Here is a 114852-nt window from a genome sequence, read left to right on the forward strand (position 1 = left end):
CCGGGACGCTGCTCATCCAGCCCCTCTTTGCCCTGGCCGCACCCACCAGCAGCGAAGAAGCTTTCACCTACTTCATGGCAACGGTCCAAGCACCCATCGTCGAGGAATTCACCAAGTCGCTCGGATTGCTGGTCTTGATCCTGGCCGCCCGGAAGTACTTTGACGGACCCGTGGATGGGGTGGTGTTCGCCTTCACCATTGCCGCCGGCTTCGCCTTCACTGAGAACATCCTCTACTTTGGACGCGAAATTGCCTCCTCCACCGATCCCGGGACGGACTTGGTCCGTATCTTCATCCTCCGCGGCGTCATGTCACCCTTCGCCCACGCTCTGTTCACCGGCACCACCGGCCTGATCATGGGCTTTGCTGCGCGGAGGTGGCACAGCGGCTATGCCGTACTGGGATTCTTCATTGGGTTACTGCCCGCGATGTTCCTCCACAACCGTTGGAACAGCATGGGTCAGAACTTCCTGGCGGAGTACTTCGTGGTCCAGGTCCCCATCTTCCTGGTGGCAGCAGTGGGCATCATCCTGCTTCGGGTCGCTGAAGGAAAACTCACGCGCCAACGCCTCCTGGAGTATGCCCGGGCCGGTTGGTTCACTCCGGCCGAGGTGGAGATGCTTGCCACCTCGCGCGGCAGGCGCCAGGCGGTGCGCTGGGCATCCACGCGCGGCCGTGGAAACCAGATGAAGGCCTTCATCAAGGGAGCCACTGCTTTGGCGTTCACCAGGCAGCGGATACTCAGCGGGCGGGACGTCCACGTTCACCAGCAAGACGAGTTGGAGCATCTGCGCAACATCCCCGGCCTGCGGGCAGCAGTTCTCCAATAACGGGAAAAGGACCCGCTCCCACAGTTTCCTGTGAAGCGGGTCCTTTGAATTCAGGCCAGGCGTGTACTTAAGCGAGAAGTGATGGCTTCAGCTTCTGGAGCCGGCCGAGGAGTCCATTGATGAACGCCGGGGACTCGTCCGTGGACATCGTCTTGGCAAGGGCCACGGCTTCGCTGACAGCTACACCATCCGGAACCTCGTCATTGTAGAGAAGTTCCCACGCGCCGATCCGCAGAATGATCCGGTCCACGGACGGCATCCGTTCCAGCGTCCAGCCCTGGGCATACGTCTCCAGGAACTCATCGATGGTTGCCTGCATGGAGACAACACCCTCGACGATTTCCACCGTGTAAGGGTTGATGACCAGGTCAGTCTTCTCCCGGCGCGCCGTCATGGCGTCGAATGCCGGGACGGAGCGCTGCTCCGCCTCGAAAAGTACTTCAAGAGCCCTGCTACGGGCTTTACCGCGTGCGCTCACTAGTCGTTGACCCGGCCCAAGTAGCTGCCATCGCGGGTGTCGACCTTGACTTTGGTGCCCTGCTCGACGAACAGCGGAACCTGGATCTCGTAGCCGGTTTCAACGGTGGCCGGCTTGGTGCCTGCCGAAGAGCGGTCACCCTGGAGGCCCGGCTCCGTGTAGGTGATTTCGAGGACAACGCTCGGGGGCAGTTCAATGTACAGCGGGGTGCCCTCATGGATGGCAATGTTGACCATCTGGTTTTCAAGCATGAAGTTGGTGGCGTCGCCAACCGTTGCACCGGAGACGGTGATCTGGTCGTAGTCCTGGGTATCCATGAAAACGAAGTCTTCGCCATCCTGGTACAGGTACTGGTAATCACGGCGGTCAACCGTGGCGGTTTCGATCTTCAGACCGGCGTTGAAGGTCTTGTCGACCACCTTGCCGGACATGACGTTGCGCATCTTGGTGCGGACAAAGGCGCCACCCTTGCCAGGCTTGACGTGCTGGAACTCGATAATGTTCCAGAGCTGGCCCTCGAGCTTCAGTACGGTCCCGTTCTTGATGTCGTTTGTGGTTGCCACTCGTATCCTCTGGTTATCGCACTGGTTCTAGCTGCCAGCTATCTATGCCAAGCAGGCGTACCAATCGGCCCGCCAGCGCGTATTTATCAAAAATCCAAGAACCATTCTACCGGCAAATACGCCGGGGGCTTGCGGGGCGTGTTTCCGCGTGCGTCAGGAAGCCAGTTCCAGCACATTCCGGGCCCTTTGAAGGGCAACGGCGGAGGAATAGATCAGCGCGGCATCAGCAGCCATGGCGACGCGCAGGTCCAAGGCTTTGGCGAACTCCTCGGATGCAGCCAGGGCGTTCCCGCTGACGAAGTATGCCCGCCCCAGGTACTGGTGGACGATCGCTTCCTTCGAGCTGCCCTGGACGTCCTGCAAGAGGTGGCGGAACAACTGTATGGCGCGGTCCAGCCGGTTGGTGGCACGGTGGACTTCCGCCTCGAAGATCCTCAGTCGGAACGACTCGGGATCCTTGTAGCGGGCTTCGGCCAACAGTTCGGCTGCCTCGTTGGGCTGATTTTCCAACAGCAATGCCATGATGCGGTCAGCGGGATCATCAGAGGCGGCAAGTGCCGTCTCCATGACTTCCTCGTTGACTATCACGGGCAGGAGGGTATCGGGATTGGTACGAACGCCCGGGAAGCCGGCTGTTGGCCAGTCGCTGACGCCTTCCCGCACGGCGACACTCATGATGCGATTTCCTGGTAGGCCGCAAACAGGAGGGAGGTATCGGGAACGTCCAGGATGCCAGGCTTGGCAACGCCGTCAAGGACAACGAACCGCAGAAGGTCGCCCCGCGACTTCTTGTCCCTGCGCATGCCATCCAGCAAACCCTGCCAGCGGTCACGCCGGTAAGTGATGGGCAGTCCCAGGCTTTCCAGGATGGTGCGGTGACGATCTGCATCGGCATCCGACAACCGCCCCACGCTGCGCGACAACTCGGCGGCGAACATCATGCCCACTGAGACAGCAGCACCGTGGCGCCAGGAGTAGCGCTCCACGAGTTCAATGGCGTGTCCCAGCGTGTGGCCATAGTTCAGGATTTCGCGGAGGCCGGATTCCTTGAGGTCCTGTGACACGACATCTGCCTTAACCGTAATGGCCCGCTCGATGAGTTCCCGGACAACGTCCGAGGACGGGTCCATCACTGCGTCGGTGTTCTTCTCAATCAGGTCCAGGATGGCGGGATCAGCAATGAACCCACACTTGATGACCTCGGCCATGCCGGAGATGAGCTCGTTCTTGGGCAGCGTCTGAAGCGTGTCGAGGTCTGCCAGGACGGCAGCCGGCGGGTGGAACGATCCCACGAGGTTCTTGCCCTCGGCTGTATTGATGCCGGTCTTTCCGCCCACTGAAGCATCCACCATGCCCAGAAGACTGGTGGGCATGTGGATGACCTTGACACCACGAAGCCATGTGGCTGCCACGAAACCGGCCAGGTCCGTCACGGCGCCACCTCCGACCGCCACGATGGCGTCAGAGCGGGTGAAGTCGTTTTGGCCCAGCACCTGCCAGCAGAAAGCAGCAACCTGAATGTGCTTGCCTTCTTCCGCATCAGGGATTTCGGCAGTCAGCGCGGTGAAGCCGGCTGTTTCCAGCTCGTCGCGAACCGTGTCCCCCGTCAGGCGGAGGGCCCGGGGATGAATGACCAGGACACGCCGGACACGCTCCCCCAGCTTTTCAGGAAGGGTCCCCAAAAGGCCGCGCCCCACTACGACATCGTAGTTTTCATTGGCGGACTGGCCAGTCACCTTGATGACAGTTGCTTCGTTACTCACTTTTCAACTTCCTCTTTCAAGGCTGCATACTGGCGCAGCCGCTCCTCCAACTGGAGGCCGATTTCCGCCACGGATCCTGAACGGACGTCCATGACGATGTCCGCGAGACGCTCATAGACAGGACGCCTCGTAGCGAACAATGCTTCCCACCGCGTCATCGCATCACCCTTCAGCAATGGCCTGCCAGTGTTGCGCGCGATGCGATCGGCAACGGTCTCCGCGTCACATTCGAGGTAGACCACCGTGCATTCTTCCAGCAGTTGCTGGGTTCCGGAGTCCAGGACCGCTCCCCCGCCCAGAGAAATAATGGCGGGCTGAACCTTGGCATTCTCGATGGACTTCGCGACTGCCCGGGCTTCAATTTCACGGAAGGCGTGCTCTCCGCGCCCCGCGAAAATATCCGCGATACTGCCGTGGGCAGCGACCACCACAGCGTCGGTATCCACGAACGGGAGCCCCAACTGCTGGGCCAACTGCTGGCCAATGGCCGACTTACCAACAGCCATAGGGCCCACCAGGACAACGGGACGGCCGGTGCAGCCGTCCAGGATCGGGCGAACCACTACCGGCCGACCGAGTCCAGGGTGGCCGGTATGTTGCCGAGGTAGCTTTGCAGGTTGCGGCGGGTTTCGGCTACGGAGTCGCCGCCGAACTTCTCGGCGACGGCCTCGGCCAGGACCAGTGCAACCATTGCTTCGGCGACTACACCGGCCGCGGGCACTGCACAGACGTCTGAACGCTGGTGATGGGCCTTGGCGGGTTCACCTGTGCTGACATCGATGGTGCGCAGGGCACGGGGAACGGTAGCAATCGGCTTCATGGCTGCACGCACGCGCAAAACCTCGCCGATGCTCATGCCGCCCTCAATACCGCCGGCGCGGTTGGTCTGCCGAACAATTTTCCCGTCAGCATCCTTCACGATTTCATCGTGGGCAGCGGAACCACGGCGCGCAGCAGTAAGGAAGCCGTCTCCGACCTCCACTCCCTTGATGGCCTGGATGCCCATCAGCGCAGCAGCCAGGCGGGAGTCAAGGCGGCGGTCCCAGTGCACGTAGCTGCCCAGTCCCGGCGGAAGTCCGTATGCCAGGACCTCAACGACACCGCCGAGGGTTTCGCCTTCCTTATGGGCGGCGTCCACTTCAGCGACCATGGCGTCGGAGGTCTGACGGTCAAAGCAGCGCAGGGGGTCCGCGTCGAGCGCCAGGACATCCTGGGGCAGCGGCAAGGGGCGGCCCTCGGGAACAGTCACGCTGGCGATGGAAACAGTGTGGCTCACCAATTCCACGCCCAGCTGCTTAAGGAACTGTGCGGCAACGGTGCCAAGGGCCACGCGGGTGGCGGTTTCCCTGGCGCTGGCGCGTTCAAGCACGGGACGGGCTTCGTCGAAGCCGTATTTCTGCATGCCCGTGAAATCTGCATGCCCTGGACGCGGCCGCGTCAGGGGTGCGTTGCGGGCTTGATCGGCAAGGATCCCGGGATCTACGGGGTCAGCAGACATGATCTGCTCCCACTTGGGCCACTCGGTGTTGCCCACTTGGATGGCTACGGGGCCGCCCTGCGTCAGGCCATGACGAACGCCACCCATGATGGTGACCTCGTCTTGCTCGAACTTCATGCGGGCACCACGTCCATAGCCCAGGCGGCGACGCGCCAGGGCATCACGGATCTGCGCGCTGGTGAGTTCAACACCGGCGGGCACGCCTTCAACAATTCCGATCAGGGCCGGACCATGGGATTCACCGGCAGTCAACCAACGCAACATATAACCAATCCTGCCATGTAAGGCTTCTAGAACACTCGCCGGGGAAGCCCGACTGAGTCGCACATCACATCTATGACGGCGGCATCCACGTCACAGCCGCTGAAGCGCCTGATCTGCTCGGCCGCTTGGTACATCAGCATCTCAAGGCCCGGGACTACGGCGCCTCCGTGACCATGCCACACCTCAGCAAGGCGGCTGGGCCAGGGATCGTAGGCAACGTCCAGCAGCACACCGGCCCCTGTTCCCGGCAACGCCGCCAACTCATCCGCCAAGGAATCGGCGGCACGCGGCGGGAATGTGGAGATCACCAGGTCGGTGCCCGCCACAGCGGTGGCTGCTTCAGTCAACGGTCTGACACGGAGGGAAATTCCGACGGCGGCTGCAGCGGCTTCCGCCTCACCGGCACGCCCTGCATCACGGACGAAGACATCCACGTGGCTGCCACCAAGTTCCTTGACAGCCGCAACGGCCGCAGCGGAGGTACCGCCGCCACCCAGGATGGCCGCGTGGGGCGTGGAAGCAACCCCGGCATACCGGACCGCCTCAACGATCCCGGCGACATCGGTGTTGTATCCAACGCGTCGCACCGCTCCGCCGTCGTGTTCAAAGACCACGGTGTTGATGACTCCCAACTGGGCGCCCGCGCCGCGGACCTCGTCAACCTCCTTGACCATGGCCGACTTCAACGGCATGGTCACTGAGAGCCCGCACCAGGAGTCATCGCCGAAGAGTGAGCCCATGAACGCTGGAAGGCCGTCCACGGTGACATCGATTGCGGAGTATTCAATGTCAACGCCCAGTTTGGCGTAGGCAGCAGTATGCAGGGCCGGTGACTTCGAATGCGAGATCGGATGCCCCAGGACTGCGGCACGACGACTCACACACACCGTCCCGGATTGGCCTGGCACCACGCGTTGTACTGCTCAACGTAGACGTTGTGCTCAGCCAGCGTCTTGGAGAACTTGGTTTCTTTGCTGTCCAGGTTGATGGTGACCCAGTACATGTAGTCGTTCTGGGTGGGTTTGGCCGCAGCATCAATGGCAGTCTTGCCCGGTGAGCCGATGGGTCCAGCCGGCAACCCAACATTGGCGTACGTGTTGTACGTATTGGACTTATCAGCCTTTTCTTCCTCCGTGAGATGGAAGGATTTCTTGCCGAGTCCGTAGGTCACCGTGGCGTCAGACTGGATCAGGCCGCTGGTTTCCACATTGTTTGGCTTGAGCCTGTTGTAGATGGCGCCGGCCACGTTTCCATAGTCCGCTTGACCGCCTTCTGCCTGCACAATACTGGCGATGGTCACGGTGTCGTACTGCTTGCCCGGTTCCGTGATTCCCTGGGACTTGAGCTCATCCAGCGTGGTAGTGGCCAACTTTTGGATGATGTCCTTGGCCGGCGTGCCGAGCGGAAAGCGGTACTCCCCCGGGGCCAGGAAGCCTTCGAGGTTCTTGGCCTTGGACGGAATGCCGAACTGTGCCGGGGCCTGGTTGAGCGCGTTGAGTTCCTGCATGGAGATACCCGAGCCCTTGGAAATGGCTTCCAGCGACTCATTAATGCGAAGGCCCGCACTGAGGGCGAAGTACATCACCTTGGATGCGTCCTTGTTGACCAGGACATCCACTGCGTCGGAATTCTTCATCTCGGTACGGAAGGTGAACTCGCCCGGGGACAATTCGCCGCCGTCGTTAAGGAATTCCTTGACGAAGGCATCGGCGTCGGCCACCACTTTGTTCTCGACGAGTGCTACGGCCACCGCCTTCGGTCCGGAGCCTTCGGGCACGGTGATGTTGACCGAGCCCGTACCTGGGCCCGGATAGTCGGTGACCTTGTCCATGCCCAGCAAGGGCTTGAGGAACTGGGCCCCGATGGCTATTGCGGCAACGAAGACACCCAGCGTGATCAGCAGGGCAAGGACGCGACGACGGCGGCGGGCCTTCTTGACCGCTGCCTTGGAGGAAGCCGTCTGCTCGACAGGGGCGATGAGGTCGTGGTGGTGTTCATCCTGGTGAAGACCATCGACGAGGTGCTCATCGTGGTAAAGATCGTCCGGGTGGTGTTCATCGTGGTGAACCCCATCCGCGTGGTGCTCATCATGAAAATCGCTGTGCGGCCCATGCCCGGCGACGTCGTGCGTAGGGTCAGAGTCCTCATGCCCGGGGTGGTGATGTCCTTCCACCTCGTGGGCTTCAGCGCCCTCCAGGTGATTCCCGCCATGATCCGGTTCAGCCGGGTGCGCTTCCTCCGGAGTCTCAACGGACGGCGATTCGTCAGTGGACGCCGGGGTGGGCTCGTCGGCAGGACTCGGCGCTGTAGACACTGGTTGCGCGGCGGGAACGGGAGGAGCAGCAGGCTTTGACACGGGAACGGGTGGAACAGCCGGCACAGGTGGCGCAACCGGAGCCGGGGGCACCGCGGGAACAGGATTGGGCAGTTCAGGCTCACGGTCTGCGGACGCAGCGGCTTCCCCGGGGGTCGCTTCGGGAACGGGTACGACGTTATGGTTCTGCGTGGCGAGGAATCGTTCCCGCGCCCGCAGCTCTTTGCGGGTCAGCGGCATACCGCCGCCGGCGGTACCGCTGGAGGGGTCGTTGTTGACCGGGCTCACAGTTGCAGTCCCCTCGTAGAAGAATCGGGTTCACGGCCGGAGGCAGCCCGCAGCGTTGGGGCACTGCTGGGCTTATCGGATTGCGCCGGTGCCTGCACTCGGCGGCCAACGTCCGTTCCTCTGGCTTTTTGCATGTCAATTGCGTGCTGCAGTATTCCAGCAGCGGCAACCTGATCAACCACTTTACGGTGGTTCCTGCTGCTCATGCCAGCTTGATGCAGGTTGCGGTGTGCCGTGACGGTCGAAAGCCGCTCGTCCACAAGGCTCACGGGGATGTCCAAACCAACCCGCATCAGTTCGTTGGCGAGGAGTTCGGCGTACGCGGTGGCCATGTCTGCCGAGGCACGTTCCTCACCCTTCATGGTGCGGGGAAGGCCCACAAAGATCTGCACCGCAGGCAGTTCAGCGGCGTGCTTGACCACGAAGCGGACGTCGGAGTTCTTCTTGGCGTCGCGTAAAACAGTCTTGAAGGGTGTGGCCAGGATTCCGTCGGGATCGCAGATGGCGACGCCTACACGGACGGTGCCGACGTCTACCCCCAGCTTGATGCCCCGGGGGTAGACGTCACCGTGAGTACTTGCAGCCACCGTCAGCGCTTGGCTATCGCATCCACCACCGCTGTGAGGGCCTCAGGGACCTTCCCAGCGTCGGCGCCGCCGCCTTGGGCGACGTCGTCTTTACCGCCACCGCCACCGCCAAGGATGCCGGCAGCAAGGCGAACCAGCGCGCCGGCCTTGACGCCTGCTTCGCGGGCGGCCTCATTGGTGGCGATGAGGATCACCGGGCGGTCATTGCTGACGCCTGCCACAGCCACCGTGGCAGCCTCCGAGCCGAGGCGGCTGCGGAGGTCCAAGGCGAGATTCCGGAGATCGTCGGCACCGCCGACCTGACCGGCGTCGTGGGCTACTACGCGCACACCCGCAGCGTCCTTTGCAGTGCCCACAAGGTTTGCGGCAGCCGCGGCCAGCTGCTCCTTGCGAAGGCGGTCGAGTTCCTTCTCCGTTGCCTTCAGCTTGCTCAGCGTGCTGGAAATGCGGTCGGCGAGTTGCCCGGAGGGAACCTTCAGGAGTTCTGTGAGCTCAGTCACCAAGGCCCGCTCGGCGGCCAGATGACGGAATGCGTCCAGGCCAACGAAGGCTTCAACACGGCGGTTTCCGGAGCCAACGGACTGCTCTCCCAGCAGCGAAAGGCTGCCGATGAGCGAGGTGTTGGACACGTGCGTTCCACCACACAGCTCGCGGGACCAGGCGCCGTCGATCTCCACGACGCGCACTTCGCTGCCATAGTTTTCGCCGAACAGTGCCATGGCACCCAGCGCCTTGGCTTCAGCGAGCCCCATCACCTTGGTGTCTACCCGGTAATTGTTCCGGATGGCGATGTTGGAGACTTCTTCGATCTCGGACCGCGTGGCTGTGCTCAGACCCTCGCCCCAGGCGAAGTCGAAACGCAGGTAGCCGGCTTTGTTGTAGGAGCCACGCTGGGTAGCTTCAGGGCCCAGGATTTGATGCAGGGCGGCGTGCACAATGTGCGTGCCGGTGTGGGCCTGCTCGGCTGCGTGGCGACGTTCACGGTCGACGGCGGCGCGCACCAACGCATCTGAGGCAATCTCGCCTTCGCGGACAATAGCCTTGTGCACGCTCAGGCCCTTGATGGGCCGCTGAACGTCCAGGACCTCCACCACGAAGCCATCGCCGGTGATGAGGCCGGTGTCAGCGGACTGGCCGCCCGCTTCGGCATAGAACGGGGTTTCGTTGAGGACCAGCTCAATTTCGTCGCCGGTGGAGGCATGCCCTACAGCACGGCCACCGCTGACGATGCCGCGGACCGTGGATTCGCCCTCAAGTTCGTCATAGCCCGTGAAGACGGTCTCGCCCTTGCCCAGGAGATCCTGGTAGGCGCTGAGGTCCGCGTGGCCACCCTTCTTACCCTTGGCATCAGCCTGTGCACGCTGGCGCTGCTCGAGCATGAGCGAGCGGAATCCTGCTTCGTCCACCTTGAGGCCGGCCTCTTCCGCCATTTCCAGCGTCAGGTCGATCGGGAACCCATAGGTGTCGTGCAGGGCAAAGGCGTCGGCGCCGGAGAGCGGAACACCGGCAGCCTTCGATTCCGCCACGGCATCCTCGAGGCGGGCCGTGCCCGAAGCAATGGTGCGCAGGAACGCCTTTTCTTCGGCGTAGGCAATGCGGCTGATCCGGGCGAAATCCGTCTCCACCACGGGGTAGACGCCCTTCATGGCGTCACGGGAGGCGGGAAGAAGGTCCGGCAGGCAGGCCTTTTCGACGCCGAGCAGCCGCATGGCGCGGACTGCGCGTCGAATGAGGCGGCGCAGCACATAGCCACGGCCTTCGTTGGACGGCGAAACACCATCAGCAATCAGCATCAGGGCAGAACGAATGTGGTCTCCGACGACGCGCATACGGACGTCGTCCGTGTGGTGCGGGTCCTCCGGAGACTCGGCCGAGGTGTACTCCCGGCCGGACAGTTCTGCAGCCTTGTCGATGACCGGGCGGACCTGGTCGGTTTCGTACATGTTCTCGACGCCCTGGAGGATCATCGCGAGACGTTCCATGCCCAGGCCGGTGTCAATGTTCTTCTGCGGGAGCTCTCCCACGATGTCGAAGTCCACCTTGGAACGGACATTTTCGATCTGGTACTGCATGAACACGAGGTTCCAGATCTCGATGTACCGGGTCTCATCGGCCAACGGGCCGCCTTCGATGCCGTAGGCGGGGCCGCGATCGTAGTAGATCTCCGAGCAGGGACCGGCAGGACCCGGCTGGCCGGTGGACCAGTAGTTGTCGGCTTTGCCCATTCGCTGGATGCGCTCGGCCGGGATGCCGGTGTTCTTGAGCCAGAGTTCCTTGGCTTCGTCGTCTTCTTCGTAGACAGTCACCCAGAGGCGCTCGGCGGGAAGTCCGTAGCCGCCGTCGTCAACGCTGGTGGTGAGCAGCTCGAACGCGAACTTGATGGCGTCTTCCTTGAAGTAGTCGCCAAAGGAGAAGTTGCCGCACATCTGGAAGAACGTCCCGTGGCGGGCCGTTTTCCCCACTTCCTCGATGTCTCCGGTGCGGATGCATTTCTGGACGCTCGTGGCACGGCTGTACGGGGGTTCTTCGCGCGCAGTCAGGTACGGAATGAACGGCACCATTCCGGCGACGGTGAAGAGAAGGGACGGGTCGCTGGAAACGAGCGACGCGGAGGGAACGGCGGTGTGGCCCTTGCTGACAAAAAAGTCCACCCAGCGTTTGGTGATCTCCTGCGACTTCATTAGCTGATTACTTACCCTTCTCAATTCACTGCACGTCATGTGCGCGGTACCGGCTGGTGCCGTTCCGCAGTTTTCCATTCTGCCCTGTTGCGGGCGTGGGAGCGAACCGCTCCGCTAGCGTCGGCTTGCTCCGGCGTCGTCAATCCCCAACGCCGCCCGAAGGTCCTCTTCCCGCTGGTGCATGCCCGTCCGGACCGCGTCGGCGAAATCGAACAAGCCATCAGCCATCCGGCCCACGGCACGGTTCAAGCCCTCAGGACCGATGTTCGCCTGGGCTTCAGTGATCTTCCGGAAGGCAATGACGCCGATGGCGACGCCGATGCCCATCCACACAATTCTTTTCATTGGTTTCTTTCTCCCTCTTATTCAGCGACTGTATAGGGCAGCTGCTGCGCAGGTCAGCGGCTGCGGCGGCCGGAGGAAGGTGCACGACGGCCGGCGAAGGCGGAACGTACGCCATAGCTGAAGGCAGCCACCTTGATCAAGGGAGAACCCACCGTGGCCGCCACCAGAGAGGACAACGCGGAGATGTTGGCCGAGGCATCGGAGACGTTCGAGGCGATCCCGTCAACCTTCTTCAGCTGCTGGTTGGTGGTGGTAACCGTAGCGGTCACTTCATCCATCAAGGGGGTTGCACCGTCGCTGATGGACCGGATGGAGGTGCGGACCTCGTCAAAAACGCCACCCAGCTTCAAGATTGGCACAGCCAACAACAACACAAGGAGCGCGAAGACTCCTGCTGCGATGAGGCCGGCGATGTCGCCACCAGACATAGAACTCTTCTCCTAGGGTTGTTGCATTGCCCTGCACCAGCCGCTGAACGGCTTTGGACAAGGCCTCCCAAGTACCTTACCCACTTTGGACCGGTACCTTACATACAAAGAAGCCCGCGGCATGTGCCACGGGCTTCTTTGTATACGCTGCTTGAATTTAGCGAGCGTAGAATTCGACGACGAGCTGCTCTTCGCAGATCACGGGGACCTCAGAGCGCTTGGGGCGACGAACCAGGCGTGCCTGCAGGGCCTCGATCTTGACGTCCAGGTACGGCGGCACGTTGTTCAGAACATGTGCGCCTGCAGCTGCCACCTGGAACGGGGGCATGACCTCGGAGCGGCTGTGAACGTGGATGAGCTGGCCTTCGCCAACGCGGAAGGACGGGCGGTCCACGCGGATGCCGTCAACCATGATGTGGCGGTGCACAACCAGCTGGCGGGCCTGTGCGATGGTGCGGGCGAAGCCTGCACGGAGCACAAGGGCGTCCAGACGCATTTCGAGCAGCTCAACCAGGTTTTCACCGGTCAGGCCCTTGGTGCGGCGTGCTTCTTCGAAGGCACGGGTCATCTGGGCTTCGCGGATGCCGTACTGGGCGCGCAGACGCTGCTTTTCGCGCAGACGTACGGCGTAGTCGGAGTCCTGCTTCTTGCGGGCACGGCCATGCTCACCGGGGCCGTACGGGCGGCGCTCCATGTACTTGGCGGCCTTGGGGGTCAGAGCGATGCCGAGTGCACGCGAAAGGCGTGCGGTACGGCGAGCACGAGTGTTGTTAGCCACTTGTGTCCTTCCAATTACTGCGGTGTGTCAGTGTTACTGGCCTCCATCAGGGAGAGCATCGGCCAACCGCTGCCTCTTGCTACTAGCCCGGGCGCACAGCACTGTTGAAGGAATCTTCAGTGGGATTGTGCGTCGGGCCATGCCAGACAAGGATCAATCGTACCATGCACAACGTGGTTGACGCCGGTGGGCCTTCGAGGGGAATGGGCGCCCTTGCCTACTCCCCACGCACTATCTTGCGGAGCCGTTCCAACCTGGCGGCAATATCCCGTTCGGCTCCGTTATTGGTGGGCTGGTAGTAGTCCTTCCCCACCAAATCGTCGGGCGGGTACTGCTGGGTTGCCACACCGTGCGGTTCGTCATGTGCGTACTTGTAGCTCTTGCCATGCCCCAATTGTTTTGCCCCGGGGTAATGCGCATCCCGCAAATGCATGGGGATGCCACCGCCAAACCCTGCCCGGACATCAGCCACCGCTTTGTTCAAGCCCATATACGCGGCATTGGATTTCGGCGCGGTAGCCAAATGGACCACAGCTTCGGCGAGGACGATCCGCCCCTCGGGCATGCCGATCAACTGCACCGCCTGGGCCGCCGCCACTGCCGTTTGCAGCGCTGTGGGATCGGCCATTCCAATGTCTTCAGCGGCGGAAATCACGATGCGTCGTGCAACAAACCGTGGATCTTCGCCCGCTTCAAGCATGCGGGCCAGGTAATGCAGCGCGGCATCGACATCCGAGCCACGGATGGATTTGATGAAAGCACTGGCGACGTCGTAATGCTGGTCCCCGGCACGGTCATAGCGAACCGCCGCGGCGTCCAAGGCACGCTCGGTATGGCGCAGTTCCACCAGCACCGGAGCGTCAGGGGTGCCGTCGCCGGCGAGCCCCGGCTCGCCGTCGTCGTTGATTGGTCCAGCGTCGCCGTCCTCCCCCGGCACGGCATCGGTACCGTCCGGTTCGGGCCCGACGGCGGTGCTGTCACCGAACGCGACCCCGGCAGCGGCTTCCAGCGCGGTCAACGCCCTGCGGGCATCGCCGCCGGAGAGGCGCACCAGATGGTCCAGCGCCTCCGGGCTGAGCTCCACACGTCCGGCAAGGCCGCGCGCATCGGCGACGGCACGTTGCAGCAGTCCCCCAATGTCGTCATCGGTGAGCGGCTTCAGCGTCAGCAACAGGGACCTCGACAACAGGGGCGACACCACCGAGAATGACGGGTTTTCCGTGGTGGCGGCGACGAGCACCACCCAGCGGTTCTCGACACCCGGCAGCAGGGCGTCCTGCTGGGCCTTGTTAAAGCGATGGATCTCGTCCAGGAAGAGGACGGTGGTTTTCTTATAGAGGTCGCGGGCCGTCAAGGCCTCATCCATGACGCGCCGGACATCCTTGACGCCTGCGGTGATCGCAGACAATTCCACGAACTTCCTTCCGGGACCCCGCGCGATCACATGGGCCAGCGTGGTTTTTCCCGTCCCCGGAGGCCCCCAAAGGATCACGGAGCTCGGTCCGGCAGGACCGGCAGCTTCGGCCCCGGCTGCCAACTGCCGGAGAGGCGAACCATGGCCCAACAGGTGCTGCTGCCCCACGACGTCGTCCAAGGTACGGGGGCGCATCCGCACGGCGAGGGGACTGCGCTGGGACGCCATCCAGTGCGCGTCGGAAGGCCCCCCGGGCGAATGCGGCGAGACCGCCGGTTCCTCCGACCCGTCGTCGTTGTCAGCACCGGCACCAAAGAGATCTTCCACATGGATAGGCTACTCATAGTTCCAGCAAAGGAGACATCCACCATGGACCGCCGAGCATCTGCCCCGCGCCACCAGGCCATCCGGACCGCCTTGGTGTCCGCCACCAGGTTGCAGGGCTGGGTGGAACGGTTCGCGGCAGGCCACGGTCCCGTGGTGGAAGACCTCCACGACGGCGGCCTCCTCCTGCGCGCAGCCGACGGAGCCACCGCGCTGCTAAAGGCGCCATGGCCATCCGACGGACGCCCCGGCCGGGGAAGCAGCGAACTCCACCGCCTCGCCTCATTGGCCGCCCAGGAACGCGGGCTGGGCCTGGTGCTGGTCCGGCGCGGCGGTTACGCTGTGGCCTCGGCCAGCGGCACCACCATCATCGCTTCCAAGAGCGGGAACCGATTCATCGATGCCAGGTCCACGGCGGAACATGCGGCCAGGATCTTCACGGAGCACCTGATGGAGTACATCGTGCCCGGCGGAGACAGGGCCTTGGTGGATCAGGTCCTTGCGCAGCCCGCCCTCAAGGCTTTCACAGGCCGCACACGGCTGGCATTCCTGGACATTCAGGAGATCAAATCCGCGGCCCTGCAGAAAGCGGCAGCAGACGCCTGCTCGATCCGGATTACTGTGACCGATCCGGGGGCGGCGGGTTAGCAGCCGCTGAGGGCACGTTTCAGGGGAGCCTGCCGGTACACGTAGCTGCCGTGGTCCACGAATCCAGCCTGCGTGTACAGCGCCTGTGCCCCGTGGTTGGCGGCCGTGACCAAAAGCCAGACCCCCTTGAGATCCCGCCCGGCACCGGCATGCAGCAACGCGGCCAGCACCTGGGCGGCGTATCCGCGCCGGCGGTGCCTGGCAGACGTCGCCATACCGTAGATACCACCCCAGCCATCAACCAGGGCGAGGCGCCCGACGGCGGCGGGGACGCCGTCGTCGTCCCTCACCATTGCGTACAGCGCCGGGCAGCCGGTGAGGATCCTGTGAGCGACCGATAATTCGGCCTCACCCCCGCGGCCATCGACGGACCACCAGAGACTGAGCCATCCCTCAGAAGGCAGTTCGAGCATCTCCACCGTCGGTTGGCAGGACGGCAATGAGTCCAGGCCGCGGAGCATGATCTTCGTTTCGGACTGCCGGGTGAAGCGGCGGCGGTCCAGGAGATCATTGAGGGCAGCACTGCGGGAGTCATCGAACACTTGGAAAATCAATGGCAGACGGCGGCGCCGGTACCACTCCGATGCGGCGGTGACGGATCGCTCAAGGTCAGCGGCAGACTCCAGGCCGGTGGCCACTGCATGACTGTCTGCACTGCCTGCACTTTTTGCACTGTCTGCCGGGTTGGCCGGCCACACAGAATTGGCCCGTTGCGTCACCCCGTTCGAAGCACGAAGCACCCACTTCACCGTGCCTTCGCCAACAAGGTCTTCACGCTCAAGGGCCGGCCAGGCCTTATCCATGAGCGTTTCCAGCACGGTTTGCTCCAGCATCCGGCAGCACCTTTCGTTGAGGGAGTCTTGGGGAGAAACGCCAAAGGCCCTCCACCGGAGTGGAGAGCCTTTGGGTGACCGTTTAGACGGTGGTGGTTTCCGGCTTGGCTGCAGGTTTGGCTTCCGGCTTGAAGTCGACGCCTGCCTCCTTGCGCTGCTGCGGAGTGATCGGTGCAGGAGCGGCAGTCAGGGGGTCGTAGCCGTTGCCCGACTTCGGGAACGCAATAACATCGCGGATGGATTCCACACCGGCGAGCAAAGCAACAACGCGATCCCAGCCCAAGGCCATTCCGCCGTGCGGAGGTGCACCGTACTTGAAGCCCTCCAGCAGGAAGCCGAACTTGGTTTCGGCGTCTTCCTTGTCAAGCCCCATGAGCTGGAAGACCCGTTCCTGCACTTCGCGCTGGTGGATACGGATGGAACCGCCACCGATCTCGTTGCCGTTGCAAACGATGTCATAGGCATACGACAGTGCGGATTCCGGGTCCTGGTCGAAGGTGTCCAGGAATTCCGGCTTGGGCGAGGTGAACGCGTGGTGCACAGCCGTCCACTGCCCTCCACCCACAGCTACGTCACCGGAAGCGACAGCTGCGGCGGCGGGCTCGAACATGGGAGCGTCCACGATCCAGACAAACGCCCAGTCGTTGGGGTCGATCAGGCCGGTACGGTGACCAATCTCCACGCGGGCAGCACCGAGCAGGGCGCGTGCCGCTGACTTCTCACCGGCGGCGAAGAAAATGCAGTCACCAGGCTTGGCGCCCACGGCGTCGGCCAGTCCGGCACGCTCTTCTTCCGTGAGGTTCTTGGCAACGGGGCCGGCGAGCTCGCCGTCCTCCTTGAAGAGCACGTAGGCAAGGCCCTTGTGTCCACGCTGCTTGGCGAATTCCTGCCAGCCGTCCAGCGTACGGCGGGGCTGCGAAGCTCCGCCGGGCATGACCACTGCGCCGACGTACGGTGCCTTGAACACGCCGAAGTTGGTGTCCTTGAAGAACTCCGTAAGCTCAGTCAGCTCCACACCGAAGCGAAGGTCCGGCTTGTCCGAGCCGTACTTGGCCATGGCATCCAGGTACGTCATGCGGCGGATCGGGGTGGGGATCTCAACGTCGATGAGCTGCCACAGAGCCTTGACGATTGCCTCGCCCAGCTCAATGACATCGTCCTGGTCCACGAAACTGGCTTCGATGTCGAGCTGGGTGAACTCCGGCTGGCGGTCCGCACGGAAATCCTCGTCGCGGTAGCAACGGGCAATCTGGTAGTACTTCTCAAAGCCACCCACCTGGAGCAGCTGCTTGAAAAGCTGCGGCGACTGCGGCAGGGCGTACCAGGAACCCGGCGCCAGACGTGCCGGGACAACGAAGTCGCGGGCGCCTTCCGGCGTCGAACGCGTCAGCGTGGGTGTCTCAATTTCGACGTAGCCACGCTGGTGCAGCAGTTCGCGGGCCACACGGTTGGCCTCCGAACGCAGACGCATGTTGCGGGCGGGGCCGGGACGACGAAGGTCCAGGTAACGGTGCTTAAGGCGTGCTTCCTCGCCAACTTCAACGTGTTCGTCGATCTGGAACGGAAGTGGCTCAGAGGTGTTGAGGATGACCACCTTGTCAGCGATCACCTCGATGTCACCCGTCGCCAGAGCCGGGTTTTCGTTGCCTTCGGGACGCTTGTTGACGGTACCCGTCACCTGCAGGACGTACTCGTTCCGCAGGCCATGGAAGACCTCTTCCTCACGGACTACCACCTGGGCGACACCGGACGCGTCACGCAGGTCAACGAATGCAACGCCACCGTGATCACGGCGGCGGCCCACCCAGCCGGCCAGGGTAACGGTTTGTCCAATGTGCTCGGAGCGAAGTGATCCGAGGTCATGTGTGCGCAGCACAGCATTCCTTTCAGCATGAAATTTATAGGGACCGCTGCAATGGCGGTCCCGTCCGAGTTTACCCGCCCCGGCCGCGGCTCCCGCCAAACGGCGGAACAAGCGATGCCGGTATCAGGCGGTGGTGACGCGGACGTGCAAGTCCTCTTCCGCCGGCGTCCATTCTGCGGGGTCGGCGTCAACCTGCTCACCGGTGCGGATGTCCTTGACTTGGTGTTTGCCGTCGTCGTCGGTAAACCACACAAACGGGATACCGCGCCGGTCGGCGAACTTGATCTGTTTGCCGAACTTCTCGGCTTTTGCAGCAACTTCGGTCGCGATGCCCCTCCCCCGCAGTTGTGCCGCGATATCCTGCGCGGAAGACCAGCTGTCGTCCGTATTCAAGGCAACCAGTACCGCTGTGGGGACCGAGCGCGATGCCGTCGCCAGTTCCTGGCTAAGGATGCGCGATACGAGGCGCGTCACACCGATGGAAAGGCCGACGCCGGGGAACTTGCGGTTGCCCTTGCTGGCCAGGGCGTCATAGCGGCCACCGGAGCAAATGGAACCGAGCTGCTCATGGCCCACCAGCACGGTTTCGACGACAGTTCCGGTGTAGTAATCCAAGCCGCGGGCGATGCTCAAATCGGCAACCACCTTTCCCGGGGCACGCTGTACGGCCGCCTGGATGACCTGCTCCAGCTCGTTGAGCCCTTCCTCCAGGAGCTCATCGGTGACGCCCAGGGCGCGGACCTGCTGGACGAAGGAGGTGTCCTCAGTGCGGATACGAGCCAGTTCCAAGGCCAGTCCGGCTTGCTCGTCCGTGGCACCAAGCTCGCTCTTCAACAGCTCTGCCACCCTCGCAGCGCCGATCTTTTCCAGTTTGTCGATGCTGCGCAGGACCCCGGCAGTGTCCGCCAGGCCGATCCCGCGATAGAAACCCTCGGCCAGCTTCCGGTTGTTGATCCGGAGCCGGAAATCCGGAATCGGCAACGCGCTCAATGCCTCGGCAATGACCAGGGCAATCTCGACGTCGTAGCGGAACGGAAGCTCGCCGTCGCCCACCACATCGATGTCCGCCTGGGTGAACTCACGGGCGCGGCCTTCCTGCGGCCGCTCGCCACGCCACACCTTCTGGATCTGGTAGCGGCGGAATGGGAATGCCAGGTAGCCGGCGTTCTCCACCACGTAACGGGCGAAGGGAACAGTCAGGTCGAAGTGCAGTGCCAAGGCGTTGGGATCCGCTTTATCTGACTTCGCAGCCTCACCCTCGTCATCCTGGAGCCGGCTCAGCCCGTAAACCTCTTTGTCGATCTCGCCTTTGCGGAGCAGCTGCCCCACAGTTTCCACTGCCCTGGTCTCGATGGACGAAAACCCATGCAACTCGAAAGTCTTGCGGAGCGTATCCAGCACGTGGAGCTCCACCAACCGCTCCTGGGGAAGCCACTCGGGGAATCCGGACAGGGAGGCGGTACGTGCCATGGTGGAAATGTCTCCTCGAAGAAAGCTGACGCTGGTATGGGACCCACAGCTTTAAAACGCCCGTACGGCGTTTACAGGGCGGGCGTCCAGCCGGTCATGCATAAACTATGTGCGGCAGCCAGTTTATGCTTTCCGCGCGTGCACATCTAATGCAGCATGCCCGGGTTCCTGTCGGCGGCCCCGGAAGTGGACACAATCAGGAGGACTCTTGGCAACAAGGTCGCGGGATGACCGCGAAGCGAAACGGCGCATCAGGCAGATGGAAGCCAAGCGTGCCCTGCGGCAGGAACAGGGCAAGCGGCGCAAACGCGACAACACCATCGCTGTTGGCGCAGGTGCCGCAGCGGTGGTTCTGGCCGTCGTGCTGCAACTGACGGTCTTCAGCTCCAACCCCACCGAAGCGGAGTTCGCCGCAGCAGAAGCCGGGCTCAGCTCTCCGTCCGCTTCGCCGTCTGCCTCTAACAGTTCGGACATTCCCAGCCCGGACACAGCCGCTGGAAAAACGTTCACCGGCGAGCTCGCGTTGAACAGCGGAGTGGTCGGCGTTGAACTGAACGGAACGGCTGCACCCCAGGCCGCGGCAGTGTTCAAGTCACTCAGCGACTCCAGCTACTACAACGGGAAGTTCTGCCACCGCCTGACGACCTCGGAAACCTTCGGGCTGCTGCAGTGCGGCGCCCCGTCCGAAGACGGCGCGGACGACCCCAACTACCGATGGGGTCCGCTGGAAAACACGCCCGCAGACAACAAGTACCCTGCGGGGACGATAGCCGTGGCCCGCAGCGGGAACAACGCCTATGGCAACGGGCACCAGTTCTTCATCGTCTACAAGGACACCACCATTCCTGCTGACACGGCCGGTGGGTACACCGTAGTGGGCAAGGTAACCAGCGGGCTGGACGTAGTTACCAACATCGCCGCCGCAGGCCTGAAAACCGGCGAAAGCACCAGTGACGGCGCCCCTGTGGCACCTGTCACGATAGACTCGTTTTCTCTGAAGTAACCAGCTCCAGGCCCCGGCCCGGGGTGCATTACCTGAGCAGTCCCTCCAAGCGAAAGACTTTTAGCGGTGACAGACAGTCAGAAATCCGACGAAACAGCAGTAGTGGCCAACGAAGAAGAAGCAGTCGAGGCGACCAGCCCCGACCATGTGGAAACCTCCGTCGCGCCGGCAGCTGCACAAGAACCAGCGCCTGTTGATGAGGCAGCAGCCGGGGCCGAAGCAGCAGCCGGGGACAAACCGGAACCTTCAGCGACGCCCGAGGCCGAAGCAGCCGCAAGCGAGCCGGCCGCACCGCGACCTGCCCCGTCCGCTGCCCCAACACCTGCAGCGCTTGCGGCCCGCCCCAAGGCTCCCGCCGCCGTCGTTCCCGCTGCCCCGGCCGTGTCCGCCGCGTCGCTCGCCGAGGCAGCCAAGTGGGGCCGCGCCGAAGGTGATGGCCACGTGTTCCTGACGCTGGATGGTGACGAGATCGCCGTCGGCCAATACCCGGGGGTCAGTCCCGACGAAGCCCTGGGTTACTTCGCCCGGAAGTTCGACGACATTATTGCCCAGGTGGTCCTGCTGGAACACCGTGTTGAGTCCAAGGCCCCGGCCACGGACATGCAAAAGACCGTCACTCATCTCCGCGAACAACTTGCAGAGCGCACCATGGTGGGCGATATCCGGTCTGCGGAAGCACGCCTGGACGCCCTTTCCACCCAGATCGTGGAGCTGGAAAAGTCGGAGAAGGCAGCACACGAGGCCGTGCGGGCCGGCGAACTCGCTGCACGCGAAGCGATAGTGTCCGAAGCCGAATCCATTGCCGGACAGGATCCTGCCCAGATTCAATGGAAGACCTCCAGCGCCCGCATGAACGAGTTGTTTGAAACCTGGAAGGCGGCGCAGAAGAGCGGCGTACGCCTGGGCCGCAGCAATGAGGACGCATTGTGGAAGCGGTTCCGTTCGGCCCGCACAGTCTTTGACCGTCACCGCCGCGCCTACTTCTCACAGCTTGACAGCAACAATTCAGCAGCGAAGTCCGCCAAGGAAGCGCTGATCGCCGAGGCTGAAGCCCTCTCCTCTTCCACCGATTGGGGATTCGCCGCCGGTGAATACCGCAGGCTGATGGACCAGTGGAAAGCCACCCCCCGGGCGAGCCGCAAGGATGACGACGCATTGTGGGGCCGCTTCCGCGCCGCCCAGGATGTCTTCTTCAGCAACCGCCAGGCGGCCAACGACCAGATCGACCAGGAGTACACCGCCAACCTGGTGGTCAAGGAGCAGCTGGTAGCTGAAGCGCAGGCCCTGCTTCCCATCAAGGACCTCAACGCAGCCAAGAAGGCCCTCCAGTCCATCAGGGACCGCTGGGAAGATGCCGGCAAGGTTCCGCGAGGGGACATGGGTCGCATCGAGGCCGGACTCCGCAAGGTTGAAGACGCCGTCAAGGAAGCCGAAGAAGAGAAGTGGCGCCGGAGCAACCCGGAGACCAAGGCGCGCACCAACAGCGCCCTCTCGCAACTCGAAGCTGCCATCGCCGGCCTTAAGGATGACCTCGAGAAGGCTGAAAAGGCAGGCGACCAGCGCCGCATCAAGACTGCCCGCGAGGCCTTGGAGGCCCGCCAGGCGTGGCTGGACCAGATTCAGCGCTCTGCAAGCGATCTCGCCTAGCGCTTCTGGCAAGGCACTACCGCAGGCTCCGTTCCGGTTATCCACATAACCGGAACGGAGCCTGTACTGCTTGGGCGGCGGCGCGGAATGATCAGTGGATGGACCCCGCTGCCGCCGCCCCGCACTTATCGGAGCCGGCCATCCCAGAGCTGTACTCCCCCCATCGGATCTTCACGTGGAACGAACTCCAGGGCATGGCCTTCGACGGCATCCTGCTGCCGCTCTACGGGAAGAGTTACGCCTCGCCGGGCACCGCTGTCACCCATCGCCTCCGGGCCCGCGCAGCAGCCCTCACAGTTCCGGAACGGATCCGGACCAAAGTAGTTGCCGGCCGCCTCACGGCCGCGTGGATCTACGGCTGCGCGAACCCTCCGGAGCGCCTGTCGCTCCTGGTTGATGCGAAGCACCGCATTTCAAGTCTGCGCGGAAGCACCGCCTGCAGCCTCCACGAGGTCCGGCTTGGTCAAATGGACGTAGTGAGTCTGGGCGGGATGCTGGTGAGCAGCCCGCTCCGCACCGCAGCTGACATCGCCTTGCACGTGGAAAGTGACCGCGCCCTGCCTGCCCTGAGGCGTCTCCTGGCCAAGGATGACCTGGGAATCCGGTTGAGACTCCTCACGCTGGCCGTGGAGGCAACACCGCGCGTTCCCCACAAGCGGCGTGCGCTGGCCACCCTTGCACACCTTGCTTCCGGCTAGCTGCGCCGCCTGTTACCCGTGGTGCGGTAGACATCAAAGACGCCATCAATGCGGCGTACGGCATTCAGGACGTGGTGCAGGTACTTGGGGTCGCCCATTTCAAAAGCGAACTTCGAGATGGCAACCCTGTCGCTAGAGGTGTGGACCGAGGCAGCGAGGATGTTCACGTGATTTTCGGACAGAATCCTCGTCACGTCGGACAACAGGGATTTACGGTCCAACGCCTCCACCTGGATTTCCACCAGGAACACACTCGACTGCGTGGGAGCCCATTCCACTTCCACGATTCTGTCCGGTTGGTCCCTGAGCCCCGAAACGTTGGTGCAATCGGTCCGGTGGACGGAGACGCCCGAGCCACGGGTGACGAATCCCAGGATGGGGTCCGGCGGAACGGGTGTGCAACAACGGGCCAGTTTGACCCAGACGTCGCCCACACCGCGGACGATGACTCCGGAGTCCGAGAATTTGGACTTGGCAACCTGCGTCGGAATGCTGACTTCGTCGAGGTCTTCATCCGGAGTCTCGTGGCCGCCCAAGTGCTCGACGAGTTTTTCCATCACGGATTGGGCGGAGGTATGTCCATCGCCCACCCCTGCGTAGAGCCCGGAGATATCTACGTAGTGGAAGTCCTCGGCCACCGCAGACAAGGCGTCGTGCGTCATAAGGCGCTGCAAGGGCAGGTTCTGCTTCCGCATGGCCCGCGTCAGCATGTCCTTGCCGCGATCGATTGCTTCTTCGCGGCGTTCCTTGGTGAACCACTGGCGGATCTTGTTGCGTGCACGTGCCGACTTGACGAAATGTTGCCAGTCCTGGCTGGGACCGGCCCCTTCGGCCTTGGACGTGAAGATCTCCACCCAGTCGCCATGGTTCAGCTCACTGTTGAGCGGGACCAGCTTGCCGTTGACGCGGGCGCCGATGGTCCTGTGGCCGACCTCCGTGTGGACGGCGTAGGCAAAATCGACGGGAGTCGATCCCGCGGGCAAGGCCATGACCTCACCCTTGGGGGTGAAGACGAAAACTTCGCGTGCATTAATCTCATAACGCAGGGAGTCCAGGAACTCGCCGGGGTCCGACGTCTCCTGCTGCCAGTCCACCAAGGACCTCAACCAGCCCATATCCCCATCGCGGGGGCTGCCGGGGCCCTGCGCCGTGCGGTTTGGCTGGTCCTTGTATTTCCAGTGTGCTGCCACACCGTACTCGGCCCGGCGATGCATCTCATGGGTTCGGATTTGAATCTCCACAGGCTTGCCGCCCGGGCCGATCACCGTGGTGTGCAGCGACTGGTACATGTTGAACTTGGGCATGGCGATGTAGTCCTTGAACCGCCCCGGAAGGGGATTCCATCGCGAATGCAGGGTACCCAGGGCTGCGTAACAGTCCCGGACCGAGTCCACCAGGACGCGCACGCCCATGAGGTCGTTGATGTCGTCGAAGTCCTTATCCCGGACGATCATCTTCTGGTAAATGGAGTAGTAGTGCTTGGGACGCCCGGTGATGGTCGCCTTGATCCGGGCCGTGCGCAGATCATCAGCTATCTGGTTGCGGATGACACTGAGGCTCTTCTCGCGCTCCGGCGTGCGGTCCCCCACCATGCGCACGATTTCCTCGTACACCTTGGGATACAGGGCAGCGAAGGACAGGTCTTCGAGCTCCCACTTGATGGTGTTCATGCCCAGTCGGTGAGCCAGGGGGGCAAAGATCTCCAGCGTTTCACGAGCCTTGCGGGAGGAAGACTCAGCGGAGACAAAGCGCCACGTACGGGCGTTGTGCAGGCGGTCGGCCAACTTGATCATCAAGACACGGATGTCCTTGGCCATGGCCACAACCATCTTGCGGACGGTCTCTGATTGCGCGGCTTCGCCAAAGCTGACCTTGTCCAGCTTGGTCACGCCGTCCACCAGCATGGCAACCTCGGGACCAAAATCCCTCGTCAGGTCAGCGAGTGTGTAGGGCGTGTCCTCCACGGTGTCGTGAAGCAACGCCGCTGCCAGGGTGGTTCCTGTCATTCCGAGTTCAGCCAGGATGGTGGCCACGGCAACCGGATGGGTGATGTAGGGATCACCACTCTTGCGTTTCTGGCCCTGGTGGCTTCGCTCCGCAACGGCGAAGGCCCGCTGGATCAGGTCAAAGTCCTCTTTGGGGTTGTTGGCCCGCACTGTCCGCAGCAAAGGTTCGAGGATCGGAGAATACGGAGCCACGCCACGACCGGTCAGACGGGCCAAACGGGAACGTGTACGCTCCCGACGGCCCGGGAAGGTTGGACGCGCGCCTGGGGTATCCACCGGAACAGCTCCCGCAGTCCGTCCAGCCATGCTTGTTGCTGGAACCGCCACAGCATTGTGGCCGTCTTCCCCGCCCGCCGGTGGTGCCGACGTCGCACGTTCTTCCACAGAAGTACCCCTCACAACCGAATAATTCTCTAAGTCTATTCCCGTCAGTGAATGCTTCTGCAAATGGGCAGCACATGACGCACGGGACGGGCAAGTCAAAGAGCCGGTCCCCGCGTAACTGCGGGGACCGGCTCCTTGGTCAAACAGAGGAGTTGCCAGAGCCTAGACGGTGACCTCGGCCCGGCGGTGGGCTACCTTCTTGGCCTGCTTTACGAGTTCCGGTTCACCTTGGCGCAACCAGGCGTACAGGGGCGCCGCGATGAAGATGGTGGCTGCCGTACCGATGAGGATACCGACGAACAACGCCAGCGAGAGGTCACGCAGCGTGCCCGCACCCAGGAGACCGGCGCCGATGAAGAGGATCGCTGCCACCGGGAGCACGGCCACCATCATGGTGTTGATGGAGCGGACCAGGGTTTGGTTGACGGCCAGGTTGACCTCTTCGGCGAATGTACGGCGGGTGGAAGTCGAGATATCGGCCGTGTTCTCGCGGATCTTGTCGAAGACCACAACGGTGTCGTAGAGCGAGTAGCTCAGGACCGTCAAGAAGCCGATGATGGCCGACGGCGTCACCTCGAAGTCGCTCAAGGCGTAGACACCCGCTGTGGTGAACATTGTGACAAGCATGCCCACGAGGGCCGACAACGACATCTTCCAGGTTCTGAAGTACAGCGCCATCAGGACAGCCGCCAAACCAACGAACACCACCAGGCCGATGAGTGCCTGCCTGGTGACATCCTGACCCCAGGTGGGACCCACAAAGTTGGACGTCACTTCATTCTCGGTAACGCCATAGGCGCTGGTAAGGCCGTCCTTGATGCGGTTGGTCTCATCATCGGTGAGCTGGTCCGTTTGGATCCGCATGGTGTTGCCCGCGACGTTTGCCACGCGCGGGATGGCGCCGGGTACGACGTCGTGCACAGCCTTTTCGCCAAGGCTGGCGTCCGTGGTGCTCACGTTGGAGACGGTGAACTCCGAGCCGCCCCGGAACTCGATGCCAAGGTTGAAACCGCCCTTGGCCACCGGAATGAGGATGGACAGGGCCACCGCGACGGCCGCAATGATGAACCAGATCTTCTTCGAATTGACGAAGTTGTACGAGCGCTTGCCCGTGTACAGCTCATGGCCGAAGGTTGCGAAGCTCGTAGTCATTACTTCTCCTCCTTGGTTGCCTTGGATGAACCAGTCAACTGGCCCTTCTCGGCAAGGCGCCGTTCGGCGATGGTCATGCGACGTTCAGCTTCAGCCACTGCGCCGGTGTTCCGCGCACGGACAGCCGGGGGCTTCTCGTCAGGTGTACGGAGCCGGCCCGCGCCACGGTACAAGGGAACTGCCCCAAGACGGTCCGGGGAAAGGCCCGAGAATCGGTGGCCTTCCCCGAAGAACTTGGTGCGCGCCAGAACCTGCAGCATGGGGTGGGTAAACATGAACACGACCAAGAGGTCGGCGAGGGCTGTCAGGCCCAAAGTGAAGGCGAAGCCGCGCACGTTGCCGACAGCCACGAAGTAAAGCACCAGGGCAGCAAGGAGGTTGACCGCCTTGGAGGCAAGGACAGTTCGCTTGGCCCGCTTCCAGCCGTTTTCGACGGCGGATACAAGTCCGCGGCCTTCGCGCAGTTCATCGCGGATACGCTCGAAGTAGACGATGAACGAGTCAGCGGTCTGGCCGATGGCCACGATCAAGCCAGCCACGCCGGCGAGGGAGAGTCGATAGTTCTCGGTCCAGCCGAGGATCGCGATGGCCAGATAGGTCAAGACGCCGGCCACCACCAAGGAAGCGATGGTGACAAGGCCCAGGGCCCGGTATTGGAAGAGGGAATAGACCACCACCAGCAGCAAGCCGATCATGCCGGCCAACAACCCGAGCCGGAGCTGGTCCCCACCCAGGGTGGCCGAAATCTGTTCCTGTGACTGGATCTCGAAGCTGATGGGCAGGGCACCGTAACGGAGCTGATCGGACAGCGCTTTGGCAGTAGCCTGCGTGAAGTCACCCGTGATCTGCGGGCGTCCGTCGGTGATCACTGCCAGGGAACGCGGTGCGGAAATGACTTTGTCGTCCAGGACAATGGCGAACTGGGATTTGGGATCTTCAGTTCCCTGCGCCTGGGCCGCCACATAGTACTGGTTGAGCCGCTCGGTGACGGCCTTGAACTTCTCGGTGGCATCCCCGTTGAAGACGATGTTCACACCCCAGGAGTTGGTGACCGAACCCTGGGCGCCCTGCACCTGGGAGAAAGTGGAATCGCTGATGTCCTGGCCCCGGACTTCTACCGGTCCAAGGATGTACTTGAGGGCCGGAGTCTTGGCTGTGGCAGCTTCGCAGGTGACAAGGGGCTTGGCCGGATCGGAGCGTTCACGCCTTTCCGTCGAAGGATTGACGCAGTCAAGTGCTTCAAATTCCTTCTGGACTTCGGGGGTGATCCAATTGACATCACTCGCATTGGCCGGCTCCGCCGTCGGCTTGTTCAGCTGGTCATCCGGTGTGCGTGATTCCACCGGGACGGCCGCGGGATCGCCGTAGGTGATGACAGGCCGGAAGTTCATGTCGGCCGAAGCCTGGATCAAGTCGCGGGTTTCCTTGGACGGTGTACCCGGGAGGCTGACCACAACATTGCGGCCGGACTGGGTGCTGATCTCTGCTTCAGCAACACCCGAGCCATCAACCCGCTGACGGATGATGGCAACTGCCTGGTTGAGCTGCTCTTCGTTGATCTCGCTGGATCCGTCAACCCTGGGCGCCAGGATCATCTGGGTACCGCCCTCGAGGTCCAAGGCAAGCTTGGGTGCCCAGCTGGCATTCCCAGTCAAAACTCCGCCACCGAGGACGGCGGTGAGTACAACGAATATTGCTCCAAGCCAGGTCAGCACCCTGCGGGCTGAATTTTTGGGGCCGGTCCGTGCCATTATCGATCTTCCTGTTATCGCCGGACAGCCGCCGGCCAACGCTTGTGAGCGTCTGCCGGCGGCTCTCAGCTGCCGTAGAAGTTGCCTTGCGCGGGGGTGCCGCGCCTGACGATCCTAGTTGTCCTTCTTGTCCTCTTTGTTGAGGCGCGCAATGGTTTCTTCGGGCGTCTCAACTGCGGCAGGAGCTTCAGCATCTGCGGTAGTCAGGGAAGAAGCGTCGTCCGGTACAACCGGGGCTTCCTCAGCGGGCGCTTCGACTACCTTGGTGACGGCCTGGCGGTGAACCGTGGCCTCGTTACCCGGGGAAAGTTCGATGACAACCTTGTTCTCGGCTTCGTCGATGGAGACGATGCGGCCAAAGAGACCGAAGCTGGTCATGACGTCGACGCCCGGAGCGAACTTGGACTGCATTTCAGCCTGCTGCTGCTGGGTCTTCTTGTTGCGGCGGAACATCATGAAGACAAAGAGTCCAAGCATGACGAACAGCAATATGGTCATTGGATCCACAGGGAAGTTCCGTTCTGTACTTACGTTTTGGTTCACGGCAACGTCCCTGGCAGATCCGCGGGCGGCTGCATGGATCAAGGACTCGAACGTGCCGAGCGTCATACCAGTCTAGAGGGAAAAGCTGAACACGGCGTGTTAACCGACGGTATCTACGCTTTCGGCGTGGTTTTCATCCTCGCCGAAGAGTGCCAGTGCTTCCTGGCCGAAGACTCCGGCCGGCACGGCATAACCGAGGTGCGTCCACGCTGAAGCCATGGCGATACGGCCGCGCGGCGTGCGACCCAGCAGTCCTTCACGCACCAAAAACGGCTCGGCTACGGTCTCCACCGTTTCCGGCTCCTCGCCAACGGCAATCGCCAGGGTGGACAATCCCACAGGGCCGCCATTGAACTTGGTAATGAGGGCTTCCAGCACGGAGCGGTCCAGCCGGTCCAATCCCCTGGCATCCACTTCATACATGTCCAAGGCCGCTGAAGCAGACCGGGCGTCAATCTGGTCAATGCCGTGAACCAGGGCCCAGTCTCGAACCCTGCGAAGGAGACGGTTGGCGATTCGTGGAGTACCACGCGACCGGCCGGCGATCTCCGTAAACCCGGCCGAGTTCACTTTCAGGTCCAGCAGGCCTGCAGATCGGCGAAGGACAAGCTCCAGTTCAGCAACCGAGTAAAACTCGAGGTGACCTGTGAAACCGAAGCGATCACGCAACGGTCCCGGCAGGAGGCCGGCACGGGTGGTGGCTCCTACCAGCGTAAACGGGGGCAACTCCAGGGGAATGGCCGTAGCGCCGGCTCCCTTGCCCACCACAATGTCCACCCGGAAGTCTTCCATGGCCATATAGAGCATTTCCTCTGCCGGCCTGGACATCCGGTGGATTTCATCCAGGAACAGGACCTCTCCCTCGGACAGGGAGGAGAGGATGGCGGCGAGGTCTCCGGCATGCTGGATGGCAGGACCACTGCTGATACGCAAGGGCGCGTTCATTTCTGCCGCAATGATCATGGCCAGAGTTGTCTTGCCCAGGCCAGGTGGGCCGGACATCAAGACGTGGTCGGCACTGCGTCCGCGCATCTTTGAGGCCTCGAGGACGAGGGCCAGTTGCTTACGGACGCGATGCTGGCCGACAAAATCATGCAGGTTCTTAGGACGGAGTGCGGCCTCGATGACCCGCTCTTCCGGTTCCTCTCCCCCGTTGACCAGTGACTGCTCAGCCACGGCTGCCTACGCGGTTGCCGGCGCGTGCGCCGTCCTGGCCCAGCCACCGCAGTGTGGCGCGGAGGATCTGGGCCACGTTACCGGCCTCCACCAGTTCCGGAGAGTCGGCCATGGCTTTGTCGATGCTGCCCGTAGCGTCCTTCTCGGACCACCCCAGGCTGGTCATGGCAGCGACTACCTGGGGCTTCCACTCGGCGTTGGTGGCAGTCTGGGCAGCAGTGGTTGCGGAGCCGGTGCCATGCGGAACCAGTTTGCCCGCGAGTTCCAGGACGATCCGGCCGGCCACCTTGGGCCCGATTCCGGGGACCTTGGTGAACGCCTTGCCATCGCCGGTGTGCGCTGCCACACGGATTGCTTCAGGCTCGTGCACGGCCAGGACGGCCAGTGCCAGCCTCGGCCCAACTCCGCTGACGCTGAGCAAGACGTCGAAGACTTCACGTTCGTCATCATCCGCGAAACCGAACAACGTGAGGGAATCCTCACGGACGATCATGGACGTGAAGAGCTTGGCTTCGGTTCCAACTTTGAGGTGGCTCAGGGTTTGGGGGGTGGCGAAGACGCTCATACCCGCCCCGTTGAGGTCAATGACGGCGGTGGACAAACCCACGTGGGCTACGGTTCCACGGAGAAAACTGATCAAGACCCGGCTCCTGAATGATTGTGGCCCAAGCGGACTATCCGAACATATCTACGAATACCCTAGCAAGGACGGCGGGGAATCACCGTGCGCGGCGCGCTTTGGCTTCCGCGTCGGCCCAGGCCTTCTGCGCCGGAGTCAGCGAACCGGCACTGGAGGATCCACCCGCTGCGCCCATACCGTTGCCTGCCCGCCATGCGTGGGTCAGGGCGAGGGCAAGGGCGTCCGCAGCATCGGCCGGCTTGGGTGGAGCGTCCAGGCGCAGGATCTTGGTCACGAGTTTGGTGACAGCATCTTTGTTGGCCGTGCCACTGCCGGTCACTGCCGCTTTGACCTCAGAGGGAGTGTGCAGGGCCACCGGGATACCACGGCGGGCGGCCGCAGCGATCACCACGCCTGACGCCTGGGCGACACCCATTACCGTACTGACGTTCAGCTGGGAGAAAACGCGTTCGACGGCGACGACGTCCGGCTCGTGCCGGTCCAGCCATTCATCGATCGCTTCGGCAATCACCAGCAGGCGCTTGTCCAAGGTCTGGTCGGCGGAGGTCCCCACCACTCCGACGGCCACCATGGTAGCCCTGCGGTTCCGCTCAATATCGACGACGCCGATGCCGCAACGGGTAAGGCCCGGATCGACTCCCAATACGCGAAGAGTCAAGTCCGGGCCTTCCTGGTTGAAATCAACATTGGTTGCTGCCCCGCCTAGTCGGCGTCGAGGGCAGCCTGCACTTCCTCGCTGAAGTCCGCATTGCTGTAGACGTTCTGGACGTCGTCCAGGTCTTCCAGTGCATCGACGAGCTTCATGAACTTCCTGGCACCATCGACATCGAGTTCCACCTGCATGGACGGAACGAATTCGGCCTCATCAGTTTCGTAGTCGATGCCGGCGTCTTTGAGAGCGTCGCGGATGGCCTGGAGGTCCGAGGGCTCGGAGTGGATTTCCCAGTTCTCGCCGCTGTCCTTCACTTCCTCAGCGCCAGCTTCCAGCACAGCCATCAGGATGTCGTCTTCGCTGAGGCCGTTCTTCGGCAGGACCACAACACCCTTGCGGGCAAAGAGGTAACTGACCGAACCGGGGTCGGCAATGGTGCCGCCGTTGCGCGAAATGGCAAGGCGGACTTCCGAAGCTGCCCGGTTCTTGTTGTCCGTCAGACATTCGATCAGCAGAGCAGAGCCCTGCGGACCGCGTGCTTCGTACATGATTTCCGTGTAGTCGACTACCTCACCAGTGAGGCCGGCACCACGCTTAATGGCGCGGTCAATGTTGTCGTTGGGTACCGAAGTCTTCTTTGCCTTGGTGACCGCCAATTCCAGGCCGGGGTTGCCGGCGAGGTCCGGACCTCCCATTCGGGCAGCAACTTCAATGTTCTTGATCAGTTTTGCGAACGACTTTGCACGCCTGCCATCAATAATGGCTTTCTTATGCTTGGTGGTCGCCCATTTGGAGTGGCCTGACATGCTTTACGCTTCTCCTCTGATCATTCGAATAAAGAGTTCATGCACGCGCTTCTCCCCAGTCACTTCCGGATGGAAAGAGGTGGCCAGCAGGTGGCCGGAGCGCACTGCAACAATTCTAGCCACTCCGTGCAAAGCAGCTGTGTGGCTGGCGTGGTCGGGATCAACCTGCGCCAGGATTTCGACGTCCGGACCTACCCGTTCCACCCAGGGACCGCGAATGAAGACAGCGTGAACGGGATCCACGCCGGACTCCCCGGCGCTGAAGTCCAGGCCCTTGAAATCGAGATCCGTTTCGAAGGATTCACGCTGGCGCCCAAAAGCGTTCCGGCGCACAGTGATGTCCAGGCCGCCGAAAGTCTGCTGGGGATTTCCGTTAAGGTCCTTGGCGGGATCGGCGATCTCATCGGCCAGCAGGATCATTCCGGCGCAGGAGCCGTACACGGGAAGCCCGTCTGCGATGCGCTTTTGAATCGGATCGCGCAGTTCGAAAATCCGTGACAGTTTGTCGATGGTGGTGGATTCGCCGCCGGGGATGATCAGGCCGTCAACATCGTCCAGCTCGGACGGACGGCGGATGCCCACGCCGGCGGCTCCAGCGGCCTCCACAGCGTGGATGTGCTCGCGGAAGTCGCCCTGGAGTGCCAGAACGCCGATCCTGAGTCCTGAACCCACGCGCGATGAAGCGTCGGAAAGGGGGTTGGTCATTGATCCATCATAGTGCGCTGCGCCTGCCGCGGCGTCTTCTGCGACCACCGGGGAGTCCCGTCAGTCCGGGTTCCATGCCATGACTGGGATATATTACAGAGCATGCTTTCCTTCAGCGTCCCCCTCGGCAAGCTGGTCCGCACACTGTCCCGGCTTCGGGGCGGAGGATCAGCTTTTCCCGGCCTGGTGGTTGAGAAAATCGACCCCGGCTTCATGCAGCGAACGCTGGCCTCACTCCCCCACGGCGTGGCCGTGGTCAGTGGCACCAACGGCAAGACCACCACCACCAAGATGGTGGTGGAACTCCTCGAAAGCCAAGGCCTGAAGGTCTTCACCAACCGTTCCGGCAGCAACTTCACCCGTGGCGTGGCCGCCTCCCTCCTCGGCGAAGTTGACTGGCGCGGACGGCTCGATGCCGACATCGCCATCCTGGAACTCGACGAAGCGCATGCCGTGCATTTCGTCAACAAGGTTGAGCCCCGGTTCAGCCTCCTGCTCAATGTCCTGCGTGACCAATTGGACCGCTTTGGCGAAATCGATAAGACTACCCGCTTACTGGAGCACATCGCCTCCAGAACCACGGATACTGTGATCCTGAACCGTGAAGATCCCCGCGTGGCCCGGATCGCGAAGGTCCTTCACGACGTTGATGCACTTCACCACCCCGCCGTTCGGTACTTCGGCCTCGATGAATCGCTGCGCAGCACCTTCCCGAACGACGACGAAATGCGAACCACCGGCTCCGGCCCGTCGCCGTCGGGAACTCCGGTGGCCGCTGCGGAAGGCGAGCCGGTAGAACTGCCGGACGCCGACGTCGTGCTCCGCCGGGTGGGCGCGCAGGACGCCGATTTCGAGTTCGACGGCGAAACCGTCAGTACCGCGATGAAGTTGCGTGGGGTCTACAACATCTTCAACGCTGCTGCCGCCTTGTCGCTGGCGCGCGCGGTCCTCGGCACCGGCCCCGTGGACACTCCCAAACTTGTCAAAGCCCTGGGTGAAGTAGCTCCCGCCTTTGGCCGCGGCGAAAGCCTCACCGTGGATGGTCAACCCCTGGAACTTGTCCTGGTGAAAAACCCCAGTGGATTCCGGCTCGGGCTCAAGTCCTTCCCTGCCGGTGGGTACGCCACCATGATTGCCATCAATGACAACTACGCGGACGGCAGGGACATGTCCTGGCTTTGGGACGTGGAGTTCGAGTCATTGCGCGAGGATGGCGTGGAAGTCCTCACGGGCGTCCGCGCCTACGACATGGCGCTGCGGCTGCAGTACGACGAAGTGCCCTTCGGCGTGGTGGAACCGGACATCACCGCCGCCCTGCGCACCTTCATCAACGGCTCCCGCGGCAAACCCAAACGAATTTTCTGCACGTACACCTCCATGCTCGCGATCCGTCGCGAACTCGCCAAAATCACCATAGTTGAGGTGGTCTCATGACCTCGGAAGTACAGCCAACGCCGGAGACACAGCCCGAATCGCCACAGCCCGGGAAGGGGACCCTCCGCGTCCTCCAGCTCTACCCCCGCGAGATGAACATTTATGGCGACTGGGGCAACGCCCTGGTCCTCCAGCAGCGCATCAAGTGGCACGGCTACACACCGGAGCTGCTGGAGTACAACGTGGGTGACGAATTTCCCGAGGACATTGACATTGTGGTCGGTGGAGGCGGACAGGACAGCGGACAACTTGTCATCCAGGACGACCTCCAGGCACGGGCGGAGCACCTCCGGGAACTGGCTGATGGCGGTGCCCCCATGCTGGTGATCTGCGGCCTCTACCAGCTTTTCGGCAAGTTCTTCAAAACCAGCGCTGGACCGATCATTCCCGGAATCGGCATCCTCGACGTCGAAACCCACGGCACGGATGAGCGGCTTATTGGAAACGTGATCATGAAGTCCACCGAGTTCGGAGACATTCTGGGCTACGAAAACCACAGCGGACAGACCACCTTGGGTCCCGGCGTCGAACCTCTTGGGACCGTCACCAAAGGTGCCGGTAACAACAGCAAGGACGGGCACGAAGGTGCGCGCTACAACAATGTGGTGGCCAGTTACCTGCATGGCTCATTGCTGCCGAAGAACCCCGCGATAGCCGACTTCCTCATCCGAACGGCGGCCGAGCGCAAGTACGGCACCTTCATACCGGGCAAGCCCGACGACGACTACGCCCGCCTCGCGCGCGAACACGCCGCCCGCCGGCCGCGGTAGGCGCTACTTCTCCTTGGTGATCAGCAGTTCATGCGCGCCTGCCGTCGCGGCGCCCATGGACTCAACCACTTCTTTGGTTCGTTGGTAAGTGGCAGCGTCGGCTGCCGGTGATGCGCAGACTCCTTGTGGAGCGTCGCTGGCCACTGAGCACCATCGGTAGGGATCGCGGACAATCACCGAAGGTGCCCATGCAAGGTCCGAAGCGGTCCACGCACCGGCGGCGTTCTGGCTGAACTGGGCCCTCACCAGCAGCCCTTCGTTATTGAGTACGTACCAGGGCGACAGCTCGGTGACACCGTTGCCCAGTCCGTACACAATCCACGTGCCCTTGTAGTTTTCGATCGGCAGCACAGAGTGTGTGTGGTGCCCGTAGATCATGGTGAACTGCCCGCTGTCCACCAACGCGTGCGCAACATCCTGCTGCTGGGCATTGGCTTCGCTGGCATATTCGTCGCCTGCGTGCATCACTCCCAGGACGATGTCCGCTCCCAACGCCTTGGCTTGCGTTGCCTTGGCGATCATGGCTGCGGGATCAAGCTCGTCCACCAGCCACGGGTACTCGGGGATCTGGCCGTTGTGGCCGTAGGTACCGATGATGACTGCCACCTTGGCAGCCTCCGTTTGGAGCATCAGGATTTCCTTGGACTCCGCTTCGGTCCGGTAGGAGCCTGTGTGCTTGAGTCCGGCTGCGTCCAGGGCATCGAGCGTCCGCAGAAGCCCGTCGGTCCCTCGGTCAATGGTGTGGTTGCTCGCCGTGGTGCAGGCCTGGTAGCCAACCTCCTTGGAGGCGGTGATGATCTGCGGCGGGACGTTGAAGGACGGATAGGCCGAGAAGGGCCCTTCGGGCGTCGCCACCGGTGTTTCCTGATGACAGATGGCGAGGTCGCTGTTGCGGATATAGCGCCGCTGTCCTTCAAGGAGGGGCACGAATGTGTACCCGGGAAGGCCGGCCGCCGCGGCGTCGGCCCTTGCCTGTTGCCATAACTGGGTGTGGACCAGCATGTCGCCGGTCACGGTGATGGAGGTACAACGAAGTGCGGGGCACGCTGGGCCTTTGCCGGGAGTGGGGTTAGGCGCAGGAGTGCGGGTTGGCTTTGGGGACTCCGACGCGGGAGCAGAGGCCGCCGTGCTGCGGTCCTGGTTATCAGTCTCGGCAATGACGCCACAGGCGCCCAGCGACAATGCAGCCAAGGCGGTGATTGTCACGAGCATGGCCCGTGAACGACGGATCCGTTCTGCCGCAGATGTGATGTTCCCCATGGTTTTCATCCTACGGCGGATGCGCTGCACGCCCGGGCGTGCCGCTCTTGAGGACACGATTCTTACGTGAAAGAGTCACTTCATGACCAATCCCCTCCTGAGCCCCAGCCCGCTGCCGTATGGACTTCCGGCGTTCGCCAGCCTCACCCCTGGGCACTACGCCGAAGCTGTCGATGCCGGTTTGGCCAGCCACCTGCAGGACATCCAAGCCATCACGGACAACCTCGAACCGGCAACCTTCCAGAATACGGCCGTGGCCATGGAACGCTCCGGGCTCCTTCTGGACAGGGCTGCTGCAGCGTTTTTCACTGTGGTTTCGGCCGATGCCTCCGATGACATCAAGGCCCTGGAGACCGAGTTGTCACCCAAGTTCTCAGCGCACCAGGACGCCGTGTACATGAACCGTGCCCTGTATGAACGGTTCGCCGCTATCGACGTCTCCGATCTCGACCCGGAATCCTCCCGGTTGGTCGAAGAATACCTGAAGGAGTTCCGGCAGTCCGGGATCCAGCTTGATGCCCCTGGACAACAACGCCTGCGGGATGTCAACGCAGAACTCTCGCGGTTGGGAACCGAATTCGGCCAGCGGGTCAAGGACGGCATGAAGTCCGCTGCGCTCCTGCTCGACGACGCCGGAGACCTGGCCGGGCTGCCGGCCGAAGACGTCACAGGGGCCAGCGAGGCAGCAAAAGCGGCAGGGCACGACGGCAAGTACCTGCTGACACTCATCCAGCCCAGCAACCAGCCCGCTATCGCGTCGCTGGAGAACCGGGCCATCCGGCGTCGTTTGTATGAAGCGTCCCTGGCACGCGGCATCAGCGGTGGGGCCATGGACGTGCGGGACCTCGTGTCTGCTACTGTCCGGCTGCGCGCGGAGAAGGCACGCCTTCTGGGTTTCACGAATTATGCCGAGCTTGTAGTGGACCAACAGACCGCACCACATTTCGGCGATGTGGAGGCCATGCTTGGCCGGCTGGCCCCTGCCGCGGTCCGGAACGCGCAATCCGAGGCCGAGGCCTTGGCCGCTTCCGCCGGGCATGACCTGGAGCCATGGGACTGGGCCTACTACTCCGCCAGGGTCCGTAAAGAGAAGTTCGAAGTTGACGAGCAAGCGCTGCGCCCCTATTTCAGCTTGGAAAGTGTCCTCTCAGACGGCGTCTTCCATGCTGCCACCCAGTTGTACGGCATCACCTTCCACGAGCGGTCCGACCTTAATGGCTACCACCCGGACGTGCGCATCTGGGAAGTGCGTGACGAGGATGGGCACGGAATCGGACTGTTCCTGGGCGACTACTACACCCGTGCTTCAAAGCGTGGTGGCGCGTGGATGAATTCCCTGGTGGAACAGTCCAGCCTGCTGGGAACAAAGCCGGTGGTGATCAACAACCTCAACATCACCAAACCTGCTCCCGGCGAGCCCACGTTGTTGACCCTCGACGAGGTCCGCACCGTATTCCATGAGTTCGGCCATGCACTGCACGGGCTGTTTTCCGAGGTCACTTACCCGCGCTTCTCCGGCACATCCGTTCCCCGGGACTTTGTGGAGTACCCGTCGCAGGTCAACGAAATGTGGATCATGTGGCCCGAAGTCCTGGCCAACTACGCCCGTCATTACTCCACCGGGGAACCCCTCCCCCAGGCCACCGTGGACAAACTCAATGACTCACTGCTGTGGGGCGAAGGATTCGCCACCACCGAGTACCTTGCAGCTGCCCTGTTGGACCTGGCCTGGCACGTGTTGGCTGAGGCGGACGTTCCAGAGGACGTCATAGCGTTCGAAGCCAAGGCCCTTGCCGGGGCCGGCGTTGCCCATCCGCTGATTCCACCGCGGTACCGGACCGGCTACTTCCAGCACATCTTTGCCGGCGCGGGCTACGCAGCCGGCTACTACTCCTACATTTGGAGCGAAGTACTGGATGCGGACACTGTGGAATGGTTCAAGGAGAACGGCGGCCTGACACGGGCCAACGGCGCCCATTTCCGATCCGAACTCCTCTCACGGGGCAACAGCCGTGATCCTCTGGAGTCCTTCCGGGCGTTCCGGGGCCGCGACGCAGAACTGGAACCCCTCTTGAAACGACGGGGACTGGAATAGAAACGACGGCGGCCGGTCACCTCGGAAGGTGACCGGCCGCCGCCGTACGGTTAACTCTTACCAGCCGCGTTCTGCGAGGCGGTGGGGCTGGGGAATGTCGTCGACGTTGATGCCCACCATGGCTTCGCCCAGGCCGCGGGAGACCTTGGCGATGACATCCGGGTCGTCGTGGAACGTGGTGGCCTTCACAACGGCGGCGGCGCGCTCGGCCGGGTTGCCCGACTTGAAGATACCGGAACCAACGAACACACCGTCGGCGCCGAGCTGCATCATCATGGCAGCATCAGCCGGGGTGGCGATGCCACCAGCGGTGAACAGCACCACGGGCAGCTTGCCGGTGGCGGCAACTTCCTTGACCAGCTCGTACGGGGCCTGCAATTCCTTGGCCGCAACGTACAGCTCGTCCTCGGGAAGGGCGGCGAGCTTGGCGATCTCGGAACGGATCTTGCGCATGTGCCCGGTGGCGTTGGAAACATCACCGGTACCGGCCTCGCCCTTGGAACGGATCATCGCCGCGCCCTCGTTGATGCGGCGCAAAGCCTCACCAAGGTTAGTGGCACCACAGACGAACGGAACGGTGAAGTTCCACTTGTCGATGTGGTTGATGTAATCCGCCGGGGTCAGGACCTCGGACTCGTCGATGTAGTCAACACCGAGGGACTGCAGGACCTGGGCCTCGACGAAGTGGCCGATGCGGGCCTTGGCCATGACCGGGATGGACACGGCGGCGATGATGGCATCGATCATGTCCGGATCGGACATGCGGGACACGCCGCCCTGGGCGCGGATATCGGCCGGGACACGTTCGAGCGCCATGACGGCGACGGCACCGGCATCCTCGGCGATGCGGGCCTGTTCGACGTTAACGACGTCCATAATGACGCCGCCCTTGAGCATCTCAGCCATGCCCCGCTTAACGCGGCTGCTGCCCGTGACGCTGTTCGCGGACGAACCGGCTTCGTTGCTTACATCTGGTGTAGACACAAAAACCCCTATGGGTAGATAAACGACCTATTTGCCGGAGGCACGCGCAGCCACACGACCGCAATCAGAGCACACCGGGTTTTCAGGTCAAGGTGACCAAGTACTAGTAATAGTAGTCGCACGTTCCATGGTGGGAGTACATTCATTACCGCTCCGACGGGCAACAAAGGACGCCGTGGTAGGACAGGTGCACAACCCGCGGGGGACGAGTTTGGTCGTATGCCAGTTCCCTGCGGACAGGCGGCTTGTTAGCCGCTAGCCCGCAGCAGTACCGTCGGCCTCGGCCATGGCCTGCCGGTGCACGGTGGACATCCGCTGGATGATGGTGACAACGCTGGCCAGCGCCAGCAGGATCAAGGTCCCGAACAGCACCACGGGCGGAAGCCCCAATCCGGTCAGTCCGGTGATGAGCAGAACGGACGCCAAACGCTCGGCCCGCTCAGCGATGCCAACGCTGGCCTGATATCCCAAGGACTCCGCCTTTGCCCTGGCATAGGAGACAACCATGCCAAGGACAAGGCAGACGACGGCGGCAGTTCCAATCGCGGGATCCTCGCCATGGGTGAAGAACCAGATGGTGATGCCGGCAAAGATCGCGCCATCAGCCAGACGGTCCAGGGTGGAATCCAGGAAATTGCCCCAGCCGCCACTCCTGCCTTGGAGCCGCGCCATGATGCCATCAACGACGTCGGAGAAGGCGAAGAACGCCACCACTACAGAGCCCCACCACAAGTGGCCGAGCGGATACAGTACCAAGCCGCCCAGGATCACGCCCGCCGTACCTGCCATGGTCACTGCGTCAGGGGAAACCCCGATCTTGAGGAGCCAACGGGCAAGGGGTGTGAAAAGTGATGTGAAAAAGCCGCGCGCATGCCTATTCAGCATTCGACTCCCCCGGCCAGGCTTCGGCCACGAGCTTGCGGACCTCGTCCAATGTCTGCGTGATGGCCTTGGTCTGGGCGATGATCGGGAAGAAGTTGCCATCCCCGCCCCAGCGTGGGACTACGTGCTGGTGAAGATGTGCGGCGATTCCTGCGCCGCCGGTAACGCCCTGATTCATGCCCAGGTTGAAGCCGCTGGGGTTGGATACTTTCCTCAAGACCCGCATGGCGGTCTGTGTGAGTTCAGCGAATTCGGCAGTCTCTTCCACAGTGATGTCCGTGTAGTCGGGCACGTGGCGGTAGGGACAAATCAACAGGTGCCCCGGGTTGTACGGGAAAAGGTTGAGGACCACATAGCAGGTCCTCCCCCGGTACACGATCAGGGATTCCTCGTCCGAGCGCGTGGGTCCCACACAGAACGGGCAGTCGTCCTTGTTCTTGAATTGATCCTGCCCGCCCTTGATGTAGGCCATGCGGTGCGGAGTCCACAGGCGCTGAAATGCGTCCGGCACGCCCGCCAGTCCGAAATCATCGGTTACGTCGGCGTCGTCCGGAATCCCAGCTGCCGCGCCTGTGTTCTCCTGCACCGTCTCTGCGTCCGTTCCGTCAGCTCTCGCGGTTCTTGACGGCGTCCACAATCCTGCGGACCGCCTCGGCCACGGGCACGCCGTTGTCCTGGCTGCCGTCACGGAAGCGGAATGAAACTGCGCCCGCCTCGGCATCCTCACCTCCGGCAATCAGGACGAAGGGAATCTTGTCCTTGCTGGCCGTGCGGATCTTCTTGGGGAAGCGGTCCGAGGAGATGTCCACTTCGGCCCGGATGCCGGCTGCCTTGAGCTGGCCCACGACGTCGAACATGTAGTCGTTGAATGCCTCGGCCACCGGGATGCCCACCACCTGGACGGGAGCGAGCCAGGCCGGGAAAGCGCCGGCGTAGTGCTCGGTGAGGACGCCCATGAAGCGTTCCACGGAACCGAACAGTGCGCGGTGGATCATGACGGGCCGCTGGCGGGTTCCGTCCGCAGCCTGGTACTCGAGCTCGAAACGCTCGGGCAGGTTGAAGTCCAGCTGGATGGTGGACATCTGCCAGGTCCTGCCGAGGGCATCCTTCGCCTGGACGGAGATCTTGGGACCGTAGAAGGCAGCTCCACCCGGATCCGGCACCAGTTCCAAACCTGAGGCAGCGGCAACCTCGGACAACGTGCGGGTGGCTTCCTCCCAGGCAGCGTCGTCACCAACGAACTTTTCTTCGTTCTTGGTGGAGAGCTCCAAATAGAAGTCATCCAGGCCGTAGTCCTTGAGGAGGCCCAGGACAAAGTTCAGCGTAGTGGTGAGCTCGTCCTTCATCTGCTCGCGGGTGCAGTAGATGTGGGCATCGTCCTGTGTCATGCCACGGACGCGCGTCAGGCCGTGCACAACGCCGGACTTTTCGTAGCGGTACACCGATCCAAATTCGAACAGGCGCAGCGGAAGTTCGCGGTAGGACCGGCCGCGGGAGCGGAAGATCAGGTTGTGCATGGGGCAGTTCATCGGCTTCAGGTAGTAATCCTGGGCCGGCTTGCGCACGGTGCCGTCTTCGTTGAATTCGGCGTCCACCTGCATGGCCGGGAACATACCGTCCTTGTACCAGTCAAGGTGTCCGGAAACCTCGTAAAGGTGACCCTTGGTGATGTGCGGTGTGTAGACGAACTCGTAGCCGGCATCCACGTGGCGCTGGCGGGAGTAGTCCTCCATGGCCTTGCGGATGATGCCGCCCTTGGGGTGGAACACCGGAAGGCCGGATCCCAGCTCGTCCGGGAAGGAGAAGAGGTCAAGTTCCACGCCAAGCTTGCGGTGGTCGCGCCGTTCGGCTTCGGCAATCCGCTCCTGGTAGGCCTTGAGGGCTTCCTTGGTGGGCCAGGCGGTTCCGTAGATGCGCTGGAGCTGCTGGTTGTTCTGGTTGCCCAGCCAGTAGGCCGCCGAAGAACGCGTCAGAGCGAAGGCATTGGAGATGATTTTGGTGTTCTGCAGGTGGGGACCGCGGCAAAGGTCGCACCAGATGCTCTCGCCACTCTTACGGTCCACATTGTCGTAAATGGTGATGTCGCCGGCGCCGACCTCAACGTTGACGCCTTCCGCGGCGTCGGTTGCGTCGTTCTTCTTGCCCAACAGCTCCAGTTTGTAGGGCTCGTTGGCCATCGCTTGGCGGGCTTCTTCTTCAGTGACCACGCGGCGGACGAACTTCTGGTTCTGGTTGATGATCTTCTGCATCATCTTTTCCAGGGTCCGCAGGTCCTCCGGGGTGAACGGCTCAGCGACGTCGAAGTCGAAGTAGAAGCCGTCAGTGATGTACGGGCCGATGCCGAGCTTGGCGTCGGGGCGCAACTGCTGCACTGCCTGTGCCATAACGTGGGCGGTGGAGTGGCGGAGGACGTTGAGTCCATCAGGGGAATCGATGGTGACGCCTTCGACGTCTGCGCCTTCAGTGAGGACCTGGTCAAGGTCCTTCAAAACGCCATTGACACGGGCTACAACGACGTCGCGGCGCTCGAAGAAGAGTTCCGCGCCGGTCGTCCCTTCCGTCACCTTGGTCTCTTCGCCATCGACGATGAGGGTGATCTGTTGGGCATCTGACACGGGTGTCTCCTATTCATAGTTAAGGCTTCATAGCTTGTGGCGTACGGGGACCACAGCCAGCCACCGTCAATCGTATCTGCTTCCGCGGGGGCGGCCAAAGCAGCGCGCCGACGCCTGAAGCAGCCGTCCATCAGCTTCCCAAACCAGTGATGGCAAGGTTCCTGGAGATGCCATGAAGAGCACCTCGATGGGTGTATTCATCCGGTGGATCGCCCCCGGCAGGCAGGAGCTCGGTAAAGGGCAAGGTTTCAGGCCGGCTCAGGTCCCAGGCTTTGGTGGCGCTGAGGCTGATGCCTTTGGGACCTGTCCGCCTGGTGGTTCCACGGATCAGCAGCAACCGTGTCCCAAACAGCAGGGGCCCGGATTCTTCCTGGGCCTCATGGAAGAAGACAGAATCCACGCAGCCAGTGCCGTCATCGATGCTGATGAAGACCACGCGCCTGCCGCCGCGCATTGGCGGGGTCTGGGTTGCGATCCTTACCCCTGCCACCAACACTTCTGTGCCATTGCGGAGACCGAGGAGCTGATCCGCGGTAGTGACACCCAGCTTGTCCAACAAGGGCCGGTGGCTGTCCATGAGGTGCTCGCTGACATCGACGGCCATCAAGTCAAGCTCTGCCCTGACGTTGTCCACCATGGAGGGTTCAGGAAGTTCAGGTGCCAGGTTCCTTAGCTCAACATCACCCAAGGCAAAGGACAACTGCCCCTCAATAACGTCGATGGCTTTTTTGGTGGGACTGCTTTGGAGTGCCTGCAGGTGTTGCACAAGGTCTGCCCGGTTGGCTTTTCCACCGGAGTCTTGATGGAGGGCATCAAATGCGCCAAGTTGGGCAAGCCTCTTGATGTTCGGCTTGCTCACCCTCGCACGGGCCCGCAGATCTGCCAGGGAATCGTAGGGCTGGCCTGCCACAATCCTTTTCAGCTCAGCCCCTGACAGCCCATAAATTCCCGTTAGGCTCAGGCGGATGCCAAGTTTGCCTTGATGGGGACCTTGCTGGATCTTCTCCACCCGGTATTCTGCATGGCTGCGGTTGATGTCCAAGGGGAGAATGGGGATACCCAGCCTGCGTGCTTCGGCTACCAGGAGTCGCTTGGGATACATCCCGGGATCGTGTTCCCACAACCCTGCAAGGAAGGCCTCGGGATGATGGGTCTTGAGCCAAGCCGACTGGTAGGTGGGCACGGCAAAGGCAGCACCGTGTGCTTTGCAAAAGCCAAAACTGCCGAAGGCCTTCAGGGTTCCCCAGACCTTGTCTACCACCTCGGGCGTGTAATTCCTGATGGCTTCCCGGCGGAAGTAGCTCTCCACTCCAGGCTCATGTACTTCATCTCCCAGAGCCCTGCGGAATTCATCCGCCCTGGCCAGTCCGCATCCGGTCATGACATCAAACGTCTTCAGGATCTGCTCATGAAACACGGTGACCCCATGGGTTTCCTGCAAAACCGGCTTCAGGTCCGGATGAGGATAGATCTCCGGAGCAAACCCGTGCCTGTGCTCAAGGAAGGGCCGCACCATATCTGATTTCATGGGCCCGGGCCTGAAAAGAGAGATATCGATGATGAGGTCGTTGAATTCCCGGGGTGCCATCTTTCCAATGAGCTCCCGCTGTCCCGGGGACTCAATCTGGAAACAACCCAGCGTGTGGGTGCTGCGGATCAACTCATAGGTGGGTTCGTCGTCGAAGGGGACAGCATTGAGATCGATCCTGCCATCGTCGGCAATATAGTCCGGACCTGTTCCTCCAGGTTCCACAGGATGACGTCCGGCGGCCACTACTTCAGCTTTGGAGGGATGAAGGCGAATGACTTCCCGGACAGCAAAAGCCATGGCACTTTGCATTCGCACGCCCAAGACATCGAGCTTGAGCATTCCCATGGGATCCATATCGTGTTTGTCGAACTGGCTCATGGGCAATCCCAATCCGCTGGGCTGCACAGGGGTGCGGTCCAGGAGGGTCGCATCTCCCAAAATCACTCCACACGGATGCATGGAGATATGCCGTGGCAAGCGGTCCAACCTTTCGGTAAGGTCCACCAAGAGATCCAGCTGCTGGTTTTCTTCCAGGCCTCCTTGCTCAACCCGGCCTGCAAAGGAGCGCAGTTCCGGTTTCTCAACCAGTGCTTCACGGAATTTGCGGGCTGAAAATCTCCACAACTGTTTGGCAATTTCACCGATCTCGCCATCATCCATTCCCAGCGCCAGGCCTGCGTCCCGGACAGCCCCCCTTGCCCTGTATCCGTTCTGCATGCTCATGAGGGTGACGCGCTCGGCTCCGAAGCGGTCAAAAATCTTTCGATAGACGTTGTGCCTTTCTGCGCTTTCAACATCTAAATCAATGTCGGGCAGGGTGGACCGGCGGCCTGACAGGAATCGTTCAAAGATGAGGTCGTGACGGATCGGGTCCACCTGGCTGATATCGATCAGGTAGTTCACCAGGCTGGACGCACCGGATCCCCTAGCAGCAACCCTGACGCCCATATCAAGGATCATCCTGGATACCTCGGCAACGGTGAGGAAGTAGGGGGCAAAACCCAGCCGGGCGATGATGCCGAGTTCATGCTCCAACCGCGAGCGCAGCTGCTTTTCTGCTTGTCCGGCGATGCCCGGGAACCTTCTGGTAATACCGGACTGGCAGCGCTGGGTGAGTTCCACCATGGGGTCGCAGTCGATGCCGATGATGGAGGCTTCGGGAACCACGGGTTTCTTCCACCCCATGTCCAGAATGGGGTTGATGCGGCATTTGTCAGCGAGCGCTTCGGTGTTGGCGAGCAGTTTGTGGAGGTCCGCTTTTCCTTGCCCTGCCGCGGCCATGATTTCTTTGCCGAGTTGGTGCATGTGGTGTGCGTTTTTCAGCCAGCCTTGGCCTGTTGGTTGGAGCATGGGCGCTGCCGAGAGTTCGGGGAGGGATTTGAGGGTGCGGGCTGAGTCCAGGACGTCCGCGGTGGCTGCGCCGTCCTGGGCACAGTAGCGCACGGCGTTGCTGAGGACGGCTGGGATGTTGTATTCGAGTGCGAGCTTGAGCATGCGCACGGCGTGTGCGGTGCTGAGCGGTTCTCCAGGGGCGCTGAGGTGGGTGACTACTTCGGTGACGATGGTGCCGGGCGGCATTGCGTCGATCCATTGTTTGAAGAGTGTTCTTGGCCGGAGGTATTTTCTGCCTCCCATGGCCTGACCCACATCTGAGTCCGGTCCGATCATGACTGTCAGCACGGGTTTGAGGGTGTGGGGGTCAAGTGTCCTTGAGGCCAGTTCGCCACGGGTGACTGCGGCGGGGATCGCTCCCCCGGCCTTGCCTGAGGTGCGTGCGTGGGCGTCGGAAATGAGGCGGCAGAGCGCCCGGTAGCCGGCGCCGTTGTTGTTTCCGTGGGCGAGGACGACGACGCGGCCCGCGACCTGGGTGCGGTGGTCGCCGTCGTCATCGAATACAGCCAGGTCCACACCGACGATGGGATCGATACCGGCGTCCATGCAGGCTTTGAGGTGTTTGATGGTGCCGTACAGACCGTCGCGGTCCGTGCAGGCGAGCGCCGTGGCGCCGTCTGCTGCGGCTGTTTTGGCGAGTTCGTCGGGCCAGGAGACGCCATAGTGCGCACTGAAGGCCGTGGAGACGTGCAAGTGGGTGAAGCTCAAGGGTTCACGCTGCTTCGTCAGGCTCTACGGCCTGTGCCGGCGCAGCGTCGTGGATGCGAAGGAGCCGCCATCGTCCGCTGCTGACATGGCGGACAAGGTCAAGGGTGATGGGGTCTGCAGTTGGGGCAACTGCATCCAGGGGGTGGAGTTGGACGCGCCATATTTCGTGGTCCACCAGTCCTGCTCCGGTACCCAGGGGGGCGCGGCTTTCTTCCAGCCACCATTGGCGTCGCTCGTACCACCGGACGGGGTCGTTGGAGACTGTGTAGTGCGTCCCTTTCCAGTGGACGGTGCGTGGCTGGCCTGTTTCCGTGCAGCCGACCTCCACGGACTCGCTGAACAGCCCCATATCCTCACCTCGTTTGCGCCGGATTTTGTATTCGAATGTATGTTCGAATAAATCCAGTTTACGCCGGGGTCGGGACAAAACCTACTTCGAAGTTCCTGCCTTCCCCCTGGGCCGGGCTACCCGCTTGCCTGCCTGCTTCAGCAGGGCATCACGCCAGGGCTGCATTCCCTGGGCGAGGGCTATGCTGCCCATCATTGACGATGCCAGGCGAAGTTGCTGGGTTCGCAGTATCCGCTTTCTGCCATAGGTGGCGAGTGCTGCATCCCTGGGCATTTCATTGAGGAGCTTGCCCAGGGTCACGGCATCGATCAACGCTTCGCAGGCGCCCCGGCCCAGGTTGGGTGTCATGGCGTGGGCGGCATCCCCAAGCAACACCACGTTGCCCCGCGCATAACGCCCCAGGGGTGGCGTGGTCCAAATCCGTTGGGCCAGGGAGTTGTCCGGCGACGCCAAGGAAAGAACCTTCCTTACCGCGGGCGAGTAGTGGCCATAACGGTTCCGTGTCAGTTCAAGAGCCTGGGCAACGTCCACTTTCTCCGGGCCGAAGTCCGAACGGAAGGAAGCGTACCAGTTGGTTCCGCTCCCGGTGGGTGCCAATCCAAAAATCTCTCCGTGTCCCCAGTACTCGCCAATGTCTTCCATGGACGGAGTTGCTGGAATGACTCCACGGACAGCGAGGAACGGCGTGGGCCTGGCGGCGCTCCGCGATCCCCAGGAAGCCTGCCGGACCACACTGTTGACCCCATCCGCCCCGACAGTCAGCCATGCATCACCCGGGAGTCGGTCCACGCGCCCAGTTGCCCGGTGGACGGCTTGCGGGACGGCAGAGTCCAGCAGCCTCAACAATTCCGGCCGTGACACCCCCAGGAGCCCCTCCCCTTCCATGGACAGCATGGGCTCACCTGAGGGGCTGCGGAGCGCTCCTGCTTTGATGATGGCTCCCCTGCTCCGGGCGGCTCCCAAAATTCCCAGCTCGGACAAGGCCCCCAGGGCTTCCCTCCACATGGCCAGGGTCGTTCCTACTGTGGGCAGTTCCGGCCGTTGCTCGTACACCGTGACATCGAACCGGCCGGGGTCCAGCCGTCCTGCGAGCGCCAGGCCGGCAATTCCGCCGCCGATGATGTCCACTTTTTCCATGGCCACACTGTACTACTACATTTGTAGTGGCGAAAGGGTTTGAGGCTAGACTTTCGCCATGCCGGACCGCCGAACAGAACTTGCCGACGCCGCCCTCGCCGTCGTGGCGGCGAAAGGCCTCAAAGGACTTACCCACCGGGCTGTCGACGCCCAAGCCGGCGTGGCCGTCGGAACCACCTCGAACTATTTCCGCAACCGCGCCGCACTGGTCAGTGCCGCCGTCGACCGCGTCGAAGAGCGGGACACCCTCCTGCTCCAGCAGGGCGGATGGGAGACCCCGACGTCGGTGGCGGCCTTGGCGGACCAACTCACCGGCGCCCTCATGGGACTGGCGCTGGAAAATGCAGACCTCACCCGTGCAAGGTTCGCGTTTGCCCTGGACCAGCCCGAGGTCGTAGCGGCCGGCCACGAGCGGATGCTCGCCGGACTGACCCACATCCTGGGCTTTCTGAAGGTGTCGGACGCCAGGGCACGGGCCGAGTCGGTGGCCGACTACGGAGATGGCCTTGCCATGCACCTTCTGACCGCCCGCAAAGGCCAGGATATTGACAGGGCATCTGTGGCACGGAACATTCAGCGCCTGCTGGAAGGATGAAAGTCAAGGGGTGGACGGCAGCGGGTCCACAGAGCAGGATTGTGGCATGAGTACCAATGACGCACTCCTGAAGCAGGTCAACATCACGGCATCGGACGACAACCTGGTGGCAAGGTTTGAAATCGATGGGAACATACCAGGCTCCGGCGCTTACGTCGTGGGCCTTGTTGCTGCCAGTGAGGATTACTCCTCACAGCGTAGGCTCGGCATCGAATTCATGAATGGAGAGGCTATCTCCTTCTACTCCTTCAACCACTCCCTGAGCGCCGAGGAAAACTACGACATCAAGGGCGTAGAGCACTCCGGCAACGTCATCACCGGAAACTTCCCGATGTCGGCCATCCACGGGCTCAGCAAAGGCCATGTGATGACGGGCTTCAGCGAAGCGGACGGCCGGGACTTCCAATCCGGGGTCCCGGTAACAGAAGCACTCTGACGTCAGAAGAGGCCTTCCACCGGCTCAATGAGCTCCGGTGAATTATTGCGGACGTTCCCCACGGCACTGCCCACAGGATCCAACGTCCACCCGGAGGCGGCGTCGTGCGCCTTGGAACGGACCATCTCCACCAGCCCCGCAGCATCCTTCTCCCGCGGATCCAACCAGGCTTCCATGGTCTCCGTGTCCATGGGCAGCGGAACCCGGTCGTGAAGGGCAGTGAGCTCGTCAAACACCGAAGCACTGCGACGCGTCCGGGCAGATTCGGCGGTTGGGGTGTCCGCCGTCAGGATGGACATGGACAGCAGCCAGCGACCGGGATCATCATCAGCTGCCGACTGGTCCCGCCACCATTCATACAACCCGGCAAAGACCAGGCCCTGGCCATCCCCCGGGTGTACGTAATAGGGCTGCTTGTTCTTCCCCTCACCCTTTTTCCACTCGTAGTAGCCATCGGCCGGAACTGCGCACCGCCGGGCAACAGCAGCCTTCTTGAAGGAAGGCTTTTCCAAAAGGGTCTCGCTGCGGGCATTGATCAACCGGGCGCCACCCTTGGGATCCTTGGCCCACGATGGCACCAGGCCCCACTTGGCAACGTGGAGCTGCCGCTTCAGGTTGTCATCGACAAGCCGCTCCAACACGATCGGAACAGCGTCGGTGGGTGCCACATTCCACGACTTTTCCAGGGCGATCTCGTTCTCCAGCTCGGCGTCGAAATCGGCAAGCAGATCCCCCACCGCACGGGCCATTACATAACGTCCACACATGCCAACAGTCTGCCCTTTCCTCCCACATCGCACCAGCGCATGCGCGTGACGTAACCCGGCTTCCCGCCGTACGGGAATTATCAGGGGGGAGGTTACCGTTGATAACAACGAATTACCCGTGCAAACCACCACTACTGAGGAGAGCTCTGTGGACTTCACTCCCGACTCCGGCACCATCACCATGTTCTCGACCACTTGGTGCGGTTACTGCAACCGCCTGAAGAAGCAGCTGGACGCCAAGGGCATCGGCTACACCGAGATCAACATCGAAGAAGTGGATGGCACTGCCGAACTCGTCGAGCAGCTCAATGGAGGCAACCGCACCGTCCCCACCGTCCTCTTCCCCGACGGCACCGCGGCTACCAACCCCTCCGCTTCGGAGGTTGAGAAGCGCCTGGTCGCCGCATAACCGCCGGCTCCACGCCTAAGCGCTCCAGGGCCCGCACGGAACAATCCACACGCTGTCTGCCACCTGTGATAGACAGATTGGGAATCCGTTGCGGGCCCTGCTGCATTTAAGGGCCCGCTCTCCGCGAGCCCGAAAGGAACATCTCCATGGTCCACGCAGTCAAAGGTGTCGTCGTCCGCTCCAAAGGCGCACCCGTAACCCTGGAAACCATCCTGGTTCCCGAGCCCGGTCCCGGCGAAGCACTGGTGGACATCCTCACCAGCGGCGTCTGCCACACCGACCTCCACTACAAACTCGGTGGCATCAGCGACGACTTCCCGTTCCTCCTGGGCCACGAAGCCACCGGCGTGGTCAGCGCAGTGGGCCCCGACGTCACCGACGTAGCCCCCGGCGACCGCGTGGTCCTCAACTGGCGTGCAGTCTGCGGCAACTGCCGGGCCTGCAACCGCGGGCAGGCCCAGTACTGCTTCAACACCCACAACGCCACCCAGAAAATGACCCTCGAAGACGGCACGGAACTCTCACCCGCCTTGGGCATCGGTGCGTTCATTGAAAAAACCCTGGTCGCTGCCGGTCAATGCACCAAGGTAGACCCCGACGCCGATGCCGCCGCCGTTGGGCTGCTCGGCTGCGGCGTCATGGCAGGTTTGGGCGCGGCGCTCAACACCGGCGGCGTCAAGCGCGGCGACTCGGTTGCCGTCATTGGCTGCGGCGGAGTGGGCGTAGCTGCCATCGCGGGTGCCGCGCTCGCAGGCGCCACCACCATCATCGCCGTCGACATCGACGCAAAGAAGCTCGAGCGGGCAAAGGACCTCGGCGCAACCCACACAGTGGATTCCTCCAACAGCGACCCCGTCGAGGAAATCCGCGCCCTGACGGGTGGTTTCGGCGCAGACGTGGTGATTGACGCCGTCGGACGTCCCGAGACCTACAAGCAGGCCTTCTACGCCCGCGACCTCGCAGGAACCGTCGTCTTGGTAGGCGTCCCCACGCCGGAGATGACTCTGGAACTGCCGCTTCTGGACGTGTTCGGCCGCGGCGGTTCACTCAAATCATCGTGGTACGGTGACTGCCTTCCCTCCCGGGACTTCCCCATGCTGGTGGACCTCTACAAGCAGGGCAAGCTGGACCTCGATGCCTTCGTCACCGAACGCATCACCATCGACCAAGTGGAAGAAGCATTCGACAAAATGCACCACGGCGCCGTCCTCCGATCGGTGGTTGAACTATGAGCACCCTCACCATTGACCACGTGGTCACATCAGGCACGTTCTCGCTCGACGGCGGCACCTGGGACGTCGACAACAACGTTTGGATTGTCGGGGACGACTCCGAATGCCTCGTCATCGACCCCGCCCACAACCCTGACGCCATCCTGCAGGCAGTCAACGGCCGCACCGTCAAAGCCATCCTGCTGACCCACGGCCACGACGACCACATCCGCTCAGCCGGTGAATTCGCGGATCTCACCAAAGCACCCATCCATTTGCACCAGGACGACTGGATGCTGTGGCGGGCAGTGTTCCCGGACGTCGACCCCGATGCCGCAATTGCGGACGGCGACCAGTTCACCGTTGCCGGAGCCAACTTGAAGGCCATCCACACGCCCGGACACTCGCCGGGATCCGTTTCCTTCCACTTGCCCGGCGAAGGGACACTCTTCAGCGGAGACACGCTCTTCCAGGGCGGCCCCGGCGCAACGGGACGCTCCTACAGCGACTTCCCCACCATCATCGACTCCATCCGGACCAAACTGCTCAGCTTGCCGGAAGAGACGGTGGTTCGCACCGGGCACGGGGACTCCACCACCATCGGAGCGGAAAAGCCGCATCTGGACGAGTGGATCGCCCGGGGCCACTGACCTAAGGCGAGTCAGCCTCCGGGGCCTGGAAAGCAGGGGCTCGCGTCCCTAGCCCACCAGGCTCCGGAAGTCGCCGTCGACGACGTCCGCGTACCCGCGGTAGGCCTCGATGACTGCATCCTCCACGGTCTGGACATCCAGGTGGGGCAGAAGGTCATTGGCGGCGCCCGCGGTAGCAGGATCCCAGTCAAGGCCCAAGGCGGCGTAGCTGGCCGTCAAAACGTCACGGATGGGCTTGGAGTTTTCCACCACAATCACGGAGCTGAAGAGCCACCCACCGGAGACCACCCGCTGTGCAGTGCCGATCAGTTTGATGCTGTGAGCGGGAAAATCAGGGTCCTCGCCGTGGACGCTGAATTCACCAGGACAGTACTCCCCGGGGATCTCGCCGACCGCGGCGTGGACACCAACGCTGCGAAGCGCGCCGGCCAACAACTCACCAAACTCCGAAAACCTTGCCTTCGCGCGCACGATCGCGTCCGGATGCGGCTCAATGTGGTCAATGACCAACGTCCCCTGATGATAGGCAGCCGCGCGTCCGCCGGCTTTCCGGATCAGGGGTTCGAACCCCAGCTCCCTGCAGGCTTCCTCCGCCGCGGGAAAGCCAGGGAGGTTCGCGTCCCTTTGTCCGAACGCCACAGTTGGCTGCGGACGGTACAGGCGAAGCGAAGGGCCCAACTGCCCGCTGCGGGCGCGCTGCAACAGCTCCAAAGCAAAATCCAGGTCTTGTGCCGCACCCATGGATTCCAGCTGGCGGTAAGCGGTGAGCTGCGCCGCGGGTGCTTCGGCCCGCATCAGCTCTTCCTCAACGTCAGGATCTGTTCGGCCCTGCCGAACGGCCCATTGATGTCGTGCAGCACCGTGGACGTCAGGCCGATGCCGTCCGCTCCGAACGAGACTTTGTTGTCCAGGCCCAGCCATTCACCGGACGGCGCCCGGTACATGTGTATCTGGAGGTCAACGTTGGGAAAAATGTAGCTGTTTTCGCCGGGAGGGACCCTGGCTGCGATGCCGTTGGCGGTATCCACCAGACCCATCAACCGTGCAAGATCCGAGCTGTCGTCATGGTCGGTCAGAGGAAGCGGGGTGCGGATCCACACCTTGCCTGATCCAGGCCGGTGGCCCTCCGCCAAGCGCATTTCCAAGGAACGGATATAGCCGCCAGGCCACACACTTGCACCCTCCCACGGCTTGCATTCGTCTGGGGCCGGCATGGGCTCGTCCTCAACTGCGGCTACCGCGCTGGTGTCGCTGGTCACCATGCGCCATGCAGCGGCACGGATGGCTACACGGCCTCCAGCGGAGAGCTCGGCTTGGATGAGCTCGATGGTCCGGCCCGGCCGCAGCGTTGAGGTGGTGACCTGGAACTCGCCGCCGGGAATCAGCCCCAGGATTTCATAACTGATCCGCGCCATACGGACATCGTCCCGGGGCTCATGCCTGGCAAGGGCGTCGGCCATGATGCCCGACGCCGGGGCCATATGTTGCTCATGCGGATTCCACGCACCTTGGGCATGGATGGTGGACCTGTAACGGCCCTGACCCAACGATTCGTAGTAGAAATCGCCATCCGCCAGTTCCGGTAATGCAGTAGTCAACCTAAGCCTTTCGCCGATCCAGCAGTAGAACTCAGACCACTGTATCCGCTGATTTGGCCGCAGAACGACGCTTGCGGGCCACCACTACCCAGACGATGACGGCGGCCAATACCGCAACCCCCAGCCCGGCTCCCACAGGCGATGCCGCCGCAACCGCAAGCCAGGCTTCCAAGGCTGCCAGCCCGATGGTGGCATACAGCAACGCCCACATGAGCGAACCGGCAATTGCTGCGGGCAGGTATCTGCGAAGCGGCATGCGGGCAGCACCTGCTGCAAGGTTGATGGCCGTCTGCAGGCCAATGGTCAGGAAGGAAAGTACGACGGCGTACGGCCCCCAGCGCTGGATGAGGACTTGCGCGCGGGCTGCTTTGGGACGCTCCAGGGATCTACCGAAACGGGTGTGGGCGAACCCGGCCACGGCACCGCGTCCGATCCAGTACGTGACGTTGACGCGGATCATGACAATAGCGAAGAGCGCCGCGAGGGCGACGCCGAAGGGCAAACTCATGATCTGATCCACTCGACTTAGGCTACCCTAAGCAACGTCGCATTATGGATTCGGTCCGACCGACGGGGCGCAGTGAACCCTAGGATGAGTCCATGGATCTCCGCGATGCCGCCCAAGAGCTGTACGCCGTGCCGCCCAAAGACTTCACCGCTGAACGAACCGCCTTGGCCCGCAAAGCCAAGGATGATGGAGAAAAGGACCTGGCCAAGGAGATCGCCGGCCTGCCCAAACCCGCCGCCGGCGCCTGGGCCATCAACATGCTGTCCGTTCACAAGCCTGAGGTAATTGACGGCGTCGTGCGTTTTGGCGTTGCTCTCAGAACCGCCCAGGAGGACGGAGACGCAGAAGCGTTTCGTGAGCTCGGACAGCAGCGGCAGGGGCAGCTGACCTCGGCCGTGCATGCCGCAAAGGAACTTGCCACCGAGCTGGGGACGCCCCTCAGTGCCGCGGCAGCAGCCGACGTGGAACAAACGCTCCGGGCCGCCATGGCCGACGTCGGCGCGGCCGCCGCCGTCGGCACAGGCCGGCTGGTGCGGGGACTCAGCGGCAGCGGCTTTGAGGCAGTGGACCTCACAGATGCGGTGGCTGCGGCCGCACCCGGGGACCTTGTTGTCCCCGAACATGAGGTCGCATCGAAACCGGCAGCACAGAAGGAACCCGCGTCCCGTACCAAAGAGTCACCCCCTCCCCAGGCCGCGGCGCCCGGGAAAAAGCCGCCGCAGGAAGAAGCCACCTCGCTGGCGGATCGCCGGGCAGCCAAGCAACGGGCAGCGTTGAAGGACGCGCAAAAAGAGTTCGACGCCGCAGACCAGGAAGCCGCGGAGGCCGAGGCAACGGCATCCTCAGCCTGGGATGTCGTCAACGAACTCTCGGCCCGTCGAACACGCCTCAAGTCCGAGATTGAGGATGCCAAAAAGCGCCTGTCCTCGCTCGAAGCAGAACTTATTGGCCTGACCAGGGACGCTGATGCTGCGGAATCCCTGAAGAAACGTTCCGTCAGGGAGGCTACCCAAAAACGACGCGCTGCTGACCAAGCCCAGCGGCGCGTGGACCGGCTGGGCTAGTTCTCTTTCTTACCGACCGACTTTTCCAGGGGACGGGTGGCGGGCCCCTCCAAGTACTGGCCCTCTGGTGTGAAGCGGGAGCCGTGCAGCGGACAATCCCAGGACTTCTCGGCATCGTTCCAGCTCAGGAGGCCGCCCAGGTGCGTGCACGTGGCGGAGACCTTGCAGACTTTCCCTTCCACAGTGGACACGGCCGCTGGCTCACCCTTGTACAACCCCACGACGCCTGTCCCCTCCGGTGGGCGGGTCTCGTCGGTGATCTCGGGGTTTTTCCTGACCTTGGCTTTGTCCTCGATCATCCGGCGGGCAACGTCCGCATTGTGCCGGACACCCTCAACCGCGCCTTTCGGCGAGGTGACGCGATGATGGATGACGGTGGCCCAATCGGACTGGCCTCCCAGAATGTCCGAGGTGATGGACAGTGCTGCCGCCACCCCGTTGCTCATCCCCCATTTGTTATAGCCCGTGCCGAAAAAAATCCGTCCCTGTCCGCGGGGAAGTTTGCCAAAGAAGGGCATGAGATTGGTGGCCCGGTAGTCCTGGGCAGACCAGGTGTGGGTGACTTCAGCGCCAGGGTAATGCTTTGTTGCCCATCCGAGCAGGTCATCCAGGTGCGACTGCGGCGACGCGGCCCGGCCGCCCGCATGCCCGTAGCCGCCCACCAGGAGCAATTCGCCCTCGGGAGAGGGTTGAGTGCGTTGGGACCGGGTGGGTGAATCGATGGACAGATACATGCCCTGAGGTATGTCTCCCGGTATCTTCAGCGCCGCTGCATAGGACCGGTTGGGCTCAAGCTTGGCAAAGTACAGGCCACGATCCAGGATCGGAGTCCCTGTAGCCAGCACCACGGTGTCCGCTGTGAAGGTACCCTTCTGCGTGGAGACTTCCAAGGGCTGCTCCGAACTTACGTTCCGAACCTGCAGATCCTCGACGATCATGCCGCCATGCCTGCGAAGGTCCCTTGCAAGGGTTTCCAGCACGTCCATGGGGTTGATCTGGATCTGGTTTTCGAGCTCCAGCGCTTCCACTACGGGGAACGGCAGGCCGGCATCACGGCTGAAGTGGACGTTCAAACCTGCGTCCCGTGAAACTGCAGCCTCTTTGCGAAGCCGCTGGCCGCCGTCGTCCGTGGTTGCGAACGTCACCGCAGTGCGGCGCTGGAACGGAGTGCCCTGCTGCTCCATGTACTGCGTCAGCCAGGCTTGGCCGGACTTGTTGGCCTCCACGTAGGCCTGCACCACTTTCAGGGGGTACTGGCCACGCAAAGCGGACAGTACACCGCCTTGCAAGAGGCTCAGTTTCCCTGTGGTGTTGCCGGTGGTCACGGCACCCAGCGTTCTGGCCTCGAAAACCACCACACGCTGGCCTGACCGTGACAACAGCAAGGCCGTCACCATCCCAGTGAGCCCGGCGCCTACCACTATGGTGTCGAAGTGCTTTTCCTCAGGGATGTGGTCGGAGGTGAAGCGCATCTCCCGGTCCAACCAGAGCGATTTCATCGATCAGCCTGCCTCTCACCTCAATGGCATGTGGTGAGGGAAACGCTAGGCGGGTCGCTGGTGCTTATCAAGGGGTGGCGGTGCCTGCCGCCAATGCCGCAGCGTGCCGAAGCTCGGGGTCCGGATCTGCAGCCCACCGCTCCAGGACGCGTTCGGCGCGTTCCTTCGCGAGTCCCTCCAGCCGTGCCACCAACGGCCTCACAACGTCTGAGGCCAGGGGATCCACCAACTCCCGGGTCCCGGCTTGCCTGATGAAACCTTCAATACGGGTCAGGTCAGTGTTGACCAGGATGCCTGCTTTGGTCTGCAGCAGAACCACTGCGGCGAGACGCCGTTCGAAGACGGGCTCCGCGTAGAGCTCCGAACTCAAGGCGGTGACGTCGTCATGGTCCAGGTTCTTGTACCGCTTCAGCGTATCCCTCACCGTTCCCCGCACGGCACCCACGGACGCGCCATACACCTTCAGGGCCCCACCCAGACGTTCACTGGCTTCAGCAGCTTTCTCCCAGGTGGATTCCATCTGCAGGGTGTGGTCCACGAATTCACCGGCTTCACTCACCTGCCTATTTTGTCAGGGCCTCCCCCTAGCGTGACAACAACAGCAACCGACAGGAGCACCATGCCGTCCCAAGAGCTCGCCAACGAAGCATCATTTCCGGGTGTCCCGGCCGCTTCGTCCATGCCCGACTGGTACCCCACCTTGCTCAACACTGTGGCGAAGGAAGTCCGCGTGGGCAGGACCCGGGCCATGGCAGCGGCCAACAGCGAGTTGTTGAATTCCTACTGGAGCATCGGCCTGCAGCTCGCCGAACGTGAATCCGAGCAGGGTTGGGGCGCCAAAGTGGTCACCCGTTTGTCTGCCGACATCAGGACCCGCTTCCCGGAAGCGAAAGGCTTCTCCCCCAGAAACCTCCGTTACATGAAGAGCTTCGCCCAGGCTTGGCCCGACTTCCCAATGTTGCAAGAGCCGCTTGCAACATTGCCCTGGTACCACCAGATCGCACTGCTGGAAAAACTCGACGACGCCGCCACGCGGCTCTGGTACGCAGCGGCAGCTGCCCAGCACGGCTGGTCCCGCAACGTGTTGACGCATCAGATTTCAACCCGCTTGCACGAGCGCTCGGGGCAGGCCATCACCAACTTTGCCTCCACGATGGTCCCCGCAGATTCGGACCTGGCGCAGCAGGCGACCAAGGATCCCTACGTCTTCGACTTTCTGTCCATGAGTGATCGGCACACCGAACGGGACCTGGAGCTGCAGTTGGTGAAACATGTGGAGAAATTCCTGTTGGAGCTGGGCCAAGGGTTCGCTTTTGTAGGTGAGCAGGTGCGCTTGGAGATCGCCGGCGACGAGTTCTTCGCGGACCTCCTCTTCTACCACCTGAAGCTGCGCTGCTACATGGTGATCGAACTCAAGGCCGTGAAGTTCGAACCCGGGTTCCTCGGGCAGCTGGGGATGTACATGGCAGCAGTGGACGACCTCATGGCACACCCGGACGACAAGCCAACTATCGGATTACTGCTGTGCAAGGAGAAAAACAGCGTGGTGGCCGAGTACGCATTGCGTGGGTTCAACGCTCCCGTGGGCATTGCGGAGTGGAAGACATCCCTCGCGGACTCACTCCCCGACGAGTTGGTGGCGAGCCTGCCGAGCATCGAAATCCTGGAGGCAGAGCTGGCGAGTGAAGCTGCGCGGTTGCAGGGGTAGGTTCCAGCGTGCCGCAGCTTAGACGTTGTCCTTGAACCAGGCCAGGGTGTCGTTCCATGCTGCTGTAGCTTGGGCCTCCACGTAGCGCTCACCGGTGTCGTTGTGGAACGCATGGTCTACTCCGGGGTAGACCTTGAGTTGGTGCTTGACCGTCGTGGCGTCCAAGGCTTCCTGGAGTTGGGGCATAGCGCCGGTGATGCGTGCGTCGTTCTCGGCATAGACGCCAAAGACTGCCGGCTTGATGGCGGAGACTTTGGCCAGATCAGGGGCTGGACCGTAGAACGCTGAGGTGGCTTTTAGACCTTGGATCTCGGTGCTCGCCTGCCACGTGATGCCGCCGCCGAAGCAGAAGCCAATCATGGCGATGCGGCCCTCTTCGACGAAGTCCTGGCCGTTGAGGTAATCGAAGGCAGCTTTGAAGTCGCCCACGTGGCGTGCGGCGCCCGCCTGCGTCAGGGCTCCCGGAACGGCGTCGGGATCCATGGTCGCCGTTCCGCCTTCCCTGCTGAGGAGGTCCAGGGCCAGCGCCACGTAGCCTTCCTTGGCGAAGCGACGGGCAACGTCCTGGATATGCGGGGTGAGGCCGCGGTTTTCGTGGCAGATCAACACGGCGGGACCAGGTTGGCCGCCCTCGGGCCTTGCGAGGTAACCGCTGATTTCGGTCCCGTTGGAGTCGAACTTCACGGTGGCCGATGTCAGACCTGCCGCGCCCTCCGGAACGGACAGTGGGCTCTTGGCATTGGGGACGGCGGTGGTGGCTGGCCCTTGAGATCCTGCCATGGTTGTTGGCGATGGCGTGGGCATCGGATCCGTGGTTCGCGGTACCTCCTCAGGCGCGCAGCCCACCAAGGTCATGGCCGCCGCAGCCGCCGTCATGCTGCCCATGATGAACGCCACCCGCCGGGTGAAGGTCACATGCGACATATCCCCCGACCGGTAGTCATCGTAGAACTCTTCGATCAAGTACTTTTCGAACTTCCCCAGCTGCACCATGGCGAACCTCCCGACGATGATGATGATCTTCCCCTGATGTAAAGACGCGGACAAGGCTGGGATGGTTCAGAGCCGCCTGACCGAAAGCGCCTAATAATGTCGGTACCCCCTGCGAGAGTAGGGACATGAAGCAGATCCGGGACGGGCAAGCGAGGGCGGCGGTCTCTGCTGTGCCTATTCCAGCTCTGTCTCGAGGGGTGGCTCAGGCCGGCAGTTCAGTTCAGCCCAGCACTGTCAGCGGTGACCTGATCGATCAGTTGCGGGTGTTGGAGGAAATGAAGTCAGCCATCTCCGGTTTGCAGGCGCAGATTGCTGTGGCGTTTGATCTGGCGCAGCGGGCTGAACAGGCCGAGGCCGGAGTCCCTGCGGCGGAGCGTGGCAAGGGTGTGGGTGCGCAGGTGGCGTTGGCGCGGCGGGAATCACCGAACCGGGGCTCGAGGTTGTTGGGCCTTGCCAAGGCCCTGGTGATGGAGATGCCACACACGCTGGCGGCGTTGAACAAGGGCCTGTTGAACGAGTGGCGGGCCACACTGCTGGTGAAGGAAACAGCCTGCCTCAGTGTTGAGGACCGGGCCGCGGTGGATGAGGAACTCGCTCCCGATGCCGGGACTTTCGAGGGTTTCGGTGACCGGGCCCTGGTCGCTGCCGTGAAGGCCGCCGCGTACCGGCGCGATCCTCGGTCGGTGGCGCAGCGGGCCAGCCACGCCGCGAGCGAACGGATGGTGAGTCTGCGCCCGGCACCGGACACCATGACGTACCTGACCGCGCTGCTCCCGGTCGCCCAAGGGGTGGCGGTGTATGCGGCGTTGACCCGGTCCGCTGATGCTGCCCGTTCCAGTGGGGATCCCCGGGGCCGTGGGCAGGTCATGGCCGACACCCTGGTCGAACGTGTCACCGGCACCCGGGCTGGGTTTACGGGCATCAACCTGGACCTCGTCATGACCGACCGCACCCTCTTTCAGGGAGACAGCGAACCGGCCAGGCTGCAGGGCTACGGCATCGTCCCCGCGGAATGGGCCAGAACCCTGATCGGCGCTGAAGAGACACACGGCCGGGGCGGGACGAAAGCCGCGACAGGGCAGGGTCAGGACTTCGCGGTCTGGGTCCGGCGGCTCTACACCGCGCCCGGCAGCGGGGAACTGCTGGCCATGGACTCCAAAGCCCGGCTCTTCCCACACCGACACCGGCGATTCATCCAAACCCGGGACCATACCTGCCGCACCCCGTACTGCGACGCGCCCATCCGGCACATCGACCACATCGTGCCCTGGCACTCCGGCGGAACCACCACCCTGGACAACGCCGCAGGGCTCTGCGAAGCGTGCAACCACACCAAGGAAAACCCCGGCTGGAACGCCACACCCCTGCCCGCAGACACCCACACCCTGCACATCAGCACACCCACCGGACACACCTACCACTCCAAAGCCCCACCACTCCCCGGACACCGACCCTCCAGAACATGATCCAGACACAAGAAAGGCGGACAGCGATTGCTCGCTGCCCGCCCTCAATAAAAACAACTGCTGCTTAGAACTCCCAGTCCTCATCCTCCGTGTTGACAGCCTTGCCAATCACGTAGGAGGAGCCCGAGCCGGAGAAGAAGTCGTGGTTCTCGTCGGCGTTCGGGGACAGGGCCGACAGGATGGCCGGGTTCACGTCGGTAACGGACGCCGGGAACATGGCCTCGTAGCCGAGGTTCATGAGCGCCTTGTTGGCGTTGTAGTGCAGGAACTTCTTGACGTCTTCGGCCAGGCCGACTCCGTCATAGAGGTCGTGGGTGTACTGGACTTCGTTTTCGTACAGCTCGAAGAGCAGCTCGAACGTGTAGTCCTTGATTTCCTGCTTGCGGGCCTCGGAAACCTTCTCCAGGCCCTTCTGGAACTTGTAGCCGATGTAGTAGCCATGCACGGCCTCGTCACGGATGATGAGGCGGATGAGGTCGGCCGTGTTCGTGAGCTTGGCGCGCGAGGACCAGTACATGGGCAGGTAGAAGCCCGAGTAGAACAGGAAGCTCTCCAGCAGCGTGGAGGCAACCTTGCGCTTCAGGGGATCGTCGCCCTGGTAGTAATCCATGACGATCTGCGCCTTCTTCTGCAGGTTCTCGTTTTCGAGTGACCAGCGGAAAGCGTCGTCAATCTCCTTGGTGGAGCACAGGGTGGAGAAGATGGACGAGTAGGACTTGGCGTGCACCGACTCCATGAAGGCGATGTTCGTGTAAACGGCTTCTTCGTGCGGGGTGATTGCATCCGGGATCAGCGAAACGGCGCCAACCGTGCCCTGGATCGTGTCCAGGAGCGTGAGGCCGGTAAAAACGCGCATGGTGAGCTGCTGCTCATCCGGCGTCAGGGTGTGCCACGACTGGACGTCGTTGGACAGCGGCACCTTTTCCGGGAGCCAGAAGTTGTTGACCAGCCGGTTCCAGACTTCCACGTCCTTGTCGTCCTGGATTTTGTTCCAGTTGATGGCCTCGACGTGTGTCAGCAGCTTGACCTTTTCGGTCATTTCATCCCCTTAAAGCGATGGTTTTCTTGAGATAAGCCTACGACGGCGGGTGGAAACCCGCCGTCGTACTCTTTAGTTTTGAGTGCAGCCGGGGCCGCAACTAATCAACCGATAAAGGCTGATTACAGCATGCAGCTGACGCAACCTTCCACCTCAGTGCCCTCCAGCGCGAGCTGGCGGAGACGGATGTAGTAGAGGGTCTTGATGCCCTTGCGCCATGCGTAGATCTGGGCCTTGTTGATGTCACGCGTGGTGGCGGTGTCCTTGAAGAACAGCGTCAGGGACAGGCCTTGATCCACGTGCTGCGTGGCAGCGGCGTAGGTGTCGATGATCTTCTCGTAGCCGATTTCGTAGGCGTCCTGGTAGTACTCCAGGTTGTCGTTGGTCAGGTACGGAGCCGGGTAGTAGACGCGGCCGATCTTGCCTTCCTTGCGGATTTCGATCTTGGCGGCCACCGGGTGGATCGACGACGTGGAGTTGTTGATGTAGCTGATGGAACCGGTAGGCGGTACGGCCTGGAGATTCTGGTTGTAGATACCGTGCTCCATGACCGAGGCCTTCAGCTCGCGCCAGTCATCCTGCGTGGGGATGTGGTGGCCGGCGAAGAGCTCGGAGACGCGTTCCGTTGCCGGGACCCATTCCTGCTCGGTGTACTTGTCGAAGAATTCACCCGAAGCATAGGTGGACTTCTCGAAGCCGCCGAACTTCTGGCCGGTCTCGATGGCCAGACGGTTGGAAGCGCGCAGAGCGTGGAACAGCACCGTGTAGAAGTAGATGTTGGTGAAGTCCAGGCCCTCTTCGGAACCGTAGTGGACGTGCTCGCGGGCAAGGTAACCGTGAAGGTTCATCTGGCCAAGGCCGATCGCGTGGCTCTGGGCGTTGCCCTGTGCGATGGACGGCACCGAGTTGATGTAGGACATGTCGGACACAGCGCTGAGGGCGCGGATGGACGTCTCAATGGAACGACCAAAGTCCGGCGAATCCATGGTCTTGGCGATGTTCATGGAACCGAGGTTGCAGGAAATGTCCTTGCCCACGGTCTCGTAGCTGAGGTCTTCGGCGTAGATGGACGGCGAGGAAACCTGGAGGATCTCCGAGCAGAGGTTGCTCATGGTGATCTTGCCGTCGATCGGGTTGGCCCGGTTCACGGTGTCCTCGAACATGATGTACGGGTAGCCGGACTCGAACTGGATCTCCGCGAGGGTCTGGAAGAACTCCCGGGCAGAGATCTTGGTCTTCTTGATCCGCGAATCGTCAACCATCTCGTAGTACTTCTCGGTCACCGAAATATCGGAGAACGGGACACCGTAGACCTTCTCGACGTCGTACGGGGAGAAGAGGTACATGTCCTCGTTCTTCTTGGCCAGTTCGAACGTGATGTCCGGAACCACAACACCCAAGGAGAGCGTCTTGATACGGATCTTCTCGTCGGCGTTCTCACGCTTGGTGTCCAGGAAGCGGTGGATGTCCGGGTGGTGTGCGTGCAGGTATACGGCACCTGCACCCTGGCGGGCACCGAGCTGGTTTGCGTAGGAGAAGCTGTCTTCGAGGAGCTTCATCACGGGGATGACGCCGGAGGACTGGTTTTCGATCTGCTTGATCGGAGCACCGTGTTCACGGATGTTGGTGAGAGAGAGCGCTACACCGCCGCCACGCTTGGAGAGCTGGAGCGCGGAGTTGATGGCGCGGGCGATCGACTCCATGTTGTCTTCGATGCGGAGCAGGAAGCAGGAGACGAGCTCGCCGCGCTGTGCCTTGCCGGCATTGAGGAACGTAGGCGTAGCCGGCTGGAAGCGGCCGTCAATGATCTCATCGACGAGGCGGTTGGCCAGGTCTTCGTCGCCGCGTGCCAAGTGAAGGGCAACCATGCAGACGCGGTCTTCGTAGCGCTCCAGGAAACGCTTGCCGTCGAAAGTCTTCAGCGTGTAGGACGTGTAGAACTTGAAGGCACCAAGGAAGGTTTCGAAGCGGAACTTCTTCTTGTACGCGCGGTTGAAGAGGTCGCGGATGAAGTTCATCGTGTACTGGTCAAGAGTTTCGCGCTCGTAGTACTGGTTCTTCACCAGGTAATCGAGCTTCTCTTCCAGATCGTGGAAGAACACCGTGTTGTTGTTCACGTGCTGCAGGAAGTACTGGTGCGCAGCCTCACGGTCGGCTTCGAACTGGATCTCGCCGTTGGGGCCATACAGGTTCAGCATGGCGTTGAGCTCGTGATAACCCAAGCCCTTGAAAGCCTCAGGCAGCGGCTTCTTGACCGTGTCCACAGCGCCCCCGGTTACTTCTGTTTCTGCGACAGTTGTGTCCAAAACTTTTCCAGCCCTTCGTTGACCCGCTGAACGTCTTCCGGCGTTCCCATGAGTTCAAATTTGTAAAGATGCGGCACTTTGCACTTGACGGAGATGATGTCTCCCGCCGCGCAGTAGTTGTCCGCGAAATTGGTGTTCCCTGCTCCGATAACACCGCGGATCAGTTCCCTGTTCCTGGAATCGTTGAGAAATCTGATGACTTGCTTCGGCACGGAACCTTCGCCGTTTGTTCCGCCGTAAGTGGGCAGTACAAGGACGAAGGGTTCGAGGGCTCGAAGCGGAGCATCCTGGGCGTATAGCGGGATGCGCGCCGCATCCGTACCCAATTTTTCGACGAATCGTTTGGTGTTCTCGGAGGTCGAGGAAAAGTAGATGAGGTGACTCCTCGTGGTCACAGCTTCTGCAGCATCGCGTACGGGTGCCGCTGCCAGCGGTGCCATGGGAGTCACCTCGACTACATAGGAATTCTTAGTGTGCTGTGGTGGCGAAGTTTGGATGAAACTTAGGCCACGGAGGAAACGGCCTGGGCCAGTTCCTCGATCTTGTCCGGGCGGAAACCAGACCAGTGGTCCTGCTCGGTTACGACGACCGGAGCCTGCATGTAGCCCAGTGCCTTGAGGCGCTCGAGGGCCTCGGCATCCTGGGAGATGTCGACACTCTGGTAGGCAATGCCCTTCTTGTCGAGTGCCCGGTAGGTTGCGTTGCACTGAACACAGGCCGGCTTGGTGTAAACCGTTACGGTCATGATCCCTGTCCCCTTAGTTGAAGTCTGTCGCTCTTCGTATCTGGCGGGCTCAACCGGAACTAGCTACTGAATCCGATACCGGCCCGCGGGCTGCCGTGACAGCCAACACGCTCTGATTTTGTCTTGTGCTGGTTTCCCGCTCAATCCGTAAATCGATACTACATGTAGTGCAAGCGTCGAACTGGAACCCCAAGATGATGTATTACAAGTATGTCATTCAATCCACCGCTCGTCCACAGGCGAGGGCCCTCAAAATGTCCGTGATTCCGCCAAATTGAGAGATGTCATCCACACCCTGTGGACTACTTAGCCACATTTAATCTCCAGCGTGTCGCCCGGATACGGCGTGTCGTGACACTTTGAAAATGTGGCGTGGCGAACAGCTAAAATCTGCTGATGGTCAATCTCCTCCACCTCCGGACGCTGATGGAAGTAACCCGCTTGGGTTCCTTCGCTGCTGCCGCCGCCCAGCTTGGCTACACAGCCTCGGCAGTCTCCCAACAGATGGCCGCGCTGGAACGCGATACCGGCGTCGAGCTTTTCCAACGTTCGGCGCGGAGCGTTGTCCCCACGGAAGCTGCCGTGACCATGACCCGGCACGCATCGAAGGTACTGACAGACGTCGAAGCCCTCATGGCTGCCGCTTCACGAACCAACGACTCCCCCGCGCAGGAACTGAGGCTTGGCATCTTCCCCAGCCTTGCCACCTACGTGTTGCCGGAAATCCTCCGGAACGATCGGTGGAACGGGCTGGGCATTGAGCTCCGCGTCTCCGTGGCGGAGCCCGCCCAAACCATCCAGGGACTGCGCAGCGGCGGCGAACTGGACGTGGCGCTGGTCTACCAGGTGGGGCAGTCCGGACTGGCCTGGCCACACTCCCTGGAACGGCAGTGGATCGGCGACGACGACTTCAGGGTGGTGCTGCCTGCATCCTGGAAAATCCGGGAGGACGCCGAGATAGAAGCCGCTCACCTGTCCGACATGCCGTGGATCGTCCACCACCCCGGCACCAGCGACGCCCTGGTGATCGAGCGCCTGTTCGCCAGCTGCAACCTCCATCCACGGGTGGTGGCGTACAGCGACGACTTCCACGCCAGCTTGGAGATGACCGCCGCCGGCCTGGGTGCCTCGCTGGTACCGGAACTGGCGCTCCGGAACCGGCCATCCGGCGTCGTGGTCCTTGACGTCCCGGACATTCGGCTGGCGCGCAACGTCTTCGCACTGCTCATCAACGAAAAGCGGACGGCGCAAGTGCAGTTGTTCACACAACTGCTGGCCGACACCCTCCGGGAGACGTCGGGTAAGAGCGGACTTCACCCCTTGAAAACCGCGCCTGTCAAGGCCCCGCAACGGCGCCGGTGAAATATCCCCAAGTGCTGGAACCCGCCGGTTGATGGGGTTAGATTGATCACATGGGCAAGGTAGCGAGCAAACATTTTGGGGAGATCGAGCTCAACCACGGGCGTGAACATTGCTTCGTCGCAAGACACGAACTCGCCGGCAACCAGTTGGAGCTGGACCTCAATGTCACCGCGCACGACCACTTCGATGAGGCCGCCATGCGCAAGGTGGACTACAGGTTGCGCTTCCTGCCCGAACTCGTGGACCAGGTCAGGGAAATGATTGCCGAAGAGCTTGACCAGGACGGCACCAATCCCCAGCAATTCCTGCATTTCCATAGCTCACAGCTCAAGGACGAGCAGCTGGAATCGGTCTTCGGCGTCCGGGACAAGGGCCAACTAACCAATGATGTATTCCTGAAGGCCCTCAAGCTCGGCCACGTGGCCATCTACCCCGGACAGCCAGAGCGGTATTTTGTGCTGGACTTCACCCTCGGATCTCATTTCACGGACGAACTCCTGGTGGTCGCAGCCGACGAAGACGGCGTGGTGGATGACGAAATCCTCTGGGAGTAGCCAGCAACACTTAACAGCGAACGACGGCGGCCGGTCACCTTGGCGGTTTCTAGGAGTCGTTGCAACACCTGTTGGTTAGGTGGTTAGTAGTAAATCACGTAGGCGCTCGGCTGGGGTTTTCCAGCCGAGCGTTTTGCGTGGGCGGCCGTTGAGTTCCTGGGCGACGTGTTCGAGGTCTTCGGGTCCGTAGGCGGATAGGTCGGTGCCTTTGGGGAAGTATTGGCGTAGCAGGCCGTTGGTGTTTTCGTTTGAGCCGCGTTGCCAGGGGCTGGCGGGGTCGCAAAAATAGACCTGCATGTCGGTGGCGAGGGTGAAGGATTTGTGGGCTGCCATTTCGGCGCCTTGGTCCCAGGTCAGGGAGCCTCGCAGGTGTGCCGGCAATGTCGCCATTGTTTTGATGAGGCCGTCGCGGACAGTTTCGGCGGTGTGGTCGCCCGGGAGGTGGACGAGCATCACGTATCGGGTGGTGCGCTCGACTAAGGTCGCGATCGCGGACTGGTTCAGGGCCCCGGTGATGAGGTCGCCCTCCCAATGGCCGGGCACCGCGCGGTCCTCGATCTCGGGTGGTCGTTCGGAAATCATGATCATCGGGTCGACGAATCTGGGGGTGCGCTGCTCGTCCGTGCGGTGGGGTTTCCGGCGGGTCCGGCCGGTGCGTAGCGCTGCCTGGACCTCGCGTTTGAGTCCGCCCCGTGCCTGGAGGTAGAGGGCCTGATAAATGGTCTCGGTGCTCACGCGCATCTCCGGTCTGTCGGGGAATTCTTCGACCAGGGTGTGGCTGATCTGCTCTGGAGACCAGCGTAGGAGCAACTTGTCTTTCACGTAGTTGCGCAGGCCCGACTCGATGGCCAGTTTGGCGGACTTGGGCCGCCTCCGCCGGGTAGCTGCCTTGCGATGCGCTCCGTGGGGCAAGTAGCCCAGGAGGGGGTCGGTATTTCGTGCCAGCTCCCGGCTGACTGTTGAAGGCGATCTGCCGATGGTGCGGGCGATCGCCCTCACCGAGGAGCCAGCTGCCTGCAGATCCCGGATCAATTCCCGTTCCTGAACATTGAGGTATCGCGGGTCAATAGGTTTCTCTAACGCTGATACTTCCACCGGCACCACTCCTGGTGTGCCGGTGGAAGAGGTCTTAGTGGTCACACCACGTTTGTAATCGACCACCCGGCCATCCGGATAAATGCGTCGCCCACCAGACTTCCTGATCCCGCGTTCCCACTCCCGGGCGGTCTTAGGATTGACACCTACGGCGGTGATGGCTTCGCTTCGGCTCATTCCGACCTTCCGCAGCCGGAGGAATTTTTCCCGCCGGTCGGATCCTGGGGCTTTGCTGGCAATTCCCGCTTCCGAGGCCCAGCGGTGGCAGGTATTGACGTTCAAACCAAGTTCGGCAGCGGCCAGAGTCACGCTCTCCACGCGCCGGAGGACCGTGAAGAACTCTTCCTTCTGCTCTGGCGCGTACTGCGTCCTGACGACCTTCTCGTTCCGGACGCCAGCCTTCCGGCACCACTGGTAACAAGTCACCCGATTCAGTCCAAGTTCCGAAGCTGCGGCAGTGACGCTGCCAAGACGATCAAGGGCTTGAAAGAACTGAGTCCTTAGCTCAGGCGCGTACATCCGCCGGTTTACCGGTACCTTCTTTAAAGACGACACGGTCGTTGCAACTCCCAAAAATTCTGGGTGTTGCAACGACCGCTAGAACCGGCCCTTATGGTGGCCGGCCGCCGTCGCTGTTGTCCGATGTGAGTCCAAGGATTCGTGAACTTTGTTCACCCATAGGTTCACCATGGCCTGTCAACGCGAGGGCCATCGTCAGGACTGCGCAGGTATTCTCCGCGTTCCTGCCCCTCCGAGCGTTCCCGTTGGGCTCGTTGCGCGCTCTCCTCCAACTGTTTGAGCTGTTCCTGTGGAGGCGTGGACGGGGATTCCCCGGAAGGCTGCTGCGCCGTGCCGCGTTGCGTCTTTCCTTCGGCGATTTTGTTCGTGAGCCGGTCCTCCGCCGCGTCAAGGGCTGCGCCCTCCCCTGCGGCGTTGGCGGGACCAACAGCATGGCATTGCGGCGGTGATGCTTCGGCGACAGCAAGTCCTTCCGCAAGCAGCCGGGCCGCAGCGTCACCGTCCCCTGCCGCGTCCCCCAATTTCTCGATGCTCAGGACAAGGTTGACCCGGACTTTGCACTCGTCATCACCTGGGCCGAGCCGCAAAGCCGTCTCGAACTCTTCCCGTGCAGCGGCGAAGTCACCGGCCAGCACCCGGGCGTCCCCGGAGGCGAACGACGCCTTGTGCGGCTCCACGAAGTTGGCTACATGGAGCCAGGAGGCAGCCCGGGCAACGTCATTTTCCTGACCGGCTGCGTAGGACTCCGCGGCTGCACCACCCAGGACGCCCACACCCAGGAGTTTCGCGGCAACTGCGAGCGCCAGCAGGGCCGCCGGCGCGGACCACAGCGCAAGGCGGAGTCGCCGTCGTCGTACGTCGTGGGTCATGGGGTGCGCTCCTTTGCTGCTGCAGGCCGGAGGTTCAGGAGTGCGGCGAGGTGGCGCAGTGGTTCGTGCAATGCCAGCAGGAAGGCAGCCAGGGCGAGGAGCCAGTAGAGCTCAATGCGTCCGGGGGTGTCCGCGTCGCTGATAGTGAGGACACCTGGCTGGGCTTTTGCAAGCATGTCCGACGGCGGCTCTGTCCCGGTCCGGTGTGCGTAGGGGAGGCGGAGTTGCTCGGCGATAGCGCGGAGTTGGTCTTCGTCGATGCGTGAAACGGCGTCCTGCGTGGTGTCGGAGCTGCGGTCCTTGAGGTAGTCGGCGTCGGCATCCGGGGTTTCCTTCATGCGTCCTCCCTGAGGGGTGCCGTATCCAAGGACTGCTCCCCCGGCTACGTTGGCGGCGTCCATGGCCGCTGGCCGCTCGGCGCTGGTGTTCTCGCCATCGCCGGCGTAGAAGACCAGAGCAGGCCTGCCCGGGTGTTGCTCCTTGGCCGCGGCAAGCCGGTCTTTGAGGAGCTGTGCCGCACCGGTGACGCTGCTTCCCTTGGCGTATCGGGCGTTTTGGGGTTGGAGCGTGGTCATAGCAGTCTGCAGCGCGGTGGCGTCGCGGGTGAGGGGCATTCGGACGGTGGCCTGGTTGTCGAACGTGATCAGGGAGAATTTGGCACCGGCAAGCTCCTTGGCTATCGCCATGACATCACGTTGGGCCCCCGTCAGGCGGGTAGTGGAGCCGTTGTAGTCTTCGGCTGCCATGCTGGTGCTGGTGTCCACCACGAAGAAGACGTCCATCTCCGCGGTGGCGGTGTTGGCCTGTCCACCGGGCCAACCCGGCCGGAGCGCGGCAAGGAGCAGAAGCACGACGGCGGCGCCCCGCAACGCTGCCGGCCTCGCGTTCCGTTTCAGGGCCAGCACGGTGAACATCAGCATGGCGGCGAAGGCCAGGACCAACAGGGGCCATGGAAAGACCGGTGCAAACGTCATGGTTCCAGCCTCCATCCGAGCACCAGCATGCCCGTTCCGGCAAGCAGGGCGATCCCGAGCGGCCAGGCGGGAGCATCGGCTACTACCGACTGAGGAGCTGCCCGGTAGCTGGTGGCTTCTGTTTCCTGCACTTTCCCCACAATGCCCGGCACGGCCTCAGCGCCGTCCACGGTGAAGTAGGCGCCCTGGGTACCCTCAGCGGCAGCCCTGAGTTGGGCACCGGGTTCATCAGGTTGGTTGCCGTAGTCCATGTCGCTGGGGTTCAGGGCATAGACCTTCACGTTTTTGTCGACTGCCAGTGCTGCTGCTTCCTGCAGGCTGAAGATCGGCTCGCCGGAGAGGAAATTGTCAGTGGCCAACACCACGGACCGCGAGCGCTGGGCATCGGTGGCGCCTGCGTCATCGGGAAAGCTCTGCACGCAGGACGCCAGGCCGTCGCCGATCAGCGAGGAGCCTGCGCCGTTCCACGTGCCGTCGAAGAAGGATCCTGCCCCGCTGTCCAAGGCTTCCTTGGCTTCGGCGAGCTGTTCGGCGGCGTAGTCGTAGTCGTCCGTGAGGGGAAAGAGTTGCACGCTGCTGCTGTCGAAGATGACCATGCCGATCCTCTCGCCGTCGAATTCCTTGGCGAGTTCCTGGAACACGGTGGCTATGGCGGCATCGGTGCTGGTCATGGATCCGGACACGTCCAGGCAGAGCACGATGTCCCTGTTCCGGATTTCCGGTTGCTCCGTGGCGCGCAGGACGGGCCGGGCGGCAGCTGTAGCGGTGGCGGCGAGGAATACGACACCCAGCGCCACTGACACCATCAGCCGCAGCCGGTACCTGCGTAGTGCGTGCTGGTACTCCGGCAGGTCGGTCAGGCGGTCTCCGTGCGCGACGGGCCGGGTCCGTGGAGGACGACGACGGCGGTACAGCCAGGCGCTGATGGCCACCGCTGCTGCGGCAAGGGGAAGGATCCACCAGTAGCTCAGTTCCATCCGATCACCACCTGTCGCGCAGTCTCTGCTGAGTGCCCCACGGGGTGGATTGGCACACGGGAGAATTCGTTGGGGTAGATGCCCGCGATTCCTTCAGCAAGTTCCTCGAGACCTTGGCGGCGGAGATCTTCCAGCGTCATGGACGTGACGGGTAGCCCCGTGGCTGCCCCGGCGAACTCCCGCACGAGGAAGCTAAGTCTTTGGTGGGCGTCGCGCACTGGTATCCGTCCGGCGTCGGCGTCTTCTGCTGTGGCGGTGATGGCCGCGAGGCACGCAGAACGCAGGGCGTCCAGGTCCTGCTGTGGCGGTCCTTGTCCGGCTGGTGGTCTCCGGCGAATGGGCCGGAAGATCCAGGCATACCAAGCACCCACCACCACCACTATCAGCAGGCCGGCCCAGAACCATTGCGGCTGATACTGCAGTGGCGCGTAGAAGCCGGCATCATCCTGCACGATTGCCACCTCCACCGGAACCCCTGGCAGTTGGCCCACCCGAACGGTGCTTCTCAAGGAGTGCAAAGACGGCAGGCAGGACGTCCGCACTGCCTGAGGTTTGTTCCTCGGCTATGCCCAATCGGCGGAAGATGGAGCTGCGACGTTCTCCGCGTTCCACCATGGCAGCTTCATAGGCTGCCTGGATCTTGCTGTCGGCGGCCAGCAGCGCGGGGATTCCCTGCCCGGTGCCCACATCCGTACTGTTCGTGGCACCTTTGTCTGCCACCGGTGTGAGGTTCGCGTCCCGCACTGTCAGCCACAGGACTTCGTGCCTGGCCCGAAGCCTGCGCATCAGCCCCTCAGTACGGGCATCGGGCATGAACTCGTCCGTCACGGCAACCACGAGCAGGCGTCCCTTCAGGTATCTCAGGACGTAGTCGAGTTGCTCCGCGAGGGAACTGGGCGGCCCGTCCAGGACGACGCCCGCATCGACCTCCTGCAGCAAGCGTTCCAGGTGCTCCTCGCCGCTGCGGGGAGGTACATACCGGGTTGTGGTCTCGTTCCCGTGCAGGAGGCCGACGTCGTCACCGTGGCGACACGCCAGATACCCCAGCACTCCGGCTGCCTGCACAGCGATGTCCTTCTTGGATTCACCAGACAAAGCCTGGGCAGCCATGGTCCGTCCGGTATCCACCAGCAACAGCACCGAGTGACGGCGAACCGCCACATACCGCTTGACCAGGGGCGATCCGTGCCGTGCGGTGGCTTTCCAATCAATATCCCTGACTTCATCTCCAGGAACGTAGGCCCGCAGTTCATCAAAGTCCAGGCTGCGGCCTGTGAAAACGGAGCCGTATTCACCATCGAGCAGGGTCAGTGTCCTCCGGTGGGCGAAGATCAACATCTTCGACTTAACCCGGCGAAGCAGGCTGGGCACGCGTAGTCCCCGCTACGGTGTCTGGACAGACGCCACGACGGCATCAATGACAGTTTCCACCGGGACGCCTTCAACCACAGCATCGAACCCGAGAATGATGCGGTGCCGCAGGATCCGGTGGGCGAGGTTTTTGACGTCCTCGGGAATGACGTGGTCTCGGCCGTTCAGCAAGGCCAGGGCCCTGGCTGCCTGGCTGAAGGCAATGCTGGCCCTGGGGCTGGCGCCGAACTCCACCAGGTTGGCGAGCTTGGGCTCCAGATATTGGGAAGCATTGCGGGTGACGTAGGCAAGGCCCACGATGTACCTGACGATCGCGGGGTCGATGTAGACCCGTCGCACGAGTTCCTGGACCTGGACAACAGCGTCCAGTGAGGCAGCAGCCGGCGGCTTCTGGTCGGCATCGAACACACCGGCGTCAATCCGGCGGATGACTTCGGCTTCCTCGGCCGGACTCGGGTAGTCCAGGACATCCTTGAGCATGAAACGGTCCATTTGGGCCTCGGGGAGCCGGTACGTCCCTTCCTGCTCAATCGGGTTCTGTGTAGCCAGCACCAGGAACGGCTGCGGCAAAGGGTAGGACTCGCCACCGATGGAGGTCTGCCGTTCCTGCATGGCCTCGAGCATGGCACTCTGGGTCTTCGCGCTGGATCTGTTGATCTCATCCAGGAGCACGATGTTGGCGTGGACCGGGCCCAGCTGCGTGATGAAGGTTCCTTTGGCAGCATCGAATATCTGCGTGCCGGCGATGTCACTGGGCAACAGGTCCGGAGTGCACTGGATCCGGCGGAACTCCGCGCTGACCGATTCCGCGATGGCCTGGGCCGCAGTGGTCTTGGCCAGGCCCGGCACACTTTCTAGCAGCACGTGGCCGCCCGTCAACAACCCGATGACCAAGGTCTCGCGAAGCCTGGCCTGGCCCACCACTTTGTTCTCAAAACTCCGGATGATGCTGCCCACGAGTTGTTGGGCACGGGCCATGTCCGGTGCATCGATTCCGGCCGTGGCAGTGGTCTGTTGCACTCGTGGTCCCCTCGCTGGCGTCTGACGTCTCCCGGCAGGCGGCCGGCCAAAAAGCCGGGCATCAGTGCTTCCGCCTGCATGGGCCACTCTATCCAAGCCTGACCTGTCCAGGGCCGCAATGGGGACCCCTCCCCATGCAGCCCTCCGAGGTCTATCCTTTTGCCATGCATCAGCTACCAGCCGCCTATCAGAAGTACCTCGCCGCACAGGACCAGCACGTCATCGACGCCGTTCGGCCCGTCCTCCTGCAATCAGCCGCCGACGAGCGCCACGGGGTCCGGATCACCTACAACACAGGCTCTACCGGACATCAGGCCCACCTGGACGAGTCCATACCGTACGGCGAGATCATCGAGGACATCGACTGAGCGCCGCTAACCCTTCATAGCCCCAGACAGGGCAAAAGAGTTCCCCATGCCCCGGGACACCAACGCGTAGAGCAGCAGCACCGGGACCGAGTACAGGATGGAAAACGCTGCCAACTGGCCGTAAGCGACCGCTCCGTGCTGACCGAAGAAACTGAAGATGGACACCGCCGCCGGTTGCTTGCCCGGTGACAACAACAGGATGAAGGGAACAAAGAAGTTTCCCCACGCCTGGATGAAGACAAAGATGAACACCACGCCCAGCCCCGGCCTCATCAGCGGCAGGACGATGGTACGCAACGCCGCCATGGCTGACGCCCCGTCCATCCAGGCCGCCTCCTCCAGTTCCAAAGGAACCGAGTCCATGAAGTTCTTGGTCATCCAGATCGCCATGGGCAAAGTAGTGGTCGCCATGAAGAAAATAGTGGCTGCCATGGAATCCAACAGGTGCAATTGGACGAACAACCCATACACGGGCACCATAATGGCCGTCACCGGCAGCGAGGTGCCGAACAGCACCGTATACATGAACGGCTTGTTGAACCGGGACTGATATCTGGACAACGGATAAGCGGCCAACACAGCAGCAAGAAGGTTCACCACAGCCGTACCGGCAGACAACCACAAGCTGTTGGCCAACGGCTGAAACAGCAGCTCAGGAGTCAGCACCGCACTGAAGTTGGCGGTCGACGGCGCCGATGGCACCTTGGTCTGGTATCCGGCCTGGGGATCGACGGCGGCCAGCAGCAACCACAATAAAGGCGCCACAAAGCAGACACCGATCACGGCCAAGGCGATATCCGCACCCAACCTGGCCCTGGAACGGGCGGTGCCGCCCGTCGTCGTGCCTGGTGCCTTCTCCCGCGCTCGCAGTCCCTTGGTGGTCACGGGCGACGCTCCCTCAGGAGCCGAACGTAGAGCGCACCGAACACCATGCCCAGCAGGATCAGGACCGACGCCACCGCCGTTCCATAGCCGATGTCACCAAACTTGAACGCCTCCTGGTACGCCAAGACCGGCAAAGTGGTGCTGGCGTTGGCAGGACCGCCCGCCGTCATCACCCAGATGAGGGTGAAAACGGCCAGCGTCTGCAGCGTAATCAACATCAGGTTGGTGGTGATACTGCTTCGGATCAGAGGCAGGGTAATGAAAGTGAGCCTTTGCCACCCCCGGGCGCCGTCCATGAGCGCAGCTTCGGAAATGTCCCGGGGTACGTCTGCCAAAGCCGCCCGGTACACCAGCATGGAAAAAGCGGTGCCGCGCCAGGTATTGGCCAGGATGATCGCCACCAGGGGGAACGAATACAGCCAGTCCACGCCGTCGACACCTACGATGCCGGCCAGTTGGTTCAGAGTTCCTTCCCGGTTGAAGTAGGCATAGGCGGCAAACGCAGCCACAATTTCCGGGAGGACCCAGGCCGCAACAACTGCCGTACCCACCACGGAAGAGACCACCTTCCGTGAACGCGTCATCAGCAGCGCAATCAGCAGGCCCAGCACATTCTGCCCCAACACCGCCGACGCCGCGACAAAGACCACGGTCAGCCAGGCCGACAGCGGAAACGAGTCATCGCTGAACATCCGGGCGTAGTTGTCGGCGCCCACCCACTGCGGGTCCTGCGCCGCTTTGCCCGTCAACGACGCATTGGTGAAGGACGCATAAAAGGACCAAGCCACCGGGGCCACGAGGAAAAGCAGGAGCAGCAGAATCGACGGAACTACCGGCAGGAGCCGCAGGACGCGGCGGATGGTCATTTCTCCAGGACCTTGTCCTCACCCACAAGCTTTCGGACGGTGGCATCGTATTCTGCCGCGGCATCCTCGGGGCTTTGCTTGCCCGTTATTACTGACTCCGTGGCCACTTGGACTGCAGTGGAAATCTTCGGATAGTCAGCAGTGGCGGGCCGGTAATGCGTTACGGCCACCAGGTCCGAGACATCCTTGACGAACGGGTTGGCTGCCAAATAATCCGCTTCCGCGGCGACATCGGTCCGGACGGCAATCTGCGAATTGTTGATGTCGTACGCCAACGCGTTCTTCTTGTTCAGAGCAGTGGTGAGGAACTGGAAGGCAAGGTCAGGGTTCTTGCTCTTCGCACCCACCGCAAGCGTCCAGCCGCCGGACATACTGACGCCTCCGGGCTCCTGGCCATTCCTGGTGGGGAACATCGCGACGCCCATGTCCTGCTCATATCCTGCCCACTCGTACGCCCCACCCTTTTGCCAGAACGACGGCGTGTAGGAACCTTCCACGGTGGCCGCCAGTTTGCCTTGCGGGAACCACTCGCCAAAGACTTTCTTCCAGACGTTGGCATCCAAGGCCTCGGCGGGGCTCACTGCGAGTTTTTCGTCGTAGAGGGTCTTCAAGAACGCCAGTGAGTCAGTAAATCCCTGGGACCCGACTACCCACTTCCTGGCGTTCTCGTCATACAAGGTGCTGTCTGTCCCGTAGAGGAGTTCATAGAAGCCCTGCATGACTGTGCCCTCGCCGGTCCCCTTGCCTGCGTACATGTTGAAGGCGATCACGTTGGGATCGGATGCCTTCACTGCGCGGGCCGTGGTCAGGATGTCATCCCAGGTCTTTGGCTGCCAGGGCAAGGAAATGCCCGCCTTTTGAAGGACTGTCTTGTTGTACCAAATGGCTCTGGTGTCCGTACCGAGCGGCACCGCATAAATACTGCCGTCATCTGCCCGGCCGGCCACTTTGGCTGCTTCATTGAACAGGGACCAGTCGTCCCACTTCTCAAGGTAGCCATCAAGCTTAAGGAGGTACCCGGCGTCGACGTCCGAACGGACCTTGAAGGTGTCCTCGTAGAAGACATCCGGTGCCGTTTCCGCGGAACGCTGGGCCAGGGCAAGCTTGGTTCCGTAGTCGTCGTCGTTGGCCTGGATGGGCTGAAGCTCAACGGCAACCCCGGAGTTGGCTGCCTCGAACTCCTTCTTGGCGTCCTGCATGACTGCGTCGAGGGCAGTAAAGGCATCCGTCTTCTGATAGACGATCTTCAGCGTCTTGTTCCCGGCCGCGTCAGGCGCAGGCGAACAGGAGCTGGCTGCCACAAAGACGGCGGTGGCTGAAGCGATGGCGGCAAACTTCCGCGCCACGTGTTTGATACCGGCTAACTTCATCGGGCGGCCCATGGTGCTCCAATCCGTCAAACGTCGTGCTGATTCAGCCTTCCAGAAGGAGCCGCTGGGCCCGCGGTGCCAGCATGTGCTCCAGGACGAGACATGCTGCACCGATGGCGCCCACGTCCTCGCCCACTCCCGTGCCTACAACTTCCAGGTCATGGATCATGCGGGCGGCATTGTTCCTGTCCAGCAGTTCCGGAACCCGCTCCAGGAAGTAGGGCGACATACGGCCCCAGAAGGGTCCACCGAAAACCACGCGCTCCACATCCAGGGTATTGGTCACTACGGACACGGCACGAGCCACAAGGGTGGCCGATTTGTCCAGAATGGCAATGGCTTTTTGGTTCCCGGCGTCGGCTTGGTCGCACAGCGCTGCAAAACGTTCCTGGACCTCGGGGCCGTCTGCCCCCTCACGGTGACCGTCCAGGACACCGGCTGCTTCGGCTTCGGCCACCAGGACCTGAGGGATGCAGGAGGACTTAACGCATCCGTGCAGTCCGCAATCGCACAAAGGTCCGGAAGGATCAACCACGATGTGGCCGATTTCGCCGGCGTTGCCGGAGGTTCCACGCACTACTTCATCGTTGAGCACGATTCCGCAACCGATGCCGGTACCCATGTACATAAAAACAAAGCTGCCGGCGCCGCTCGCGCCTCCGGCCCAGGTCTCAGCAACAGCTGCACTGGTGACGTCCTTGTCAACCAGGGTCTCCAGCCCGGTGGCTTCGCTCAGGGCCTCGCGGATACGCACCCGATTCCACCTGGTCAGCAGGGGCGGCTCCACTACAGAGCCTTCATCCAGGTCAATCGGTCCAGGGACGGCAACGCCAAGACCAGCGATCTTGGATGCGTCCACGCCCGATTCTTCGACCAGGACCTTGATTTGCGCGGCGATGCTGGTGATCACGCCGGCGGGGTCCCCGCCAGGGGTGGACATCCGGGAATGCCTGACGACGTCGCCCAACAGGTCAAGGACCACGAAAGTGATGACGGCCGGGTCCAGATGGACACCGACGGCGTACATCCCAGCCGGGTTCAACCGAAGGATGGTCCGCGGCTTGCCCGGCCCCGATCCTTCCTTGCCGGCTTCGACGATCAGCTTTTGATCCAGCAGGCGCCGGGAAATATTGGAAATGGTTTGGGGGGAAAGTCCAACAATCTGTGCCAGCTCCACGCGGCTGAGTCCCTGCGCTGACCGCCGGATCGCCTCCAGAATGACGGTCAGATTGAAGTCCCCCATACGGGGTAGATTCGTTCCGCGCCTCGGTGTCGGCTGCCGGATCTCAGTCACTGATGCCCCTCGTCATTCGGAAAAACTTGGTCGGGTTTAGTCTCTGTCTGCATCGTACGATACCCACAGCCCCACAGGTACGAGCACACGCTGGCGACGAAGTCAGGGGTTGGTAACGATGCCACTGAATTGTATGTGACAGCTTCCTGCACCGGCCCTTGATGACGGTGACCTCAGGATTTGAGGCTGCGTGTCACCGTGAATTTGGGGTTGCGGCCTTCCTCCGACGTAGGTCCAATAAGCCGTTCCAGCGCACCCCGGTACTGCAAGTGACTGTTGTAGACGGTCCACAACTCCCCACCTGGCGCCAGCACACGTCCGGCGGCCTGGAACATCTTCAGCGCAGCGCCTGCATGGACACTTGCCCCTACATGAAACGGCGGGTTCAGCAGGATGAGGTCCGCGCTGCCGGGTGCAAGCGTGGACATCGCGTCATCATGAAGGACGGCCACCCGATCCCCCACACCATTGGCCGCCGCCGTACCCCGGGCCGAGGCAACAGCAGCAGCGGATTGGTCCGTTGCCACCACGTTCGCCTCCTCATGGCGCCGTGCATACATAGTGGCCAGGATCCCCGTGCCACATCCCAGGTCCACCACGCGGCGGGCAGCCGGCATCCGGTCCAGGAAGGTCAGCAGGTAACGCGTTCCAATATCCAGGCGGGCTCCGGAGAAGACTGCGCCATGAGCGCAGACCGTGATTCCCAACTCCTGCAATGGTTCCACAACGGGGAATGGTGGTGTGTCCGGAACCGGTTGGGGATCCCGGGCAATGAGCACCCTGGATTTCTGACGGGCGAGTTGCGGTTGGACAGAGGAGAAGTACTTCTCCAGGACTGAATTCATCCCGGTGGACATATGTTTGACACGGCCGCCTGCCAACATCACCGTATCCGGCGCCGCGAACCGCGCAACGGCTTCGGCGGTTTCCTCCAACTCAGCGAGCGACTTCGGCAATTGAACCAGTACCAGCCCTGCATTGCCGAGCAATTCCGGGCCTAAACCGTGCTGTGTGAAACGGCCCTCGAGACCTGCTGCAGCTGCGTTGCGCTCCAACGCGAGCCGCCCCGTGACAAGGTCTTGGTGAACACGGACATGCCCGACGCCGAGTCGCACCAGCGCACCCAGCGTCAGGGCACCGTAACGGTCGCCAATGACGACAACCCCGGTTTCCTGGCCTACCATTTCTGCCGCTGTTTCCAGCAAAATCCGGTCAGTGGCGTCGTAAGCCTGCAAATTCTCCGCTTCGACGTCCGGGAGCCTGCTCAAGGAGCCAAACAGGGTTTCCAGTTCCAATGCCGTCACGATGGAGGTTCTCACTTTCGTTGCGTTTTTGACTCGACTTTGCCAGTGCTTGGGAGGAACCTGAAAGTGCAGCACCTAAACACCTGGCTGTCCCGTCAGTTTGGTAGAACCATCACAGAGGCGGCCGGCACACGTCGCGGTGACAAGGGAGCCAGGCACCGGGACCATCCATCATCCGGCTCCCCCTCCCTGCGAGAAGCCATGAGTGTCAATGTTGTCACGAACCTTGAAGTAAAGTCCCACAACTCTCCCGACGAAACGCGCCGCCCGGATAAGACCGTTCTGGACCTCGTCACCGTAGGAGAATACACAATCGGCCGTATGACCTTTGAGCCCGGTTGGACCTGGGCTGACTGCATCAAACCTGTGGTGGGCACCGACTCCTGCCAGTTGAGCCACGTGGGATTCTGCGTTTCCGGCAAGTTGGACGTTGAAACCGACGACGGCGGCCAGATCAGTATCTCTGCCGGCGACTCCTACACGATCCCGCCGGGCCACAATGCCCACGTTGTAGGCGACGAACCGTTCCAAGGTGTCGAGTTCGTCAGCGGCGCCGAGTTCGCCCGCCCCCCTGGATAAGGAGATCGGGTTTCAGTACATGCAAAAAGACCCCGCTCAAGTGAGCGGGGTCTTTTTCCGAAGTGGAGCTGAGGGGACTCGAACCCCTGACCCCCTGCATGCCATGCAGGTGCGCTACCAGCTGCGCCACAGCCCCGGATTTGTTGATTTTCCGGTGAAGTTTTTCTCTTCCCGTCGAAGCAACTCGTCAATACTAACCACAATCCGTCGAGAAGCGAAATCGGCCAACCGTGAACTGCGTCACCCCCGGGCCGTGGCTTATCAATGAAACCCGGCAGCCGAGGCGCGCTGGACGAATCCACCGCGCCTCCCCCCAAACCGGCTGCCTGGGAGCGTGCTGTCATCCAGCTCCGCCCCCATGAAGTCTAAGATCGATACCTCCAGAAACCAAACCGTCCAGTCGGTTTATTTGACTGACCCGGCCGCGCCCGGTGATAGCGTTATGGGGTTCCGGAGGTGCCACTGCCAGCATCCCCTGACAGATCATCCGACCCCACCACATCGCTCGAAAGGTCAGCCACTACCGATGCAGCAACGTGCGCAGGACACCCGACTGGCAGTCATTGAAGGCGCAGCGCGCGTCTTCGCTGAGATTGGGTACGGAAACGCCAGCCTGGCTGACATCACCAAGCGCGCGGGCGTGACCAAGGGCGCCCTCTATTTCCATTTCACGTCCAAGCGGGAGCTTGCCCTGGCGGTCATCGACGAACAACACGCCTTGGTCCAGTCGGCGGGCTCGGAGATCGCCGGCTCCAACAACACTGCGCTGGAAAAAATCATCACCCTCTGCAGAATGTTCGGGCAGCAGTTGTTGGATGAACCGATAGTCCAAGGTGGTATCCGGCTCACCTTTGAAGCCTCCGCATTCCAAGCTGACGTTTCCGCCCCGTATCAGGACTGGATCAACACCACCCACCAGTTATTGGCTCAAGCCCAGACGGAGGGGGATGTCCGCGCCGATCTGGATGCCGCTGCCTTTGCCCGATACCTGATTGCATCCTTCACCGGAGTCCAGATGGTTTCCGAGGTTCTCACCGCGCGCGCCGACGTTATGGCCAGGATCGAACAAATGTGGGAATTCATGCTGCCAACCCTGACATCAGGCGCTAGCACCCAGCCGCAGGTTCCATGACCCGCTGATCACCCAACTGCGTGAGCCCGGTACAGCCAGCTGGATCAATTGACTCCGGGTACAAGAAAGGTCCTGCTTTCCTTGACGAAAGCAGGACCCTTGATGGTGGAGCTGAGGGGACTCGAACCCCTGACCCCCTGCATGCCATGCAGGTGCGCTACCAGCTGCGCCACAGCCCCATATTCTTGCTGCTTCACGTTCAGCATTTCAGCCATCCGCGCCGAAGCAACTCAAATATCTTAGAACAGCATTTCCGAAAATTCCAAATCGGGCATATTCGGTTGCCGTAGCTTCTAGTGCTCTGAGTCCTCCGCGGAAACAGCCTTGGCGGAGGCATCGTCACCGAGCTCCAGATCCACCACAGGGCAGTCCTTCCAGAGGCGCTCCAGTGCATAGAACACGCGATCTTCTGCGTGCTGGACGTGGATTACGATGTCCGCATAATCCAGCAAGACCCAACGGCCTTCGGAGCGGCCCTCACGACGCACGGGACGGAGATCCTGCTTGAGCAGTTCTTCCTCGATGCCATCGACGATTGCGTTAACCTGGCGCTCAGTGGGAGCAGACGCGATAAGGAAGATGTCAGTAAGCGCCAAGCGCTCGCTCACATCAAGCGCAACAATGTCTTCGGCGAGCTTATCGGCCGCTGCACGCGCTGCGTGACGGGCGAGGGTGATGGATTGTTCATGTGCAGACACGGGGACTCCTTGTTGTGGCCGGTGGCCTTGGTTTGGCGTTTGCCGGGATAAAGCGGAACTAGCCGCTGGTGATCATGATGATGCCGACGATGAGCGCAACCAGGCCCATGGCCAAAACACCGTATTGCAGGAGCCTGTTGCGCTGAGCCCGTGCCAGTCCTGCAGTATTGACGTCCAACGGATCAAGTCCGTAAGCCGTACTGGCAGAAACGGGCGGGCGCTGCGTCTCTTCGCTGCGCTCCACAGGTGCAGCAGGCTTCTTCCTGGCGGACCTGGCTACAGCTTCCGCCCGGGCAAGAACTCCTGCGCGGCCTCGGGATCCTGGCTTCTTGACCTGCGACGGGTCATCCAGAGTTGGACCTGCCGAGGTGATCAACGGCACGAACGTGGTACTGGGACGCTTCATGACCGGACGCTCAACACCAGGAACCTTGACGAACTCCAAAGGAGTCACCATGGCCAGGTTGTTGGCCGTGGAAGGGCCTGACGTGGCCGCCGGAGACTTTGCCTGCTCGACCTTGCCCTGCTCAGCCTTGTTCTGCTCGGCAAGCTTCTGCTTGGCTGCAGCTCGTTTGTTCAACACCGCCGCACGTTCGGCAAGGGCAATCTGCTCCGCCAACACCGCTGGATCAACAGCCAGCGGATCCTGCTCGGCGATGTGTTCCAGCTTGGACGTCTGGTTCTGAACCTGCGCCGCGATCAACTCACGGACTGCAAGGGCCTGCTCAACGGACATTCCGGACTCCGTGGCGGCATCCGGAGCTTTGTCCTTAGGCGTGGTCTTCTCTGCGGGAGTTTCGTTGCCGTCCCCGGCTGTGGCAACCTCGGGCTTTGCCATGCCGGGCTTGGTGGTCGCGGACTTCGTAGCGTCGGCGTTTCCGGCGTCATCAGTTGGAGCACCCGGCTTTGCAGCTTCCTGCGCGGAACCCGGCTCTGGAACGATCGGGTTCATTGACGTGGCAACTTCGGCCTGGAGCTGCTGAAGCCGCAGCTGGCGCCGCGTGGGAGGCCCACCTCCGGAGAGCTGTTCTTCCTTGTCCGCGAGTTCCTTGATGGTCCGCAGGGCTGCACGGTCACGTGCCCGGACCTGCGAGGATCGCTCTTGCGCGGCGGTTCCTACAGCATCCACCGGACCATCAGCGGCACGGCGGTTACGGGCAGCGGGGCGGTCAGACCCAGCCGGACGGTCAGCACCAGCAACGGCACTTGTGGTGGGGGCCTTGGAATCCACGCCGGCTTTTGCCGGCACCTTGGGCTCCGCGGCAGGTTTCGGCTGCGCCGTCGGTTCCGCGGTGGCTTCTGGTTGCGCGTCCGGCTGCGCAGTGGCATCCGGGTGCGCAGTGGCATTCGGCTGCGCAGTGGCATCCGGCTGCGCGGCGGCATCCGGCTGCGCGGCGGCGCCCGACTGTTCTTCCCGGGCGCGGCGAAGCTCACGCCTGCTGCGGATGGGTCGCTGTTCCTGGCTGCTCATTCAAAACTCATTCAGTACGTGCTTGGTCGTCTGATCCGGACAGTGCGGGCGTCAGCTCCCCTGCCACGGGCTGGGGCGCGTACAGACCATATTTTGCGATGTATTGCACCACTCCGTCCGGCACCAGGTACCAGACGGGATTGCCTGCGCCCACGCGGATCCGGCAATCCGTTGAGGAGATCGCCATAGCCGGAACTTCGAGCAAGCTGACGTCATCAGTCCGTCCGAGGTCGTTCAGTTCATGTCCGGGACGGGTCACCCCGACGAAGTGCGCCAACGACCACAACTCGTCCACATCTTTCCAGGACAGGATCTGGGCCAAGGCGTCCGCACCGGTGATGAAGAACAGGTCCGCGTCAGGACGCTGGGCCCGCAAATCACGCAGGGTGTCTATGGTGAACGTTGGGCCGGGACGGTCAACGTCAACCCGGCTGACAGTGAACCGTGGGTTGGATGCCGTGGCAATCACTGTCATCAGGTACCGGTGCTCCGGCTCGCTGACAAGTTTGTGCGACTTCTGCCACGGCTGTCCCGTCGGCACGAAAACCACTTCGTCGAGTCCGAACTTGGCTGCTACTTCACTGGCAGCCACAAGGTGGCCGTGATGGATTGGATCAAATGTTCCACCCATCACGCCCAGCCGAAGCCTGCGCCCCGACTCCCCACGTGGTGTTGCGGCAATAATGTTAGTGGCCCTGCCCGTGGGTGTGCTTGTTCGGGTGCTGGCGGTGCGGATCAGCGTGCTCTTCAACAGCCTCGTGGCGGTTGCCCAGGTTGGTGTAGGACAGGGTGACGAACAGGAGGACCAGCATCAGGGCAAACATCACGATGCCGAAGACCCACGGCTCTGCCCACAGGGGTGCGAGTTCCTCGTGGCCGCCGCCTTCAGTTTGGGCGGCAATGGACGTGGCGATCTGCTGAAACAGCATCTTCTCCCCTAGTTGGTTCTCAAATGTTTGCACGGCGGGGCATCCCGACGTTCCGGACTTCTGTTCTATGTTACAGCGTTGCTAGCTGCGGACTTGGCCTTCACCCTGGACGATCCACTTGGTGGTGGTCAACTCCGTGAGGCCCATGGGACCCCGGGCGTGCAGCTTTTGTGTCGAAATGCCCACCTCGGCGCCGAGGCCCAGTTCACCGCCGTCGGTAAAGCGCGTGGAGGCATTGACGATCACGGCAGCGGAATCAACCTCTGCGATGAACTTCTCGGCGTTGGCAAGGTTGTTGGTGAGGATCGCTTCAGTGTGTCCCGTGGTCCACGTGCGAATGTGGTTGACGGCCTCATCCAGGCTGTCCACCATGGCCACTGCAAGATCCAGGTCCATGTATTCGGTGGCCCAATCGTCGTCGTCAGCGGGAACGGTTTCGACGTCCCTGCCCAAGGCAGCGGCGATCCTCTCGTCCACATGGAGCGTCACCCCTTGTGACCGCAATGCCTTGGCAACAGCAGGAAGCACCGTTGAGCCCGAGTGCACCAGCAGGGTCTCAACTGTGTTGCAGACGCTGGGACGCTGTGTTTTGGCATTGAGGAGGATCTCCACAGCCATTTCTTCATTCGCGGACTCGTCGATGAAGATGTGGACGTTGCCTTCGCCGGTCTCAATAACGGGTACGGCAGAGTTGGTGACCACCGTCTGGATGAGGTCCCGCCCGCCCCGCGGAATGAGGACGTCCACGCGCCCGCGAGCACGCATCAGCACGTTGGCACCTTCGCGGCCGTACTGGTCCACGGTCTGGACAGCATCGGCCGGCAGGCCCACCGAATCCAGTGCTTCCCGAAGGATCCGCACCAAAGCCTCATTGGTGTTCGCCGCAGCTGACCCGCCACGAAGAATCACGGCGTTGCCGCTCTTGAGGGCCAAGCCGGCGATATCAACGGTCACGTTCGGGCGGGCCTCATAAATGGCGGCCACAACGCCCATGGGTACGTTGACCTGGCGCAGGCGCAGGCCGTTGGGGAGCGTCTGTCCGCGGACTACGTTGCCTACGGGATCCGGCAGGCCTGCCAGATTCTCCAGGGCCGCAACCAAGCCATCGATCCGGGCAGGAGTCAGCGTGAGGCGGTCCAGGAGCGCTGCGGACGTGCCATTGGCGCGGCCTGCGGCAACGTCCTTGGCGTTGGCCTCCAAAACATGCTTCCGGTTCTCCACCAAGGCTGTTCCAATGGCACGGAGCGCACGATCCTTCCAGGCACGGTTCGCCTGGCCCATCCGGCGGGCAGCCTTGCGGGAACGGTCGGCAATGGCATGAACGGCGGCCTGGACATCCTCCGGGGAGAGCGGAGCGCCGCCTGCCACAGGGTTCTCCGGCGTTTGTCCGGCAACACCGGAAACGTCGGAGATCACAGGGGCATCAGGGGTCAGCGCTTCAGTCATGCTCCAAGTTTAGATGAGCGGGGCGTCCGCAGGAGCACCAGATCATCAACATGAACAACTTCGCGGTCGTAACCCCGGCCCATCGCCTGGCCGAGCTCCTGGGTAGTGCGGCCCAGCATGCGCGGAAGTTCCTCCGAAGAGTAGTTCACCAGCCCACGCGCCAGCACGGTTCCGTCATGGGCAACCATTTCCACGGGATCGCCGGCTTCGAAGTCACCGCTGACCTCCGAAATGCCCGCGGGAAGGAGTGACCTGTGCCGTTCGCGGACTGCTTTAACAGCGCCGTCGTCGAGCATTAAGCGTCCCTGAACCGTCGCCAGGTGCGCCAGCCACAGGAGGCGCACCGGCTTGCGGTTGCCATTGACGGAGAACCAAGTCCCCACGTCCTCCCCCGCCAAGGCGGCCGCGGCATTGGCCGTTGACGTCACCAAAGCGTGGATACCCGAGCCGGCAGCGATCGACGCCGCCTCGACCTTGGTCATCATTCCACCGGTTCCGACGCCGGCCTTACCGGCCTTGCCGATGGTGACGTCCTCAAGGTCCTGAGGACCCTGAACCAACGGAATACGCTTGGCACCCTGGGACGGCGGACCGTCATAGAGGGCATCGACGTCGGACAGCAGTACCAGCGCATCCGCGCGGACCAGGTGGGCTACCAAAGCGGCCAGCCGGTCGTTGTCACCGAAGCGGATCTCGTGCGTGGCCACGGTGTCGTTCTCGTTGACCACTGGCACCACGCCAAGGTTGAGCAGGCGGTCCAACGCCCTGAAAGCGTTGGTGTGCTGCGTGCGGCGCATGAGGTCATCCGCGGTCAGCAGCACTTGGCTGACGGTGACGCCGTGGGCACTGAATGCCTGTGTGTAGCGGGCCATCAGCAATCCTTGGCCTACACTGGCGGCAGCCTGTTGCGTTGCCAGGTCCTTGGGTCGCTTGGCCAGTCCCAAAGGTGCCAGGCCCGCAGCGATGGCCCCCGAAGAGACCAGAATGATCTCGGTGCCGGCGTTGCGCTTGTCCGCCAGGGCGTCCACCAGTCCCGCAAGGGATTTCTCGGAGATACCGCCCTTGATGCTGGTCAAGGAAGAGGACCCCACCTTGACCACAATCCGCTTGGCGGTGGCGAGGGCCTGGCGTTCAAGGCCTTCGCCCGTGGCCGGAACGTCGACGGTCCTAGTCGTCATCACCGGCGTCCAGGGTGCTCTCCCTCACGGTCTGTGCGCGGCGGCCGCTGACGGATTCGGTCCAGATGCCGGCCTTGCGTTCTGCTTCAAGCTCGGCACGGGCGGCGGCCTTGGCTTCGCGGCGCTCAATCTGCTCATCGCGCTTCTGCGAACGTGTAGGACGGTCGCCAATGTCCGCAACGCGGATGTCGGTACCGCGGGGGGTTGCCAGGAGTTCGGCGCCGGCCATCATGGTGGGCTCCCAGTCGAACACCACGCCGTCGTCTTCACCGATGACCACGGTGTCGCCAGGCTTGGCGCCAACCTTGAAGAGCTCAGTTTCCACGCCCAGCTTAGCCAGACGGTCGGCAAGATAGCCGATGGCTTCCTCGTTGGTGAAGTCGGTCTGCTTGACCCAGCGCACAGGCTTTTCGCCCAGAACGCGGAACAGCGGCTCGAGGTTCTTTTCTTCGCGGCGGATCTTGAAACCGGACTCGTTGACCGCACGGGGCCGCAGAACCGGCGGTGCAACCATGGGGGGTGCGATTGCCACGGCATCGCGCGCTGCCTTGACGATCTCCGCCATGGCAAATCCGAGCTGGCGCAGGCCCTCGTGGCTGGTTGCCGAGACTTCGAACACGCGGTAACCCCGCGCTTCCAGGTCGGGACGAACGAACTCAGCCATGTCCTTGCCATCGGGCAGGTCAACCTTATTGAGGACAACCAGCTTGGGGCGCTCGTTCAGGGGAACAACTTCGCCGTCAACACCGGCGTAACTCATGTCAACCGCGTACTTCTCCAGCTCGGCCTCAATGATGGCGAGATCGGACAGGGGATCCCGGTCCGACTCCAGGGTTCCGCAGTCAAGGACGTGCACCAATGCCGCACACCGTTCAACGTGCCGCAGGAAGTTGTGCCCGAGTCCCTTGCCTTCGCTGGCACCCTCGATCAAACCGGGGACATCGGCAATGGTGAAACGGACTTCTCCCGCCTGGACCACGCCCAGGTTGGGAATGAGGGTGGTGAACGGGTAATCGGCGATCTTCGGCCGGGCAGCAGACATGGCTGCGATCAGGCTGGACTTGCCGGCAGAGGGGAAGCCGACCAACGCGATGTCCGCAATGGACTTCAGTTCCAGGACGATGTCGCTGGATTCGCCTTCGATGCCCAACAGGGCAAAGCCCGGCGCTCGGCGCTTCTGGGAGGAAAGGGAAGCGTTGCCCAGGCCGCCTTGGCCGCCGGCAGCTGCGACGTATTCAGTACCCTCACCCACGAGGTCGGCCAGGACTTCGCCGTCCTTGGTCTTGACGACGGTGCCGTCGGGGACCGGAAGAATCAGGGTCTCGCCGTTCTTGCCACCGCGCCAGTCGCCCATGCCCGGGCCACCATTGGTGGCGTGGCGGTGGGGTGCATGGTGGTAGTCCAGCAGCGTGGTGGTCTGGGCGGACACCCGGAGGATGACATCGCCGCCATTGCCGCCGTTGCCGCCGTCGGGGCCACCGAGGGGCTTGAACTTCTCCCGCTTTACAGAGACACAGCCGTGGCCGCCGGTTCCGCCGGATACGTGCAGGACTACCCGGTCTACAAAGCTCGCCACGTGGATCTCCTCAGTTGCTGTCTTACTTACAGCGTTTGTTGCTGTTGCCAGCGCTGTTGCAAAACCAGTGCGCTAAAGCGCCCTAGTCGATTGTAATGCGGTTAAAAGAACGGTGGAGCGGGCCGTTTGGCCCGCTCCACCGGTTCAGAACTTGTTGTTACTCTGCAGCTGCAGCAGCAACGATGTTCACTACGCGACGTCCGCGGCGAGTACCAAACTCAACCGAGCCGGCCTGCAGGGCGAACAGGGTGTCGTCGCCACCGCGACCAACGCCTGCACCGGGGTGGAAGTGCGTGCCACGCTGGCGAACGATGATTTCGCCTGCGGAGACTACCTGACCACCGAAGCGCTTGACGCCCAGGTACTGTGCGTTGGAGTCACGACCGTTGCGAGTGGAACTCGCGCCTTTTTTGTGTGCCATGTGAAATGCCTGCCTCTAAATTTCTGGGGAAACTGAAAAACCTGAACAGCGGGTAACGAAAGTTACGCGATGCTGGTGATCTTGATCTTGGTCAGTTCCTGACGGTGACCCTGACGCTTCCGGTAGCCGGTCTTGTTCTTGAACTTCTGGATGACGATCTTCGGACCACGGAGGTCCTCGAGGATCTCAGCCGTCACCTTGACGTTGGCCAGTTCCGCAGCTGCGGAGGTGACCTTATCGCCGTCAACCAGGAGCAAGGCGGGCAGCTCAAGCGTGCTGCCGGCTCCACCGGGGACGCGGTTAAGCGTTACGTAGTCTCCAACGGAAACTTTTTCTTGGCGGCCGCCTGCGCGGACAATCGCGTACACCACTTGGGTACTCACTTCTCTCGACGTTTATAACTAAATTTGCGTGCGGAACCTGGAACCGAAATCAGGCTTGGTTCGCGCTGTGCCTCAACGCCGTGGACTTCTGATCGAAGTCCGCGAGTCATCCCTTGAACAATTCCAAGGGGCATAACCCAAGTGTTGGCGTAAGCACCGAAGATCAAGATTACGCTAGTTTGACCCTCGGCTGCAAATGAGGCCGGGTCCGGAGGCTACCACGTGACTTGCATCACCAGTTGTAACGGACTCTCCCGGCACCGTGCCCATACAGCCTACAGGGTTTGGGGCGATTAACGTGATTTGACCCGCGACGCGCTGGGGCGGTTTGAAACCCGGAGATAAAAAGCCCGGGCAGGAACGGTCAGGCGAACAGCCGGGGAGCGTCGAAGAATGCAGTTTCGTAGCGGCAGGACTGGGCAAAAGCCTCCACCATTGATACCCGCTCCCCCTCGGAAGCTGCCGCTGCAGCGGCGTCCGTGAAATTGATCGCATTCCTGGTGGCTGCAGCAAACTCTTCATCGGCGTAAGTCCTGAGCCAGTCCGCGTAGGGATGCGCCGCCGGGGATCCCGCCTCCACGAAAGATGCATGGAGCCGCTGGCCCACCTCTGCGTAGAGCCAGTAGCACGGCAGGATGGCCGCCAGCACCACGGAGTAGCTCCCGGTGGCCGAGGACGCCAGCAGGTGGTCCACGTAGGACTTAGTGACGGGTCCGGTCACCGAGGATGCCTCTCGGGTGCTGAGCCAGTTCCTGTGCAGTTCCGATTCGACCTCAAGGCACTGCTGTGACGCTTTGGCCCAGAACAGTTGCTCCTCCTCCGTGGGGGCAAGAGCGCCCGCACGCGCCAGGACCCTGGAATACCCGTTGAGGTAGAGGGCGTCCTGCGCGAGGTAGTAATTGAACGCAGCCTCCGGGAGGTCGCCCGATTGCAGGCCGTCAATAAAGCTGAGCTTGTAGATTGCCTCGAGCTCCGGAGCAGCTTCCTTCCACAGCGCCGCGGCGAATTGCCCCGGCCTCAGGACCTGATGGTGGTGGAAATGGTGGACCGGCCCGTTTCCCTGGCCTACGTCGAGGCTGTCCGAATGCAGCAGCGCCTGAAGCAACCACGGCTTGACTTCGCGCAGGGAAGCTTCCCAATCGCCGGTGCGGGCCTGGACCGTGGCCAGAGCCGACGACAACGAACAGCCCGTGCCGTGGCTGTTCTTCGTTTCCACGCGGGGTCCGGCTACCTCGATGACGTCCTGCCGCAGGAGGCCGCTGGTGTTAACCAGGGCATCCGGGCATTCCGCCCCTGCCAGGTGTCCGCCCTTCACCAGGACCGTGGTGCCGCACTCAGCAGCCAGTCGCTTGCCCTGGTTCAACGCCGAATCCCAGTCAGCAGCTTCAGGCTCCCCCAACAGCATGGCAAGCTCCGGGAGGTTCGGGGTAATAAGGTCCGCCAACGGCAGCAGAGCGCGCAGGGCCTGCTCGGCAGACCCCCGCAGGAGGCGGTCGCCGCTGGTGGCCACCATCACCGGGTCAAGGACCACGACGCCGGGACGCACCGACTCAAGCCAGCTGCGGACCTCATCGATCACCGCAGCGTCACCCAGCATGCCGATCTTGACGGCATCGATGGCGATGTCCGTGCTGATGGACTCCAACTGCTGTCGCAGGAACTCCACCGGAGGAACATGGACAGCACTGACGCCCAGCGTGTTTTGGGCCGTCAACGCGGTGATCGCCGCCATGCCGTAGCCGCCCTGCGCAGCAATGCTCTTCAGGTCAGCTTGGATACCGGCACCGCCGGAGGGGTCCGAGCCCGCGATACTCAGTACGCGGGGCGTTTCCCGGCCGCAAACAGCCAGAGGGTACACAGAAGAATACGACGATGACGTCATGGGGACATCCCTTCGCCGGTGCTAACCGGACAGGTTCAACGGGTCTGGATCTCAGCCGGCCCTATGCCCGGCACCCCGTGTCAATCCCCAGCGTAACCGGGAAGCAGCATGCCTCGGGAACTGCACTCCGCAGAAGACCGGTTATGACCGCTGTGAGCAGACAGCAAAGGCCCCGCAGTACCCGCCTGTGGCGGTTACTGCGGGGCCCTTGCAGATCAGGTCCTAGAGCTCCGAAGCGGGAACACCAACCCCAAGGATGATGGGTTCCTCGGACGCTGCCTTCTTGGCAGGCTCCGCCGGTGCTTTGGCCTGGTGTGCAGTTCCACGCGCTGCGGTAGCAGTTACCTCGTGGTGCTCAACGCTGGTCTCGTTGGCTGCACCCTGGGCGCGGCTCGCACTGCGGTTGCGGCGCCCCCGGCGGGACTTCGACGCCGAAGCAGCTTCAGGGTCCTCGTCCACGGGCCCCGCCACGGCGGCTGCAGGTGCAGCGGCTGCCTTGGAAGGAACCACGGTTTCGGGCTTCGCCTCGGGTGCTGCGCCAAGGTGGGAGAACGCTTCGGCCAGGAGATCCAGGCTCATGGCAGGCTTGGCGGCAGGCGGTTCCTCGTGGTGTTCCCCGAAAGGCAAGGCCACTTCTTCGCCGCCGAATCGCAGAACCGGTGTGGACCGTGTGTCACGAACCGATGCTTCCCGGTCTGATTCGGGGTCGGAGTGCTCTCCGGCCTCCGGCTGTGATGCGGCAGGCGCCTGGTGCTGGCCGGCCGCCCGTGCTTGCTCTTCTGCACGGTGAACTTCGTCATCGTGGAGGTGGGCAGCGTGGGCGGCAGCAGCGATCGTCGCCAGCGCAGCGCGGGTTGCCTCTGCCTTGGCCTGCTTGGCAGGATCCTGCGGCTCGGAAGCCGCGGGAGGTGCGGCAGGGGCGGAAGCAGTGCTGTGGACCTGCGCGGGAGCCTCGGCCACAGCCTGTCCCCCGCCCTTGCCACGGCGGCGCTTGCGTTCTGTTCGGGCTGTGGGTTGCTGCGCCTCAGTGTGGGGGCGGTGGTGCTCGGCAGCCACAACGTTGGCGCGACGGTGCTCCACCGGTTCATCGTGGGTGACCACGCCGCGGCCCGCACAGTGCTCGCACTGCTCACCGAAGACCTCAAGGAGGCCGGTACCCATGCGCTTGCGGGTCATCTGGACAAGGCCCAGTGACGTCACTTCAGCCACTTGGTGCTTGGTGCGGTCGCGGCCAAGGCACTCAACCATACGGCGGAGGACGAGGTCGCGGTTGGACTCAAGGACCATGTCGATGAAGTCGATGACAATGATGCCGCCGATGTCACGCAGGCGAAGCTGGCGAACTACTTCCTCAGCAGCTTCGAGGTTGTTCTTGGTGACGGTTTCTTCAAGGTTTCCACCGCTGCCGGTGAACTTACCGGTGTTGACGTCCACCACGGTCATGGCTTCGGTGCGGTCGATGACCAGCGAACCACCGGATGGGAGGAAGACCTTGCGTTCCAGTGCCTTGTGGATCTGCTCGTCAATGCGCCAGGCACCGAAGATGTCCTGGTCCTTGGTCCACTTCTCGAGGCGGCCCACAAGGTCGGGGGCAACGTAGGTTACGTAAGCCTCAATGGTGTCCCAGGCGTCGTCGCCGGAAACGATCAGTTTGGAGAAGTCTTCATTGAAGACGTCACGGACCACCTTGATGGTCAGGTCGGGTTCGCCGTAGAGCAGTTCCGGTGCCAGGACCTTGGTGGAGGAGGCCTGGCCTTCGATGCCTTCCCACTGGGCGCGCAGGCGGTTGATGTCATGCGTCAGTTCTTCTTCCGACGCACCTTCAGCAGCCGTGCGGACAATGACGCCGGCGTTTTCCGGCAAACGGTCCTTCAGGATGCGCTTGAGGCGGTTGCGTTCGACGTCGGGCAGCTTGCGTGAAATGCCGGTCATGGAACCACCGGGCACGTACACCAGGTAGCGGCCGGGCAGGGAGATCTGGCTTGTCAGGCGGGCACCCTTGTGGCCTACAGGGTCCTTGGTGACCTGGACCAGAACGGAATCGCCGGACTTCAGCGCATTCTCGATCCGGCGCGGCTGGCCCTCGAGGTTGACCGCGTCCCAGTTCACTTCACCGGCGTACAACACGGCGTTGCGGCCGCGTCCGATATCCACGAAGGCAGCTTCCATGGACGGCAGGACGTTCTGGACCTTGCCCAGGTAAACGTTGCCGATCAGGGAGTCCTGCTGGGTCTTGGAGACAAAATGCTCGGCAAGCACGCCATCTTCCAGGACGCCGATCTGAATTCTGTCGTCGCGCTGGCGGACAATCATCTGGCGGTCCACTGATTCGCGGCGGGCCAGGAATTCGGCCTCGGTGATGACCTGGCGGCGGCGTCCGGTCTCGCGGGATTCACGGCGGCGCTGCTTCTTGGCCTCAAGCCTGGTGGAGCCCTTGACGCTGGTCACGCGATTCGAGGGAGCAGTTTCCGTGATGGGGCGGGGAGCGCGGACGCGGGTGACTGTGTTGGGCGGATCGTCGTCCGAGCCGCCGGTCAGTTCAAGGTCCTGGTCGCCACGGCGGCGACGACGACGGCGACGCGAGGTCACCCCTTCGTCGGAGGCTTCAGCAGCGGGAGTTTCCTCATCGTCAGACTCGGCGCCCTCTCCGGCTTCACTTTCTTCGCGTTCGGTCCCGCGGCGGCCACGGCGGCCACGGCTACGGCGGCGGCGACGACTGCCGGCATCTTCCAGCTCATCCTCGGCACCGGTTTCAGCTTCTTCCTCAGAATCCTCTTCCTTCTCTTCCACCGCGACAACGCGGGGAACAGTGGTGAGGTCCGGAGCCTGGAAGATCATGGACGTGATGGACACGGGCTCCAGGAAGAGCGAAGCAGAGCCTGCAGCGGCGGCTTCCTCCTCTTCGGGGGTTGCCTCAACAGGAGCCGCATCAAGGGTATCTGCTTCAGCAGCAGGCGACGCCTGCGGGGAGGCGGCGTCCGGCGTCGTGGTTTCAACTGTGGTTTCCGCAGCAACAGGTGCTTCGTCGGCGGCAGGCGCCTCCGCTTCAACCTTGGGCTTGGCAGTACGACGACGGCGGACCGGCTTTTCGGGGGCAGGCCCGGCGACGGCTTCGGGCTGGGTCTCTACAGCGGCTTCCGGCGCGGCAGCGACGTCCTCACCCAAACCGGGCAGTGGCTCAGCGGGTTCTGCTTTCTTGCGTGAGCGGGTACGTCGTACCGGCGCAACGGGGGCCTCCGTTGCCTCAGGGGCCTCCGTCGATTCAACGACAGGCGCTGCTGCGGCCTGCGCCTCGGCGTCAGCTGCAACTTTGGGCGCAGCCTTGCGCCGGGTCCGGGTGGCTTTCTTTGGCGCTTCCGCAGTTTCCGCGGGAGCTGCCTCATCATTAACGGCTACAACCTGGTCATTATCCATATGTGGCAACACTCCTGCCCCAGCGACACCGCCACATCCGGCGCCCAGTGGGGCAAATATTGTCAAAACCCGCAGGCGTTGACAGAAGTCGGTAGTATGCTCTCCGGTTCGCACCATCATTGGGGTGCGGCAGCCCTGGAAAGCCGGTGCCCTTGTTCTGAAACCCGTTGTTCTGCTGCCACAACCAGGTGCCGTCCATTGTCATGGCGGGCCCACCAAGGATCACGTGATCCAGGCATGCCCAGCTCATACTGGCGGTCTTGGGAACAAAGTCACCGGACCGGATTCCGAATGTGGATCGGGCTCCGGCTATGTTCATTCTCTCACACCTGTTCACCTTCCCACGGTAGGCCGCTGTGTCGCAGCTCCGGGGAACAGGCGCCAACCGGAAGCTTGGGGGCACCGTCCAGCCTCCGGAGTTACAATCCTCCCAAGAGCCCATACCGGCATGGCCGGACCGTACATTGAAAAGGACCAGATCCGCGATGCCGAGCACAGCCAGGGGAAACCTGGCCAACCAATCCACCAACGCCGTGGAGGATTTCTCCACGCAGGCAGGTCCCCACCAGGATCCACTCCCCCGGACTGTCCGTGACAAACCCTTTGCCTGGCTGCTGCTGGTCACCGGTGTGATCGGATGGGTGGCATCCGGAGCCTTGGTATTGGAGAAGCTTGAAGTACTCAAGGACCCCAACCACGTAACCGTCTGCGATGTGAATCCCTGGGTTTCCTGCGGGGCGGTCATGCAGACACCGCAGAGTTCCGTGTTCGGGTTCCCCAACATGTTCATCGGCATCGTGGCCTTTGCCGTCATCATCACCACGGCGATGGGTATCCTCGCGGGGGCCAAGTTCTCACGAGGCTACTGGCTGGGCCTCCAGGCAGGCGTTACCCTTGGCTTCGCGTTCGTTGTCTGGCTGTGGTCGCAGGCCCTCTACGCCATCCACGTGCTCTGCCCGTTCTGCATGGTGGTGTGGGCTGCCATGATCCCGTTGTTCGTGTGGGTAACCATCCGCAATGTCACCCACGGAGTCATCAAGGCGCCACCGGCCTTGGCAAAGCTGCTGGGCGAATCCGGCTGGATCATTGTGGCGCTCCTGTACGTTGCCGTCGCCGCTACCATCTTCTTCTCGTTCATTCACATCTTCGTGGGGTCCTCCGCTTAGGAAAACCTCCCGCGGGACGACAGAAAAGGCCAATGTTCGTGATGAACATTGGCCTTTTCCATAGTTTCGGTGATGCGTGACTAGCCCGCGAACCAGATCTTGATTTCGCGCTCAGCCGAGTCAACGGAATCCGAGCCGTGGACGAGGTTCTGCTGGACTGCCAGGCCCCAGTCGCGGCCGAAGTCACCACGAATGGTGCCCGGCGCTGCCGTGGTGGGATCAGTGGTTCCAGCCAGCGAACGGAAGCCCTCAATGACACGGTGGCCCTCGAAGACCGCCGCGATGACCGGTCCGCTCAGCATGAATTCAACCAGTGGCTCGTAGAACGGCTTGCCCACGTGCTCCTCATAGTGCTGCTCCAGCAGCTCGCGGGATGCGTTGACCTTCTTCAGTTCCGCCAGGGTGTAACCCTTGGCTTCGATCCGGGCGAGGATGGTTCCGCCCAGGTTGCGGGCGACGCCGTCGGGCTTGACCAGGACGAGGGTCCGTTCAATGCTCACAGTTGCTCCAATGTGGTTGGTCGGTGGTTTTCCCAGCCAGTTTACGGGGTTTGCGGGTCTGCTTCGTCACCGTGGGCAGCATCCCATTCGGCCTGTTCACGGTCCCGCTGGGCTACTTCACGGTCAATCCTCATGCCGGCCCTGATCCCGTACCACCAGCAGATGGCGAACAGGATGCCCACAATGAACATTGTTGGCTCTGCAAAGCCCGTCAGGATCAGCACCAGCTGCAGCGCCCAGCCAACGGCGATCCCCCAAGGCTTGGACAACACAGCGCAGGCGAGGACCAGCACAACACTCAGGGCGATGCCCACGCCCAGGATGATGCCGGGGGCCACCTCCCCGCGCCTCAACCCGAAGACCGCCAGCGTGCCGAAGAACGCGACGAAGGCTTCGAGGAGGAGCACGGTGGATGCGAACATCACTTTGGTGGAGCGGCGCTTCTTGGGCATGCCGGGGCGCCATTCACGCTGCGCCTTGGTCATTTTTGCCATGCTTAGGCACCGGCCTTTCCGAGCAGGATCCTGGCCTCGGCCACCACGGTGATGGAGCCGGTCACCAGGACGCCGCCTGCGAGGTCGTCGTTGGATTCCGCACGCTCCACGGCCCATTCAAGGGCGTCATCGAGCTTCTCCGCAATGTGGATGTTGTCCTCGCCGAAGCCAAGGTCGACGGCGAGTTCGGCCAGTTCCGCTGCGGGAACGGCACGCGCCGAGTTGGATTGCGTGAAGCAGAATTCTCCGGCAAGTCCACCGAGGGAATCCCTGAGGGTCTTCAGGATTTCCTCCGCGTCTTTCTCGCGCAGGACTCCTACCACCACTACGAGCTTGCTGAAACTGAAGGCCTCCTGGATGGCCTCAGCTGAGACGCGGATGCCATCCGGATTGTGCGCAGCGTCAACCACTACGGTAGGCGCCGTGCGGACAACCTCCAGCCGCCCTGGCGACGTCACGTTGCCGAACGCTTCCGTCAGCACCTCTGCGTCGAGTTCCTTCTCTCCCCCGCCGAAGAAAGCTTCCAGTGCTGCAACGGCGACGGCAGCATTTTCAGCCTGGTGGGCCCCATGGAGCGGAAGCAGCAGGTCCTCATAGCGGCCGGCCAATCCCTGGATGGTGAGCACCTGGCCACCCACGGCCACTGCGCGGGACTCAACGCCAAATTCAACGCCCTCGAACCGGAACGGCACGTCCACTTCGCGGGCTTTCTCCAACAGGACCTGCGCGGCGTCCACCGGCTGGGCGGCGCTGACCAGGAACCCGCCGGGTTTGATGATGCCGGCCTTCTCATAAGCGATGTCCTCGGTGGTGTCGCCCAGGAGATCCGTGTGGTCCAAAGAGATCGGCGTGATGACCGAGACTTGACCGTCGCCCACGTTGGTGGCGTCGGTGATGCCACCCAACCCGACTTCGATCACGGCAACATCAACCGGCTGGTCCGCGAACACAGCAAAGCCCAGGATTGTGAGGCACTCAAAGTAGGTCAGCCGGGGCTGGTTGTCGGCCTCGAGCTCGCTGTCCACGATTTCCAGGTAGGGGCGGATTTCGTCCCAGATGCGCACGAACGTCGCGTCGGGCACAGGCTCGCCGTCGATGCTGATGCGCTCGGTGACCTTGGACAAGTGCGGGCTGGTATAGCGGCCCGTGCTCAGTCCGTGGGCACGGAGTCCGGCCTCGATCATGCGGGCCGTTGACGTTTTGCCGTTGGTACCGGTGATGTGAATGATCGGGTACGCCTTGTTCGGCTCCCCCAGTACATCCATGGCACGGAACAAGGGGGCCAGGCGCGGTTCCATCTTGTTTTCCGGAGCACGGCCCAGAAGTTCGGCGTAGACGCTTTCTACTGAGAATTCGTCAGTCATGGTCAGGCTCCTGCCTTGGTGACCGTGACCTGCGGTTCGTCGACGCCGGCCAGCAGAACCTCCAGCTCAAGGGTCAGCGTTTCTGTCTTGACGAGCTCCGCATTGGCTTTCAGGGCGTCAACGACATCCTGTGCGGCCTCCACAGACGTCCGGATGCGGTCGCTCACGTTGAGTCCAGCGTCCTTGCGGGCTTGCTGGATGGCGCGGACCATGTCCCGGGCCAGCCCTTCTGCCGCAAGCTCCGGGGTGACCTCGGTGTTGAGGACCACAAAGCCACCGCCAGGAAGTACCGCTACTGCCGAGCTGCCGCCATCGGCGGCTTCCGCAACCACAGTCTCCAGCGTGTACTCGTGCGGTTCGAGCTCGAGGCCACCGGCAACCACAACACCGGCATCATTGACAGACCAATCTCCGGACTTGGATCCCTTGATGGCCTGTTGGACGTTCTTGCCCAGGCGAGGTCCGGCAGCGCGGGCGTTGACCACCAGCTTCTGCTCGATGCCGAATTCCTCAGGCGAGGCAGTTGCCGCGTCCAGCAGGCGGACGGACCGCAGGTTCAGTTCATCGGCGACGACGGCGGCAAAGCCTTCCAGCGCGTCTGCTCCAGGTGCCACAACAGTCAGTTCCTGCAGCGGCAGGCGGACGCGCAGGTTGGCTCCCTTGCGCAAGCTGGAACCAGTGGAGCAGATCTGCTGCACACGGTCCATGGCCTCCACCAGCCCGGCGTTGGCAGGGAACAAGGACGCGTCCGGCCAGTCAGCCAGGTGTACGGAGCGGCCACCCGTGAGACCACGCCAGATCTCCTCGGAGACCAGCGGCAACAACGATGCCGACACCCGGCACACGGCTTCCAACGCAGTGTAGAGCGCGTCAAAGGCGTCAACATTCTCGTCGAAGAAGCGCTGGCGGCTGCGCCGGACGTACCAGTTGGTGAGCATGTCCAGGTAGCTGCGCAGTTGATCGCAGGCACCCGAGATGTCGTAGCTGTCCAGGCTTGACGTGATGTTCCGGACCAAGTCTCCGGTGTTGGCCAGGAGGTATTGGTCCAGCGTGTCGGCGTAGCCGTCGTAGCGCAGCTTCGCCTCGTAACCGGAACCCCCGTTCGATGCGTTGGTGTACAGCGTGAAGAAGCTGTAGACGTTCCACAGCGGCAGGATGACCTGACGGACGCCATCGCGGATACCTTGCTCGGTCACCACGAGGTTCCCACCGCGAAGGATGGGGCTGGACATGAGGAACCAGCGCATGGCGTCGGAACCGTCGCGGTCCAGGACCTCGGACACGTCCGGGTAGTTGCGCAGGCTCTTGGACATTTTCTGGCCGTCGGAGCCCAGTACGATGCCGTGACTGATCACATTGCGGAATGCCGGGCGATCAAACAGAGCGGTGGACAGGATGTGCAGCATGTAGAACCAGCCGCGCGTCTGTCCGATGTACTCCACAATGAAGTCCGCCGGGTTGTGGGTGTCAAACCACTCTTCGTTTTGGAACGGGTAGTGCACCTGTCCGTACGGCATGGAGCCGGAGTCGAACCAGACGTCCAGGACGTCCTCGACGCGGCGCATGGTGGATTGACCTGTGGGGTCGTCCGGGTTGGGGCGGGTCAGTTCATCGATGAACGGACGGTGCAGGTCCACTTGGCCTTCGTTGTTGACCGGGAGGCGGCCGAAGTCGGCTTCCAGTTCCGCCAGCGAACCGTAGACGTCGGTGCGCGGGTACTCGGGATCATCCGACTGCCAAACGGGGATGGGTGAGCCCCAGTAGCGGTTGCGGCTGATGGACCAGTCGCGGGCGTTGTCCAGCCACTTGCCGAACTGGCCGTCCTTGACGTTGCCCGGGATCCAGTTGATCTCCTGGTTGAGCTCGGACATGCGGTCTTTGAACTTGGTGACCTCCACATACCAGGATGACACTGCGCGGTAGATCAGGGGGTTCCGGCAACGCCAGCAGTGCGGGTAGCTGTGCTCGTAGCTGGCCTGGCGGACCAACCGGCCATCGGCGCGGAGCACCTGGGTGATGGGCTTGTTCGCGTCGAAAACCTGCAGGCCAACGATCGAGGCCAGCTCGCCATGGGCAAACAGCGGCAGGAACTTGGCGCCTTCATCCACGGAGAGGACCACAGGGATACCGGCGTCTTCACAGACCTTCTGGTCATCCTCACCATAGGCCGGAGCCTGGTGGACGATGCCCGTACCGTCGGTGGTGGTGACGTAGTCCGCCACCAGGAATCGCCAGGCATTCTGCGTCCCGTACTTCTCAGTATCCGCAAAGTCGTTCCACAGCGGCTCATACTCAAGGCCTGCCAACTCGGAGCCTGAGTGGGTGGAGACAACGGCGGCAGTTGCGGCAGCGACGCCGTCGGCACCGTCACCGTACCCCAGGTCCTTGGCGTAGGAGCCCACAAGGTCAGCAGCGAGCAGGAAGCTGCCGGTGACCGGCGCCTCAGCGGAGGCCGCCTTTACGCCGTTGGGTCCTGCGGGCAGGACGGCGTAGGAGATGTCAGGCCCGACGGCGAGCGCCAGGTTGGTGGGCAGCGTCCAGGGCGTGGTGGTCCAGGCAAGCGCCTGCACACCTTCAAGAGCCTTGGAGAGTTCGGACTCTCCTGCCTTGATGGGGAACGTCACGGTGACAGTCTGGTCCTGGCGGTTCTTGTAGACGTCGTCGTCCATGCGGAGTTCGTGGTTGGACAGCGGCGTCTCGTCCTTCCAGCAGTAAGGGAGGACGCGGTAACCGTTGTAGGTCAGGCCCTTCTCGTGCAGCTGCTTGAAAGCCCAGAGCACCGACTCCATGTACTCGACATTGAGGGTCTTGTAGTCGTTGTCGAAATCCACCCAGCGGGCCTGGCGGGTGACGTAGGCCTTCCACTCATTGGCGTACTTCATGACGGAGGCGCGGCAGGCGTCGTTGAATTTGTCGATGCCCATGGCTTCGATCTGGGTCTTGTCCGTCATACCCAGTTGCTTCATGGCTTCGAGCTCTGCGGGGAGCCCGTGGGTGTCCCAACCGAAGCGGCGTTCCACGCGCTTGCCGCGCTGGGTCTGGTAGCGGCCTACGAGGTCCTTGGCGTAGCCGGTCAGCAGGTGGCCGTAGTGGGGCAGGCCGTTGGCGAAAGGAGGGCCATCGTAGAAGACGAATTCGTTGCTTCCGGCTGTCCCACCGGGAAGGTCGCTGTCGCGCTGGTCGATGCTGGCTTGGAAGGTGCCATCTTCATCCCAGTATTTGAGGATGCGCTCTTCGATTTCCGGGAACTTCACGGAAGCGGACACGCCGTGCGTGCCGGACGAAGACGCTGAGGCCTTGGGGTAGTGGGTCATCTCATATCCTGTGATAGCTGGTTGACTGTCAGGATGCGAGGACGGCTTCTGTGCTGCCTGTCGGCTGCGCAGGTACCGCGGTACCACCTCACTTACCGGAACGGATATTCCGGCCTCTCATTACTGCTGTGACGGGCTTACCCGTCCGGTTCTACTGGGCGCCTGCCACCTTTGCAGGTGGTCAGAGCTGTTCTTCCGGAAGCTCACCGGTGATGGCCGGGTCAAAGCTGCTCCCCCAAGTCTAGCGGCAGCCTGGCGCCTCCCTCTACCCGGAGTTCATCCTATGGATGGAGTCCGGTGGCGCTGCTGATACATAGACTCATCCCCATGATGCTTCCCGCTCCTGCACTTCAGGAAAGCCGCCCCCGGCAGTCCGCGTCCATCGCGTGGTCGGCACTGGGCCTGGTGGTGTCGCTGCCGGTAGCGGGGCTGTCGATTTTCCGTGCCATCCCTGCTGAATGGCCCCTCGTTGTGGTGCAGTTGCTGTCCTTCACACCCTGGATGGTGCTGCCCGCGGCGCTTGCGCTGGTGCTTGCTGTGGTGGGGCGGCGGTGGTGGGTCATCCTCACGACGGCGGCGCTGTTGGCGGTTCAACTCTTCTGGCTGTTCCCTTTGGACAGCGGAAAAGCGGAAGCACTGCCGGCAGGGACGGCCACGGCTTCGCTGAAGGTGATGAGCCTCAACTCCGAGTATGGCGAGGCGGACGCGGCGACCATTGTGAGGCTGGTCCGTGAGAACGGTGTCCAGTTGCTGACGATCCAGGAACACACCCAACGGCTTGAAGACGCCCTCAGCTCAGCGGGCCTGGAGCACGTGCTGCCGAATCTCCTCAGCCAACCCAATGACGACGCGTCCGGCGGCGCGGTGTACTCCGTGTTCCCGCTGGAGGCCGTGGGGCTGCTCCCTGACACCCCGTTCCGGATGGACGTGACCCGGGTACAGGTCACGGATGCCGGTGCTGGTTCCACGGCGGCGCTGAACCTCACCAACGTCCATACCCTTCCACCGGTTGATGAGCGGATCGGGCAGTGGCGCAGCGATCTGGACAAGCTGTCCCGGCAGGCTTCCCGGCCCGGGAACCATCTGTTGGTGGGCGACTACAACGCAACGTACGATCACGCCGAGTTCCGTTCGTTGCTCGATAACGCCTTGGGTGGTCAGCAAACGGGCACGAAGCTCGTTGACGTCGGCATTGCTTCCGGTGGGCGGTTCTCCCCGACGTGGCCCATGGAGGGACAGCCGCTGCCGGGCATTGTCATCGACCACATGGTCACCTCGCCCCGGATCAGCAACAGCGGCTACGCGGTCCTCCACGTTCCGGGCACCGACCACGCCGCCATCCTGGCAACGCTCAGCATTCCGGCCGGTTAACTTTCCCTGCGGATCAGCTTGTGGTTGGCTGCCTGTGCCACAGGACGAACGACGATCTCGTCGAGGTTGATGTGATGCGGCAAGGAGACGGCGTACTTCACGACGTCCGCCACGTCCGCGGCCGTCAGGGGTTTCTCGACGCCGGCATACACCTTCGCGGCCGCGTCCTTGTCGCCCAGCCGGTTGAGGGCGAACTCCTCCGTTTGCACCAGTCCCGGAGCCACCTCGATGACCCGGATGTTGTTGCCCACCTCTTCCAGGCGCAAGGCGTTGGTCATGGCGTGCTGGGCAAACTTGGCGGCGTTGTAGCCGGCACCGCCCTCATACGCCGACAGGCCGGCAGTGGAGGTCAGGTTCAGGACCGTACCTTCGCCGTGGTCCCGCAACATGGGCAGGAACGCCCGGGTGATCTTCATGGTCCCCAACACGTTGACCTGGTACATCCATTCCCAATCCCCGGTGTCGGCGTTGGCGATGGTGTCCGCGCCACGTGCACCGCCGGCGATGTTGATGAGGGTGTCAGCACCTCCGGACGTGGTCACGGCCTCCAGCAAGGCGGCGACGTCGTCGTCGTTGGTGATGTCAGCAGGGAACGGCACAGCGCCGGTCTCAGCACCCAGGGCCTCGAGCCTGTCGGCCCTGCGCGCCACCGCGAATACCGTCCAACCCGAGGAAGCCAGGGCCCTCACGGTGGCTTCACCGATGCCGGTGCTTGCACCGGTCACCACGGCCGTCCTGTTTGTGCCGGAATTCTGTCCTGAGGGGGTGCTGTGCGCTGCCGAAGTCATGGCACCACCTTATCCGGGGGTGCGCAGTCATTCCCCGGCGGGCTGTAACGCCAGGCCATGAAACAATTGATCCATGGCTGAATCAACGCAGGGTACAGACACGCCCGCCACCAACCCCATCAACGTTCCCGACAAGCCGGCCCTTGAAGGCCTTGAGGCTGCCTTGACGCAGCGCTGGCTGGCTGAAGGAACCTATAAGTTCAACCCGGACACCACCCGGGAGCAGGTCTACTCGATCGACACTCCCCCGCCCACGGCATCCGGCTCGCTCCACGTGGGCCACATGTTCTCCTTTACCCAGACTGACGTCCAGGCCCGGTACATGCGAATGACCGGGAAAAACGTCTTCTACCCCATGGGCTGGGACGACAACGGCTTGCCCACCGAGCGCCGCGTCCAGAACTACTACGGTGTGCGTTGCGATCCGGCCATCCCCTATCAGGCCGACTACACGCCGCCCGCACAGCCGGCCAAGAACCAGCGCGACTTCGACGTCGTCTCGCGCCGGAACTTCATCGAACTGTGTGAGGAACTCGCCGTTGAGGACGAGAAGGTCTTCGAGAACCTGTTCCAGACCCTCGGCTTGTCCGTGGACTGGGACCTGACGTACCGCACCATTGACGACACTTCACGTGCGGTCTCCCAGCGCGCCTTCCTTACCAACCTCTCTGCCGGTGACGCCTACATGGCCGAAGCTCCCACGCTTTGGGATGTGACGTTCCGCACGGCTGTTGCACAGGCCGAACTTGAGGACCGCGAAGTTGCAGGCGCGTACTACCGCTACCCGTTCTTCACTGAAGACGGCGAAAAGATCTTCATCGAGACCACCCGCCCGGAACTGCTGGCTGCCTGCGCGGCCCTGGTGGCAAACCCCGACGACGAACGGTACCAGCCGCTGTTTGGCAAGACCGTGAAGTCCCCGCTGTTCGACGTCGAGCTTGAGGTCAAGGCCCACCCCCTCGCCAAGGCGGATAAGGGCTCCGGCATTGCCATGGTGTGTACTTTCGGCGACCTCACCGACGTCACCTGGTGGCGCGAACTGCAGTTGCCCACGCGTGCCATCATGGGCCGCGACGGCCGCATCATTGCCGACATCCCGGAATGGATCACCACCGAGGCAGGCAAGGAAGCCTACGCTGCGATCGCGGGCAAGACCGCTTTTTCCGCCAAGGAAGCCGTAGTTGAACTGCTCAAGGCAGCGGACCTGCTGGACGGCGAACCGAAGAAGATCACCCACCCGGTGAACTTCTTCGAAAAAGGCGACAAGCCCCTCGAGGTTGTCACGTCACGTCAGTGGTACATCCGCAACGGTGGCCGCGATGAGGAACGCCGCGAACGCCTGATCGGTCGAGGCCAGGAAATCACCTTCCACCCGGCCTTTATGCGCTCCCGCTACGAGAACTGGATCGCCGGCCTGAACGGTGACTGGCTGGTTTCCCGCCAGCGCTTCTTTGGCGTGCCCATCCCCGTCTGGTACCCGCTGGATGCCCAGGGCAACCCGGATTACGACAACCCCATCCTGCCCTCGGACGACATGCTGCCCGTGGATCCCGCTGCGGACGCTGCTCCCGGCTTCGACGAAGCGCAGCGTGACCAAGCCAATGGCTTCACAGGTGACGCCGACGTCCTGGATACCTGGGCCACGTCCTCTCTCACCCCGCAGATTGTGGGCGGCTGGAGCCGTGACGAGGACCTGTTCTCCAAGGTCTACCCCTTCGACCTCCGTCCGCAGGGCCACGACATCATCCGCACCTGGCTGTTCTCGTCGGCTGTCCGCGCTGATGCCCTGCAGAAGAATGCCCCGTGGAAGCATGCGGCCATCTCCGGCTGGATCCTGGACCCGGACCGCAAGAAGATGTCCAAGTCCAAGGGCAACGTTGTGGTGCCCACGGATGTGCTCAACGAGTACGGTTCCGACGCCGTCCGTTACTGGGCCGCCTCGGCCAAGCTTGGCGCAGACACTGCCTACGAAATAGCGCAGATGAAGATCGGCCGTCGCCTGGCCATCAAGCTGCTGAACGCCTCCAAGTTCGTGCTCAACCTTGGTGCCACCGAGAACTCCGTGGTCTCCGGTGACCTCTCGGTGCTGACCAACCCGCTGGACCGTGCGCTGCTCGCGCAACTGTCCGACGTCGTTGCCCAGTCCACCAAGGCGTTTGAGAACTACGACTACGCCCGCGCACTCCAGATCACCGAATCCTTCTTCTGGCAGTTCACGGACGATTACGTAGAGCTCATCAAGGACCGCGCCTATGGTGCCGCCGGCGAGACTGAGCAGGCCTCGGTCCTTGCTGCGCTGGCGACAACGCTGGACTCGCTCCTGCGTCTCTTCGCACCGTTCCTGCCCTTCGCCACCGAAGAGGTCTGGGGCTGGTGGCGCGCAGGGTCCGTCCACCGTGCAGAGTGGCCCGCCGCCTTGGAAATCACCGACGGCGACACCACCATGCTTGGCACAGTGGGCATTGCTCTCAGCGGTATCCGCAAAGCGAAGTCCGAGGCAAAGGTCAAGCAGCGCACAGAGGTGGTCTCTGCCTCGATCACGGCCTCGGAGGTTCTGGTGGCCCAACTGAAGGCCGGCCTGGGCGACTTGAAGGCAGCCGCCAACGCACAGGAAATCACGCTCCAGTCCGGTGAAGGCGAACTGACCGTCAGCGACGTTGTCCTGGCGCCTGCCGAGGAGACGTCCGCGTCCCAGTCGTAGTCCCGGAAGTCACTGCGCCCATTGATTCAGGGCAAAGGGGAAGCCCCATCAGCGTTTTGCCGTTGGTGGGGCTTCGACTTTTCGGCTGTCTGGTGATGTCTTGACAGTCTGGCGGAATCCTAGGAATTTCAGGTCTTCCTACCTCATCACTGGTAGCCTGCTTCCAACTTTGCCAAAGGCTGCGTTGGTTGCAATCACTGAATCTTTGGTTTCCGTGTCCCTCTTCTTTCGAAGTGGGTAAGAACCATTGTTGTCCCGCTGAATGCAATGCACAAGACCCCTGGAAGAACTACAAACCTGTAGTTCTCCTGCGCTCCGGGGGCTACCTGTGGCAGAGTATTGAGCATGCCGGAACTCCCCGAAGTGCACGGCCTGTGCATGTATCTGGACACCCAACTCAGTGGAGCCGTGCTCAACGAGGTCCGCATCAACTCCTTCTCCGCACTGAAGACTGCTGATCCTCCGTACAGCGTCCTGGAAGGCAGAACCGTTCAGGGTGTACAACGCCTCGGTAAGTTCGTGTGCGTTGATGTTGACGGCCTGTACTTTGTTTTCCATCTGGCCAAGGCCGGTTGGGTCCGCTACACCGAGCACCCTTCGTCTGCCGGACTGCGGATGGGCAAAAGCAACATCTCTGCAAGGCTCCTGCTGCACCGTCCTGCCGACGAAGCCCACATCGGCGTGGACCTCACGGAAGCCGGAACCAAGAAAAGCCTGGCCATCTATGTGGTGCGGGATCCCCAGGAAGTGCCGGGAATCGCCACCTTGGGACCGGAGCCCCTCAGCCCCGACTTCGACCTTGCCGCGTTGGCGTCGATCCTTGGATCCAGTTCCCAACAGATCAAGGGCTTGCTTCGGAGCCAGGGCGTCATTGCCGGCATAGGAAACGCGTACAGTGACGAAATCCTGCACGCAGCAAAAATCTCTCCTTTCGCCAGTGCCAAGTCCCTGGACCAGGCCACAGTGGCGCGGCTCTACGAGGCCATGCAGGAGATCCTGGTGGGAGCTGTCAACGCAGCGGCAGGCAAGCCGTCCAGCGAACTCAAGGACACCAAACGCAGCAACTTCCGAGTGCACGCGCGGACCGGACTTCCCTGTCCGGTATGCGGGGACGTAGTAAGGGAGGTGTCCTTTGCGGACACCTCCCTGCAATACTGTGCCACCTGCCAGACCAACGGAAAGATCCTTGCTGACCGACGGACATCCCGGTTCCTGAAGTAACCTGCTGGTTGAGGTTGGGAAGCCTCTTGGGTTCGGGAAACTAGTTGAATTCGGGGCTTTCGCTGCGGCTGCGCTTCAACTCGAAGAAGTGCGGGTAGCCGGCCAAGGTCACCGTGGCGTCCCAGATCTTACCGGCTTCTTCACCGCGGGGAATACGGGTCAGTACGGGACCGAAGAAAGCAGTCCCATTGAAGGCAACTACGGGAGTTCCAACATCCTGGCCTACCAATGAGATCCCCGCCTCGTGGCTCGAGCGCAGTTGGGCATCATACTCCTCCGAGTCAGCGAAGCGTGCCAGATCAGCCGGCAGGCCTACCTCGGCAAGGGCCTTCTGGATGACCGATGCCCGGTCCTTGTTGCCCTCGTGGTGGATCTGCTCTCCCATGGCGTCATACAGCGGCTTGACGTAGTTCGCGCCGTGAAGTTCCTGGGCGGCGATGATCACGCGGACAGGACCCCAGCTGTCATCCATCATTGCCCGGTAGTCGGCAGGAAGGTCCCGGCCCTCGTTGAGGACGGAGAGGCTCATCACGTGCCATTCAGTCTGGATGCCACGTACCTCCTCAACCTCACCAATCCAGCGCGACGTGATCCAGGCAAACGGGCAAACAGGATCAAACCAAAAATCGGCTTTGTTGACGGTCTGTTCGGGCGTGGACTTTTCGGGCATAGGGAACTCCTCGGAAAAGGTGGGATACGTGTGGCGGCAAGCGGTCCAACGGAACCGCTCCTTGCCTAGGCCAACAGGCTGCTAGGCCGACTTATTCCGGCGCTTGGCCACCACGTCGTGGGCAATCATGGTGGGCTGGGCTTTCTTCAAAACAACATCAGCTGTGATGACCACCGTGGCTATGTCGTCCCTGCTGGGGAGATCGAACATGACGGGCAGCAACACTTCTTCCATGATGGCCCGGAGTCCACGGGCACCAGTGCCGCGTTCGAGCGCTTGATCCGCGATGGAGTCCAGTGCGTCGTCTTCGAACTGCAAATCCACGCCGTCCAGCTGGAACATCTTCTGGTACTGCTTCACCAGCGCGTTCTTGGGGGTGGACAGAATCTGGATGAGGGCGGGCCGGTCCAGGTTGGAGACAGTGGTGATCACCGGGAGCCGGCCAATGAATTCCGGAATGAGGCCGAACTTCAGCAGGTCCTCCGGCATCACTTCGCCGTAGCTGTCCACGTTGTCCCGGGCCTCGTTCAGGGGTGAACCAAAGCCGATGCCCTTACGCCCGGACCGTGAACCAATAATGTCCTCAAGGCCCGCAAAAGCGCCGGCCACGATGAAGAGCACGTTGGTGGTGTCGATCTGGATGAATTCCTGATGCGGGTGTTTGCGGCCGCCTTGAGGGGGCACGGATGCAACGGTTCCCTCAAGAATCTTCAAGAGCGCCTGCTGCACACCTTCACCGGATACGTCACGGGTGATCGAAGGATTCTCACTCTTACGCGAGATCTTATCGATCTCGTCAATGTAGATGATGCCTTGCTCGGCCTTCTTCACGTCATAGTCCGCGGCCTGGATGAGCTTAAGCAGGATGTTCTCCACATCCTCGCCGACGTAGCCGGCCTCCGTCAGTGCAGTCGCATCGGCTACGGCAAAGGGAACATTGAGTCGACGGGCCAACGTCTGGGCGAGATAGGTCTTGCCACAGCCGGTGGGGCCGATCAGGAGGATGTTGGACTTTGCGATCTCCACGTCCTCGTGATGCGATCCCTCACCGAGGCTGCCGGTCTTGGGTGCATGGCCGGCCTGGATCCGCTTGTAGTGGTTGTAGACAGCCACTGCCAGCGACCGCTTGGCCGGTTCCTGGCCAATGACGTATTCCTGCAGGAAGTCGAAAATCTCACGGGGCTTGGGCAGTTCGAAACTGCCGAGATCGGAAACTTCAGCGAGTTCCTCTTCAATGATCTCGTTGCACAGCTCGATGCATTCATCACAGATGTAGACACCGGGCCCGGCTATCAGCTTCCGTACCTGCTTTTGGCTCTTTCCGCAGAAAGAACACTTCAGCAGATCCGTGCTCTCGCCAATCCGAGCCATGTGGGAATCCCTTCGTTGCATGCGGGTGATGCGGCTCCGCGCCGTACTCAAGTGTGCGGCCAAGCCGCGGTTGGCACCACCGTGACAAGATCCACTCTAGGTCACAATGAGCTGCTTGGGTGGAAACAGAACGCCGGTGCGGTCCATATTTCGTGAACCGCACCGGCGTCGAATTCCGTGTGCTACCGGGTGATTGCCTGCGGCTTGATCTTCCGGGAGTCAAGAACCTGATCGATCAGGCCGTAGCTCAAGGCATCAGCAGCAGTGAGGATCTTGTCACGCTCGATGTCGTTGTTCACCTGCTCGGACGTGCGGCCGGAGTGGTGTGCCAGCGTGTCCTCAAGCCAGGTACGCATGCGCATGACTTCCGCAGCCTGGATTTCGAGGTCCGAGGCCTGGCCACCCTGGCCACCGGAGAGAGCCGGCTGGTGGATCAGAACACGTGCGTTCGGGAGTGCCAGTCGCTTGCCCGGGGTACCGGCAGCGAGCAGGACTGCAGCTGCACTGGCAGCCTGGCCCAGGCATACCGTCTGGATTTCCGGACGGATGTACTGCATGGTGTCGTAGATGGCCGTCATGGCAGTGAACGAACCACCTGGCGAGTTGATGTACAAGGTGATGTCGCGGTCCGGGTCGGTTGACTCAAGGACCAGCAACTGGGCCATGATGTCATCGGCGGAGGCGTCGTCAACCTGGACACCGAGGAAGATGATGCGGTCCTCGAACAGCTTGGTGTACGGGTCCTGGCGCTTGAAGCCGTAAGGCGTGCGCTCCTCGAACTGGGGCAGGACGTAACGGCTGGACGGGAGATTACCGGCAGACCATCCGAAGTTGTAATTCATGTTCTTTACTCCTGGGGTTTCAGTGGTTCTTTGTGCCGGTTAGTTTTCGGAGTTCGGCTCTGCGCCCGACTGGTTGGCCGTTCCGCCACCACCGGCAACAGAACCGGCGTGCGCCGAGATCTTGTCGAAGAAGCCATATTCCAACGCCTCGGCGGCAGTGAACCACTTGTCGCGGTCATTGTCCTTGAGGATGGTCTCTACGGACTGACCGGTCTGCTCAGCCGTGAGTTCCGCCATGACCTTTTTCATGTGCAGGATCAGTTCAGCCTGGATCTTGATGTCCGAGGCCGTGCCGCCGATGCCGCCGGAAGGCTGGTGCATCAGGATGCGGGCGTTGGGCGTGGCGTAACGCTTGCCCTTGGTGCCGGACGACAGGAGGAACTGGCCCATCGAGGCAGCCAAACCCGTGGCGACGGTGACGACGTCGTTCGGAATGAACTGCATGGTGTCGTAGATGGCCATGCCGGCCGTCACGGACCCACCCGGGGAGTTGATGTACAAGTAGATGTCCTTCTCCGGGTCTTCGGCCGAGAGGAGGAGGAGCTGGGAGCAGATGGCGTTGGCATTCTCGTCACGGACTTCAGAGCCGAGCCAGATAATGCGCTCTTTCAGCAGGCGGTTGTAGATGTAGTTGTCCTGGGCTGCGGGATCGACAGTTGCCATCCGGGGAGCCTCTGATTGCTGTGACATAAGTACTTACCTCTCGCTGGTGCCAGTGACCTCACTGAACTTCACTACTTGGACACTAACCGTTTTCCGCGGTGATTTGTTCGCCGGAATCGCGCTGTTCGCTGACGGCGCACGTCTGCGTTCAGCACCAATGTTCAGCCTTAAAAGCAAACCGGCCCCGGATCAGAAGATCCGGGGCCGGTTGAAGTCGTTGACTAGAACTTCACTGCTGCGGGGTCGTCGCTTGCTGCAGCGTCGGCCTCGTCGGTTGCCTCGACTGCGGCGGCCTCTTCGGCTGCTGCTTCACCGGCAGGACGAACGAAGTCGGTGAGGTCAACCTTGTTGCCCTCGGAGTCGACAACCTCTGCCTGGCCGAGCACAACTGCCAGCGCCTTGCGGCGTCGGACCTCGGAAACCATCATGGGGACCTGGCCGCTCTGATCAATGATCTGGGCGAACTGGTTGGGGTCCATGCCGTACTGGCTTGCGGTGGTGACGATGTAGTCGATCAGCTCGTTCTGGCTGACATCCACTTCTTCCTTGTCCGCGATGGCGTCAAGGATGATCTCGTTCTGGAACGCACGCTCGGTGTTGGCCTTGACCTCGGCGCGGTGTTCCTCGGTGTCGTGGTCACCTTCGCCGTGGGCGTTCTCCGGGTTGAAGTGCGCTTCGATCTGCTCTTCGACCACGGAATCCGGAACCGGAACCTCTACGAGCTCAACGAGCTTGTCCAGGACCTTGTCGCGTGCCTCAACGCCCTGCTCCACAACCTTGGAGTCGGAAGCCTGCTTGGCGAGGTCCTCGCGGAGCTCGGCAAGGGTGTCGAACTCGGAGGCAAGCTGTGCAAAGTCATCGTTGGCCTCGGGGAGCTCGCGCTCCTTGACGGCCTTGACAACAACCTTCACCTGAGCGGACTCACCGGCGTGGTCGCCGCCCACCAACGTGGTGTCGAAGATTGCCTCTTCGTCGGCTGAAAGGCCGGTCACGGCTTCATCGAGGCCTTCGAGCATGGTGCCCGCGCCAACCTGGTAGGACAGGCCTGCCGCGGAATCGATCTCTTTGCCGTCAATGGTGGCGGTGATGTCGATGGTCAGGAAGTCATCGTTCTTGGCGGGGCGCTCAACGGACTTCAGCGTGCCGAAACGGCCACGCAGTTCGTCAAGGGACTTCTCGACGTCAGCTTCGGAGGATTCAGCGGCAGCCACCTCGACCTTGATGCCGGCGTAGTCCGGCAGCTCGATCTCGGGGCGGACATCGATTTCCACCTGGAACTTGAGTTCACCATCGGTGGAGGTGGGGTCGGGAACCTCGGTGATTTCAACCTCGGGACGGCTCAGGGGGCGAACGCCCGTTTCCTGAACTGCAGCCTGGTACCAGCCATTGAGGCCATCGTTGATGGCCGTCTCCAGGACGTAGCCGCGGCCAACGCGCTGGTCGATCAGCTTGGTGGGAACTTTGCCCTTGCGGAATCCGGGAACCTGGATCTGCGAAGCAACGGTCTTGTACGCGGCATCGATGCTCGGCTTCAGTTCCTCAAAGGGAACCTCAACGTTGAGCTTGACCCGCGTTGCGGTGAGGTTCTCGACAGCGCTCTTCACAGTCTAAGTACTCCTGATTTTGTGGGTATGGGGTTCTGTCGCGTCCCTGAGGCGGACACAAACACAGAGTCGGGGTGACAGGATTTGAACCTGCGACTTCCTGCTCCCAAAGCAGGCGCTCTAGCCAAGCTGAGCTACACCCCGAACGCACAGGACAGTCTACGGGCAAGCGAGCCAGGAATGCACATTTGACACCGCCGCCGGAATTAGGTTTAGTTGTACCCGGCTTGAACAGCCACCGGGAAGATGTCCTGAAAAAAGGAGATCCGTCCTGGGGACGTAGCTTAATGGTAAAGCCTCAGTCTTCCAAACTGATTACGCGGGTTCGATTCCCGTCGTCCCCTCCAAGGGAAAACGCCCCGATCCTCGGATCGGGGCGTTTTTTGTTGCTGCTACACCTGGCAGCCCGGACACCAGTACAGCTTGCGCGCACCGATTTCCGTCATGCCCACCGGCGTCCCGCAGGCCCGGCAGGGCATGCCGTCCCGCTTGTAGACAAAGTGGGCGTCGGCGTCGGGCGCTACGACACCGCCACCACTCCACAGCGCGGAAGGCGTCGTAACAATCCGTCCGTCACGAACACCGTCGGACATGGTGGCCACGGTGTCGTCCCACAGACGCCCTGCCGTTTCCTCGTCAAGGGAGCTGCCCGGCGTCCAGGGATCGACGGCTTGCCGGAACAGCACTTCCGCTCGATAAATATTGCCCACGCCGGCCAGGACGGACTGATCCATCAGCAACAGGGCCACCGCCGTTTTCCGGCGGCGCAGGCGGCGGATGAATTCCCCTCGGTCGCCGGGGTGGTTGTGCAACGGGTCCGGACCCAACCGTTCCATGACGACGGCAACTTCCGCCGCCGTAATGGCGGCACACGTCGTGGCGCCACGGAGGTCGGCCCAGCCATGGTCTGAAACGAGTCGGACACGGACGGCGCCCACCGGTGCAGGCGGGCCTGTGTACTCCGTTTCACCTAACGCCGCTTCGTCCTGTGCCGGCCCTGTTTCCCGCTCACCGATGCGTCGTGGCGCACCGATGCTGGAGGCACCCTTGAAGGAACTGTCCCCGCCGAAGTTCCACGCACCGTACAGGCCCAGATGGACGTGAAGGAAGAGATCGTGGTCAAACCTGAGGAACAACTGCTTCCCGTGGGCCCTCGACTCAACCATGGTGTGCCCGCTCAGCACCTGCGCGCCGTGGGTGAACCGACCCTGCGGGCTGGAAACGGCCAGGCGGCGGCCGCCAAAAACATCCTGGAATTGGCGGGCCAACCTATGGACCGAATGTCCTTCAGGCACTACTCGACGATTTCGCCGGTGGTTTCGTACACCGCGATTTTTCCGATCCGGCGGACATGGCGTTCATCGTTGCTGAACGGTTCCTCAAGGAAGGCTTCAATGAGCTCGGTAGCTTCTTCAACCGAGTGCTGGCGGCCTCCAACCGCGACGACGTTGGCGTCGTTGTGCTCCCGGGCCAGCTTTGCGGTGGAAAGGTTCCAGGCGAGCGCAGCGCGGACACCCTTGACCTTGTTGGCGGCAATTTGCTCACCATTTCCCGAACCACCCAAGACGATTCCCAGGGCGTGGATGCCGGCTTCCTGATCCGCCACGACAGCAACGCCGGCGTTGATGCAGAAAGAGGGGTAGTCGTCCAGGGCGTCGTACTCCTTGGGTCCGTGATCCACCACTTCATAGCCCTTGGCCGTGAGGTGGCTGACCAGGTGGGCACTCAGTTCCATGCCGGCATGGTCAGTAGCGATGTGGACGCGGGGTGTAGTCACAGGAAGTCCGTTCTTTCTGGCGCGCGGGGACGGCGTCTGGCCGGGGCGCGGCGGTGAGGGATGCGCTACCTAGGGTACCGCTACCGGGGTTGTTGGGACTGTCCATCATCCCGGGCCCGGTGGGCCGCCCGGTTGAGTATCCCCGCCAGCTTGTCAGCTGAGGCCTGGGAGCCGGCACTGAGAGCCACCCGTCCCCCGTTAAGTTTCCTTACGACGACGGCAGGCCCGCTGCTGACCAGCATTGCCGTGGCGTCGTCGTGATGCCGCCAACCCCACCCCCCATAATCAGCCGCTTTGACGTCCGCCGGAGCCGCCCCGGCGATCTCGACGGCGGGGACGGTCAAGACGCGCACGATGCCACCGGCAAACACCTGCAGGCCTCCCC

The 114852-nt window shown here is 62.3% G+C and carries 106 protein-coding genes, 4 tRNA genes and 1 riboswitch (2 of these 111 only partly in view); of the genes, 26 read left to right on the forward strand and 84 right to left on the reverse strand.

Going from position 1 to position 114852, the window contains the following annotated elements; translation table 11 throughout:
* On the forward strand, positions 1–830 hold the 3' portion of the coding sequence (locus AYX22_RS11930) for a PrsW family intramembrane metalloprotease (RefSeq protein WP_207593667.1). 466 nt of this gene lie to the left of the window's left edge; 830 of the gene's 1296 nt are visible here — the last part of the coding sequence; its start codon lies beyond the left edge, outside the window; the stop codon is at positions 828–830.
* Positions 831–897: 67 nt separating this feature from the next.
* Here AYX22_RS11930 and nusB read toward each other — a convergent pair whose 3' ends face one another.
* The 14 genes from nusB to AYX22_RS12000 all read right to left on the reverse strand — a co-directional run bounded on the left by nusB (position 898) and on the right by AYX22_RS12000 (position 14558).
* Positions 898–1308, reverse strand: coding sequence for a transcription antitermination factor NusB (nusB, locus tag AYX22_RS11935; protein WP_207593668.1), 411 nt, complete (start codon positions 1306–1308; stop codon positions 898–900).
* Entirely contained in the window at positions 1308–1871 is a 564-nt protein-coding gene (efp, locus tag AYX22_RS11940; protein WP_011774957.1) for an elongation factor P, read from the reverse strand. Before efp ends, nusB begins: the two co-directional genes overlap by 1 nt.
* Positions 1872–2024: 153 nt before the next feature.
* A complete protein-coding gene (locus AYX22_RS11945; protein WP_089595231.1) occupies positions 2025–2546 on the reverse strand; it encodes a tetratricopeptide repeat protein in 522 nt (173 codons plus the stop codon).
* Positions 2543–3634, reverse strand: a complete 1092-nt coding sequence (gene aroB / locus AYX22_RS11950; RefSeq protein WP_207593669.1) for a 3-dehydroquinate synthase — start codon at positions 3632–3634, stop codon at positions 2543–2545. Before aroB ends, AYX22_RS11945 begins: the two co-directional genes overlap by 4 nt.
* Complete coding sequence (locus tag AYX22_RS11955) at positions 3631–4140, reverse strand: shikimate kinase (protein ID WP_242703628.1); 510 nt, start codon at positions 4138–4140, stop codon at positions 3631–3633. The genes aroB and AYX22_RS11955 overlap by 4 nt, the downstream gene beginning before the upstream one ends.
* 56 nt (positions 4141–4196) lie before the next feature.
* A complete protein-coding gene (gene aroC / locus AYX22_RS11960) occupies positions 4197–5396 on the reverse strand; it encodes a chorismate synthase (protein WP_207593671.1) in 1200 nt (399 codons plus the stop codon).
* A gap of 26 nt (positions 5397–5422) precedes the next feature.
* Positions 5423–6277, reverse strand: coding sequence for a shikimate dehydrogenase (locus tag AYX22_RS11965; RefSeq protein WP_207593672.1), 855 nt, complete (start codon positions 6275–6277; stop codon positions 5423–5425).
* Entirely contained in the window at positions 6274–7998 is a 1725-nt protein-coding gene (gene mltG / locus AYX22_RS11970) for an endolytic transglycosylase MltG (protein ID WP_207593673.1), read from the reverse strand. The genes AYX22_RS11965 and mltG overlap by 4 nt, the downstream gene beginning before the upstream one ends.
* A complete protein-coding gene (ruvX, locus tag AYX22_RS11975; RefSeq protein ID WP_207593674.1) occupies positions 7995–8585 on the reverse strand; it encodes a Holliday junction resolvase RuvX in 591 nt (196 codons plus the stop codon). Before ruvX ends, mltG begins: the two co-directional genes overlap by 4 nt.
* A gap of 2 nt (positions 8586–8587) precedes the next feature.
* Positions 8588–11266 carry an alanine--tRNA ligase gene (gene alaS, locus AYX22_RS11980; protein WP_207593675.1) on the reverse strand — a complete coding sequence of 893 codons (2679 nt, stop codon included), beginning with the start codon at positions 11264–11266 and terminating at the stop codon, positions 8588–8590.
* A gap of 114 nt (positions 11267–11380) precedes the next feature.
* Positions 11381–11611 (reverse strand): hypothetical protein, encoded by a 231-nt coding sequence (locus tag AYX22_RS11985; protein ID WP_207593676.1) that lies wholly within the window; start codon positions 11609–11611, stop codon positions 11381–11383.
* A gap of 53 nt (positions 11612–11664) precedes the next feature.
* Positions 11665–12039, reverse strand: a complete 375-nt coding sequence (locus tag AYX22_RS11990; RefSeq protein ID WP_011774967.1) for a DUF948 domain-containing protein — start codon at positions 12037–12039, stop codon at positions 11665–11667.
* A 157-nt stretch (positions 12040–12196) separates the two neighbouring features.
* Entirely contained in the window at positions 12197–12817 is a 621-nt protein-coding gene (rpsD, locus tag AYX22_RS11995) for a 30S ribosomal protein S4 (protein ID WP_207593677.1), read from the reverse strand.
* Between the two features lie 217 nt (positions 12818–13034).
* A complete protein-coding gene (locus AYX22_RS12000; RefSeq protein ID WP_207593678.1) occupies positions 13035–14558 on the reverse strand; it encodes a replication-associated recombination protein A in 1524 nt (507 codons plus the stop codon).
* 42 nt (positions 14559–14600) lie between these two features.
* Between AYX22_RS12000 and AYX22_RS12005 the strand changes: the two genes are divergently transcribed.
* On the forward strand, positions 14601–15203 hold the full coding sequence (locus AYX22_RS12005; protein ID WP_207593679.1) for a Vms1/Ankzf1 family peptidyl-tRNA hydrolase: 603 nt from the start codon (positions 14601–14603) through the stop codon (positions 15201–15203).
* Here AYX22_RS12005 and AYX22_RS12010 read toward each other — a convergent pair.
* The 3 genes from AYX22_RS12010 to hisS all read right to left on the reverse strand — a co-directional run bounded on the left by AYX22_RS12010 (position 15200) and on the right by hisS (position 19370).
* Entirely contained in the window at positions 15200–16036 is an 837-nt protein-coding gene (locus tag AYX22_RS12010) for a GNAT family N-acetyltransferase (protein WP_207593680.1), read from the reverse strand. The two genes, AYX22_RS12005 and AYX22_RS12010, sit on opposite strands and share 4 nt — an antisense overlap.
* Positions 16037–16118: 82 nt before the next feature.
* Entirely contained in the window at positions 16119–17912 is a 1794-nt protein-coding gene (aspS, locus tag AYX22_RS12015) for an aspartate--tRNA ligase (RefSeq protein WP_207593681.1), read from the reverse strand.
* 111 nt (positions 17913–18023) lie between these two features.
* Entirely contained in the window at positions 18024–19370 is a 1347-nt protein-coding gene (gene hisS / locus AYX22_RS12020; RefSeq protein ID WP_207593682.1) for a histidine--tRNA ligase, read from the reverse strand.
* 208 nt (positions 19371–19578) lie between these two features.
* On the opposite strand from hisS, the gene AYX22_RS12025 reads away from it, so the two are divergent.
* The 3 genes from AYX22_RS12025 to AYX22_RS12035 all read left to right on the forward strand — a co-directional run bounded on the left by AYX22_RS12025 (position 19579) and on the right by AYX22_RS12035 (position 22718).
* The gene (locus AYX22_RS12025) at positions 19579–20373 is read left to right on the forward strand and encodes a peptidylprolyl isomerase (protein WP_207593683.1); all 795 of its coding nucleotides are present in this window, start codon (positions 19579–19581) and stop codon (positions 20371–20373) included.
* A gap of 66 nt (positions 20374–20439) precedes the next feature.
* Positions 20440–22020 carry a DUF349 domain-containing protein gene (locus tag AYX22_RS12030; RefSeq protein WP_207593684.1) on the forward strand — a complete coding sequence of 527 codons (1581 nt, stop codon included), beginning with the start codon at positions 20440–20442 and terminating at the stop codon, positions 22018–22020.
* A gap of 98 nt (positions 22021–22118) precedes the next feature.
* Positions 22119–22718 carry a hypothetical protein gene (locus AYX22_RS12035; RefSeq protein WP_207593685.1) on the forward strand — a complete coding sequence of 200 codons (600 nt, stop codon included), beginning with the start codon at positions 22119–22121 and terminating at the stop codon, positions 22716–22718.
* Here AYX22_RS12035 and AYX22_RS12040 read toward each other — a convergent pair.
* The 9 genes from AYX22_RS12040 to pdxT all read right to left on the reverse strand — a co-directional run bounded on the left by AYX22_RS12040 (position 22715) and on the right by pdxT (position 32533).
* Positions 22715–25108, reverse strand: a complete 2394-nt coding sequence (locus tag AYX22_RS12040) for a bifunctional (p)ppGpp synthetase/guanosine-3',5'-bis(diphosphate) 3'-pyrophosphohydrolase (RefSeq protein ID WP_207593686.1) — start codon at positions 25106–25108, stop codon at positions 22715–22717. The two genes, AYX22_RS12035 and AYX22_RS12040, sit on opposite strands and share 4 nt — an antisense overlap.
* Before the next feature lie 162 nt (positions 25109–25270).
* Entirely contained in the window at positions 25271–26260 is a 990-nt protein-coding gene (gene secF / locus AYX22_RS12045) for a protein translocase subunit SecF (RefSeq protein WP_207593687.1), read from the reverse strand.
* Complete coding sequence (secD, locus tag AYX22_RS12050; RefSeq protein ID WP_207593688.1) at positions 26260–28011, reverse strand: protein translocase subunit SecD; 1752 nt, start codon at positions 28009–28011, stop codon at positions 26260–26262. The genes secF and secD overlap by 1 nt, the downstream gene beginning before the upstream one ends.
* Before the next feature lie 114 nt (positions 28012–28125).
* Complete coding sequence (gene yajC / locus AYX22_RS12055; protein WP_198318222.1) at positions 28126–28509, reverse strand: preprotein translocase subunit YajC; 384 nt, start codon at positions 28507–28509, stop codon at positions 28126–28128.
* Positions 28510–28653: 144 nt separating this feature from the next.
* Complete coding sequence (gene ruvB / locus AYX22_RS12060) at positions 28654–29730, reverse strand: Holliday junction branch migration DNA helicase RuvB (RefSeq protein WP_089595248.1); 1077 nt, start codon at positions 29728–29730, stop codon at positions 28654–28656.
* Positions 29723–30370 carry a Holliday junction branch migration protein RuvA gene (gene ruvA, locus AYX22_RS12065; protein WP_207593689.1) on the reverse strand — a complete coding sequence of 216 codons (648 nt, stop codon included), beginning with the start codon at positions 30368–30370 and terminating at the stop codon, positions 29723–29725. Before ruvA ends, ruvB begins: the two co-directional genes overlap by 8 nt.
* 79 nt (positions 30371–30449) lie before the next feature.
* Positions 30450–31028, reverse strand: a complete 579-nt coding sequence (ruvC, locus tag AYX22_RS12070; RefSeq protein WP_207593690.1) for a crossover junction endodeoxyribonuclease RuvC — start codon at positions 31026–31028, stop codon at positions 30450–30452.
* 44 nt (positions 31029–31072) lie between these two features.
* The gene (locus tag AYX22_RS12075; protein WP_089595251.1) at positions 31073–31828 is read right to left on the reverse strand and encodes a YebC/PmpR family DNA-binding transcriptional regulator; all 756 of its coding nucleotides are present in this window, start codon (positions 31826–31828) and stop codon (positions 31073–31075) included.
* A gap of 3 nt (positions 31829–31831) precedes the next feature.
* Positions 31832–32533: a pyridoxal 5'-phosphate synthase glutaminase subunit PdxT gene (gene pdxT, locus AYX22_RS12080; RefSeq protein WP_207593691.1), complete on the reverse strand. Its 702-nt coding sequence runs from the start codon at positions 32531–32533 to the stop codon at positions 31832–31834.
* 102 nt (positions 32534–32635) lie between these two features.
* Between pdxT and AYX22_RS12085 the strand changes: the two genes are divergently transcribed.
* Both AYX22_RS12085 and AYX22_RS12090 read left to right on the forward strand, forming a co-directional pair.
* Complete coding sequence (locus tag AYX22_RS12085; protein WP_207593692.1) at positions 32636–33967, forward strand: Mur ligase family protein; 1332 nt, start codon at positions 32636–32638, stop codon at positions 33965–33967.
* Positions 33964–34737, forward strand: coding sequence for a glutamine amidotransferase (locus AYX22_RS12090; protein WP_207593693.1), 774 nt, complete (start codon positions 33964–33966; stop codon positions 34735–34737). The genes AYX22_RS12085 and AYX22_RS12090 overlap by 4 nt, the downstream gene beginning before the upstream one ends.
* Before the next feature lie 3 nt (positions 34738–34740).
* Here AYX22_RS12090 and AYX22_RS12095 read toward each other — a convergent pair whose 3' ends face one another.
* A complete protein-coding gene (locus AYX22_RS12095; RefSeq protein ID WP_207593694.1) occupies positions 34741–36006 on the reverse strand; it encodes a CapA family protein in 1266 nt (421 codons plus the stop codon).
* A 73-nt stretch (positions 36007–36079) separates the two neighbouring features.
* Between AYX22_RS12095 and AYX22_RS12100 the strand changes: the two genes are divergently transcribed.
* Complete coding sequence (locus tag AYX22_RS12100) at positions 36080–38092, forward strand: M3 family metallopeptidase (protein ID WP_207593695.1); 2013 nt, start codon at positions 36080–36082, stop codon at positions 38090–38092.
* 57 nt (positions 38093–38149) lie between these two features.
* Here the strand turns inward: AYX22_RS12100 and pdxS are convergent, their stop codons facing one another.
* The 7 genes from pdxS to AYX22_RS12135 form a co-directional block, all read right to left on the reverse strand.
* Entirely contained in the window at positions 38150–39076 is a 927-nt protein-coding gene (gene pdxS, locus AYX22_RS12105) for a pyridoxal 5'-phosphate synthase lyase subunit PdxS (RefSeq protein WP_017197521.1), read from the reverse strand.
* Between the two features lie 255 nt (positions 39077–39331).
* Positions 39332–39961 carry a phosphatidylinositol phosphate synthase gene (pgsA, locus tag AYX22_RS12110; protein WP_207593696.1) on the reverse strand — a complete coding sequence of 210 codons (630 nt, stop codon included), beginning with the start codon at positions 39959–39961 and terminating at the stop codon, positions 39332–39334.
* On the reverse strand, positions 39951–40544 hold the full coding sequence (locus AYX22_RS12115) for an HIT domain-containing protein (RefSeq protein ID WP_207593697.1): 594 nt from the start codon (positions 40542–40544) through the stop codon (positions 39951–39953). The genes pgsA and AYX22_RS12115 overlap by 11 nt, the downstream gene beginning before the upstream one ends.
* A 19-nt stretch (positions 40545–40563) precedes the next feature.
* Positions 40564–42573 (reverse strand): threonine--tRNA ligase, encoded by a 2010-nt coding sequence (gene thrS, locus AYX22_RS12120; protein WP_207593698.1) that lies wholly within the window; start codon positions 42571–42573, stop codon positions 40564–40566.
* Positions 42574–42703: 130 nt separating this feature from the next.
* On the reverse strand, positions 42704–46204 hold the full coding sequence (gene dnaE, locus AYX22_RS12125) for a DNA polymerase III subunit alpha (RefSeq protein ID WP_207593699.1): 3501 nt from the start codon (positions 46202–46204) through the stop codon (positions 42704–42706).
* Between the two features lie 4 nt (positions 46205–46208).
* Positions 46209–46553: a DUF6504 family protein gene (locus tag AYX22_RS12130; protein WP_207593700.1), complete on the reverse strand. Its 345-nt coding sequence runs from the start codon at positions 46551–46553 to the stop codon at positions 46209–46211.
* Between the two features lie 81 nt (positions 46554–46634).
* Positions 46635–47696, reverse strand: coding sequence for an FAD-dependent monooxygenase (locus AYX22_RS12135; RefSeq protein ID WP_207593701.1), 1062 nt, complete (start codon positions 47694–47696; stop codon positions 46635–46637).
* Positions 47697–47748: 52 nt separating this feature from the next.
* Here AYX22_RS12135 and AYX22_RS12140 point away from each other — a divergent pair, with 52 nt between their 5' ends.
* Positions 47749–48285 (forward strand): TetR family transcriptional regulator, encoded by a 537-nt coding sequence (locus AYX22_RS12140; protein WP_207593702.1) that lies wholly within the window; start codon positions 47749–47751, stop codon positions 48283–48285.
* A gap of 46 nt (positions 48286–48331) precedes the next feature.
* A complete protein-coding gene (locus AYX22_RS12145) occupies positions 48332–48721 on the forward strand; it encodes a hypothetical protein (RefSeq protein ID WP_089595262.1) in 390 nt (129 codons plus the stop codon).
* Positions 48722–48723: 2 nt separating this feature from the next.
* On the opposite strand, the gene AYX22_RS12150 is transcribed toward AYX22_RS12145, so the two are convergent.
* A complete protein-coding gene (locus AYX22_RS12150; protein ID WP_242703629.1) occupies positions 48724–49470 on the reverse strand; it encodes an SOS response-associated peptidase in 747 nt (248 codons plus the stop codon).
* A gap of 166 nt (positions 49471–49636) precedes the next feature.
* Here AYX22_RS12150 and AYX22_RS12155 point away from each other — a divergent pair, with 166 nt between their 5' ends.
* The 3 genes from AYX22_RS12155 to AYX22_RS12165 all read left to right on the forward strand — a co-directional run bounded on the left by AYX22_RS12155 (position 49637) and on the right by AYX22_RS12165 (position 51758).
* Positions 49637–49897 carry a mycoredoxin gene (locus tag AYX22_RS12155; protein ID WP_024816868.1) on the forward strand — a complete coding sequence of 87 codons (261 nt, stop codon included), beginning with the start codon at positions 49637–49639 and terminating at the stop codon, positions 49895–49897.
* A 146-nt stretch (positions 49898–50043) separates the two neighbouring features.
* The gene (locus AYX22_RS12160; RefSeq protein WP_207593704.1) at positions 50044–51129 is read left to right on the forward strand and encodes an S-(hydroxymethyl)mycothiol dehydrogenase; all 1086 of its coding nucleotides are present in this window, start codon (positions 50044–50046) and stop codon (positions 51127–51129) included.
* The gene (locus AYX22_RS12165) at positions 51126–51758 is read left to right on the forward strand and encodes an MBL fold metallo-hydrolase (RefSeq protein ID WP_207593705.1); all 633 of its coding nucleotides are present in this window, start codon (positions 51126–51128) and stop codon (positions 51756–51758) included. The genes AYX22_RS12160 and AYX22_RS12165 overlap by 4 nt, the downstream gene beginning before the upstream one ends.
* Before the next feature lie 48 nt (positions 51759–51806).
* Here AYX22_RS12165 and AYX22_RS12170 read toward each other — a convergent pair whose 3' ends face one another.
* The 3 genes from AYX22_RS12170 to AYX22_RS12180 are packed head-to-tail and all read right to left on the reverse strand — an operon-like array spanning position 51807 to position 53876.
* Positions 51807–52553: a lipoate--protein ligase family protein gene (locus AYX22_RS12170; protein ID WP_207593706.1), complete on the reverse strand. Its 747-nt coding sequence runs from the start codon at positions 52551–52553 to the stop codon at positions 51807–51809.
* A complete protein-coding gene (locus AYX22_RS12175; protein ID WP_207593707.1) occupies positions 52553–53356 on the reverse strand; it encodes a thioesterase family protein in 804 nt (267 codons plus the stop codon). The genes AYX22_RS12170 and AYX22_RS12175 overlap by 1 nt, the downstream gene beginning before the upstream one ends.
* 31 nt (positions 53357–53387) lie before the next feature.
* Positions 53388–53876: a VTT domain-containing protein gene (locus AYX22_RS12180; RefSeq protein ID WP_207593708.1), complete on the reverse strand. Its 489-nt coding sequence runs from the start codon at positions 53874–53876 to the stop codon at positions 53388–53390.
* 80 nt (positions 53877–53956) lie between these two features.
* Here AYX22_RS12180 and AYX22_RS12185 point away from each other — a divergent pair, with 80 nt between their 5' ends.
* The gene (locus tag AYX22_RS12185) at positions 53957–54928 is read left to right on the forward strand and encodes a hypothetical protein (RefSeq protein ID WP_207593709.1); all 972 of its coding nucleotides are present in this window, start codon (positions 53957–53959) and stop codon (positions 54926–54928) included.
* Here the strand turns inward: AYX22_RS12185 and AYX22_RS12190 are convergent.
* Complete coding sequence (locus AYX22_RS12190) at positions 54925–56427, reverse strand: FAD-dependent oxidoreductase (RefSeq protein WP_207593710.1); 1503 nt, start codon at positions 56425–56427, stop codon at positions 54925–54927. The genes AYX22_RS12185 and AYX22_RS12190 overlap by 4 nt on opposite strands.
* A gap of 67 nt (positions 56428–56494) precedes the next feature.
* On the reverse strand, positions 56495–56986 hold the full coding sequence (locus tag AYX22_RS12195) for a DNA alkylation repair protein (RefSeq protein WP_207593711.1): 492 nt from the start codon (positions 56984–56986) through the stop codon (positions 56495–56497).
* A gap of 60 nt (positions 56987–57046) precedes the next feature.
* On the opposite strand from AYX22_RS12195, the gene AYX22_RS12200 reads away from it, so the two are divergent.
* Positions 57047–58135 carry a PDDEXK nuclease domain-containing protein gene (locus tag AYX22_RS12200; protein WP_207593712.1) on the forward strand — a complete coding sequence of 363 codons (1089 nt, stop codon included), beginning with the start codon at positions 57047–57049 and terminating at the stop codon, positions 58133–58135.
* Positions 58136–58153: 18 nt separating this feature from the next.
* On the opposite strand, the gene AYX22_RS12205 is transcribed toward AYX22_RS12200, so the two are convergent.
* Positions 58154–59182: a dienelactone hydrolase family protein gene (locus AYX22_RS12205; protein WP_242703316.1), complete on the reverse strand. Its 1029-nt coding sequence runs from the start codon at positions 59180–59182 to the stop codon at positions 58154–58156.
* Between the two features lie 71 nt (positions 59183–59253).
* Here AYX22_RS12205 and AYX22_RS12210 point away from each other — a divergent pair, with 71 nt between their 5' ends.
* On the forward strand, positions 59254–60594 hold the full coding sequence (locus AYX22_RS12210) for an HNH endonuclease signature motif containing protein (protein WP_207593713.1): 1341 nt from the start codon (positions 59254–59256) through the stop codon (positions 60592–60594).
* A 64-nt stretch (positions 60595–60658) separates the two neighbouring features.
* Here the strand turns inward: AYX22_RS12210 and nrdF are convergent, their stop codons facing one another.
* The 4 genes from nrdF to nrdH form a co-directional block, all read right to left on the reverse strand.
* Positions 60659–61633 carry a class 1b ribonucleoside-diphosphate reductase subunit beta gene (nrdF, locus tag AYX22_RS12215; protein ID WP_011775019.1) on the reverse strand — a complete coding sequence of 325 codons (975 nt, stop codon included), beginning with the start codon at positions 61631–61633 and terminating at the stop codon, positions 60659–60661.
* A 122-nt stretch (positions 61634–61755) separates the two neighbouring features.
* Positions 61756–63876, reverse strand: coding sequence for a class 1b ribonucleoside-diphosphate reductase subunit alpha (gene nrdE, locus AYX22_RS12220; protein WP_207597569.1), 2121 nt, complete (start codon positions 63874–63876; stop codon positions 61756–61758).
* A 32-nt stretch (positions 63877–63908) separates the two neighbouring features.
* Positions 63909–64379, reverse strand: a complete 471-nt coding sequence (gene nrdI, locus AYX22_RS12225) for a class Ib ribonucleoside-diphosphate reductase assembly flavoprotein NrdI (RefSeq protein WP_207593714.1) — start codon at positions 64377–64379, stop codon at positions 63909–63911.
* A gap of 62 nt (positions 64380–64441) precedes the next feature.
* Positions 64442–64684 (reverse strand): glutaredoxin-like protein NrdH, encoded by a 243-nt coding sequence (nrdH, locus tag AYX22_RS12230; RefSeq protein WP_011775022.1) that lies wholly within the window; start codon positions 64682–64684, stop codon positions 64442–64444.
* A 396-nt stretch (positions 64685–65080) separates the two neighbouring features.
* Here nrdH and AYX22_RS12235 point away from each other — a divergent pair, with 396 nt between their 5' ends.
* Together AYX22_RS12235 and AYX22_RS12240 are read left to right on the forward strand one after the other, a co-directional pair.
* Positions 65081–66046, forward strand: a complete 966-nt coding sequence (locus AYX22_RS12235) for a LysR family transcriptional regulator (protein ID WP_207593715.1) — start codon at positions 65081–65083, stop codon at positions 66044–66046.
* Positions 66047–66096: 50 nt separating this feature from the next.
* On the forward strand, positions 66097–66600 hold the full coding sequence (locus AYX22_RS12240) for a DUF2004 domain-containing protein (RefSeq protein ID WP_089595277.1): 504 nt from the start codon (positions 66097–66099) through the stop codon (positions 66598–66600).
* A gap of 75 nt (positions 66601–66675) precedes the next feature.
* Here AYX22_RS12240 and AYX22_RS12245 read toward each other — a convergent pair whose 3' ends face one another.
* The 7 genes from AYX22_RS12245 to AYX22_RS12275 all read right to left on the reverse strand — a co-directional run bounded on the left by AYX22_RS12245 (position 66676) and on the right by AYX22_RS12275 (position 73425).
* On the reverse strand, positions 66676–67872 hold the full coding sequence (locus AYX22_RS12245; protein WP_207597452.1) for an IS30 family transposase: 1197 nt from the start codon (positions 67870–67872) through the stop codon (positions 66676–66678).
* Positions 67873–68378: 506 nt separating this feature from the next.
* Positions 68379–69083, reverse strand: coding sequence for a hypothetical protein (locus tag AYX22_RS12250; RefSeq protein WP_207593716.1), 705 nt, complete (start codon positions 69081–69083; stop codon positions 68379–68381).
* Positions 69080–70057, reverse strand: coding sequence for a VWA domain-containing protein (locus AYX22_RS12255; protein WP_242703317.1), 978 nt, complete (start codon positions 70055–70057; stop codon positions 69080–69082). The genes AYX22_RS12250 and AYX22_RS12255 overlap by 4 nt, the downstream gene beginning before the upstream one ends.
* The gene (locus tag AYX22_RS12260; RefSeq protein WP_207593718.1) at positions 70054–71034 is read right to left on the reverse strand and encodes a vWA domain-containing protein; all 981 of its coding nucleotides are present in this window, start codon (positions 71032–71034) and stop codon (positions 70054–70056) included. The genes AYX22_RS12255 and AYX22_RS12260 overlap by 4 nt, the downstream gene beginning before the upstream one ends.
* Positions 71025–71486, reverse strand: coding sequence for a hypothetical protein (locus AYX22_RS12265; protein ID WP_207593719.1), 462 nt, complete (start codon positions 71484–71486; stop codon positions 71025–71027). The genes AYX22_RS12260 and AYX22_RS12265 overlap by 10 nt, the downstream gene beginning before the upstream one ends.
* Positions 71476–72405, reverse strand: a complete 930-nt coding sequence (locus tag AYX22_RS12270; protein WP_207593720.1) for a DUF58 domain-containing protein — start codon at positions 72403–72405, stop codon at positions 71476–71478. Before AYX22_RS12270 ends, AYX22_RS12265 begins: the two co-directional genes overlap by 11 nt.
* Before the next feature lie 12 nt (positions 72406–72417).
* A complete protein-coding gene (locus tag AYX22_RS12275; RefSeq protein WP_207593721.1) occupies positions 72418–73425 on the reverse strand; it encodes a MoxR family ATPase in 1008 nt (335 codons plus the stop codon).
* A 134-nt stretch (positions 73426–73559) separates the two neighbouring features.
* Between AYX22_RS12275 and AYX22_RS12280 the strand changes: the two genes are divergently transcribed.
* Positions 73560–73793, forward strand: a complete 234-nt coding sequence (locus AYX22_RS12280; protein ID WP_089595283.1) for a hypothetical protein — start codon at positions 73560–73562, stop codon at positions 73791–73793.
* 6 nt (positions 73794–73799) lie between these two features.
* Here the strand turns inward: AYX22_RS12280 and AYX22_RS12285 are convergent, their stop codons facing one another.
* From AYX22_RS12285 to AYX22_RS12305, 5 genes are all read right to left on the reverse strand, one after another.
* Positions 73800–74600, reverse strand: coding sequence for a carbohydrate ABC transporter permease (locus AYX22_RS12285; protein WP_242703630.1), 801 nt, complete (start codon positions 74598–74600; stop codon positions 73800–73802).
* A gap of 74 nt (positions 74601–74674) precedes the next feature.
* Positions 74675–75544 (reverse strand): sugar ABC transporter permease, encoded by an 870-nt coding sequence (locus AYX22_RS12290; protein WP_207593722.1) that lies wholly within the window; start codon positions 75542–75544, stop codon positions 74675–74677.
* The gene (locus tag AYX22_RS12295; RefSeq protein ID WP_242703318.1) at positions 75541–76914 is read right to left on the reverse strand and encodes an extracellular solute-binding protein; all 1374 of its coding nucleotides are present in this window, start codon (positions 76912–76914) and stop codon (positions 75541–75543) included. Before AYX22_RS12295 ends, AYX22_RS12290 begins: the two co-directional genes overlap by 4 nt.
* A 43-nt stretch (positions 76915–76957) precedes the next feature.
* Positions 76958–78157, reverse strand: a complete 1200-nt coding sequence (locus tag AYX22_RS12300; RefSeq protein WP_242703319.1) for an ROK family protein — start codon at positions 78155–78157, stop codon at positions 76958–76960.
* A 224-nt stretch (positions 78158–78381) separates the two neighbouring features.
* The gene (locus AYX22_RS12305) at positions 78382–79527 is read right to left on the reverse strand and encodes a class I SAM-dependent methyltransferase (RefSeq protein WP_242703320.1); all 1146 of its coding nucleotides are present in this window, start codon (positions 79525–79527) and stop codon (positions 78382–78384) included.
* A 186-nt stretch (positions 79528–79713) separates the two neighbouring features.
* Between AYX22_RS12305 and AYX22_RS12310 the strand changes: the two genes are divergently transcribed.
* The gene (locus AYX22_RS12310) at positions 79714–80091 is read left to right on the forward strand and encodes a cupin domain-containing protein (protein ID WP_207593725.1); all 378 of its coding nucleotides are present in this window, start codon (positions 79714–79716) and stop codon (positions 80089–80091) included.
* 63 nt (positions 80092–80154) lie between these two features.
* Here AYX22_RS12310 and AYX22_RS12315 read toward each other — a convergent pair.
* Positions 80155–80227 (reverse strand) — tRNA-Ala (locus tag AYX22_RS12315).
* Between the two features lie 390 nt (positions 80228–80617).
* Here AYX22_RS12315 and AYX22_RS12320 point away from each other — a divergent pair.
* Positions 80618–81223, forward strand: coding sequence for a ScbR family autoregulator-binding transcription factor (locus AYX22_RS12320; protein WP_207593726.1), 606 nt, complete (start codon positions 80618–80620; stop codon positions 81221–81223).
* A 103-nt stretch (positions 81224–81326) separates the two neighbouring features.
* Here the strand turns inward: AYX22_RS12320 and AYX22_RS12325 are convergent.
* The 12 genes from AYX22_RS12325 to AYX22_RS12380 form a co-directional block, all read right to left on the reverse strand.
* A tRNA-Ala gene (locus tag AYX22_RS12325) sits at positions 81327–81402 on the reverse strand.
* A gap of 114 nt (positions 81403–81516) precedes the next feature.
* Positions 81517–81921 carry a ribosome silencing factor gene (rsfS, locus tag AYX22_RS12330; RefSeq protein WP_091553904.1) on the reverse strand — a complete coding sequence of 135 codons (405 nt, stop codon included), beginning with the start codon at positions 81919–81921 and terminating at the stop codon, positions 81517–81519.
* A gap of 58 nt (positions 81922–81979) precedes the next feature.
* Complete coding sequence (locus AYX22_RS12335) at positions 81980–83392, reverse strand: hypothetical protein (RefSeq protein WP_207593727.1); 1413 nt, start codon at positions 83390–83392, stop codon at positions 81980–81982.
* A gap of 7 nt (positions 83393–83399) precedes the next feature.
* Positions 83400–84023 (reverse strand): nicotinate-nucleotide adenylyltransferase, encoded by a 624-nt coding sequence (nadD, locus tag AYX22_RS12340; protein WP_242703321.1) that lies wholly within the window; start codon positions 84021–84023, stop codon positions 83400–83402.
* 55 nt (positions 84024–84078) lie between these two features.
* Complete coding sequence (locus AYX22_RS12345; protein ID WP_089595294.1) at positions 84079–84321, reverse strand: hypothetical protein; 243 nt, start codon at positions 84319–84321, stop codon at positions 84079–84081.
* An 81-nt stretch (positions 84322–84402) separates the two neighbouring features.
* A complete protein-coding gene (locus tag AYX22_RS12350; protein WP_207593729.1) occupies positions 84403–85767 on the reverse strand; it encodes a glutamate-5-semialdehyde dehydrogenase in 1365 nt (454 codons plus the stop codon).
* Positions 85764–86945 carry a glutamate 5-kinase gene (gene proB, locus AYX22_RS12355; RefSeq protein WP_207593730.1) on the reverse strand — a complete coding sequence of 394 codons (1182 nt, stop codon included), beginning with the start codon at positions 86943–86945 and terminating at the stop codon, positions 85764–85766. The genes AYX22_RS12350 and proB overlap by 4 nt, the downstream gene beginning before the upstream one ends.
* On the reverse strand, positions 86935–88521 hold the full coding sequence (gene obgE, locus AYX22_RS12360) for a GTPase ObgE (RefSeq protein WP_207593731.1): 1587 nt from the start codon (positions 88519–88521) through the stop codon (positions 86935–86937). Before obgE ends, proB begins: the two co-directional genes overlap by 11 nt.
* Positions 88522–88678: 157 nt before the next feature.
* Positions 88679–88942 carry a 50S ribosomal protein L27 gene (gene rpmA / locus AYX22_RS12365; protein ID WP_024816903.1) on the reverse strand — a complete coding sequence of 88 codons (264 nt, stop codon included), beginning with the start codon at positions 88940–88942 and terminating at the stop codon, positions 88679–88681.
* Positions 88943–89004: 62 nt separating this feature from the next.
* Positions 89005–89313: a 50S ribosomal protein L21 gene (gene rplU, locus AYX22_RS12370; RefSeq protein ID WP_018777818.1), complete on the reverse strand. Its 309-nt coding sequence runs from the start codon at positions 89311–89313 to the stop codon at positions 89005–89007.
* A 376-nt stretch (positions 89314–89689) separates the two neighbouring features.
* Entirely contained in the window at positions 89690–91207 is a 1518-nt protein-coding gene (gene thiD / locus AYX22_RS12375) for a bifunctional hydroxymethylpyrimidine kinase/phosphomethylpyrimidine kinase (RefSeq protein WP_207593732.1), read from the reverse strand.
* Positions 91198–91295, reverse strand: a riboswitch (TPP riboswitch). Its footprint overlaps the gene before it by 10 nt.
* 134 nt (positions 91296–91429) lie before the next feature.
* A complete protein-coding gene (locus AYX22_RS12380) occupies positions 91430–94621 on the reverse strand; it encodes an Rne/Rng family ribonuclease (protein WP_242703322.1) in 3192 nt (1063 codons plus the stop codon).
* Between the two features lie 485 nt (positions 94622–95106).
* On the opposite strand from AYX22_RS12380, the gene AYX22_RS12385 reads away from it, so the two are divergent.
* The gene (locus AYX22_RS12385) at positions 95107–95787 is read left to right on the forward strand and encodes a vitamin K epoxide reductase family protein (RefSeq protein ID WP_207593734.1); all 681 of its coding nucleotides are present in this window, start codon (positions 95107–95109) and stop codon (positions 95785–95787) included.
* An 80-nt stretch (positions 95788–95867) separates the two neighbouring features.
* Here the strand turns inward: AYX22_RS12385 and ndk are convergent, their stop codons facing one another.
* From ndk to ileS, 4 genes are read right to left on the reverse strand one after another with little or no spacing between them, the layout of a single operon-like run.
* Positions 95868–96287 (reverse strand): nucleoside-diphosphate kinase, encoded by a 420-nt coding sequence (ndk, locus tag AYX22_RS12390; protein WP_089595301.1) that lies wholly within the window; start codon positions 96285–96287, stop codon positions 95868–95870.
* Positions 96288–96328: 41 nt separating this feature from the next.
* Entirely contained in the window at positions 96329–96781 is a 453-nt protein-coding gene (locus AYX22_RS12395; RefSeq protein WP_207593735.1) for a DUF4233 domain-containing protein, read from the reverse strand.
* Positions 96782–96783: 2 nt separating this feature from the next.
* Entirely contained in the window at positions 96784–98145 is a 1362-nt protein-coding gene (locus AYX22_RS12400) for a folylpolyglutamate synthase/dihydrofolate synthase family protein (protein ID WP_207593736.1), read from the reverse strand.
* A gap of 2 nt (positions 98146–98147) precedes the next feature.
* Positions 98148–101459: an isoleucine--tRNA ligase gene (ileS, locus tag AYX22_RS12405; RefSeq protein ID WP_207593737.1), complete on the reverse strand. Its 3312-nt coding sequence runs from the start codon at positions 101457–101459 to the stop codon at positions 98148–98150.
* Positions 101460–101786: 327 nt separating this feature from the next.
* Here ileS and AYX22_RS12410 point away from each other — a divergent pair, with 327 nt between their 5' ends.
* On the forward strand, positions 101787–102830 hold the full coding sequence (locus AYX22_RS12410; RefSeq protein ID WP_207593738.1) for an endonuclease/exonuclease/phosphatase family protein: 1044 nt from the start codon (positions 101787–101789) through the stop codon (positions 102828–102830).
* Here AYX22_RS12410 and AYX22_RS12415 read toward each other — a convergent pair.
* Complete coding sequence (locus AYX22_RS12415) at positions 102827–103618, reverse strand: SDR family oxidoreductase (protein WP_207593739.1); 792 nt, start codon at positions 103616–103618, stop codon at positions 102827–102829. The genes AYX22_RS12410 and AYX22_RS12415 overlap by 4 nt on opposite strands.
* A gap of 73 nt (positions 103619–103691) precedes the next feature.
* Here AYX22_RS12415 and valS point away from each other — a divergent pair, with 73 nt between their 5' ends.
* Together valS and AYX22_RS12425 are read left to right on the forward strand one after the other, a co-directional pair.
* Positions 103692–106319 (forward strand): valine--tRNA ligase, encoded by a 2628-nt coding sequence (valS, locus tag AYX22_RS12420; protein WP_207593740.1) that lies wholly within the window; start codon positions 103692–103694, stop codon positions 106317–106319.
* Between the two features lie 345 nt (positions 106320–106664).
* Positions 106665–107540, forward strand: a complete 876-nt coding sequence (locus AYX22_RS12425) for an Fpg/Nei family DNA glycosylase (RefSeq protein ID WP_207593741.1) — start codon at positions 106665–106667, stop codon at positions 107538–107540.
* 40 nt (positions 107541–107580) lie between these two features.
* On the opposite strand, the gene AYX22_RS12430 is transcribed toward AYX22_RS12425, so the two are convergent.
* From AYX22_RS12430 to AYX22_RS12455, 6 genes are all read right to left on the reverse strand, one after another.
* Positions 107581–108210 carry a DsbA family protein gene (locus AYX22_RS12430; RefSeq protein WP_207593742.1) on the reverse strand — a complete coding sequence of 210 codons (630 nt, stop codon included), beginning with the start codon at positions 108208–108210 and terminating at the stop codon, positions 107581–107583.
* 81 nt (positions 108211–108291) lie between these two features.
* Complete coding sequence (gene clpX, locus AYX22_RS12435; RefSeq protein ID WP_207593743.1) at positions 108292–109581, reverse strand: ATP-dependent Clp protease ATP-binding subunit ClpX; 1290 nt, start codon at positions 109579–109581, stop codon at positions 108292–108294.
* Between the two features lie 182 nt (positions 109582–109763).
* Positions 109764–110423 (reverse strand): ATP-dependent Clp protease proteolytic subunit, encoded by a 660-nt coding sequence (locus AYX22_RS12440; protein ID WP_024816918.1) that lies wholly within the window; start codon positions 110421–110423, stop codon positions 109764–109766.
* Positions 110424–110462: 39 nt separating this feature from the next.
* Positions 110463–111086 carry an ATP-dependent Clp protease proteolytic subunit gene (locus AYX22_RS12445; protein WP_278251958.1) on the reverse strand — a complete coding sequence of 208 codons (624 nt, stop codon included), beginning with the start codon at positions 111084–111086 and terminating at the stop codon, positions 110463–110465.
* Between the two features lie 221 nt (positions 111087–111307).
* Complete coding sequence (gene tig, locus AYX22_RS12450) at positions 111308–112690, reverse strand: trigger factor (protein WP_207593745.1); 1383 nt, start codon at positions 112688–112690, stop codon at positions 111308–111310.
* Between the two features lie 69 nt (positions 112691–112759).
* Positions 112760–112834: transfer RNA gene (locus AYX22_RS12455), tRNA-Pro, on the reverse strand.
* A gap of 129 nt (positions 112835–112963) precedes the next feature.
* On the opposite strand from AYX22_RS12455, the gene AYX22_RS12460 reads away from it, so the two are divergent.
* Positions 112964–113037, forward strand: a tRNA-Gly gene (locus tag AYX22_RS12460).
* Between the two features lie 45 nt (positions 113038–113082).
* On the opposite strand, the gene AYX22_RS12465 is transcribed toward AYX22_RS12460, so the two are convergent.
* From AYX22_RS12465 to AYX22_RS12475, 3 genes are all read right to left on the reverse strand, one after another.
* The gene (locus AYX22_RS12465; RefSeq protein ID WP_207593746.1) at positions 113083–113985 is read right to left on the reverse strand and encodes a DNA-formamidopyrimidine glycosylase family protein; all 903 of its coding nucleotides are present in this window, start codon (positions 113983–113985) and stop codon (positions 113083–113085) included.
* Positions 113985–114425, reverse strand: a complete 441-nt coding sequence (locus tag AYX22_RS12470) for a ribose-5-phosphate isomerase (protein WP_242703631.1) — start codon at positions 114423–114425, stop codon at positions 113985–113987. Before AYX22_RS12470 ends, AYX22_RS12465 begins: the two co-directional genes overlap by 1 nt.
* Positions 114426–114547: 122 nt before the next feature.
* On the reverse strand, positions 114548–114852 hold the end of the coding sequence (locus AYX22_RS12475) for a hypothetical protein (protein WP_207593748.1). It continues 700 nt past the right edge of the window; only the last 305 of its 1005 coding nucleotides appear in the window; the start codon falls outside the window, past its right edge; its stop codon occupies positions 114548–114550.

Source organism: Arthrobacter sp. D5-1 (assembly GCF_017357425.1).
Taxonomy (GTDB): domain Bacteria; phylum Actinomycetota; class Actinomycetes; order Actinomycetales; family Micrococcaceae; genus Arthrobacter.

What these genes read in the sequence shown, in the direction of transcription:
- AYX22_RS12335 (WP_207593727.1), bottom strand. Translation starts at nt 83,392, where the DNA reads ATGAGCAGCCAGGAACAGCGACCCATCCGCAGCAGGCGTGAGCTTCGC.
- hisS (WP_207593682.1), bottom strand. Translation starts at nt 19,370, where the DNA reads ATGGCACGTACCGCCTCCCTGTCCGGATTCCCCGAGTGGCTTCCCCAG.
- AYX22_RS12250 (WP_207593716.1), bottom strand. Translation starts at nt 69,083, where the DNA reads ATGACCCACGACGTACGACGACGGCGACTCCGCCTTGCGCTGTGGTCC.
- AYX22_RS12380 (WP_242703322.1), bottom strand. Translation starts at nt 94,621, where the DNA reads ATGGATAATGACCAGGTTGTAGCCGTTAATGATGAGGCAGCTCCCGCG.
- nrdF (WP_011775019.1), bottom strand. Translation starts at nt 61,633, where the DNA reads ATGACCGAAAAGGTCAAGCTGCTGACACACGTCGAGGCCATCAACTGG.
- AYX22_RS11945 (WP_089595231.1), bottom strand. Translation starts at nt 2,546, where the DNA reads ATGAGTGTCGCCGTGCGGGAAGGCGTCAGCGACTGGCCAACAGCCGGC.
- aroC (WP_207593671.1), bottom strand. Translation starts at nt 5,396, where the DNA reads ATGTTGCGTTGGTTGACTGCCGGTGAATCCCATGGTCCGGCCCTGATC.
- AYX22_RS12160 (WP_207593704.1), top strand. Translation starts at nt 50,044, where the DNA reads ATGGTCCACGCAGTCAAAGGTGTCGTCGTCCGCTCCAAAGGCGCACCC.
- AYX22_RS12150 (WP_242703629.1), bottom strand. Translation starts at nt 49,470, where the DNA reads ATGGCCCGTGCGGTGGGGGATCTGCTTGCCGATTTCGACGCCGAGCTG.
- clpX (WP_207593743.1), bottom strand. Translation starts at nt 109,581, where the DNA reads ATGGCTCGGATTGGCGAGAGCACGGATCTGCTGAAGTGTTCTTTCTGC.
- AYX22_RS12345 (WP_089595294.1), bottom strand. Translation starts at nt 84,321, where the DNA reads ATGCTGTTTCAGCAGATCGCCACGTCCATTGCCGCCCAAACTGAAGGC.
- AYX22_RS12430 (WP_207593742.1), bottom strand. Translation starts at nt 108,210, where the DNA reads ATGCCCGAAAAGTCCACGCCCGAACAGACCGTCAACAAAGCCGATTTT.
- AYX22_RS12090 (WP_207593693.1), top strand. Translation starts at nt 33,964, where the DNA reads ATGACCTCGGAAGTACAGCCAACGCCGGAGACACAGCCCGAATCGCCA.
- valS (WP_207593740.1), top strand. Translation starts at nt 103,692, where the DNA reads ATGGCTGAATCAACGCAGGGTACAGACACGCCCGCCACCAACCCCATC.
- rpmA (WP_024816903.1), bottom strand. Translation starts at nt 88,942, where the DNA reads ATGGCACACAAAAAAGGCGCGAGTTCCACTCGCAACGGTCGTGACTCC.
- AYX22_RS12130 (WP_207593700.1), bottom strand. Translation starts at nt 46,553, where the DNA reads ATGGGGCTGTTCAGCGAGTCCGTGGAGGTCGGCTGCACGGAAACAGGC.
- AYX22_RS12470 (WP_242703631.1), bottom strand. Translation starts at nt 114,425, where the DNA reads ATGGAACTGAGTGCCCACCTGGTCAGCCACCTCACGGCCAAGGGCTAT.
- AYX22_RS12400 (WP_207593736.1), bottom strand. Translation starts at nt 98,145, where the DNA reads ATGACTGACGAATTCTCAGTAGAAAGCGTCTACGCCGAACTTCTGGGC.
- AYX22_RS12140 (WP_207593702.1), top strand. Translation starts at nt 47,749, where the DNA reads ATGCCGGACCGCCGAACAGAACTTGCCGACGCCGCCCTCGCCGTCGTG.
- AYX22_RS12005 (WP_207593679.1), top strand. Translation starts at nt 14,601, where the DNA reads ATGGACCGCCGAGCATCTGCCCCGCGCCACCAGGCCATCCGGACCGCC.
- AYX22_RS12100 (WP_207593695.1), top strand. Translation starts at nt 36,080, where the DNA reads ATGACCAATCCCCTCCTGAGCCCCAGCCCGCTGCCGTATGGACTTCCG.
- AYX22_RS12075 (WP_089595251.1), bottom strand. Translation starts at nt 31,828, where the DNA reads ATGTCAGGCCACTCCAAATGGGCGACCACCAAGCATAAGAAAGCCATT.
- AYX22_RS11990 (WP_011774967.1), bottom strand. Translation starts at nt 12,039, where the DNA reads ATGTCTGGTGGCGACATCGCCGGCCTCATCGCAGCAGGAGTCTTCGCG.
- secF (WP_207593687.1), bottom strand. Translation starts at nt 26,260, where the DNA reads ATGACTACGAGCTTCGCAACCTTCGGCCATGAGCTGTACACGGGCAAG.
- AYX22_RS12235 (WP_207593715.1), top strand. Translation starts at nt 65,081, where the DNA reads ATGGTCAATCTCCTCCACCTCCGGACGCTGATGGAAGTAACCCGCTTG.
- AYX22_RS12295 (WP_242703318.1), bottom strand. Translation starts at nt 76,914, where the DNA reads ATGAAGTTAGCCGGTATCAAACACGTGGCGCGGAAGTTTGCCGCCATC.
- AYX22_RS12415 (WP_207593739.1), bottom strand. Translation starts at nt 103,618, where the DNA reads ATGACTTCGGCAGCGCACAGCACCCCCTCAGGACAGAATTCCGGCACA.
- nrdI (WP_207593714.1), bottom strand. Translation starts at nt 64,379, where the DNA reads ATGGCACCGCTGGCAGCGGCACCCGTACGCGATGCTGCAGAAGCTGTG.
- AYX22_RS12240 (WP_089595277.1), top strand. Translation starts at nt 66,097, where the DNA reads ATGGGCAAGGTAGCGAGCAAACATTTTGGGGAGATCGAGCTCAACCAC.
- AYX22_RS12010 (WP_207593680.1), bottom strand. Translation starts at nt 16,036, where the DNA reads ATGCTGGAGCAAACCGTGCTGGAAACGCTCATGGATAAGGCCTGGCCG.
- nadD (WP_242703321.1), bottom strand. Translation starts at nt 84,023, where the DNA reads ATGGGTGGAACATTTGATCCAATCCATCACGGCCACCTTGTGGCTGCC.
- ileS (WP_207593737.1), bottom strand. Translation starts at nt 101,459, where the DNA reads ATGACCCACTACCCCAAGGCCTCAGCGTCTTCGTCCGGCACGCACGGC.
- AYX22_RS12145 (WP_089595262.1), top strand. Translation starts at nt 48,332, where the DNA reads ATGAGTACCAATGACGCACTCCTGAAGCAGGTCAACATCACGGCATCG.
- AYX22_RS12085 (WP_207593692.1), top strand. Translation starts at nt 32,636, where the DNA reads ATGCTTTCCTTCAGCGTCCCCCTCGGCAAGCTGGTCCGCACACTGTCC.
- nrdH (WP_011775022.1), bottom strand. Translation starts at nt 64,684, where the DNA reads ATGACCGTAACGGTTTACACCAAGCCGGCCTGTGTTCAGTGCAACGCA.
- AYX22_RS12190 (WP_207593710.1), bottom strand. Translation starts at nt 56,427, where the DNA reads ATGAAATCGCTCTGGTTGGACCGGGAGATGCGCTTCACCTCCGACCAC.
- proB (WP_207593730.1), bottom strand. Translation starts at nt 86,945, where the DNA reads ATGACGACTAGGACCGTCGACGTTCCGGCCACGGGCGAAGGCCTTGAA.
- AYX22_RS12165 (WP_207593705.1), top strand. Translation starts at nt 51,126, where the DNA reads ATGAGCACCCTCACCATTGACCACGTGGTCACATCAGGCACGTTCTCG.
- pgsA (WP_207593696.1), bottom strand. Translation starts at nt 39,961, where the DNA reads ATGCTGAATAGGCATGCGCGCGGCTTTTTCACATCACTTTTCACACCC.
- AYX22_RS11955 (WP_242703628.1), bottom strand. Translation starts at nt 4,140, where the DNA reads ATGGCTGTTGGTAAGTCGGCCATTGGCCAGCAGTTGGCCCAGCAGTTG.
- AYX22_RS12395 (WP_207593735.1), bottom strand. Translation starts at nt 96,781, where the DNA reads ATGGCAAAAATGACCAAGGCGCAGCGTGAATGGCGCCCCGGCATGCCC.
- AYX22_RS12310 (WP_207593725.1), top strand. Translation starts at nt 79,714, where the DNA reads ATGAGTGTCAATGTTGTCACGAACCTTGAAGTAAAGTCCCACAACTCT.
- pdxT (WP_207593691.1), bottom strand. Translation starts at nt 32,533, where the DNA reads ATGACCAACCCCCTTTCCGACGCTTCATCGCGCGTGGGTTCAGGACTC.
- AYX22_RS12260 (WP_207593718.1), bottom strand. Translation starts at nt 71,034, where the DNA reads ATGGAACTGAGCTACTGGTGGATCCTTCCCCTTGCCGCAGCAGCGGTG.
- AYX22_RS12170 (WP_207593706.1), bottom strand. Translation starts at nt 52,553, where the DNA reads ATGCGGGCCGAAGCACCCGCGGCGCAGCTCACCGCTTACCGCCAGCTG.
- AYX22_RS12385 (WP_207593734.1), top strand. Translation starts at nt 95,107, where the DNA reads ATGCCGAGCACAGCCAGGGGAAACCTGGCCAACCAATCCACCAACGCC.
- AYX22_RS12280 (WP_089595283.1), top strand. Translation starts at nt 73,560, where the DNA reads ATGCAGCCCTCCGAGGTCTATCCTTTTGCCATGCATCAGCTACCAGCC.
- AYX22_RS12185 (WP_207593709.1), top strand. Translation starts at nt 53,957, where the DNA reads ATGGATCTCCGCGATGCCGCCCAAGAGCTGTACGCCGTGCCGCCCAAA.
- thiD (WP_207593732.1), bottom strand. Translation starts at nt 91,207, where the DNA reads ATGACGTCATCGTCGTATTCTTCTGTGTACCCTCTGGCTGTTTGCGGC.
- AYX22_RS12035 (WP_207593685.1), top strand. Translation starts at nt 22,119, where the DNA reads ATGGACCCCGCTGCCGCCGCCCCGCACTTATCGGAGCCGGCCATCCCA.
- AYX22_RS12300 (WP_242703319.1), bottom strand. Translation starts at nt 78,157, where the DNA reads ATGGGGGACTTCAATCTGACCGTCATTCTGGAGGCGATCCGGCGGTCA.
- AYX22_RS12425 (WP_207593741.1), top strand. Translation starts at nt 106,665, where the DNA reads ATGCCGGAACTCCCCGAAGTGCACGGCCTGTGCATGTATCTGGACACC.
- AYX22_RS12095 (WP_207593694.1), bottom strand. Translation starts at nt 36,006, where the DNA reads ATGAAAACCATGGGGAACATCACATCTGCGGCAGAACGGATCCGTCGT.
- AYX22_RS12350 (WP_207593729.1), bottom strand. Translation starts at nt 85,767, where the DNA reads ATGACTGAAGCGCTGACCCCTGATGCCCCTGTGATCTCCGACGTTTCC.
- AYX22_RS11985 (WP_207593676.1), bottom strand. Translation starts at nt 11,611, where the DNA reads ATGAAAAGAATTGTGTGGATGGGCATCGGCGTCGCCATCGGCGTCATT.
- AYX22_RS12410 (WP_207593738.1), top strand. Translation starts at nt 101,787, where the DNA reads ATGATGCTTCCCGCTCCTGCACTTCAGGAAAGCCGCCCCCGGCAGTCC.
- alaS (WP_207593675.1), bottom strand. Translation starts at nt 11,266, where the DNA reads ATGAAGTCGCAGGAGATCACCAAACGCTGGGTGGACTTTTTTGTCAGC.
- AYX22_RS12255 (WP_242703317.1), bottom strand. Translation starts at nt 70,057, where the DNA reads ATGACGTTTGCACCGGTCTTTCCATGGCCCCTGTTGGTCCTGGCCTTC.
- AYX22_RS12445 (WP_278251958.1), bottom strand. Translation starts at nt 111,086, where the DNA reads ATGGCAACTGTCGATCCCGCAGCCCAGGACAACTACATCTACAACCGC.
- AYX22_RS12290 (WP_207593722.1), bottom strand. Translation starts at nt 75,544, where the DNA reads ATGACCATCCGCCGCGTCCTGCGGCTCCTGCCGGTAGTTCCGTCGATT.
- AYX22_RS12320 (WP_207593726.1), top strand. Translation starts at nt 80,618, where the DNA reads ATGCAGCAACGTGCGCAGGACACCCGACTGGCAGTCATTGAAGGCGCA.
- yajC (WP_198318222.1), bottom strand. Translation starts at nt 28,509, where the DNA reads ATGACCATATTGCTGTTCGTCATGCTTGGACTCTTTGTCTTCATGATG.
- secD (WP_207593688.1), bottom strand. Translation starts at nt 28,011, where the DNA reads ATGGCACGGACCGGCCCCAAAAATTCAGCCCGCAGGGTGCTGACCTGG.
- AYX22_RS12245 (WP_207597452.1), bottom strand. Translation starts at nt 67,872, where the DNA reads ATGAGCCGAAGCGAAGCCATCACCGCCGTAGGTGTCAATCCTAAGACC.
- AYX22_RS12200 (WP_207593712.1), top strand. Translation starts at nt 57,047, where the DNA reads ATGCCGTCCCAAGAGCTCGCCAACGAAGCATCATTTCCGGGTGTCCCG.
- AYX22_RS12210 (WP_207593713.1), top strand. Translation starts at nt 59,254, where the DNA reads ATGAAGCAGATCCGGGACGGGCAAGCGAGGGCGGCGGTCTCTGCTGTG.
- AYX22_RS12440 (WP_024816918.1), bottom strand. Translation starts at nt 110,423, where the DNA reads ATGAATTACAACTTCGGATGGTCTGCCGGTAATCTCCCGTCCAGCCGT.